Below are 110,000 nucleotides of genomic sequence, written 5' to 3'. Positions count from 1 at the left end.
TGTAGGAAAGGACATCAAACGAGACTCCGTTAGTAGTGGCGAGCGAACGCGGACCAGGCCAGTGGCTTAGATTAAGAAAAGTAGAAACGACTGGAAAGTCGTACCAAAGTGGGTGATAGTCCCGTATACGTAAATCTGATTTAAGTCCTAGAGTAGGGCGGGACACGTGAAATCCTGTCTGAACATGGGTCGACCACGATCCAAGCCTAAGTACTCGTGCATGACCGATAGCGCACCAGTACCGTGAGGGAAAGGTGAAAAGTACCCCGACAAGGGGAGTGAAATAGTACCTGAAACCGAATGCCTACAAACAGTCGGAGCCCAAGATACGTTCTGGGTGACGGCGTACCTTTTGTATAATGGGTCAGCGACTTAGTCTAACGAGCAAGCTTAAGCCGGTAGGTGTAGGCGTAGCGAAAGCGAGTCTGAATAGGGCGTTCAGTTCGTTGGATTAGACCCGAAACCGAGTGATCTAGCCATGAGCAGGCTGAAGGTAAGGTAACACTTACTGAAGGGCCGAACCCGTATCTGTTGCAATAGATTGGGATGACTTGTGGCTAGGGGTGAAAGGCCAATCAAACTCGGAAATAGCTGGTTCTCCGCGAAATCTATTTAGGTAGAGCGTTAGTCGAATTCTCCAGGGGGTAGAGCACTGGATGGGCTAGGGGTCCTCACCGGATTACCAAACCTAACCAAACTCCGAATACCTGGAAGAACTAACTAGCAGACACACGGCGGGTGCTAACGTCCGTCGTGGAGAGGGAAACAACCCTGACCACCATCTAAGGTCCCCAAGTTATGGCTAAGTGGGAAAGGATGTGAGGATCCCAAAACAACCAGGATGTTGGCTTAGAAGCAGCCACCATTTAAAGAAAGCGTAACAGCTCACTGGTCTAAATAAGGGTCCTTGCGCCGAAAATGTAACGGGGCTAAAGCCATACACCGAAGATGTGGATTTACTCTTCATTGAGTAAGTGGTAGCGGAGCGTTCCGTAAGCCTGTAAAGGGGGACCCGCGAGGGCCCCTGGAGGTATCGGAAGTGAGAATGCTGACATGAGTAACGATAAAGGGAGTGAGAGACTCCCTCGCCGAAAGTCCAAGGGTTCCTGCTTAAAGTTAATCTGAGCAGGGTGAGTCGGCCCCTAAGGCGAGGCCGAAAGGCGTAGTCGATGGGAACCACGTTAATATTCGTGGACCTGTGGGTAGTGACGGATTGCGTGTATTGTAAGATCTTATTGGATTGATCTTGCAGTGAAGCAGTTCCAGGAAATAGCTCCCACATATAGACCGTACCCCAAACCGACACAGGTGGACTGGTAGAGAATACTAAGGCGCTTGAGAGAACTACGTTGAAGGAACTCGGCAAATTGCACGCGTAACTTCGGAAGAAGCGTGACCCTTTAGCGGGCAACCGTTAGAGGGTGGCACAGACCAGGGGGTAGCGACTGTTTACCAAAAACACAGGGCTCTGCGAAGTCGCAAGACGACGTATAGGGTCTGACGCCTGCCCGGTGCTGGAAGGTTAAGAGGAGATGTGCAAGCATTGAATTGAAGCCCCAGTAAACGGCGGCCGTAACTATAACGGTCCTAAGGTAGCGAAATTCCTTGTCGGGTAAGTTCCGACCTGCACGAATGGCGTAACGACTTCCCCGCTGTCTCCAACGTAGACTCAGTGAAATTGAATTCCCCGTGAAGATGCGGGGTTCCTGCGGTTAGACGGAAAGACCCCGTGCACCTTTACTATAGCTTTACACTGGCATTTGTGTCTGTATGTGTAGGATAGGTGGTAGACTTTGAAGCAGGGGCGCTAGCCTTTGTGGAGTCATCCTTGAAATACCACCCTTACCGATATGGATGTCTAACCGCAGTCCGTTAGCCGGATTCGGGACCGTGTATGGTGGGTAGTTTGACTGGGGCGGTCGCCTCCTAAAGAGTAACGGAGGCGCGCGATGGTAGGCTCAAAACGGTCGGAAATCGTTTGTTGAGTGCAATGGCATAAGCCTGCCTGACTGTGAGACTGACAAGTCGAGCAGAGTCGAAAGACGGTCATAGTGATCCGGTGGTCCCGTGTGGAAGGGCCATCGCTCAACGGATAAAAGGTACGCCGGGGATAACAGGCTGATGACCCCCAAGAGTCCATATCGACGGGGTTGTTTGGCACCTCGATGTCGACTCATCGCATCCTGGGGCTGGAGCAGGTCCCAAGGGTATGGCTGTTCGCCATTTAAAGCGGTACGTGAGTTGGGTTCAGAACGTCGTGAGACAGTTCGGTCCCTATCTGCCGTGGGTGTTGGAATATTGACAGGACCTGTCCCTAGTACGAGAGGACCGGGATGGACGTATCTCTGGTGGACCTGTTGTGGCGCCAGCCGCATAGCAGGGTAGCTATATACGGACGAGATAACCGCTGAAGGCATCTAAGCGGGAAACTCACCTGAAAACAAGTATTCCCTGAGAACCGTGGTAGACCACCACGTTGATAGGTCAGGTGTGGAAGTGTGGTAACACATGAAGCTTACTGATACTAATCGTTCGATCGACTTGATCGTTCCCATTTCCTATATCCATTCATAAAATATAAAATTTCCAGCTTCTCAAAAATTCTATGCTCTTTGCTGACTTGGTGGTTATGGCGGAGTGAACGCACCCGATCCCATCCCGAACTCGGTCGTGAAACGCTCCAGCGCTGATGGTACTTTGCCTTAAGGCACGGGAGAGTAAGTCGCTGCCAGGTCTGCTAAGCGCATAGAAAAAACTTCTCAATAGATTTAAAAAAAATAAAAAATTTAATATAATCAAGCGTCGAAAAATGGTTACGCTTACTCTATCATTATTGACGCGGGGTGGAGCAGCCCGGTAGCTCGTCAGGCTCATAACCTGAAGGCCGCAGGTTCAAATCCTGCCCCCGCAACCAAAGTTCTCATACAAATAGTTCCATAAAAATAACATTACCTGGGCACACTACATTGCACCCGTCATAGCCCCTGAAATTAATATAAAAATCCACGTAGGCGAAAATCTCTAAACCTTTACTCAAACTCCCCCCCTACATCGTTGCTTTTATAAAAGGAGGGGGAGAAAAGTTGAGAAAGCGCTATAAAGATGCACAAAACGTACAAATCACATAAACGCCCATAAAACCATGCTGAGCGGATAGCGGATACCCCTTCTGCTGCTGGTTGTTCACGATAGAGTGCAAAAAATAGCGCTCAACCTAAATTGGTCTCAAAAATTTTCTGATGGCTCTCAAATTAACTTAAGAGAAATATCAATTAGATTGATGTGTGAGACTCGTGCTCCATAAAAGCACAAAGCAGATTACCAAGGACTTTAAACCCTTTATTGAAGTCCACATTGTTTGTATTTAGGCATTTCTTAACTATCTTAACTATCATCGCGGCTCTCATGAGGAGAAGATGGTGTATAAAAATAAGTCATCAAAATTATTTAACAATTAGTACTTTGCTAATATTGGAGACAGTATCCCAATTGTGGCAAAAAAAATTTTGTTGTTATGAAATATTTTTTGCGAGGAGGATACTGGTTGTTCACGATAGAGTGCAAAAAATAGCGCTCAACCTAGATTGGTCTCAAAAATTTTCTGATGGCTCTCAAATTAACTTAAGAGAAATATCAATTAGATTGATGTGTGAGACTCGTGCTCCATAAAAGCACAAAGCAGATTACCAAGGACTTTAAACCCTTTATTGAAGTCCACATTGTTTGTATCTAGGCATTTCTTAACTATGAGAGCTTAACTATCATCGCGGCTCTTATGAGGAGAAGATGGTGTATAAAAATAAGTCATCAAAATTATTTAACAATTAGTACTTTGCTAATATTGGAGACAGTATCCCAATTGTGGCAAAAAAAAATTTGTTGTTATGAAATATTTTTTGCGAGGAGGATAAGTGATTATATGGTTTTATAATATCAAAAAGTTGCGGGGGCTTTTGAGAATAGAATTCCATACTTCATACTTCATACAAGAGTGCGCAATGAGTTTATCATTTATATAAAAGTTGTGTAAGAAAAATATAAGATCATGTAAAAAATCTCTTTTTTATTGTTTTAAAAGTAAGTAGTTCTGTTCAACGTATCGGTGTGAAAGTGCATGTGATATTTTCCAGAGTGCGGTGTTTAGTAAAGATAGTTAGATAGATTGGCAGTCCCATATTCTATGTTGGGTCAGGGGAGGGCTGTTATCGTACTTATGGGCATAGTCTGCATTATTTTATGAGAGCGTTCAAAAAAGCCATCTTATAAATCGAAGCTGTTCTCTTTATGCGATAAGGAGAGTGCAAGGAAAAACAGTAAAAATGCACACAGAGAGAATATGAAAAAATGTGTGATAATTCGAAAAATATAGAATGAGAATAGAAGTATAATTTTGTATTATTGTAACTGCAATAACATTTTTTATTGGCAGATTGTTTATTGGAGATGGGAAGCAGGCAATGCGCATAATCCCTGAAAGGAAGGCTTTGTGACAAGAATTTCAACAATGCTATGTTACCAAATGTTGCGTGTGTCCTTTGCTTGTCAGAAAGAGCAGATGGGGGGCTCTTTATTCGCATAACCGGTAGAGAGTAATGAGTGAGGCGGGAGAGAAGTTTAGCAATTTCGTTGATTACTTTAAAGCTTACGGTTTTCTATAAAAAGGCTGTTTTCATTATATTCGCTGTTAATTTCGCGTATTTGGTAGAGATGGAAATATAGACGTTTATCGTGTCTGTAAGGGAGTTTTTAGTAATGAAGTTATGTGTAAAAGAGTTCTGAAAAGTTTCTTTTGCCGTAAAAACTTATAAGAAAAATTTAAAGGCAGGGAAACTATAGAGAAATCTAAAAGCACACTGTAAAAATCAAAAACAATCTTTTTAGAGATGATCTGCTTTATATCATCGTGCATCATGATCTTTAATATTTAAAAAATTTTTCCTCAAGGAGGAAAGCATTTCTCATGAAAGAGGTCGAGATTTGTTATGATAGTGCACAGTGAAATGGAGAATGGAAGCCCTCGTAGAAGAGGGAGAAAACACACTAGTGCGCTAAACGCTCGTAAAACTATGCTAAAGGGCTATCGTTGCTTTTAAAAGTCTTAAAGATAATTCCCAAGTGATCCTAAAAGCACAAAATTTTATGGCGATTAGAAAAATAAAGACCTTCTTCTATCTCACTTGCTCCTTATTCCAATTCTTCTGGATACTACTTGTTATAGAGTTAGAACGATATTTTTATCTTAAAGCCATGCTTCTCAAGCCTACAAGGGAGTACTTCTTCACTCAAACATCCTCCTCTTTAGCTTTATAGGCTTTGGGTTTTATAAGAAGCTGCTTTTGTAAGCATACACCCCACAAAAGCATGCTCTTAGAAATTGGCTGTGGATGGTTTTTGCTTTTCAAACCCGGCAGAATGTTCTTTCAGCAATTTTATAATATAAAAGTTCAGAGGTATCACCATCTGTGAAAAAGTGAACACCAAATAGCTAATAGCTTGAGATAATGCCTTACAACTAAAAGCTTAACCCTTACAATAGGGATGTTCAACTAAAACCTAAGTTCCGTAATTTTTGCACTTAAAAGACTCGAAGAAGCTAAACTAAAAGAGGAGCTGCTTTCTTTTATACTTTCACCTTACCTTTCCTTGAGCTTAACCGCATATCTATGCGCAAGGTCGTGGATCTCTGTCCTCTGTACAAGGTGCTACAAATCGGATGATTTCTTACCCTACCTTAAATATACTTTTATGCAAATTACTTTAAAGGTCGTGTTTTATTTTATTCGAAATGCTTTTATGGAAAGAGTTCATTGCGCTAAGAGCAAGAAAAAAACGTGTAAGCTTCCAGTGATAATGAAGAACTTATCGATGAAGTTATAATCTGATCTTATTTAATTTCTACTAAATCACCATCAGGAACCATAGGATATTCAGTCGTTTGAAAAAAGGATTTTATTTTTTCAGAGCTTGAGGAGCGAATAAATTGAGATTTCCGCATAAAGCAAACATGGAAAAATTGTGATTTATTGATAATGTCTTTAAAAAATTGCAGGTGGACTTAATATTAAAAACAACGAAGATAAGCGTACGGTACGCTTAAACAAAGCTGTTTTTGATCGTCCTGAATTCAAAGAATTATAGGATCGTATTAAATATAAAACCGTCTACAGAGTAGAATTTAATTCCAACGAATATCAGATAAGAGGATGAGAGGGATGATACAAGGGCATTTCTTTCAATATCGTAACGTGAATCAATAAACAATAAAACGCCAACACCGTTCTCAAATTGATTGACTATAATGAGTTGAATAGTCTTTCGCCGAAAGAGTGCAACCTTGAAGATTTAAGACATTTGTAAAATCGTGTACAGAAATTGAAGTTCCCATAATATTATAAAAAGTTGGTGTTCTTTCTTTCAGGTGTAAGGTATGGCCATGATAGCCACAATCGCATGATTGATCATATGCAATATGAACAACATCACCTGTGGCGTGTTCAAGTAATGGTGCATCATCTGGATAAAAAACAGAGACAATTAATTCATCATTTTCAGGATTTGACTTTACTTGAATGTGTCGTACAAGATGATAAATGTCACCATTAATCTCGGAACACTGGAATCCTATTGGACCAGTTTCTTGGGTGGTAAAGCTAAGAGGTCTAATATTTAATTCAGGGATTTAAGTCTTTTATTTTCGACACAGATTTAAGCTTGAAAGGCTTCTCCAAGATAGAATAGGTTTTTTAGAGATTTTAATTTTTGTTTCCGAGATATCGTAATAAGTTTATCCGCAAAACTTGGCAGGCAAATGATGGTATCGATAGAAAATTCTTCGATAGCTGAGCTCAAAGTTTCAAGATCAATCATAGAGGCAAATGGATAATATGTTACTTTGAGCAGTCTACAAATTTCATGTGCAAATAAAAATCCCCCCCATAATCCTTTAGGCTGTGAGACAATTTGCAACGGCGTTTACAGAGCAATCTTTAAAGACAGTTTTGAGCTTCTTTGCCGCAGAGTGTGTTACAAATTCATAATTGAGCCATTTATGGCGAAGTGTTTTGGGCACCCTTGTTGTGCCCCCAGTAGCAAAAATTATATGTGACATTGAAGTTCCTTATTTTTTTTAGTTTGCATGAGGCAAAGGCAAGAAGCAAAGGCGGAGACACCAACAATCATGCAAAAGGTGAAAGCGATATGCTGGTTGAAATGGCTGATGATCCATCCACTTGTCCATGAGCCGGCGGCTTGGCCAATATTTGAAACAACAAGAATATAACTAAAAAGAACACTGGAAGAGACGGATGCGATTGTTTTCCCTGCTTGATAGTATATCTCTGGAATCATGACAGATTCATAGACACTGTAGGAAATTAACGCAGTCACAGCGGTAAGGACACCACCCATGAGGAAAAATGCAGCGAAAGTTCCCATAAGCCATAATAGGTAGAAAGTTGATTTATCAGAAAGGCTAAGATGTTTATTGATTATTCCCTGCCAGATACAAATGCTGATGCCAACAATTGAAAAGAAAATCCCACTATAAGGAGCGAGATTACTGTCAAATTTATTGAGAAGTGTTGTGGTGGTGATGAAAATTCCCATGAGGAATGTACAAAGAAAAGCCGTGACCAGCAAATAAGCAATAGAACGATTATGGATTATTGTTTTTAAAGAAGAAAGAAAAGGCTTCTTTGTTTTTTTATCCTTTTCAAGAGATAATGTTTTATGCGGGTAGTGATAAACAATTTGAATGGATAAAACACAAAGATACAAACCAATGAGTGCAAAAAAGCCATGAGAAAAGCTGATGCGTTGTATTTTATGGCACTCATTGCAACGAGAGGGGCTATAACGACGGCAGCGTTTTGAAAAAAAGAATAGAGAGTTAATGCGCGTTTAAGAGTACTTCCATTGAGATGTTCTGATAAAATTTCTCTCAAAAATGGCTTTGAAATTGCTTTCGAAAAAGCCATTAAGGTAAAAAAGATCAACCATGCAGAAGGTGTAAGCGATAGGATAATGCACACAAAAGCAATACTCCTTAAAATAAAGGCGGTAGCCATTAAGAGTTTACGCGAAAATCTTTCTAATAAACCCGTTGTGGTTACCATGAGAATGCTTTCAAGGATTACTGATCCAGCGAGATAAAAAGCAACATTGGCAGCAGTTATGAGAGAAGAGTTTCCAATCAGAGGGAGTACAAAGAAAAAGGAAAATTCAGAAAGAAAAACTGCGCTATAGATGAAAAAAGGAATTTTATTTTTGCCCATGGAATTTCCATAGAAGTGTCGTTAAATGATCAAATACATTTTTTTGTATCTGTTGAGGAAGTCTTAAGAGCCCTGTTTCTGCTGTGCACATTTCGTTGAAATAGTATCCTTCTTGATTCACCAGCCAGTCCACTGCAAGAATATTGTTTTTTGTTTTTTCGACGATGTTTTTAGAAATACCGAGCATTTCAGGATAGAATTTTTTCTTGCCATATGCGGTTATAAAAGCTGCTTCAGTAAGAATCGTATTTTTGCCGCCGCGTGCAACATTTCCAATATAACCGTCTCCTTGAGGTGTGCGGAATTTCACAAAACAGAGTTTTCCTGATATGAAGAAAAATCTTACATCCTGTGCATCCTTTACAAAAGGCATTAAAAAATATTCAGAAGAAGAAGTTGAAATCAGATTTCCTATACTCATTGCATGTTGTAATCCATCTGATTTAATGACACCAAATCCCATTCCTGAGCTAACGGGTTTGAAAATAAAAGATTCATATTCTGATGAAAAAAAAGATGTGATTGTAGGGACTGTTTGTTTATGATAGCCACACATCGTGAATGGAAGCACTGGAGCTCCTAGCTTACGTGCTAATGCCATTTGCGCAATCTTATCCCACTCAAGATTTTCTATGCCATAAATACATTCGTTAAGAAGGTGTGTACCACTTATCCTAAAATAATTTCTTAATGTGAGACTGATGGCTCTTGCTTGTGGGTTTAGATCTGCTTTGGATAAAATATATGCAGAATGATCTGGATTTAGTGGAATACCTTGATATAAAAAAATAAATTCATCTGCATGATTTGCTTTGATAAGGCAGTTTTCTAACTTTAAAAACTGGAATTTGATGCCTCTTTTATTAAACTCTTCTGTATATTCTGAATAGGAATATTCTATATCTTGTGCGTTGGCATATTCTTCTTGCGCAACAATCCAATAAAGTTCCATTGCTAAATCCTTTTCATGACGATATTTGATAAAGAGAAAATATTTTAATTATTTCATCGACTTTGAGAATGTATAAAGCCGCTAACGATTGATATTGGTGTTGAGTGCGTTTCTTTATTATTTTAGCCATGAGCTGATTAAAACGGTCTTGTGGTTTTAGTTGCGTTTACATGATTTAGAAGAAATCTTTTCTATGTGTTGGTTTCAAAGCCATAGGCTTTAATTGTAATATTGCGGACGCATTTTTATAAGCTGTTATGATCTCAGTAAGTGGAGGAGAGCTCTATCAATTCATTCATATTTGCTGCAAATGTTTCGAGATCATGTTTAGTATGTGCTGCTGATATCGCCACGCGAATGATGCTTTTCTTTTTAGCCACTGTTGGATACATTGCCGCTGTAACCAAAAACCCGCGCTTTCTTAAATTATATGAGGCGCTTATCGCTTTGTCTTCAGCACCCATAAAGATAGATCTAATGGGACTCAATTTTTCTTGTACCTCAATGTTGGAGACTCTTTGATCAAAATAAGAGATATTTTCGTGCAGTTTACATTGAAGTTGATTCATTTCTTGTGAAAGATGAATATCTGCAGAAGAAAGACAAGCTGCTATTCCTGGGAGAGAAGGTGGACCACTGAAAATATAGTTAAGCGCATATTTTTAATAAAAGATGCAGCTTCTTTGTTGCTAAATGAAGCTGAACCACCATGGGAACCAAATGCTTTTGACAAGGAAGAAATTAAAATAAGATTTTTTTGTATTCTTCTCATAAATGAAGTGTATAACCACAGCCATTTTTTCCGATAATTGAGGTGCCATGCGCATCATCCGCATAATAATATCCACCGTAGAGTTTTGCTAATTCTGTTAATTTTTTAACGTCATTTGCTCCTCCCATAGAACCGAGAGAGTCAGAGATCAAAACAGGCGTTTTATTTTGTAATTTACTTTCCTGTAGGTTTTTCTCTAGTGTTGCAATATCTTTAAATGGGATTCTTATATAATTTCCAAATTGTTCAAGTATACCACGTAAAATTTGCACTGATGCGTGCGTTTCTTTATCTATAATCCATACAACACCATTTGCTGTTATAGGATATCCTGGAAGTTCTCCTGAACCTAAGATGGGCATAACTGCAAGATGGGTTGCACCTACGGAATTAAATATAACAGAGTGAGAATCGAGAAAAATGGTGTTTAGCTTTAACTCAAGTTCATCAAATAATATACATTTCGCACGCGTTCGCGCAGCTGCATATTGCACACCAAATCTCTCTACGGAAGACTTTACGGCATCACTTAACGCTGGATGACTTTCTAGCCCTAGATACGAACATGACATAAAATCAATATAAGTCTTTCCTGATTTAGCAACAATACCGCGCCCTGATGTTCGTGCAACAATCGTCAGGTCATTGAGACTTTGATTCCATATTCTCTCCTGATGGTTTTGACTGTTCTTAATCCTATTTGAAATTGACATCCCGCGCTCTTGTTCCTCCCCATTGCATCTCTTGCGAAGAGAGCACGTTAATCTCATCTCCATAGATTATCAACATATGAATGAGATGAATGATTTTATAACCTTTTAATGAAATGAGATTTTTTAGTAGATGGTTATCGACTATTTTGAAGTGTAGAAGAAAAACGATAGAGTTTTCTCATCATTTTTTAATTCTCTTTTAGCGTATGCGTTGATATTTGCCTCCATGGCGTTGTAAAAAACCTCTCTCAACAAGAGTGCGTCTTAGCCTTGCAAAATCTACAGTAAAGAGGTTGCATATCTTTGAGACTTCCGTTTCGCTATAGATTTTTTCCTTCTGAAAGGCTTCACCAATTTTTGATAGCATTTCTTCTGTTTCTAAATGGCGGTCGCTTAAATTTTCCCTATTCCGCTCATGTTTATTTTCTAGCATTTTCCACGGTGTCTCTTCGGTTTGAAATCCTTCTGTTGTGTTGTAAATAAGACCAAGATTCAAAAGGCGATTGATGGATTTGTGAATGGTTTTTGCATCATGATCGACAGTTTTTAGAATATCAGTAAGATTTTTTGCACCAAGGATAATGGCGGCATAAACAGCGCGCAGTGTCGGTGAGGTCATGGCAGAGATCAGTGAATTGCGGGTATTGCGTTTGTGAAGGGTTTCTTTTCCCATGGGCAAAAGATCATTGCGAATGGGCAATTCATTGATTTCTATGAGTTCTGCTTGGAGTGATTGTGCGCGTATAATTTGTTCGGTAGGGGTGCGTTTGCGAATAATCCCCAGACCACTTTGGCGATATTTGTGATTTTCTGGGAGGGTTAAAGCCTCATAGGATCCATCAAGACGGTAGAGAATTTCTTCCCACAAAGGAGTTCTGACACGTCGTACCCGCTGTGCCCCATTGAGAGCAACGGTTGTTGTTATGGTTGGTTCATGCAGACAAAGATAACCACCAGCGGTGATGTGTTCCCAAAGTGTGGTAACAAATCGCACATCATCTGCGGGGGTTCCAGCATCAATCCAAGCAAAATCTATGGGGCCCCAAGATTTGAGCGTTTCATCATCGAGAGAGAAGAAATTCTCATGGATAAATGTTACCATGTCTTTTTCAATACCGTCTTGAAGCAGTTTTTGCCATGCTTCTTCGGCTGATTGACCTTCTGCTGAAAAATCATCAATGGTGATCAATCGTGGTTGATAATTTTCAAGGACACTGGAAGGGTCAAGTAAAGCTGTACGTTCTTCCCAAGTGGAGGATTCTAAAAGTTTTTTATCTTGTTGCCATGCTTGTTTTGCTTTTTGAAGTGCTTTAGCAATCAAGCGCGTACTATCCCCCGCACCGATTTCAAGGACGGTACGTGGCCTTGCCATTTGAATGAGCGTGTAAAGAAGTTCAATACTGTTTTCTGTTCCCATGCCGGGTCTTATCAGGGACATCTTTTGATCCTTATCATTTTACTAAGCGCAGCATTCCTGCTTTGATAAAAAATATTGTTGTTTGTTCTATGGAGTGTTGAAGATGTATTTCTGTTATGGTTTTTTGTAAGAGAGGTTTGGTTTTTTCATTCAGCCGGATTGTGCGTCCATTGAGTTGATTAATAACAAGAGTGTCAAAAGAAGAATTGACAAGACGACATGTTGGCTCTCGTAAAAGACCCGTTGCGTGATCTGGGGAAAAGGCTTGTTGATCTGTTTGAATGAGACCGTGTCGCAATAGTGATATTAAAAGACTGTTTACGTCAAAAAGGCAACCGTTGAGTTTGATTTCTTTCAAGGAGTGAACAGAACAGCCTTCATGAAGTGCTGCAAACGTTGGCAAATCAAATCCAGCAAAAGCACAGCTTTTTGTGGAAACAACAGTGATCGGTTGAACTTGGCACTTGCCAATGAGTGCTGGTTTATTTTTTATGATTTGTACATCTTTTGCCCATCGAATATGCGCTAGGGAGTCTAATGTACGTGGGTAAACGGCAAAAGAATTGATTGCTATGGGTGGTGTGGGTTTTTGTAAGGCAAAGGTGTGGATGTTTTCATTCAAGTCATGTCGCATATAGTCTGCCAGTTGCCACACATAACCACCTGTTCCATGGTAAAAATTTAAGCCTATAGGATCTTGTTGCATGATGTTATCGTTTTTTTGCTTTAAAATATCAAGTTTTGGGGAGGGGGGGCGTTGCCCCTACATTAAAGAGTGGTTTATCAAAGTCCTATTGGGTTGGTATGGGGTTGCATGGGAGAGACAACGATTTATAGGGGATTTTATTGGGATTTTATAGGGATTTTATAGAGTGGTGATTGTCATGTCCTTTTTTAGCATGCTTTGCTTGAGAAAAAAGACGGCAAAGTCTGTTAGGCATTATCCCATTCCTTTTTTTGCATAGCGCTGTTTACGATAAAGCCTAAGATGCCTGCGATCATGGTAGCGATGCCGATGATAAGGAGTGTGCTTTGGGTGTGGTGCACTTTTACAAAACCGGCTCCTAGAAAGCCAAGGCATACGGATGTCTGTATGATGAAAATATAGGCGGGCATTTGACTATTTCGTTGTTCTTTGGGGATGGCTTTCATCATAAAACTTGCCATCAAGGCATTTTGCACACCATTGGCGCTCCCAAGAATAAAAAATGATAGCATCATCAGCCATGTGAAGTTTGTTAAGGAAAAACAGAAAATTGCAAAGCCAATGGTTGCGGCAGCTAGTGATGCTCCAGCGGCATTGCCAAAATGGTGAAAAAGATTGGAGAAGCAGAGTGGACCAACCACAAGACCGAGACTGACCATGCTGCTGATCACCCCATAGGTTTCAGCACTAAACTGTAGTTCGGTGCGGATGCGGACAATCGATAACACATTGAGAGCGGAGGTGAGGATGATGGTAAGGGTGAGGGGGGCAAGAGCATAGATAACCGTTTTTTTACGCAAGAGCCCTGTTAAGTCTAGTCCTTTTTTGCTTTGCTGTGATGGGTTTATCGTTTTCTCATGCACTTTTAAAACAGGATATTGTGATCAAGGCTGCACAGAGAACCATGATTGACAATGCAAAGAGCCCTTTTTGCCCGTTTGATAGACCATACAATACACCTCCTAGCAGTGGTCCGGCAATATAGCCAAGATTACGAACTGTTTGGATCATGCGATTGATAAGGTCTAGTTGCTGATCATTTTTTGCGAAGTCAGGTACCGCAACAAGAATAGCAGACCAAAAGATTGAACCAGCACAGCCCAGTGCAAAAGAAAGGGCAATATAAAGCCAAAACTGGTTGGCAATTGCAGCTGCGGCTATGAAAAGCGCTTCAAACAATAAAACAACAATAACTGTGTGCGCTGGTTGGAAGCGATGCAAAAGACGTGGTGCAATGGGTCCGGCACAAATTGCTCCTATAAGCCCTGCAAAAAGCAGCATTGAAATAGAAGCTGTGCTTTCTGCTAAGTGTAAAGCGAATGTGACTTGAGCCGTTTCATCAGCAAAGCTACTCAAGCCCAAAACGAGGAAAAGTCCCATTTGGGCGAAAATTATGGATTTCTTCTTTGTCACAATGCTCCCCAACATGCTAAAGCTTTTACAGCTTTTAAAATTTCCTTTTGCGCATATTTATATGGTTTATCATTTAATTTTGCACTATCTAGTTTCTTTCCCGATGAAAGTTGAGACAGGAAATACTCTAGATGAGAGTTATACTCAAAACTGGCGCAATGCCCATTTGCGGCGATGAGCAGTTCTTTTGTTTCAGTTAAGGGCACCCATTGGAGGGTAGCGGATGAGCGAAGAGTGATTTCATTTTCAATTTCAGAGACGTTAATAGGAGGGCGACCGATACATAAACGTGAACTTGTATCGCAAATTAATTGAGAAATGAGCATATGGCGTTTTAAGGTACCACTTGCAATTGCAGCGTTTAGCGCGGAGTGTTGAAAAGCATTATCAGGGTTTAAATTTGCTCTTCCTGATGCGCGGATATCATGTCGTGTCCTATCATCAAGATGGAGCAAATGCGTGACATAATTTTTATGGTGTTGTGCATCGTGTGCTGTTTCCCAAAAAGCGATATTGATATTTACAGCAACCTTTTTTCCCGTTTCCGCAACATGGAAAGCGTCATAGGGGAAGTAGGCAACACGATCCGTAAGATTTTGCAGCGCAATTGCTGTTGATTTATGCTCCTCGTATTCAGGATATTTGAGTCCTTGAAGGTCTTTTCGTGTGTTGGGCCACGCAAACATTGTCTTGCCATCTTGGAGAGTAAAACCAAAATTATGCGCGTGATCCACCTGGATCCCAACATGGGTAGAAGAATATCGGCCAATGAAGCAGTCAATATCCACGCGTCCACCAGGTCTAAACCCCAAAGAATGTGCTAATTGATCTGCAAATTGTTTTGCCGCATCTCACAGAACAGGGGTTGCAGCGTATAACCCATAATACATGACCGCCCATTCTTGCCCTTCGGCATATTGGTCAACGCGGGCAGTATATTCTTCTATAGTTCTATCCGTATCCAAAACAAGAAAGTTTGGAAGTGGATGTGGACTCCGTACTCCATTAACCACTGTTACGACTTCGGATTTAGGATTAAGAGCTAAGAGTTTATGAGGATGTAGAGCGTATTGTCTTAAAGCACCCAAAACATCCCTTTCATCGAAAGGGATGTTTGAAATTGACAATTCAGCTGCTTGCTTAGCCCAAATTTTTTGAGAAAAGCTCTCTGAAAATAATTCAAACATGCTATGAAATATGTTTAATTTTTAAAGTTGGATGTATAAGAAGATTTGCATCAACAATACATCATTAAACTTCCAACGAACCATTCACATCAAGCTCATCTTGATAAACTTGAACATCGCTGCGCTGAGCATATTTACTATTCATCACAATTGGCACAACTTCCTCAGCAGCCAATTCAATAACATCTTCTACTTCATTAAGTGAAATATTCATATATTTCCCCCCTTATAGTTGATAAAAATATGATAATTTAAATAAAATCATCATATTTCCGCGCCTAGCATGGATTTATTTTTTTGTCAAATGCCATGTTGATTGAAAATATTTCTTATTTTTTGAGGTTATATAATTGTTATTTTGAGCAATTTTTTAGCACATTATTGAAGATGGTATTCGCTTTTTTCTTAAATTACAGAAAAATACTTGCTTTTTCTGCTATTTCTTTTTCTTTTGAACAGATACACTGCATATAATGAAGAGTGCTCTGTATTCTTATTAAAAAGACAGATTGTTCTTTTCGAGGATTTTTGATTTGTAGAGGAGATAAGCACGCTATATTTTCATCATTCGTGTATTTTGTTTTCAAGTTTCAACTTCGAGAGACTTTGTTTGGATATTATAAGGCAGTGTATAGGTTGCCATGTTATATAAAAGACTTGTCAAGCAGGTGTAAAAAAAGCTGCATGTCTGGTGCAGCTTTTTATGTGTTTGCTTTAAAGGTAGAAGTTTTAAAGCATGAAAGTATCCTTACGGCTTCTGTAACCATAATAGCCAAAAACACTGGAAATAATGGCGCCTATCAGACTGCCTAAAAAGCCCCACCATCCTATATTGGAGGCTGTTTTTGTGGCTTTAGTTGCAGTGTTTTTGGCGCTCTTAATAGTATCCTCAAGATTGTCCGAGAGTGTTTCTGCCCGTTCTTCAAGCGCTTTTATGGCTTTTTCGGTTTTTTCCTCTGCGCTTTGATAGAGTTGAACGGCACGGTTGGCTGCTGTTTGTGCATCCGCACGGGTCATACCATCGGTCATAAGGGCCTTGATGATATCACTTCGATCAAATTTTGCCGAGAGATCTTCTACACGATCAGACAGGCGCTCACCAAGATTTTTTAAAGTGGTGCGATAGTGAGAAGGATCATTTTTGAAAGCTGTGATTGCAGAACCAATATCGTTGAGTGCTGCTTGATAGGTTTGTTTTAAGCGATTAGGGTTGAGAGCAGGAATGTCGCTTTTATTGAGAAGAGTGCGCAATTCATTCCCAAGTTGGTCAAAATTGATGTCATTGTCACTGTTTTTTTCAAAAAACTTTTCAACATTTTCGCTGTTTAATTTTGCAAGTATAGGGGAAATATTGGTTTTGAGGCTGTCTACGGTTTGCTGGATCATAGAATTGTTTTCTAGAGCCGTTTTAGCTCCTATCTTTGCTGTACTAGAAACCACGTGGATGGCTTGGAGGGTCATCAGTAATGTTATGAGAGCCCAAGTGAGAAGTCCATGAAGCGTCCCTGAGGTTTCAGCAAAACGCCCAGCGACAAAGCCTCCCAAGGCTAGGCTAATCAGTGTAACGATAACAGAACCTACTCCAAAGGAGAGGAAAGAGCCTTCAAATGGGGTTGAAGAGCTGAAATCCATTTGGCTTAAACCTAAAGCTGCTACCAGAAAGGAGAGACAGATTGATGTGGCAAGGGCTGTCACCAGTCCTGCAAAGATTGCGGACCATGAAATGGGCGTGTGAAAGAATGGATACTTTTCGTCTAGAGATGTTCCTTCTAGAAAATTCGTATCGAATGGTGTGTCTTCAGGAATGCGAGTTTCCATGTTTTATCTCCTTGAATATGCTGGAGATACAATGCCTTTTTGCCAATTATGTTCCAAAAGTGAATAGATATGCGCCAAAAAGGACAGAAAACATCGAAAATAAGACGGTGATCATTACTTAAAATTCTGGAGTCTTTATTTTATCATTTCATTTTTTTGTAAAAACTGCGCGTCTTCTAAAATTTTAGTTTTTTATATTGCACTTATGATTAAAAGAATGCTTCATTTATTCAAAATAAATATCAAAAGTATTCAATTCAGAAAGCTATGAGAGATAAAAGAGAAGGAAGAAACATGAGTGTTCTAAGCTGTTTTTCCTTCTCTTATTGCTCTATATCAAAACGATGCTAGAAAAATTTTCTAAGTTCTTTGAGTAAAAACTCCCAAAACCAGAGAGGAAAGTTGAAAATTTTTGAGACAATGTCCAAAAGTTTCGAGGTCCAAAAGTTTCGAGATTCTCTCCAAAGGTTGTTTTTTAGTTTCGTATGCAGGTTTTTTATGCGATGTAAGAGCATTTTGATTTGAGAGATAAATTTGATTTGATGGACCATCTTGTACTAAGAAACTGCATTCTATAAAAGTCATGTGTTCCCCCTTTATGACGGTGGGATTATGAACTGTAATCGGTTCATAGGTGCTACAGGTTTTTACTTTTGCATTTGCAGTTGCCATGGTTTCTGTTTCAAATGTATTTGTGTGAAGGTTACTTGTGTGTTTTTTGGGGTGACTGTCGATTAAAGTACATTCATCCATTACGCTTTTTATGGGTGCATTTACTTTGTTTATAAAGTTTTTGAGATGTTTAGAAAATTGAGTTTCTAAGGATAGGAGTTTTAGTGATGGGGTTTTTAGTGATGGGATTTTTAGGGATGGGATTTTTAGGGATGGGATTTTTATGATTGTATTCATTTTATCAAGCTTTTTTAATACTTTTTTTATTAAAGGCCCGTAAATGTCTTTAATGTTTAAAAAATCACGAATATCAAGTTTACTGATGGCATTATAGGACCACCCTGAAAGACATGCGATCATTTCAATTGATTGCTCGTCGCCTTCTTTGCTCTGTATTGCTTTTAAGTCTTTAAATTTCGGGCGGCGTAAGGTGATTTCTGTGTATGTCTTTCCTTCCACTTTAATAGGTACAAGTAATTGGTACGTGGCTAGTTCTGTTATATTCATTAATAGCCCCCTTTCTTTCTAAATTAGATGCAGAGTGATTCGTTAAATTTCCATTATATCATGTTTGTCAATAGCTTAGGCAGTAAATTTTGTGATGGTTATGTAGAATGAAAATCTAACAAAAATGGACAAGATGAATTTAGATTTTTGGGGGAGACAGAAGCACAATTTGCTTTATGATATTAGTGGGCTATTAAGTTTATTTGCTCAATTATTTGTGTTTATAAAAACTTTTCCATGAGGCATTATTATACGCTGTATTGTTACAATAATATTTGCGTGGGTAGTTTTGAGAAGAGGGAGTTTGTGGCTTCTTTTTTCTTTAAGCGTTGTAAACCAATTCTGATAAAAGATGTTGTCGGGAAAGTGCTGTTGTTATCATGGAGAGGGATAGAGTTTGAGAGCGTTTTTGTTGATGATATCAATGAAAAAAATTGATAAAGATAGGGCAACATGAATACAACAAAATGCACTATTTCGGATTGGGAAATATATTGCTGAAGGGGCGTTTTGATCTTTTAGCTTCTTTTGCGCATAGTTTTAAAATTGCGATTTGCTATGCTTTAAAATTAATTATAAAGTGAAGAACTAAATGTTTATTTACGTGTTAAGTATGTGCGTGCGGATCATACATTGTATTTATGTACCAACAAGATGAATTATTCTCAAATAAAGTAAAATAATAAATAAAATTCATTATTTTATTATCCTGTGGATAAAGTTAAAATAATTTATATTTATAAATATAAATTATTATTTTGCTATACATGTAAAATTTAAATATTTTTAAATTTAAGAAATGTGATTTTCCTGATGGAACATAAATATACATTACCATTCATTATACTTATCGTATGTTTATCAACAGGAGGATTGATTTCTACCGATATTTTTTTACCAGCACTGGGAGAGATGCGTCAATATTATCAAGTGACACAATCTCAAATTCAGAGTGCAGTGGCAGTTTTTTTGTTGGCATTGGCACTTGGACAACTCATTTATGGGCCGCTGAGTGATAATTTTGGGCGTAAAAAAACACTCCTATTAGGCTTATTTTTGTGGTTATTTACAACATTTAGTGTGATTTATACGGTTCATATTCACGTTTTTCTTGTATTACGTTTTTTGCAAGGTCTTGGTGCTTGTGCGGGCCTTGTCTTAAGTCGTGCAATTATCAATGATTTGTTAGATAAAAAAGCAGCCGGAAAACTTTATTTGATTGTTTTCCCTTTTATTGGAATGTCACCAGCACTTGCCCCTTTCATTGGTGGACTTTTGATACAAGCTTTTCATTGGCAGACAACTTTTATCTTTTTAAGCTTTTTTATATTTTTGACCATTTTGCTGTGTTGTTTTGTGCTAACCGAAACTCTACCGCCTCAAAAGCGGCAGCATTTTTCTCCGGTAGGATTGATGAAGGCATATTTAGGCGTTCTTAGAAATAAACAATTTATTTTTTATGCACTTATTCCGTGTTTTTCTTACATAGCCTATTTTGCTTATATTGTGGAATCGCCTTTTTTACTCACGACTTTAGGTCTATCGCCGATACATATTAGTTATAGCTATATTGGTGTCTCACTGCCCTATATTTTGGGAAATCTGTTAGCGCGATGGTTTTTTGAACGCGAATCTATGGAAAAGACTGTGGGGAGAGGGTACATTATTTTTGTGATAGGCGGTGTGTTGTTTGCTTTGCAAATGTATCTAAGCCCATGGCCTCTTGTGACAAGTTTTATGGCTATTGCTGTTCTGACTTTTGGCAATGGTTTTTTATTGCCTTTAGGGACAGCGTTGGCTATTTCATCGCATCCGAAAGCTGCGGGAGCGGCTTCTGGTATTATGGGATCTTTGCAATTAGGAAGTGCTGCACTAAGTGCAGCGGTTATCGGAAAAATCTCTGGTCATAGTCCACGGGCTATGGCAACTTTGTTAGCTGTGTGTTGCATGATTGGTTTTATCATTTATATTTGCAAAGTGCGTGAGTTTATGACCTCAGAAATGAGCTGAGCGAAATGATAAAAAAAACCATTATGCGGAAATGTTTTTGATAGTTTATACGAATGGGACAGCTGTACATTAGATGATTTTTTCTATTAAGTTGTTTGATTGAGTGGGGTTAGAATTTGTTATAAGCTTAGTTTGAGTTTTACAAATCGATTATTATGGGGGAGAGTAGGAGCCTAGAGTTTCAACATATTTTCATTATATTGGGTGGGAAAAGTTTTGGCTCTAATGCATGTTTTGAATAAGGGGAGGAATTGATCAATGAGCCTTCCTATTATTATTCTTTCTCCTGTAATGCCAATCTGGGATGGGGGTGTTTTTTGTTCTCCATTGACAAAGCTATGCTTATCAAAAGGATTCCCTGTCACTCTGTTGGATACGCTTTCTCTTTTTCCTAAGAGTTCTCATTTTCTCAATCATTCTGCTGTAGAAATTTTATCTTTTATGGCAGAAAAACTTAAAAGCTATTTTAAAGAGCCCGCAGTGCTTGTGGGATTTTCTATGGCTGGAATGTTGGTACAAATATTGGCAGCCCGGCTTCCCAATGTTCAAGCTGTGCTTTCTGTGAATGCACCGGGCTATCCAGATGTTATTTTGCAACGGCGCCTTGGAGATATTCTTGTTTACTTAGAAAATAATGATTTGTCGCGAGCTTTGGAAATACTCAATGGTTTTATGCATCCTTCTGGCATTATGAAAAAAAGAGTCTTATTGGAGATTCCTGATGAGCAAAAAAACACGGCTATTGAACGCATGACAAGAGGTTTTAAACTCTTATTAGCGATGGATGCTAGAGATGAGATTATCAAATATACTGGAAAATTTTTAGCTTTAGTGGGGGAAAAGTCACAACTTGCAACGGTAGATAATCAAACAAGAAGCCGATGTGCCAATCATGAATATCGAATAATTTCTGGTGCTGGTACGCGTTTGTGGGAAGATAATCCTGTTATGACGAATGCCGTCATTAATGAATGGATGGAGGGATTATGAAAAAGAAAGTTCTTGTATTACCTGGTGATGGCGTAGGAACAGAGGTTTGTGATGCTGCACTGATGGTTTTAGAGCAATTTCAATTGCCGATTGAATTCACTTATGGTGATATTGGTTTTGAATATTGGAAACAGGAAGGAGATTCTGTCCCTTACGCGACTTGGCAAAAAATCGCTGAAAGTGACGCTGTTTTACTTGGGGCTGTGACCAGTAAAGGAAAAGAAGCAGCTTTAAAAGAACTTGCACCGCATTTAAAAGAAAAAAATCTTGCTTATGTTTCCCCTGTACTTCAACTTCGCCAAAAGTTAGGTCTGTTTGCTAATATACGTCCCGTAAGATACATTTTTGGTCCGAGAAAGCCTTTTCAGTTTTGTGTTATCAGAGAAAATAGTGAAGGTCTCTATGCGGGATTAGATTTTCGAGGTATTACACCTGAAACAGCCGCTTGGTTAAAACATCCCAATTTGAAAAAATATGGACTTGAGGAGGCTGCGTGGACGGTTCGTTTGCAAACACGCTTTGGTTTAGAGCGGTTATTTGAATATGCTTTTTCTTATGCACGTGCGCATGGGTTTGAGCGAGTTACTTTTGCTGATAAGCCCAATGTTATGCGAGAAAGTGGACAATTTGCTCAGGAAATTTTTGAGAAAATCGCGCAAAACTATCCAGAAATAGAAGCAGATATTCATAATGTTGATGCGGTTGCTTTGTGGATTGCCACAAAGCCAGAGCAGTTTGGTGTGATTGTTGCTGAAAATATGTTTGGCGATATTCTCTCTGATCTTGCCGCTGGGGTGATGGGCGGATTAGGGCTTGCACCTAGTGCAAATGTGGGAAGCAAGATTGCTTATTTTGAACCTGTTCATGGCAGCGCACCACGTATTGCTGGACAGAACAAAGCAAATCCTTCTGCCATGCTCTATACCACAGCTTTACTCTTAGAGCATTTAGGCTTTAAAGATGCAGCGCTACAATTATCTCAGAGTGTTGATCAGGTTATTCGTGCTGGAAAAACCGTTACCTATGATCTTGGGGGAGTAGCCTCTACCTGTCAAATGGCTGAAGCTGTTCGCAATTCTCTTGTAAATCCTATTTCTGTTTATCGTGCTGCGATTATTACCGTTGGTGATGAACTCCTTTCAGGACAATATTTGAATACGAATTTACAAGATTTAAGCCAAAGCTTAAACAAGAGAAATATTCAAGTCACACGTCATTTTGTTTGTGCGGATCAATTACAGCAAATCAGTGAAACTGTTGTTTCTTGTCTTGGACAAGAAGATTTGATTGTTATCAGTGGGGGATTGGGACCAACGTCAGATGATAAAACACGGGATGGCGTTTCCCAAGCTGTAAGACAGCCTTTGGTGCATCATGAAGATGTTTGGCAAACCATAAAAGGTCAATTACAACGATTAGGGATTACGCCGGATAAGAATAATGCGCGTCAAGCCTTATTTCCTAAGACAGCAACAGTGCTTGATAATCCTACAGGCACAGCACCAGGGTTTTATCTTTCTTGTGATGGAAGTACGCTTGTTGTTTTGCCTGGACCACCCTCACAGGCTCTTGCGCTTTTAGAGAATTATTTAGAATACAATAAGAAGAAATATTCTTCTGTATCGCGTGCGGAGTATGCCTGGACTTTGATTGGAATTGATGAAAGTACCATTGCACATTGGGTTGATTGCCATCTCGCCAATGAGCCCTTTGAACGACATTTTTTATGGAAAAGTCCTTATGTTCTGGTGCAATTGGTTGGTCAGTCATCCACTCCCTTGGCACAACCTTTAATCGAAGAATTTGAAAATCATTTTCGTCAATACTTAGTTGGTGCTGAAGTCACTACTGCTTGTCAACAATTAGCCAAACACGTAGAGGTGCATTGGTTGATCCATGATCAACATCTTTTAAAATATTTTCAGCCCATAGAAAAAGGTAAAAAAGATATTCCAAAGCTTGAGGTTGAAGTGAGCCTATCACCTTCCATCGAGATCTTAGAAAAGCAGCAAGAAAGCCTTGGCCATGCAACCATAACAGTGCAAATGAAGGGTTATGACGATGGTCGTATCACTTTTCCCTATACGCGACCACTTTTAGGTGTCGTCTTACAAGAGTATGCAGCTTGGTTGCTTTTAAAAAGAGTTTTGCAAACGGAGAAAAGCAAATGAACCTCTATCGGGACGTAAAAATATTGCTTAAATTATTACACGTTCTATTATAAGAAGTATTTTATCTTTTTCTTAAGTGGTTTTTGTCTATAGGTTAATTTTTCTTTTAATCTGTAAGTAAATGACTTTGATTGATTCAAAATAAGAAAAATTTTACTATATTAGGCTCTTTACATTCAATATTTATAATGAGTAATTATCATTATAAATCAATGTGTTATCTTTCATGGAACCTATGAAAGATATCCAGAGACTTTGTGTGCCTAACGCATTGTAAATAATTGAGATTCTTTGTAAATCAAAAAGTGAAGTTGTGAAAAGACAATCTGAAAAGACAAGAAGTCGTGTCATTTACAGGAAAGCTTTGCAAATTTTATTGAAAAATATGTCCAGTTTATTGCTAATATGTGCCGTTCAGTTATCTGATAATAACTTTCTGTAAAGAGTATATAAAATTTTTCCTTTAAGTTTTGTGTGATTGCATAATCGTTGGGTGTTCGCTTTTGAGGGGCGATATTTCTCAATGTGATAACAGGAAGACTATTTTTTCTATAAGACGTGAAGATTTAAAGAGTGGTCATTTTATGCTTTTGTTTTCTTTTCGATCGGTAATTTGTAGGAATTTGTTTGGGGAAAATATTTAATGTGGTGTGTTTGTGAATGTGGTTAAAAACATTTTAAGTGCGTGGGGGGAGAAATAAAAATGTGTCTTAATTGTTGATAAGAGTGTCAATGTTTTTGGTGAACAAATTTTAGGCGTAATTCTTAGTATTTAGATAGGAAGTTTATTGCAGATTTTTTAACAATTTGTGTCCTAGTTTGCTGTGATGTGCAGTGGTCTTTTTAAGCAAAAAGAAAGGGCTTTTATGTATCAGATTGATTACAACAGTTATCGTTCTATCAAGAGTTTTAATCGTCGCGTTCGTTTTCTCGTCATGCATTATACGTCTCTTGATTTTAAAGCCTCGATTATGGCGCTTACAGGAGAAAAGGTTAGTGCACACTATCTTGTTCCTGATCCTTCAGAACAGACATATCGTGAGGCAGGCTTTAAGGATATGCGTATTTTTAATCTGGTTGATGAAAAAGAGCGTGCATGGCATGCGGGTGTGAGTTCATGGGCTGGGCATAGTAATCTCAATGATGCATCTATCGGGGTTGAAATCGTTAATTTAGCGACAGGTCATTCTGTGCCTTCAGAAGAGACAGTTAATTTTACGACTTATGATGATGATGATTTTGTATTTCCTCCTTATAATCCAATACAAATTGATGCCGTTAAGGAACTTGCGTTGAATATTCTTCAACGGTATCCCGATATTGTGCCGACTGATGTTGTGGGACATAGTGATATTGCTATTGGAAGAAAAAGTGATCCAGGAGCAGCTTTTCCATGGAGAGAACTTTATAGGGCAGGTATAGGAGCATGGTATGATGATGAACTAAAAAGTCATTATCAAGAGAAATTCTCTAAGAATTTTCCACCCAAAGAAGATGTCTTGGCGAAGCTAAAATGTTATGGATATGACATTTCTGCTGCGTGTACTCAAACAGGATACAAAAATTTGATCCGAGCATTCCAACTTCATTTTCGTCAAGAAAATTATGATGGGGTCCTAGATGTTGAAACAGTAGCAATTCTTTATGCATTGGTTGATAAATATTTTCCGTGAATTCAATGCGTTTTAATTGAAAATATGGTTATGATTACGTGTAAGCCTTTTTCTTATCAAAAGAGGCTTCTTTTTGCCAATGAGCTTTATATAAACCTGTTACTTCATTTTTATTCTCATCATAAATTGTTATATCTGTCGTATTTAAATCTTTATCAGTCATAATTTACTTCTATAAGTCATTAATTGTTATTTTAAAATAATTTAGAATTTCGTTTAAATCATCTTCTGTAATATTCCCCGTATTTAGCTTGTAAGATGAATATGAAGAACTTCTGTTAAAAACAGCCATAGAGAGTTTATAAGCAGGTATTTGCTTCTTTCTAAAAAGATTTCAATTTTTCTATTGTTTCTTGATCTACAGACTTCTTTTTTATAAGTCCCTCAATTTCTATATGTATTAAACTTATACTAATAATAATTTATAGTATAAAAAAATTTATAAATGAACTTATAAAAAACTAAAGTGAATTTTCAAAGGACATTGAGCGTGTAAAAAATCCCATGTACGGTAATAAGGCGTTTTATGGAAACATAACTCTACAGAACGCTCTATGATTTGCAGAGATTAAATTTTACTGTTTCTTTGTTTTATATTTCGCTTCCTTTAAAAACGAGAAAAGTCAAGATGTTGCCTATATGATGGCATGCTCCTTACGCAAGATAAAACGCTGCAGTCAAAATGGAATTGTATTGTATATTTACATGCTTTTTTTAAAAAAATGTCTTTTAGTATGTATCACAACACATATTTTACAGCGACGTTCATAACGAATATAATCTAAAATCCTCTATGAAGTGTATTCTCATTTTTATACTTAATAAAAGTACCTAGCACCATCATACACTTTGCCAGATTTCAATGTTACTACAGCCCTTGGAACTTGAAACAATTCATAAAAGGATTTTCTTTACTCGTTTTTATTCACACGGCTTTCTCCGCTTGTAGCGTGTCAGTGAATAGTTTTGGTTGATTCAACTGGAACAGGTCTGAAATGGAGAATTTTACGATATTCGGAACTCTTATCCAACATGCAAAGTAATAAATTATCATTATAAGTCAATGTGATGCGTATTTAAGAAAAGCAGAGTTGCTTACAGATTACTAATAGTAGAAGTCTCTATTCTTTAGAAGGGGAAGAGGTCCATTCATTTTTTGAAGATATTTTTCTTTTATTGCGTTAGAGGATACTTTCATCGTTTTGACAATATGTTTCTTGATGATTAAGTTTTTTAAATGCGTTGCGGTGTTGTAAAATGTTATGTTTTGGGATGTTAATAGAAGACACATTCACGCATATCAAAAACACAATGATCTCTTGTTTTTTTCAATATTTTATCTGTTCAGTGCAGAATTTATCTAGATCATGCTTTAAATTACAAAGGTTAGAAGCAAATTACCAAGAAAGATCAATTTGGTAATAAAGCAAAGGGATTTGTTTACCTTTAAAGGGCAAGCAAGAGATTGTTTGAATTGATGTATAAGCGCCACACGTATGTAGTGTTCTTATCAAGCACATCAGGTTAATTTTCTGAAGGTATTTTCGTGAAAGTCAGTAATTTTTTTCAGAAAGACAAGAAAATAAGTATTAGGAAAGATGTTCATAATATTTGATTTCAAAATAAAACCTAGCAACATAAGTTGCTAGGTTTCAAAAGTTGTAGCTTAAATAGGATTAGAATGAACGTTGTAAACGAACCATACCTTGGAAGGCACTTTTTTTATTAAAGAAATGTTTCTCAACATTATTGTTATCCAGCATAATGCGATCATCATTCCAAGAAACATAGGTCAATTCAGGTGTAATTACAAACCCTGGAACTAGCGTATATGCAATATTGACAGAAGTTGCAAAAGTTTTTACAGCACTATAAGAAACTTGAGCATTCAAATTTGTCTTTGGCGTGAGTTTGTAAGTGGCACCTGCCCAAGCAGCCCATTTACCGCCCCAGTTTGCATAGATCGTTGTGCTTTTTCGTGATAATTCATTATTTGCAGTTTCTGTGTAGTAATCAGGGCCATTTTTATAACCAGCCATTACCCATAGATTGAAACGATCGTTAATATTGAAATCTGCACGTACTTTTCCAGCCCACTTTTTGTAGTAAGTATCATATGCTGCGACCGCTGAAAAACCACCCCATTTTTGCATAAACTTTATACCAACAACCACATTGGGTGTGTAATTTTTAATTGCTTTACTTGGAAGAGTATCCGTAGTGACAGGAACAAGCTTACCATCTTTATCAATATAGGTTCTTCCTATTTCTCTTGTCTGTGTTTCTCCAGGAAGAACATCTGCATTATTGCCTAATTCAGCTCCGATAATAGCAGAAAAGCTGGAGTCACCATTAAAGGTGTAGGAAATAAAATTGGTGCGTGTTGTGCCGGCAGGCGCTATGCTATCATCATTGAGAACATTTCCATAACCACCAGTCCAACTGTTGAAAATTGTGTCATCAAGACCTACGCGAAAACCACCCAGTTCAATGTAAGCCGCTGCAAGCTTTGCCCCAGCTTTATCACTACCATCACCCCAGCTTGAATAAATTCTTGCATATGAACGAAGTGTTCCCATTTCTGTTTCAGAAGCTGCTTGAAAAACAAGGGTAAGCCGCGATGATGCGCCATAAGTTTTTCTTTTGTTTTTCAGTTCAGTTTCGTTTGTTGCATCGATATTATCACCGCCTATAAAATCAGCACGAACATTTCCTGATAAACGTATGCAGGTTTCTGTTCCAGGGATATAAAAATATCCTTTTCCGTAGGCATCACAAACGCGAATATATTCTACAGGTTCAGGTTCAGCGATAATTGTTGAAGCAGCATGTGCTCCAGAAATTGCTAAAAAAGTTGCTGTAGAGCTTAGAAAGAGGGATTTAATATTCATATGGGATCTCCAAGGTCCGTTTAATCTTTTTCTAAAGAGTATTATTTGCCTAACGCATTAAGGACAAAGACATAATTAAAATACGCGGCACTTGTTATCTTAGCTATACTAATCTTTTTTGAGTTTCAAATATGAAATTACCTTTTTGTAATGTATACATGTACTATTCGAGATAATGTGGTAAAAAAGACACAATTTTTGTTTTGTTAGCTTTTTATCCCTATGGGCTCAATAAAGGAGAAAAATTTCAGATATTTGGGAAAAAAATCGAAAATGTCTTGAACTTTCTGTTGATACCATTTATGCCTCTCTGTTGGAGAGGTGGCCGAGTGGTCGAAGGCGCTCCCCTGCTAAGGGAGTAGGGCTCAAAAGGCTCTCGAGAGTTCGAATCTCTTCCTCTCCGCCATTTATTGTTATATCCGGCATTTATTGTTATAAAAGCAGTTGATTGTGTGTAGAAATTTTGTTTCCAGTGATTTGTGCTCATTGCTTTTCTGCTAATCCCAATTTTTGAGGTTTTTTGATTGCTTCTATTGCTAAGCGTTTTCTATCGGCTGTTTTGGTATGGAGTGGTGCTATTTTATATTCTGTCCATCTAAATTTATTTGCAAAATTGTTATACCTGCGTTAGCAGCGCGTATGGTTGATCATTTTCTTAATTCTTGTGGGATTTTTAATTTTATGTTTCATGAAACAAGTTACAAAAACTTTTTTTCTAATGGCGTAAACTAAAGAAAAACCAATGGGGGATGTTTTAAGCGCAATATGTTTCATGTAAATCGCTATGCCAATTTATATTAAAGAAAATATGATCAGTTGTGGAAAAAAATCTCGCGAGAAAGATGGTTTGTTTCAAAATTTCTCATGCTTTTGTTGATAAAGGAAAGCGAAGCTCTGTTGGAGTATTACATTGACATTGCATATTTTGTAGCTAAAGATTGCTTATTTATTTTTATGGATAGAGGGAGCAGCACGCACGTTTGTAAGAATAAGCGGCCGTAAAGCTAGATATGTTACGGATTTTGTTCCACAAAGTGTTTTTGATCTCCCTATATCTTTCCAATCGTTTGATGGCATATTTATTATTTTATGACGTTGTTTTGCTAAGCTTTTGCTTTTGCTTGTCAATCAACACCTATTCCTCATGCAGCAGCATATTTGAGATAAAAATTTAAGATGGTTTATTGCTTTATCGGTTATATCAGCTTTTATATATCAAATAGGGAAGAAAATATTGTATATGTTTGCTAGGGAGTCATTTCTAAAAACGGAAGGATTGTTTAATTTTGAAAAAATATAAAAGCGAAAAAGGTGAAAATGAGTTCTCATTTTTATTATCATTTTATTAATTCAGTTTTATAACTTTCATAAATCTCTATGGTAGTGTTTTTTTAATAATGAAGATTACGTGTCTTACGCTTTTGTTTGTCCTGTTGGGATTATGCCTCTCATATAAAAAGAATGTCCTAAACACAAATATACTTGTGTTGCCAATTTATGCACTTGTTTTAAAGAGATATATTTCAATGTGTATAAGCTCATTTTGCGACGGCACTTCGTAAATGGTATAAAACGCAAAAGTTTCTTTAGAATTATATAAAGCCTTATAGAGCCACACCATTTGTATACTTATGAAGATGTAAAGAGGCATATGATACACCTGCTTCCATGTTGTGATAGACTTTTCTTATAGGAGTTCATAAAAGGCATTTTTCCTTTCTAAATTATTTTTAGTCATACGGCTTTCTCCACTTATGACGTGCAAGCAAATGATTTTGATTGTTTCAACCACAAAAATAGATTTGAAAAGAAAGAATCTTACGATATTCGAGTTTGCTATATTATCATTATAAATCAAATTATTGTTTATAGTTACATTGTATGTTGAAAGTTGGATGTGGCAATGCTTTCAAAAAAGTATAGATCTCTTTTAGAAGAAAACATTGTAGGTGATAATTTAAAAAATTTTTCTCTCATAGAGACTTGTGAGAGTGTTTCATCCATCTCATGACAACCAAACCACATATGAAAAAAGTAATTGTCGGTAATATTAGGTAGTAAGATGGAGAAACTTTTGCAGGAAGAAAAGAAATAATACTCAATACTGTAATTGAAAATATTCTTCCGCTAAAAGATACAGCACCAACAACACCGGAGATATGCTGCGTTTGTTTTTGGTTAAGTTCTGAGAAAAATAAGCTTTTTGCCCCTATCGGTACAGTGCAAATAAATCCATGGATTAAAGAGAAGGCGATGACTGATGCAGCAGTTTGATGGCTATGAACTGAAAAATAGAGCGCTATACACATCAGCGCAGAAAAGAAGGAAAAATATTTTATAGAATTCTTATATTTTTTATCAAGAACATGATACTTAGACATCAGTAAATTTGAAAAATATTGTGCTGAAAAGGCTCCAATATGGCAGCACATCAAAACGAGCATTTGCGAACCGTTGAGGTGATTAATTTTCCCCCCTGAAAGTATTATCGGTTGCCAGAAATGATAAATAATCTGAATACCAGCGCTAAAAAGGCACATGAGGAAAATAAACCATGCTCCTCCTACTGTGTTTTGAAAGATCCAGAGCGTTTCCTTGGCATTGTGCAAGATTGTTTTTGTTTTGGATGTTTCAATTGTCGTTTTCTTTTCTTCCGGAACAATAAGGAATATCAAAAAAATAAATCCCATCATGAGGCATGAGATGATATATCCCATAAAATATTGTCCAGAGTAATAGATCGTTCCAATGCCTATAATCCCACTGAGAATACTTCCGAAAGAGTTAACTTGGTGGTAGAGATGAGCATAATGCGAAAAGTGATCCTGTTTATCGCCTAGAGAATGGTAAATCCATCCGTCAATGGCGCTGACAATGATGCAAATGCCTGCTGCATAGAGAATTTGCGCAATAATAAGTGCTGTCATATTGGGAGCTTGAAGGCATAGAAGATAAAATACTCCTGTCATAAAGACCCCAGCCATAACGGAATATTTACGTCGATATTTGTCGGATAAAACAGCGCAGGGAAAATCAAGCAGCAGGATGGTGGTGGAAAAGACAACCTGAAGCAGAGCTAATTGCGCCAGACTAACTCCCATGGACATTAAAAAAATAGCATGGTAAACGCCGATCAGCATGCGTACAGCATTATAGGATCCATAGGTGAGAGCAAGGGTGCGTGGTCTGTTCATTGTGTTGTTCCACAAACCTTACAGTGAGGATTTTTCTTTAGAGAACGCTTTTCTGTGAAAAGTTGGCTGCTCCACATCCCCACACGGCGATCAGTGGAAAGAAGGCTTCCATAACCACCCAAAAATTTAAGAGCATCATTAGCACACATGGCAGCTGAAAGAGCATTAACAGGAGGAAATGTAGCAACTTTGAAGTTATTATTCATCATAACACAAGCTTCATAAATAAGATGATTACTTCTTGCCGGAAGATTGCCTATAGACGAGCTACATGCGTAACAACCAGTTTTACCAGGTATGTAAAATGGACCAAAGACAGCTATATCATTAACATAACCGGAATTTATATAGGCTTGTTTATTTTTTACACACCATTCATTGATCCATAGGGCTAATTGAACAGGTGAATCAGCAGAAATAATCCATAAATCAGCTTTGGGTAATTTGTTGATATCCTCTTTTTCAGTAATCAACATTTGTAATTCATGAACTTCAATTTGGCTGTTTCTCTGCATCAGCTCACGTTTAAGAACTGTTGTTTTCGGAAGACCGATATCTTCTTCAGTAAAAAGAATTTGTCTGGTAAGGTTGGTCATCTCGATCACATCATTGTCAACAAGAGTCAATTTTCCAACGCCAGAGGGTGCAAGCATTGCTGATACATGATTACCAATCCCACCACACCCTAAAATGACGACACTTTTTTGCAAAAGAGTATGTTGAACGGAGGTTGGATGCATACCATAGCTTTGATAATGGAGATGACTTCTGGAATATCGATTATTGAGAATATTGTTTGATGTTTCAGCTTGGACAAGAAAATGGTTAGAAACAAGAAAATCAAACGCACGGTCAAAATTTTCTTTTAACATGATCGACGATAGTGAATTGTAAACTTGATCGACAGTTTTTTTTGATCCATTGTGCTGCAATAAGCACTAAGTGCTCCCAAAATTTTTTATCATTGATAATAAACTGCTTTGAGCCCGCACCAAAAATAGCATCCTCTTCACGAACAACAACACGTGTGTATTTTCCTAAAATATATTGTTGTTTCATTTTTCCTCCCCACTTATAGATCAAACCAACTTTTCCCTAGAATTATTTTCTAGGGGGAAGAATTTTTTAGTCATTAATTACATTCTGAATGATCCATGATCCCCCCTTTATTTATGTTTTCATTATTCACCACTTACATGGGAGGATGATCCTATATAAAAATATTATTATTGTAAATGCACTTTTATGATGTAAAGTAATATTCCTACATCAAATATTGATGAATGTACATTGAGAAAAGAACGCATCTTATCAGTTTAAAACTCTATGATCTTTATTAACTTAAAAGTAATAGCATAAAATATAATATAAAAAATGAATAAATTTGAATTTATGTAAAAAACAAACTTTTTTATTGCTGCTATGGATAAAACAAATAAATCTATATTATAAAGTAGTCGATCACTACATTGATTGTGGTTATCCATTTTGTATACTTAACATTTCATAATTGTTAATATATTTATTAATCAAAATATTATTTTTGAAGAAATTATAATATCCTATTAAAATATTTTAAAATCACCTATAAAGTGATTAAATTGCTCCTATAGAGATATAAAGCTAGATAGAAAAATCTACGACTATTTTATTGAATAAATTAGTTTTTATAGCTTTATTCTGTTTGTTGAGTGTTTAATTTGTGTACAATTTATCCCTTTTTATTTTTATCGTAGATTATTCTAAATAGATTTAATAAATTTCATTATTAATTTTTCAATACGAATTTAATTGTTTATTTTAATTTATTGCATACGAGAAAATAAAAAATGTTTACAAAAAAAGTTCTGTCGAAAGAAGGCTTATTGCTTATCATATTTTTGCTAACATATCTTTTATCTACTTCGCATGGCTATACTGGTACGGGTATGGATAAATTATTTTGTTCCCAAGTCGTTAAGGAACGTGATGATGCGGTTCAGAAATTGGATTCAGCAAAGTTTGAAAAAGAAAATGCGGAGAGAGGATGGAACGATACAATGAAAATATTGGGAGTGGCGGTAGAGGACTTGAAGAGAATAGCTTTTGAACAGCAGGCATTCTATTTTGCATTGTTGAAAAATATGCCAAATAACAAGCAACTTACTTATACATATGAGACAACGCAAAAGCGGAATGCTGCAATTTTTGAGCGGCTCGAGAAGGTTTTTACTTTATTTGAACATGTTGAGAAAAGAACAGAGGCTTTTCGAGAACTAAATGAAGCAAATAAGCTTAGGGATCAGTCTCAATCATTACATTATTTAGAAGTGATTTCTAAACATAATGAACATATTGATAAATTAAATCAAGAGATTAAAAGGCTCGATCACGAAGTTGATAATTTAAATAACAGGCTTCAAAGTTTGAGAAAAGTATTTCGATAAGAAACGGAAAATTGTTCATTGATGCAATAGAGAAAAATGCATGAGGCGTTTCAACGAGTTGCATTAAAAAAGGAATGAACGATGGGATTTGCAATAATACTCATTATATCCGTTACAGTCATTATAGGGACTCTTTGTTTTTTTGTGTAACAGGGTTTTTTTGTGTAACAGGGTTTTTTGTGTAACAGGAATTGTGAAAAAGCCGAAAGAGACAGATGGGAAAGTCGTCAAGCACAAAAATTTGGTAACGCAACGAAAATGAAAGAAGGAAATAAGTCTAATATGACAATATAAAGAAATATCCCTACGGGATGAGGTTATTCAAAAACAAAATAATAAGGTTTCGGGAGTCTCTTCAGTGTTTAACAAAGAATCTGCAACTTTAGCATTTAAAGAAGCTATGGAGCTTTCATTAAAGGATTTAAAATAATATTCTGCGTAATTTATTATAAGTATAGCTGTAGTCCCTGTTATCCGGATATTGGGTTGGTCCAATAGAGAGTTCGAGAGCCTTACTCTTATATGTTTTTCGATAGCTTTTCCGATTATCTGAATTTTACACATACGATTGATGAAGAAATTGAAAAAATAATTCAGCAATTAGAAGACACGCTTGAGCAACGAGATAAAGCTCTTACAGCACAAAAAAGGAAAGAAGAGTGACGGCTCTTATGGCGCTTTGCGTATCACGAAGGGTGAACTCATTCTCTCCCATGGGGAAAACCAAATTCATTTGAGTAGCCAAGGTTTGGTGCTTTCACATCAAGCAACCCGTGTTGCATTAACGGGCAGTGTGCACATTCAAGCAGAAGATTTACAGCACAATCAAAAATCTGTTGGTGCAAACCACAAACACGGTGGGGTCAAAATGGGTCCCTCCACAACCTCTCGTCCTCTTTAAAGGAGTTTATCATGCGTGAGAACAGTTATGTTATTTTAACCAATGCAGACTTTGTTGCCGGCAAGCGTTCACCGGGCAAAGGTGAAGAAATTTGTTTAAGTGAGGAAGCAGCTAAATATCCGCTTCTCCTTGGTCAGATTGCTGAAAAACCAGCCCCTGTTGTTTCTGCGCCCCCGACGGTTTCTTCCACAAAGACAAGCAAAGGGGCTTAAAGCATGCGGTGCGGGATGAGCGAAAAGGATGGCTCTCTCTTATATGGCTTTGCGCATTGCCAACAGTCACTGCGTAAATGTCTGACGACAAGGATTGGGACACGGGTTTTGCGTCGTCATTATGGGTGCGATGTTGGGGCTTACCAAGATGCTAATGCGGATCCTGCGACGATGATGCAGCTTTATCAAGAAATCGTGCAAGCGCTCGATGATCCAGAGTGTGGAGAGCCTGGGTTTTCGTTGCAGAGGATTGATCTGACAAAAGCAACACGTAAAGGCACATTCCATTTTGTTTTAACGGGCCATTTTGTTTTAACGGGTGTTTTTTATCCCGATGGGCATTTGGGGGATTGGTCACACAAAGAGCCAATGCGCATCAATTTAGAGGTTGGTGATGACAGAGTTTGAACCTTTACCTCTCCCACAACTACCTCTCCCACAAATTATTGAAGAGCTTTCTGTTGAAGCCATTTTAGAGCAAAAGATCACGCGTTTGACTGAGCTTTTTGCGGCGCATCATATTCCTTATAATGTGGAAAAGACCGCTTATGATCCGGTGGTCATTCAATTGCAAGCGGCCGCTTATGAAGAGTTGCTATTGCGCCAGCGGATGAATGAGGTGGCACGGGATAATTTACTCACATTTGCGCGTGGAACAAGTTTAGATCATTTGGGGGATTTTCATGGGGTCACGCGCCTTTTGGATGAGGATGATGCGCGTTTGCGCCGCCGCATTCGCTTGAATAGACAAGGACATTCCACAGGGGGCACGGCACCACGGTATCAATATTTTGCTCTCTCAAGTGATATCCATGTCAAAGATGCTTTTGTTTATCGTTTAGGCAAAAGCCCGCTTATTCATGTTGCGCTTTTTAGTGACGCCCCTTCAGGGGTGGCTGATGAGGCTTTAATTGCAAAGGTTCAAGCAGCCCTTGATGCCCCCCATGTTAAAATGACCAATGACCACATTTTTGTGAGATGATCGATATTTCTGCTGATTTTTGGTTGTTACCGGATGAAGGCTCCTTTGTTTTGGAAAGAGCGGAGCAGAATTTAAGAGCAGAATGGGCGCGTGCGCAAAGGCTTGGGCGTGATCTCTCTTTAAGTTGGATACTAAGCCGCCTGATGGTTGAGGGTGTCCACCATGTGAACATAACGCAACCTTGTGAGGATATTTTGGTCGCACCGGATGAAGCGGTCGCACTAGGGGAGATTGTTTTGTCTGAAGAGGGGCGTGCTTATTGATGTCCTCGTTGTTATTGCTGCTTAATTTCAGCCATTATTTTTCTGAAAAAGAAGCTTTGTAGGGAGAAGAGCATACATGGAGCAGAGCGTAAAACGATGAAATGCATATAACGGATGCGGTAATGTTGACAATAATTGTTAAATATGTTGCTCTGGCTACTTAAACAAACGGCTAGATTGGCTTTTATTCTCTGAGATAAGTGCTGTTATTGATGAGATAGAATGCGGACGAGCGAATTATCAGTTAAGGGATTAAGAGTAATGGGGGGAAAAAATAATCGTCAAGATTTGAGTTATTTGGGAATAGCTGTATTCGGTATGATTATTATGATTTTGGGGATGGGGATTGGGCGATTTTTCTATACGCCGGTATTTCCGGTTATGTTGGATGAAGGATTGTTTACCTTTAAGCAACTTTCTTATATAGCTAGTGCTAATTATGGCGGTTATTTAGTTGGGAGTATGTTTTTTTCGTTTTGCAGAGTTGGGAATATATCCCGTGCTCCCTACATGCTATTTGGTGCTGCTATAGTGACGAGTGCACTTATTTTTGCCATGGCGTTAACAACAAACTTTTACTTGGTCTTCTTTATCCGCTTTGCTGCCGGTATCGCGAGTGCGGCAATGATGATTTTTGGTTCTATTACGGTTATGCAGCATAGTCACAAGGTGTGGGTTATTGCTTCGCTTTATGCAGGGGTGGGAGTTGGTATTCTACTGGGGAATGAGTATGTTATTATTGGTTTGAGTAAATCGCTGAACGCGAAAAATATTTGGTTTGGAGCTGGTTTTATATCTGTTGTATTGTTGCTCTTGTTGTTTATTTTATTTCCACGTCGTGTTGATACGTCTCAATTTGCTGGTAATGAGTCATTAGCACACGAAAATATCGTTTGGTGGGAACTCGCTCTGATTTATGGGCTCGCTGGGTTCGGTTATATTATTGTTGCGACATATCTTCCTCTGATGGCGAAAACATTTAATTTTCCACTACTCGCTAACCACTTATGGTCGTTTGTCGGAATAGCCATTGTTCCTAGTTGTTTCATTTGGTTATGGGGAGCCCATCGGTGGGGGGTATTACGTTGTCTGATGCTCAATTTGCTTATCCAAGGAGGATGCGTATTACTGACATTATTCAGCCAGTCTCTTGTACTGATAGTTCTCAGTTGCATAGGGTTTGGATTTACTTTTATGGGGACGACTTCTTTAGTTATGCCGTTAGCTAAGCGTTTATATGCGCCGTATGGCATAAATCTGCTCGGGTTGGCTACTTTAACTTACGGTTTTGGCCAAATATTAGGACCTCTCTTGACGAGTTTTTTACAGTTTGGTTCACATGCCATTGCGCTTTCCGTTATTTGTGGTGCTGTAGCGCTTTTTGCTGCTGCTGGAATCTGTCAATATTGTCTTTGTAAAAAGATCGTTGGCGTTTCGTAAACCCGCAATCTTCACTAAAAAAGTTGAAAGAATTTATTAAGTTCTTTTTGAAACATTTTGTGAAAGTCAAATTATTCTAATAGGGGAGATTACAAAATACTTCACTCTACAGTCGCTATTTTGGGCGTTGGTCCTCGTGGGATCAGTATTCTTGAACGCTTGCTCACACTTTATTCCCATTATTCATTTTCTGGGAACATTGATATTTTATTGATTGATCCCAATGAGATGGGAACCGGTACCCATAGTGTGCATCAGCCAGATCATTTATTGGTTAATACTGTCGCTTGCCAGATTACTTTATTTGGTGATGATACAGTTAAGGGTGTAGGGCCTATTCGTAAGGGGCCGAATTTCTATCAATGGGCTATTCAACAAGGTTATCGGAATATTAATGGTGTTTTTTCTCGTACAGAGCATAATGTTGGGAGAGAAATCAAAGAAAATGATTATTTATCACGTCGTTTGTTAGGGGAATATCTGTCTTGGGCTTACCAAGAGCTCACGCAAGATTTACCTTCCGGTATTCGTATTAAGGAGATCCGACAAAAAGTTATCAATCTCCATATCCACCAAGATAATAAAACGGATGTTCTTTTGGAAGATGGCTATCGTTACAGTGTAGATTTTGTTTATATTACCACGGGTCATGGTAAGAATATATATTCATCGCATGATGAAAATCTGCAACAGTTTGTGGTTGGTCATCAAATGAAAAACGCGCTTTTGAACTATTATTCGAATCCTTATCCAATTGAAAAGTTGGACTCTATACAATCTCAGTCTCGTGTGCTGGTGCAGGGAATTGGATTAACTAGCTATGATGTCTTGTCGCAATTGACTTACGGTCGCGGTGGGACTTTTACTGAAAAAGCTGGACAATTACACTACATGCCAAGCGGCAAAGAACCTGCGATAGCTCTATTCTCCCGTCAAACATTGCCTTTTAGTAGTCGCGGGATTAATCAAAAGGGTGGTAGTGGGCAATACATACCATCATTCCTTACTCTCGATGCAATACATCATCTGCGTAAGCAATCCAGCATTGCTAACGGTTCTCCGAAGCTGGATTTCGAAACGCAGCTTTTACCTCTGTTGCTTAAAGAAATGTGTTATGTCTATCGAAGTACGCAGCTGGGGCATTGGCTAGACCCTGAATCCTATGTCGTTACTTCCAAAGACGAGCAGTGTATTCAAGCGTTGCTGTATCCCCATCGAAATAAAATATTCGCCTCTTTGAATGATTATACAAGATTCTTCATGGAGCATTTGAGGGACGATCTTCATTCTTCCGCTGCAGGTAATGTTGATGGTCCAGTAAAAGCTGCTACAGATGTGCTACGAGATGTCCGTGATATCTTACGTGCAGCAATTGATTTTTGTGGGTTAACGTCTTCATCTCACAAGTACTTTATTGAATATTTCAATCCAAACTTCAACCGTATTTCTGTTGGCCCACCGATGCAGCGAAACCAAGAGTTGAAGGCACTGATGGAGGCTGGTATCGTGACTTTGGCTGGCGGACCTTCACCTAAACTTGTTCTCAATGCTAGTACCAGCCGTTTCGAAATTCAGTCTGTTTTCCAAGATGAAAACAGTTCAGTTGATGGAGATGTGCTGATCAAGGCCAAGATTGATAGTTTTTCTCCGTTGCGTGATGCGTCTCCTTTTATCCAAAATTTAGCTGCTCAGGGTATCATCCGGCCATTTATCAACCAAGGATATCATCCTGGAGGTATTGATATTGACCGTCGGCAGCATCCTATAGACACTAAAGGACAAGTACAAAATACATTATGGGTGGTAGGGAATCCAGTAGAAGGTCCCAATTTTTATACATATATTTTGCCTAGACCTTTAGTTAATTCGCGTGCACTGCGGGATGCAGGGCGCTGTGTCATTGACATGTACGAGCAGCTTCTTAATTGCCACTCAGTCAAAGATTCAACAATTAATGTACATTGATGATGTAAAAAGCTTCCTGATACGCATGTCCTCTGTATCCGCTATAATGGCGATGCTGATGCTATTCATTTTTCTTATATCTATCTCAATAAGAACTTGGTTTCTTATTCCATTGGGTGGAGTGACTGTTTTCGGTTATTTGCTTTTGACGATACCATACTGGTGGTTGAAGGGTAATGCACGCAGTGGTGTGTTCATCCTGTTGGCTTGTACTTTAGTACTGATATGGCGTTGGCACTTGCCTGATGTTAGCACTGTGCTTGTGCGTTTTACTGATGTCTTTTGGTTATTACTCGCCATGGGATTGTTGCGCCATGTGATGAATATATGGCGTATTTCAGAATTTCTCTCTGAACGGTTGATGCGCTATGGAAAGGGTTCGCTTACTCTGTCTATAGCGATACTGACTGCGTTTCTAGCTTGGCCGATGAGTTTGGGGGTTATCCCCCTGATGATTGATGCCTTGAAGCAAAGTGTTTTTCCCTCTCGCCATTTGGCCGCTATTGTGATGCGAATGATGAGCATCACAATGGTACTGATGCCGACCAGCATCGGTGCAGCAACAGTTTTCGCTGCTATGCCTAGAACACCAATATTCACATCCGCTGCTTTGGGGATACCACTTTTCCTATTCAGTCTGTTGTTGTTGTGCCTTTCTCCTGTTGTACCGCTAGCTAACCCGATTATTTGCGATGAGAGGAGAGCGAATAAAGAAGGAGAGAGAGTAAGAATTTGGATTTTTTTGATATTTTTCTGGCTAACATTTATCGTTGCGTTGACAGTTGTCAGGTTGAATGCACTAGAAAGCATTGCATTGACGGCGAGCATTCTATATGTCATTGAGCGTGTGAGTTCACGCAGTGTTGATTTTTTGACTCCTTTGGTGGCAGTGATACGCGGTATATCCAGTGAAATTATATTGTTGCTAGGTTGTAGTCTGCTAATATCTACGTGTGATTTGCTTATTCCTTTGTTGCCGGTGACGTTTAGTGACTCATTGGCATCACTCTCTGTTTGGCAGCGCTATGCCTGTATTCTCTTCGTATTGCCAATTTTCAGTGTAGTAGGAATTCACCCTATGGTACTATTTAGTTTGACATTTCCCTTACTAGGGGCATCGATAATTTATGGGGTTACGGATTATTTGGTTTGGATTTGCTTCTTTATTGCAGCTCAACTCCTTTCTCCTGTATCAATAAATGCTATTTTTGCTTCCAGTAGCCTGCATATTTCACCGGTGGATACAAGCTTTAAAATGCATAGTTATTATGTATTAATGTTTAATCTTTTTGCGTTCATTTATTTGAGCTTTTTTATTCAATATTTGTAAATTATGGAGATCTTATGCCTTACATAAACATTAAAATTACTAATGAAGGGGTTACCTCTGAACAGAAACGGCAACTAATAGAAGGGGCAACTCAATTATTAGTTAATATTCTGAATAAAAATCCGAAAACGACGGTTGTAGTGATTGATGAAGTGGAGACAGACAATTGGGGTATTAATGGTGTTCCCATTACAGAATTAAGGAAAGATCAAAATAAAGAATAACTCTGTGTATTTGACAATATTGCTCTATACACATGATGGGAAAATTGAATGGCCCGACTGGGTAACGGATAAAACCAAAGTCGAAATTACAGCCTGGGGTGGTGGGGGTAGTGGTGGTGGATCGGATACGCCATATTTGGGAGGAGGAGGTGGTGGCGGTGGTTGTTCCGTGTGGTATGGCTATAAAGCCAGTTTAAACGGGCATCAAGATATCACAATTGGAAAAGGAGGAGCTGCTGTTGCAAAACGCTATGTAGAAGGTAATTCTGGAGGAACAACAACCGTTGGCAAGAATTTTATTACTGCTACAGGAGGACATGGTGGTGGGGGAGCTGACGCCCGTATCTCTCACTCGATTACTGGGAGTACGACTTCCTTCTATTCAGGCTCTGGTGGTGCTGGAGGAGTGGGAGGAAATTTTGGTTTAGCAACAGACAAATATCCAGGAATTGCCAAAGGCGGAAATGGTTGTGCTGGAACGAAAGGAATGGTTGAGAAGACAAGCGGTAATGGGGGTGATACATCAAGGGGGGGCTCTGGAGGAACGGGACAAGGCTCATATAGTTCAGGAAAAGCGGGGCGTGGCTTTGGGGGTGGTGGAGCAGGTTCTCATGGGACTGATTGTTCAAGTGGTGCTGGGGCTGATGGTGCTGTTTTTATAAGATTATGGAAAGAATGAATACAAAACCAAAGAGAGCGCAAGTCAAATGGATAGCTGTTCTATAAGCAGGCTTTATATGTTTTTAAAGTCTTTTTATCGCTCTTTCAAAGCTCTTTTAAAGGGCTTTTTTTGACTGACAGTGTCAGGCTTATGGAGCATGGTGATGCTTGTTATTGTCTCTCCATTGATTTGGAGAGCAAAATGGCAATAGAATTTAATCATGGTATTCGCATTGTAGAGGCTGGTGAGGATTCCCGTCCTTTAGCAACATTTGATCAAACCGCCATTGGGGCGGTTGTTACAGCCCCTGATGCTGACAACCAAGTTTTTCCCCTCAACGAGCCTGTTCTTCTCTTTACGCATGAGGTGGAGAAAATCCAAAAGCTTGGGGTAAGAGGCACGGCTCTTGATGTTATCAATGCTGTGCGCGCGCAGGGGATTGAAGCACAAATTATCCTTGTGCGGGTGGAAGAAAAATCAACCATTGCTGAGACACAAACTGAGATGGTGGGGTCCAATACGGCTTTGACTGGTGTGCATGCCTTATCGCATGCTAGAGGGCATTTAGGGGTGGAACCTGGGATTTTGTTAGCACCAGCTTATAGTGCAGGGCGCCTTGATAATGGTAAAAACCCCGTGGCGGATGCCTTGGAACAAGTGGCAGAAAAGCTACAAGCCATTGCGGTGTTTGATACGGGTGGTAAAAACACGGAAGAAAGCCTTGCCTATCGTGCAGATTTTTCCTCACGCTTTTGTTATTTGATTGACCCTTTTGTACGGGTGGCAAATGGTGATGGGGGTGTTAGTATTAAACCAGCAAGTCCTTTTGCAGCCGCCATGTTTATCAAACGTGATAAGCAAAGGGGCGGTGTTTTTTGGTCTCCCTCCAACCAAGATGTGCATGGCATTTTAGGCACAGCGCGTCCCATTAGCTATTTTGATGGCGAAATCGATCATGAGGCAAATCGCCTCAATCAAGCTGATATTGCCACCTTTATTCCCGCCCGCCTTAGCCAAAATGCGCATTTAAATAATTCTGTGGGGCAAATGGCTGCCAATGGACGCATTTTATGGGGCAATCACACCACCTCGAGTGATCCACTCTGGCGTTTTGTCAATGTGGTGCGCACCCGTGCAGCATTGGAAAAAACAATCATTAACAATTTACGCCCTTGGGCCAATGACGAGAATCTGACCGGTCAACATGTCATTGCTATCACCCGCAGCCTCACGCAGTTTCTTGATGATCTGATTGCCCGTGGTGCGCTTTTAGGGGGGCGAGTTTGGTTTGATCGTGATTTGAATTCAAACAGCAATTTACAATTGGGCAAATTGCGGGTGGAATTTGATGCAGAAGAAGTCCCTCCTCTAGAAGATTTGAGTTTCGGGAGCCGGCGCAATGGTGCTTATTTTGACCGTCTGGCGCAAGATATCCAAAAGAAAATGACTTATCAATTTGGCGATACGCTTGAAACTTATCGCAAGGCAGCAAGGAGTGATGTATGACGTTAAGAATTGTACGCGGTTTTACCCTGATTGTTGATGATGATGTCAATCTTCACCTTGATCTTGAGACATTGAAACTGCCCACGTTGGAGGAAATCACAGAAACCTATCAACCAGGCGGTTCTGATATGCAAATTGATGTTGCTGGTCTTGGTGTGAAAGCTTTGAGTTTACAAATGAAAATCCGCAGCCACACCCCCGAAATTATCGGCATCTTTGGTGGCCCCCCTGGTCTTCGTCATAAATTCACTGGCAAAAAACATGTGATCTCTGAAGAAGACGGGCGCGAGCATGAACATTCCATTGATGTTACAGGGCGTTTGGTCAAAGTGGATAGTGAAGGCTTAACGGCTGGAAAAGCCACGGGCTATGATTGCGAGATCAAAAATGTTTGGGACTATACGGAATTTTGGGATGGTTCTGTTTTGCATCGCTTTTCCTTTAAACGGGGCGGCTGGCTGGTGCGCAATGGACAAGATATCGGCGGGCGGCGCCGCTCTATTCTCAATTTATAAGCTTTCATTATTGATGTGGCTCTCATTTATAGGAATTGATCATGACAAGTTTACAAACAAGTGTTGAGGTGGAATTGCAGGTTCCCCTTGTTTATCAAGACAAGGATGGCAAAGAAACTCTCTGCAAGAAACTGACCTTTTATCGCCCAAACTTCAAGCAAGCACGCCAATTAGCCGTGTTGATTGGACCACAGCTGACAAAGTTACTTTTGCCCGCTGTAGAAGAAGATAAAATACCTTTCAGCAATGATATTCTCATTGCCAAGCTTTGTGAGGCTTTATTGACTCATGAAGCCATGGAAGGAATAGCTGTACTTTTAGCCGATATGTCCCATGAAACGGTTGAACTGATTAATCGTCTTGATGTTGTTGACATTATGGCTGTGTTTAAGGCTTTTTTTGCTTTTTTTACGCAACGCCAATCCTCTCTGCCGGACAATTTGGAGCAGAGCTAGCCCTTTATTATCACTGGGCGCCTTCAGAAATTAACCAGATGGATTGGCTGGATGTGATTGCCTATCGCGAAGAATTAGTGCGCTTGAAAGCCCAAGAATATGAAAGCCAAATGTTAGGATAAGATGCGATCATGGATGTTTCCCTTGTTGTGCGTTTTGTGAATCATCTGCAAGAGGGGATAGCTTCTGCCAAGCGCGATCTTGCAGCCTTTAGCCTCGATATTGCGCATTTCCAAAACAAGACAAGGCAGCACTTTAAAAATTGGTTTGACCCTGAGCACTTGAAAGAATCCACAGAAAAAGCGCAAAATGCTTATATTCATGCCCGTGGACGCATGGTGGGTGCCATTGCGCAAACAGCAACCTTAATAGCGCCGCTCTATAAAGCCATGCAATTTGATCAATCAATGAAAGGCTTGGAAAAGGTTCTGGATGCCCCCCTTGATCGCTTAAAGGAATTGCGCCGCTTTGCTTTGGAAACCTCCACCAAGATTCCGCTAGCGGCGCGTGAAGTCTTGGAATTGATGACTAGTGCCAGCCAAGCAGGGATTGGTGAACAAGATCTCGAGGCTTTTAGTGTTTATGCTGCCAAAGCAGCTGTCGCCTTTGATATGACGGGGGACCAGATTGGGGAGCGTTTTGCCAAATTGCGCAATGTCTTTAAGCTTAATCAGGCAGGGATTGAAGATTTAGGTGATGCCATCAATCATCTCTCTAACCACATGGCGGCAAAAGCCAGTGAAGTTTCTGACTTTACCAATCGCGCCACCGGTGCTGCCACCATGTTTAAACTGACAGCCCGTGAAACGGCAGCTTTTGGTACGGCGATGATTTCCGCTGGGATTGTTCCTGAGAGTGCCGCGCGTGGTTTTAATGCGATGAGTGCGCGCATACAGGCAGGGGGTAAACATATTGAAGAGGCTTTTACCAATATTGGTCTCTCTCGCCAAAAATTTATGGAAGATTTGGATAAAGATGCCACCGGCACCTTGGTGCGCTTTTTTAATGTGTTGGGTAAATCCGAACAGGGGATGCGTTCGCTGATTGCCATTGCTGGACGAGATTTTACCGGTGATTTTGCCAAATTGGTGGGTAACCCCGAACTGTTAGGGCAAGCTTTAGATTATGTTGAAGACCCACAAGTCTTTAAAGGCTCTGTAGAGCAAGAGGCAGACAAACAAGCAACCGGCGCCATGCGGCAGTTTGAACTTTTGCAAAACCGTATCGTGGCTTTGGGGATTACCATTGGTGAGGTGTTGTTGCCCCATGTGAATAGTTTAATGGAAAGTGTTGGTGGTTTTTTAAACGTGCTGATGGCATGGGCAAATGAACACCCTGTTTTAACCGGTGTGATCATCAAAACCATTGCCGCCCTGATGGCTTTTAACATCGCTTTGCGGGTTGTACGTTTTACTTTTGCCGGAACCCGCCTTGGGATCCTGCAATTGATTGCCTCTTTTATCAAGCTTGGGTCTCTTAGCCGCATGCTGAAGGCAAGTTGGCGAGGGCTATTGGCTTCAGGACGCTCTCTGGGCTTGCTTACCGCGGGTCTTGGGGCAAGTTCACTTCGACTCTTACGCCCCATGACCTTGTTGGTGGGCGCTTTGCGGGGGATTGCTGTCTCAGGGACGGTATTTGCTAGCACCTTTGGTTGGGTAGGAACAGTGATCGAAGTGGTTGGAGCTGCTATTGCCTCTGTTGCGGGGGCTATTTTTACCCCAATAGGAGCTGCGGTTGCTGCTGTTGTGGCGGTGATCATGGCTGCTGGTTTTGTTTTGTGGAAATATTGGGATCGTTTCTCTTCTTTTGTTAAAGGCTTTGCACGGGGGATAGCACATGCTTTTGGTCGTGCTTTTGAGGCTGTCATGCGCTTTTTTGGTGCTGATACCACCACCATCACCAAATGGAAAAATATCATTGCTGCTGCTTTTGATTTCTCTCAAACTTGGCAAAAGTTTAAACAAGGGCTTGGCGTTGTTGTTCAAAGCTTTGAAGGTTTGTGGGAGGGCGTTAAGCAAAGCCTTTCCAACTTTTGGGGCTGGTTGGGAAGCTTTTTTGTCCGGGAAAAGCTCTCGGAGGGTGCCAAGGCAAGTATGGAACAAGCAGGGGAAGATTTAGCGAGTTGGATTGTCGATGGTTTTATGGGCACCATCTCACAATTGACAGATTTTTGTAAATCTTTGCCAAGCCGCATTAAGGGGTGGTTTGGGTCCATTAATTTAAGAGAGTTTTTGCCAAGTTTTTTAGGAGGCACAACAGCCATTCAACCGATTGCACAATTTGCGGGGGCGGGGTATGCAAGTTCCCCTTTCACAGAAGCAAAAGGCAAAGAGCGCTCCCCCACCACGCACACTCAAAATGTCACAGTGCATGTCAATGGCGCCCGTGATCCTGTTGCCACTGATCAAACGGTTGCCCACGCCATTCAACGGGCACGCGCCAATGCCCTGCATGGGGGAACAGAATGAGGGGAGGGACACACAAACTTATGTATCGCACTCAAAATGTCACAGTGCATGTCAATGGTGCGCGTGATCCTGTTGCCACTGATCAAACGGTTGCCCACGCCATTCAACGGGCACGCGCCAATGCCTTGCATGGGGGAACAGAATGAAGGGGGACACACAAACTTATGTATCGCACTCAAAATGTCACAGTGCATGTCAATGGCGCGCGTGATCCTGTTGCCACTGATCAAACGGTTGCCCACGCCATTCAACGGGCACGCGCCAATGCCTTGCATGGGGGAACAGAATGAGGGGAGGGACACACAAACTTATGTATCGCACTCAAAATGTCATGGTGCATGTCAATGGTGCGCGTGATCCTGTTGCCACTGATCAAACGGTTGCCCACGTCATTCAACGGGCACGCGCCAATGTTCTGCATGGGGAACAGAATGAGGGGGGAGACACAAACTTATGTATCGCACTCAAAATGTCACGGTGCATGTCAATGGCGCGCGTGACCCTGTTGCTGCCGGTCAAACGGTTGCTTACGCCATTCAACGGGCACGCGCCAATGTTCTGCATGGGGAACAGAATGAGGGGGGGAAGGCAATGAGGGGAGAGGCATAATGGTGTAGGAGAGAGGCAATGATAAGTTTTGAAAGAGACAACAGGCTGGAAGGGATACAATAATGGGAGGGGAGGGAGCTTATGAGAGATCCTTTGATGATGTTAGGTCCGCATCAATTTTATGTGGATTGGCTGAATTTCCAATCCTTTGAAGAAGAGTTTTCTGCCTCATGGGTTTGTATGGAGCGTTTTGGCAGGTCTCCCAGTTTGCAATTTACCGGCTATGGCAATGATCCCAAAACCATTCATGGCGTTTGGTTTCCAGAAGAATTTGGTGATCGGGTAGCCATTGATGCCATCACCACAACGATCAAAAGAGCAAAGCCGGTCCAGATGCTTCGTTGGATCAATGATACCACCTTATAGTGTCCTTCTCCATGGACCCGTGGTGATCACCAGTATCACGAAAGACCACGACTATATCAGTCGCTCTGGTCACTCACAGCGCATCCGCTATTCCATTACGCTCTTGCCCTTTTTTAATGGCGGAAAACCACAAGGACAAACCCAAGAGGGGCAATATCAAGTGGGGCAATATCAAGTGGGGCAATATCAAGTGGGGCAATATCAAGTGGGGCAAATTCCATGAAGATACCAGCAAAGCGTGTTGTTGTAGAGCTAGAGGACATGAGTCTCGATCTCATCTGCTTTCACCATGCTATGGTTGTGTTAGGGGACCGGAGGCAGGCTGGTTTACTCAAAGGCTATTTAGAAGCCACATTGGAAGCCAATCCAGAGATTGCCAAATATGGTGTTCTTTTACCGCGAGGCTTAAAAGTCTTTTTACCTGAATTTGTGTTGTCTAATCCCCAAAGCACGGTGACACGGCTATGGGATTAATGCGTACACACCCTTTTATTGTGGTCAAGGTGGGAGACAAACCTGTTCACGCGGTTTTTTACCAGCGTCTTTTAATCGCAACCATTACAGACCATGCCGGGAATGAAGCCGATACATTTGAAGCAGAGTTTGATGATAGTGGCAATGATTTAGAGGTTCCCTCAAGCAACAGTGCGCTCCAGGTGATCTTTGGCTATGAGAACAGCATCAGTGCTTTTATGGGGTGTTTTGTTATCGAATCGGTTGTAAGCTCAGGGGGCAGTGATGGAGAGATCTTGCGTCTTTGCGGCAAAAGTGCCTCGATGCGTAAAGAACTCAAAGAACAGGTGAGTGAACATTTTGACCATAAAACCATTGGCGAGATTGTCGAGACACTCGCCAAACGCCACGGCTATCAAGCAAAGGTCAGTCCCCAGTTTACCAAACAAACTTTGCCTTATGTGGTGCGTACAGATCAATCGGCTGTTGATTTTTTAACCCGCCTTGCTGACCGCATGCGGGCACGTTTTTTAATCAAGGACAATAAGTTTTTGTTTTTAAGCGGAGATAATTTACCCGTATTCAAACTTCATAAATACGACTGTTCCAACTGGGAATTCACCCTCGAGCCACGCACGCAATATGGCACCATTGAAGCTGCTTATTTTGATCGCTCAAAAGGGCAGCAATGCCAAGTCAAGCATCAGACAGGGTTTAGCGGTCCCGTGCGTCGTCTGCGCACTTGTTACACCTGTAAGGAAGAAGCACAAGCTGCTGCTGCATCAGAATCAGACCGACTTTGCCGTGCTGTGGGCAGTGGTTCTTTGACCCTTGCGGGGCGACCAGAAATCATGGCGGATCAACCGCTTCTCTTGCAAGGGTTTCGAGGCGAAATCAATGGTCTATGGAAAGCCGCTACCGTCACCCACCGCTATGAAAAACAAAGCGGGTTACACCACAGAAATTACCTTAGAGGCACCAGACAAGGGAAAAGAAAGCAATGAGAACATTGAACATGCTAAAAACAGAGAAACCAAGAGATAACTTTGCTTCTTCTTTTCGTCAACTTCCCCATAATATTGAAGCTGAACAGGCATTACTTGGAGCAATCCTGATTAATAATAATGCACTCGATCGCGTTTCAGACTTTCTCAAAGCAGAACATTTTTTTGAAACGCTCCATCAAAAGATTTTTGAGATTGTCTTACAAATTATTCAAAAGGGTCATCTTGCAAACCCCATTACAATCAAGCCCTATATCCAAATGGAAGGAAAAGTTGGAGATATTACTGTATACCAATATGTTGTTCGCTTAGCCACAGAGGCAGTCACTATTATTAACGCTGAAGATTATGGACGCGTCATTTATGATCTTTTTATCCGCCGGTCTTTGATTAATCTTGGCAATGAAGTTGCCAATACAGCTTTTGATGCGCCTGTCGAATTTACACCTTCCCAACAAATTGAAACGATTGAAAATCAGTTATTTGAATTGGCAGAAAAAGGCAAATATGGGGGTGGGTTTGAAAACTTTGATACAGCCATTGCAAAAGCACTTAACATGGCAAGCGCTGCAAAAAAGCGTTCCTCACAGCTCTCTGGGATCGCTACCCATATCAAAACCCTGGATGAGAAAATGGGGGGGCTACAGCCATCTGATTTGATTATCCTAGCGGGGCGCCCTGGGATGGGGAAAACCTCCCTGGCGACCAATATTGCTTTTAATATTGCCAATGCTTGTAAGCGTGATAACAGCCAAGAAAATGAAGGGGGGATAGTAGGATTCTTCTCACTTGAAATGTCATCTGAACAGCTTGCAACCCGTATTATCTCAGAACAAATAAAGGTTTCTTCTTCTGATATGCGTCGTGGTAATATCTCAGAAGAGCAATTTACCAACATCATTTACGCAATGCGTTCCTTACAAACAATCCCTCTTTATATTGATCAAGCGGGTGGTGTATCCCTTGCACAATTGTCCGCCCGTGCAAGGCGTCTTAAACGACAACATGGTCTAGATGTCTTGATTATTGATTATATCCAACTCATGACAAGCGGTTCAAAGCATTCATTAGAAAATCGCGTTCAAGAAATTACAGCCATTACCACCGGATTAAAAGCACTTGCAAAAGAACTCAATATTCCCATCATTGCCCTGTCACAACTTTCGCGTCAAGTTGAAAACCGAACCGATAAACGTCCACAACTCTCCGATTTACGTGAATCTGGTTCAATCGAGCAAGATGCCGACATTGTTTTGTTCATTTATCGTGAAGAATATTATCTCAAAAATGAAGAACCCAAAGAAGGCACTGCTGAATATCACAAATGGCAAGAGGCAATGGAGCAAGCCAAGGGTAAAGCTGAGGTTATTATAGCAAAACAACGCCACGGTCCGACAGGAATCGTCCCCCTTGCATTTCAATCCGATTTTACACGCTTTAGTGATTTGGAAAAATAGGAGCAGAAAAACGCGTTAAAGGGTCTTTAAATAACCTTTAGATAAGACCTTTGAAGACCCTTTGAGAACACCTTTAAAACTCTTTGAAAAAAAATAAATTGATACAAAACCTAGTGTCAAAATATACAAAACCCGCCGACAAGCTACATATATAAAACCCGCCGACAAGCTACATACACCACTGGCTGGGGAACTTGGATTCGAACCAAGATTGACGGAGTCAGAGTCCGCTGTTCTACCATTAAACTATTCCCCAATAAGCCAATTTTACTATCTGTAGCAGATTCTACAATGCAGGCAAGCGCAAAAAATCTTTAGATTATCGATAATAAAGAGCGATAGGGATGTCATTGATTGTTTTGATTTGAATATCAACACCATAAATGTCTTTGAGAATTTCTGGCTGCATAATTTCTTTGGGAGTCCCACAATAGGCTGCTTTCCCATTTTTCAGTGCAACAATTATATCTGAATAAGATGATGCAAAATTAATATCGTGCATAACAATAAGAATGGTTTTTTTCAGTTCATCAGCTGTGCGGCGTAACTGCTTCATCATAGAAACGGCATGTTTCATATCCAGATTGTTTAATGGTTCATCTAAGAGAAGATAATCAGTATCTTGGCAGATAACCATGGCTATAAAAGCGCGTTGACGCTGACCGCCAGAAAGCTCATCTAAAAAACGGTCTTTTAAATCTTGTAAGCCGAGATAGCGTAGCGCACTGTCGATAAATTGTCTATCTTCATGTGTATACCAGCCTTTTGAATAAGGATAGCGTCCGAAACTTACTAAATCGTACACGGTTAAACGGAAGGATAAAGAATTATCTTGACGCAAAATTGAAAGCTTTTGAGCCAAGATATCGTGGGGCATTTTATCAATATCAAAGCCATCGATATGAATTGTACCATTATGGTGCGGTAAAAGACGTCTTATCAGCATTAAAAGAGTTGATTTTCCAGAACCATTAGGGCCAATAAGAGAAATAATCCCCCCTTTGGGAAGATGAAGGGATAAATTATCGATAATCAATCGGGTTCCATAAGCCTTGGAAAGATGATTGATCTCAATCATTTTAGTTTTCCCTTCATCAGTAACATTAAAAAAACAATTCCCCCACAAAACTCAATGATAAAGCTTAAACGTCCTGCCATATTGAGAATTTGCTCTAAAATAAATTGTCCACCAACCAAACAAATAATTGCTAATAGTATTGCAATGGGCACAACGACACCGTGTTTTGCCTGAGGGGAGAATTCATAAGCAAGATTGGCAACTAATAGTCCAAAAAAGGTGACGGGTCCTACCAGCGCTGTGGAAATGGATACGAGAATGGAAACAAAAATAAGAATAGCTGTCGCACTTTTGTGGTAATTAATTCCAAGATTGAGAGCATTTTCACGTCCCAAAGCCAAAATATCAAGAATATGACGTGAACGCCAACCAATTAGACTCACAATGAAGACAATGATTGTGGCAAAGCTTATGAGGGACGTATTAAATTTATTAAAATTTGTAAACATAATATCGGTTAAATTCATCATTTGGTCTGGATTTAATTGCAATTGCATAAACATCCGTAAACTAAAAAAAAAGCCGCCTAAAACAACACCCATTAAAAGCGTCAAATGAAGTCCCTTTAAGCTTCCTGAAAATAGCCAGCGAAAAAGGCTTATTGAAAAAAGAATGAGAATGAGAGCTTCAAGAATGAGTTGTCCTTCTTCATTCAAAAAAGGTAAGGAAAGAGAACCTACAAAATATATCAAGACAGTTTTTATTAAAATATAAAGCTGGTCAAATCCCATAATTGAAGGGGTAAGAAGACGGTTATTAACGATTGTTTGAAATAAAACCGTAGAAACACTTATTGCATAGGCAATAAGAAGCAGAGAGGAAAGTTTTGTAAGACGAAATGTCCAGGTATAAATATTGATATTCCACGTCATGTAAAGACTAATGACAGTACATGCTATGATGATAAGTGTTGTTAGTACACATATTGTTTTTCTTCTTCTATCCAAGACGCTTTCTCCTGCGTAAAAGCAGTATCATAAAAATAAAACTACCGATTACACCCATCATAGTGCTGATGGGAATTTCAAGAGAGGGATGAATTATTCGTCCTACAAGATCACAAATTAAGACCAATCCTGCACCGCTGATGGCCACCCAAGGAGCAGTACGGCGCATATTATCGCCCATGAAACTTGAAACAATATTTGGAATAATCAATCCAACAAAAGGAATTCGACCAATTGTACAGACAACAACAGCGGTTATCGATGCAACAATAAAAAGACCAAAAAACATGACAACACGATAATTCAATCCAAGGTTATTGGTTAAATCTTCTCCTAAGCTTGCAACCGTGAAGCGATCAGCAGTACAATAGGCCAGAATACAAAGGGGAAGGGATAGCCATAAGAGCTCATATTTTCCTTCAAGAACCATCGAAAAACTGCCAAATAAGTAAGCTTGAAGAGAGGGAAGTAACATTTCATAATCTGCAATGGCATTGGTTAAAGAGCCAATAATATAGCTTAGCATAATCCCTGTAAGGGGTACAATGAGAGCAGATTTTAGAGGAATGCGGCGCAATAAAAATATAAAAAGTAAAGTGCCTGTCATGGCAAAAAGTGTTGCAACGACCGTTTTTCCTAAAACAGAAATATCGGGCAGAAAAATCATAATAAAAAGAATACCAAGGGAAGCAGATTCAACAGTTCCAGCGGTTGATGGCTCGACAAAGCGATTGCGTGTCAATAGTTGCATAATCATACCTGAAAGCGCAAGCGATGCACCTACTAAAAGGATTGAAATGGTACGAGGAAGACGTGTTTGCCAAAAAATAAGCCACGCATGGGGATCGGCTGCAAAGAGGTCAGAAGGCGTGACATCAGAATAACCAACAAAAATGCTGAGGATAGACAGGAGAATGAGAAGCGTTATGGTTATCCAGTAATTCTTCACGTTAAATCATTTTCTAACAAAACCTAAAAAAGCAAAGATTGCTTAATAAACAACCTCTGCTTTTAAATTTTATTTATATAGCAAGCAAGCTCTTTTGTACGCTTATTTGCTCTTTGTGAAGGCTTCGTTGATCTGCTTGGCGGTTTCAATGAGTCCCGTTAAACCACCACTTGCACGATACCAGCTCCAAGAGTCCAAATAAATAATTTGATTTTGTTTGCTCGCTGTTGTGCGGTGAACAAGCTCATTGTTAAGCAATTGTGCTGCGGATTGCCCTTCTCGTCCAATTGCTGCATCGCGATCAATCACCAACAACCAATCAGGATTGGTCTCAAGAATAAATTCAGGAGAAATAAGCTGTCCATGTTTTTGTACAGTGAGTTTATCGGTTGCAGGAGCAATTCCAAAAGCGGAATGTAAAATATCGAAACGTGATTTTGGTCCTAAGGCACTGATCTTTCCACCAGAGGTCATGAGTACAAGACCTTGGCCTTTTCCTTTGGTATTTTTACGAACTTCAGCTAAAGTTTCATTGAGTTTTGCAATTTCTGCTGCAGCTTCTTTTTCTTTGCCAAAAATTTTGCCAAGGATAGACACATTTCGTTCAATATCTGCAAGAGAGTTTTCATTTCCTACAGTTAGATCAATTGTTGGAGCGATTTTGGATAAATCGTTATATTTTGCTTGAGTTCTGGAGGATATAATAATCAAATCAGGTTGAAGAGTGGCAATTTTTTCATAATCAGGTTCAAAAAGGGTACCAATTTTTTCATATTTTGCATCATCAAATTGTTGCAGATAGGGTGGTTTTTTTCCTTCAGGAATGCCGACAACCGCTTTGATACCAAGGCGACTCATATTATCAAGTGCGGCGATATCAAATACAACGACCTTTTTCGGAGAGGTGGGAACAGAAGTCGTGCCTGAAACATGATTAATTGTTACATTTGTTTGAGTACTCGTATTTGCAATACTCATCTGTGTCCATAAAGGTGTTGTAAAGCTGGTTGCAACCAGTAAAACAGAAGCCACCCATTTCATATATTTTATCATCGTGATTTTATCCTTTTATCTGATATTACAAGGGCTTGTGCATTTAAAAACCTTAACTTAGGTATTTTTATGCACAAAATGAAGCGTAAATAAATTACACTATGTTGTAAAGTTGACTTACATATGTTACAAATTGTTCACTTACCTCATTTTCACTTAATTCTAGTGTTTTTGCAACATTATTTAGAAAGTTTGACATATGATCAATGTATTTAAAAAGCGTACAAGTCTGTACGCACTGACAACAAGTGCTCTCTTCTTTTTACAAAGTGTAAATGCTTCGGCTGAAAGTGTAAATGCTTCGGATGATTGGTTTTCAGCTGGATTGACATATCTGATAGAGTGGATAAAGCCGGACTCTTCTGATTCTACTGGAGCTAAAGCAGCAGAAACGCCCGCACCTCCTGCACCACAAGTTGGTGGCGCTGGCGTTGGCGGTGGCGGTGTCCCTGGTGCTGGCATTGGCGCTGTCCCTGGCGCTGTCCCTGGCGCTGTCCCTGGTGGTGGTGTTGCTGGTGCTGGTGGACTTGGCGCTGGTGGACTTGGCGCTGGTGGACTTGGCGCTGGTGGTGTTGCTGGTGCTGCTGGCCCTGCTGGCGGCGGCGGTGTTGGCGCTGGTGCTGGTGCTGGTGCTGGCGTTGGCGCTGGTGGCAGCGGTGTTCCTGCAGCTGGTAACCCCGCTGCTCCTGTTGCAAGTCAATGTTCTGATGGGAGTTACTTGACCCTTAACTCTGTGCTCTGTTCTGATGGGATATATCATCATTTCAAGAGAAGTACTATTAGTGTGTTGAACTTTGGCGATAACGCTATGCATGCAAAAGGAAAGCTTGTTGAGAAAGAGGAGTATAAAGCTGGTAATCAAGTATCCATTTCTTTAGTTAAAGGTACAACTGTTGAGTTAGAGAGAGTGTCTATTAGGGGGAAAGCTGCTCCAAAAGGTAATTTAATTGATGAAGACGCTGATCTTGATAATGAAAATGGATCTAGTGATAGCGATAGTGATGAAAAAATGGGGGCAGGAGTACTAGCAACGCTTATTTCAAGAGTTGATCTAAAAAATTCAAATATTAAGAACTTTACAATTGGGGTTGGTGCTCAAGGCGATTCAAAGATTTATATGAAAGGTGGAGGAGTATATTATACTGGGATAGGAGCTTTTGCTGATTTTGATTCGTTTATTTTTCTAGATGGAGTGAATTTTTATGGTGCTGAGGTTGGTTTGAAAAGTCAGGACAGGTCTGGAATAATGATGCAATCTGGGTCGATTAATCTTGATAGAGCTGAGGTGGGAGTTGTAGCGGGATATAAAGGGATTGTAAGACTAGATAAAGTTCGTATTAAAAGTGAAAAGGGGAGGAGTTGGCGAAAGAGCACTGATTCTGAGAGCACTGATTCTGAAAGTTCTTCAAATTTTATTTTACTGTCAGATGGAGGTCTTATTTCTGTTGATAGAGGAACAGTTGAGGGCTCTGATGTAGTTGCTCTTTGGGTTGCTGATGGTACTAGTGAGTTTGGTACTGATGAATTTTTCGTCTCTCCAAGAGATGAACGTGTTTTTGGGGTTGGTGTGTTGTCGGAACCTTTTCATATTGATGATGAGGAGGATGGTGATAATGCTGGTGATGCTGAGGGGGGTGATAATGCTGGTAATGGTAGGGGGGGTGATAATGCTGGTAATAGTAGGGGGGGTGGTAATGCTGATGATTCTTTCGATATTTATACAAGGGATGAGATGTCTGGGCTGAATGCACTCTATTATACTTATCACGCTACGGAGAATGCTCTTGCTACTTCTCTCTCTACTGTAGAGAAGACTATATCTGATGCGACAGCTTTGGACTATATACTAGCTATGACGGGTGATCGGGAGAATGAAAGTCATTTTAAGATTAAAGCTGATATTCAAAGATCGAATATTGAAATAGCGGGAGAAGATTCTTACGGCATATATTTTAATACGATAGCTGCAGAAGATGAAGAAGAATCAGAGGAAGAAGAATCAGATGAAGAAGAAACCATGATAAATAGCAACAATAGCCGTACAGCGCAGATAGTTTCTTTAAAAGGAACTACTCTTAAAATTCCAAAAGGCATAGCTGTTTATAGTGGTGATATAAATGGTATGGTCATTTTAGGAGAGGGGAGCCTTCTTTCGGGTGATCTATTTTTAAAAGCTGGACCTTCTTCTTATCTATCAGTGCACGCTCATGACGCTTCGATTATAGGTGCAGCTCGGACTGATGAGAATGCAAATGCTGCGCTTTATTTGTCTAATTCAGGATTGTATTTAACAAAAAGTATTCATCATCCACTAGAGAAAGATAGAAATCAACTAGAGAAAGATAGAAAGAGTGTAGATTCAAACCTTTCGGCGGTAAGTCTTATAAATAGTCATATTGTATTTTTGCCTCCAAGAAGTGAAGATGAAGGTTATCAAACACTAAAAATTGGAAAGAGAGGAGGTGTAAGCCCTCTAGGTAACGGTTTGTATGCTTCTGGAGATGCTAGGCTTTATATCAATGTGAATCTTGTTTCTGGTGATTCAGGTAACGTTAAGCTTATGTCTGATAAGCTTTTGGTTTACGGCGTTGTTACTGGAAAAACGAAGGTGTATGTAAATGATAATTCTGTCATCACCGCTTTAAATGGAAAACTAAAAAATGGAGAGAAAATTCAGCGTCAAGGTGTGCAAAATCAAGATGAACAGGAGATAAATACAAAAAAACCTGCCCCTCTTCAAATTATTCAAGTTTATGGAGAAGCAAGAAAAGATTCTTTTGAACTTGCTAATGAGTATGTCACATTGCAGGGATCACCTTATCAATATGTTCTTAGGGCGTCTAGTTCAATAATACCTTCCAGTGATTCAAGAAAATCTGAAGGTAGTTCTGATGCAGTGTGGGTTTTCAGCTTAGAAAGTAAAATAGAAAATGCTGAGGAGCGGCGAAATGTAGCTGCTAGTATAGCTCATGGACCTCGTAATAGTATTAAGCCTATTGTTGTTGAAGTTTCAGGACATATTCCATCTGCTCCTCAATCTGTTACGACGGAGAGTTCTGCGCTTGCGAGATCTGAAATAAATAGTTCTGATGTGGATTTAAGTCTTCTAGAAATTTATTCAGCGTCTGAAGTGGAAGAAGATACCCTATCTTCTACGTTAGATGTTCTTACTACTGAGAATCCTGTTAGCTCAAGTGAACCTGTTAATTCAACTGGAGAAAATCAGAATGTAAAAGACGTTACTTCTGCTACAGGTGTTGAAAATGAAGTGTCTGAGCCTATTACGTTAGATGTTCTTACTGCTGAGAATCCTGTTAGCTCAAGTGAACCTGTTAATTCAACTGGAGAAAATCAGAATGTAGAAGACGTTACTTCTGCTACAGGTGTTGGAAATGAAGTGTCTGAGGCTATTTCTAATACATCCCAACAAAAGAAACCTTCACCTAAGGAGGAAGGAACAAGGACTTTAGGACGAGGACGTATTTTACTTCTATCTGAGAATACTAATACATCTGAGGAATCTTCGCCTACTATATCTGTAAATTCATCTTCTGCTTCCACAGAAAAGCCTAAAATTGTTTCTTCTACGCAGTCTGTGTCATCTTCAGGAAGATCTTTGGTATCTCCTGTTGTACCTGTTTATAATGCGGTTCAAAATGTTTCTACATGCGGTGATACTACGAAGGAAAATGGTAAGAAGGAATCGCAAACTCCTTATTTGTGTAGTGATGGTAAGACATATACAATGAAAAATCTTACACTGAAGGCAAGTGAGACGACTCAACATTCTATGCATGCAAAAAATCAGAATACTATTATTAAGCTAGAAGGGACCACAATTAGTGGTGCGGATTCTTCTGATTTGAAAAATGGTATTAATTTGGTACCGTCTAAGCTTGTGAGTGCTGTGCTTGCAGAAAACAATGCAAAAGTTGTTTTAGATAAAAACTCAACAATTCAGTCTTCTGTGATTGGGCTTGAAGCGCAAAGAGGTGGATCGGTTGAGATGATTGGTGGAATGGTTAATGCTCGTTATGTAGGTACGTTAGCGGGTTCCGGATCATCTGTTCATTTAAAGGATGCGACAATTAACGTGACAGGGGATTTGGCTGTGGCTGGTCTGGCGAGTAAGGCCGGTGCGATAACCATGGACTCTGGAGCTATTACTTTGGCAAAGGGAGTGGCTGTGAGGTCAGAAGCTGGGGGAAGCGTTGAGTTAGACAAAGTTAATATTACTGTGAAAAAAGCGGCAGAAAAATTAGATTCCGCAGATAACTTTGGGAGTGCAGCTTTTCTGTTGAAAAATAATGCTTCTGTTGATTTTAAGAATGGGAGTGTTTTGACAGATGGACATGCTTTGTGGGTTGTGAAGGGTGATGATGTGGTTGAAACGGGGACTTCTAGGAAAAGGAGATCTTCGGAGGTTCGTCCTACTATGAATCACGCGAATATTGAATCTTCTACTGTTAAAGTGGAAGGTGATGGAACCTATGGTATATATTTTTATGGAGGAATACAGAAAGAAGGAAGCCAACAAAATCGAAGTAAGGATTTGGCAACTGAGAAAGCAAATGTTGTTAAGCGGAGCGCTGTATCCAAACAGGAAAAAACACCTATAGGCATAACAGGAACAGTTTCGTTAAAAAAGACTAACTTTGAAGTTGCACAGGGTATAGCGATTTATGGTAATAATTCTGGTGGTCATGTTTCATTAGAAAATAAAACAACTCTTGCTGGTGACTTGTTGTTGAAGGCTGAGAACAATTCTAATATATCGGTTTCGATTGATAAGTCTATTGTTACAGGGGCTGTTCGCGTTGATAGAAGTTCTTATGCTAAATTAGATTTAGCCAATAAATCGCAGTGGATTCTAAAAAGAAGTGTGCAGGAGAATTTGGGTACTCCAGATTTAGGATGTGTGGATTCATGCGTTTCTTCTGTGAGTCTTGTAAATAGTGCTATTAACTTTGCACCTTCGGAATCTAAAGGAAAATATCAGACTCTCCATATTGGAAATGGGAACGGCACAGTTTATGCGGCGCAGGGTGATGCTGTAATTCATCTCAATGCACGTTTAAATTCTCATGATCCGAGAGATCAGCAAGTCACTGATCGACTTGTCATTCGTGGTGATGTTTCTGGAAAAACAAAAATACATGTACGAGGTGATGCGGGCAATGTAGGAAATGTTAAAGCGAATGCCAAGATTGCTCACAGTGTTTCAGTTATCCAGGTCTATGGTCAAGCGAAGAAGGACTCTTTCCAACTTGATGGCAATTATGTTGCGCTGAGGAACTCACCTTACAAATACACTCTTCGTGCTTATGCTCCAGAAGCGACTTCGAAACAGGAGCATGTTCAGCAGAAGTTCATTAAGGATGGTGGAGCGTTTTGGAATTTCCGTCTAGAAAATCAGTATGTTAAGTCTATAGGATCTGCTGCCCTTCCTGAACAATTTGTAAGGTCTGTTGTCCCACAGGTGCCGACTTATCTCAGCTTACCTAATAGTGTATTCCATGCTGGTTTGATGGATATCAGTAATCAAAACAAGCAGTTGGAGACATTGCGGATGACTTCTACAGGAATGGTAGAGGTTCGTGAGAATCCTGCTTTATATTTGCGCGGCTATGGTGGAAGTTATCGTTATGCTTCGGATTTATCTGCACTTGAATATGGTTATGATGGTGATCTTAGTTATAATGGTGTAGAGGCAGGTGTTCTGCTGCAAACTATTGAAAATGCTGATAGAGCTATGTCCTTTGGCGTTATGGGAACCTATGGAAAACTTTCTTTGCAGCCTTTGAATGTTAAGCAAAGTCAGAAGAGTGCATTTGATAAATGGACTGCTACGGTATATGGTAGTATGCAGCATAATGTTGGCTTCTATGTTGATGGTCTTTTGTCCTATGGTCTATTCAAAGGTGATGTTCTCACCCTCGCACGGGGTAAGACAGCAACATTGAAAGGTAATCCTTTGAGTATTTCCTTAGCTGGTGGTCAGACAATTGTGACAGGGTATAAGGGTTTTGTCTTTGATCCGCAGGTTCAAGTTGTTTATCAACATCTCCAGTTTAATAAGGCCCGCGATATCGACAATTTTGATATTGAAATGGGTAATCTTGATCAGTGGGTGGCACGTGTTGGTGGACGCTTAACCAAGACTCCTACAGGTTTTGAAGGCGTGAATGCTGTTGCTTTCTATGGTAAGCTTTATCTTGCTCACGGTTTTGGAGAAAAACAGTCTGTGCATTTCAGGGATGCTTTCAAGCTAGGGGCTTTTGGTTCTTCACTAGAGGCTGGGTTAGGCTTTAATGCCAAATTGTTGCCACAGTTCTCTCTACATGCTGACGTTTTCTATCAACATAAGCTTAATAAGGCTGGTTTTTCTGGAACAAGTTTTTCAGGAGGAGTGCGTTATCAATTTTAATATAAGGTACAGGATGTACTTTGTTAAAAAAGGCAGCACAGTGTGCTGCCTTTTTTCTTTATAACAATTTGTGTTATTCTTAAAAGCTTCTCATCTTCTTGATTGAGCAAAAAAAGACATAGTTTGTTTTATGCATGAGAGCTTTTTTCTATGCTAAAGCGAATTTTCTTAAAATTTATGCTGTTACTGATGCGATAGAGCGACTCGCTTTTATCGGTTTTTAAACGTTCAGCAGTCCAGTATGCGTTACATTATCCTTTTTGGTACTGTATTGATATTATCTAATATAATATTTGATGTTTTCTAAAGCTCGTTTTTGAGAGTTTGTTTTCCACTGTTTTAAATCATTGTTTCATTCACCTCCTTGTAGATTAATTTTTAAAGTTCAAAAGGCTTGGTTGTATTTTTAATTAATTACACGCATTGATTTTATTTTTTCTTTACACGAAATACAGAATGCATTATACACCCATAAAGTGTAATTTTAATTATTCTCTTATAGGTGGTTTTGGCGTAGAGCTTCTGCCAAATTTATTGGGATAATTCGTTGCACAGTTCAAATGAGCATGAGGCATGTTCTTTTTGTTACACTTTTCATATTTTGAGGTGTGCAATGGGATGTTTTGCAGGTGCTTTTATTTTTAATGAGAGGGGAAGAAAAGTTTCGAGGGAACTATGATTAAAGTTTTTAGAAATCATGTATGTTTATGTGCTTGTTCAACAGCTGTCCTTTTTTTGCTACAAAATGGAGTAGTGATTGGTGCAAGTGTTGGAGAGCATTATAGTGGGTCTTCTTATGATATTAGAAATATCAAAACCGATATTGATGTCGTCCCAATTGCTCCCACTGTTCCAAACAGCAGTTATCTTATCGGTAGTGTTGATGGGTATCCTATTGGGAATAATAATTCTAGCTTTTTTAGTGGAGGTCGTGAGGAAAAAGGAAGTGCATACGCCCATGAAATATACGAAAATAATAAGCTTATATTACACGATGGTGCATATTATATATGCGATAATTGTGAAGAATCCAAAATTGATAATCGGTCTTATAATGCTGTGCGTGGGAGGGAACCGACGAGCGCTACTGCTATAACGATAAAAGGAATAGGGACAAAAGTTAGTGGAAAGGGTGTAAAAGTTAGTAGTCAAGTTGCTGATGAAACTTTTCTAGTGGGTGTGCATGTATTAGAGAACGGTAAGGTTGTTTTGGAAGATCCGATTATCAAAGGCACAGTTATAGCCCTTCGTGCGAGTGATGGCGTGATTGAGGTAAAAAATGGAAAGATTAAGGAAAGTCATGAGGGTGTTGATGCAACAGAGAATTCGTTTGTTCTGTTAGAAGATACAGAAATTAAGACGGCTAATGGGGTCGCAGGTCTTTTAAGTTATGATCATTCAGAAGTTTGGATGTCTGGTGGATCAGTTGATTTTATGAACAGCCATGGGATTTCTTCGATGTTAGGTGGAAAAGTAAATCTCGAGAATGTTACAATTACTGGGAAGGGTGACAACGGCAAGGATCATGCGGTTGTGCGTATGGATTTAGGGGGGATTGTTAATTTAGATGGTGTTACTGTTAGTGCACAGGATACCCATGGCATATTATTAGAAAATACGGTCGATTCTATTCCTTTGCAGGAAGTTAAAGATTTATCAAATGAAGATTCTGGTTCAAAGATTCCTGTGACTGAAGTTAATATTAAATCCTCTTCTGTTACTGTAAAGGGTAAGGGATCTTATGGTATTTATTTGCGGGGAGAGAAGCCCTGGAGAGAAGGTGAAGATAAAAAAGAGGAGATTTCATTAGAGGAAGAAAAAGCTCCACCACGATTAGAGATTGTTAATTTGAATAAAACAGAGTTTTCGGTTTTAGATGATACGGCTCTTTATGGTAAAAACATTATTTCTGGTGCGGTGAGTTTGATGAAAAGCACTCTTCGTTCAGGGGATTTTTTATTAAAAGCTGAGAAAGGTGCTTCTATAACAGTTTTGGCTGATGGTTCTACGCTTGAAGGTCGCACACACGTTGATCAAAATTCTAATGCTGAACTTTATTTGGGAGGTGGTTCTAAGTGGATTTTACAACAACCGTTGAAAAAAGATCAAAATAAGGAAGCACATGATTCTTCTATTTCACTCGTTAGTCTTATGGGTGAGAGCTCTATTAATTTTAAAAGACACGAATCTTCTTCTGCTGGTGATTATCAAACCCTTCGTATTGGAAAGGGAAAGGGTGACGTTTATAGAGCACGGGACGGTGCCTCTATTTCCCTTAATAGCTATCTGAATAGTGGTGGTGCTCTTGATAAGCAAAAGACTGATCGTGTTTTAATTCATGGGGATGTTTCCGGAAAAACAAAGCTCCAGGTGCATGCTGTTTCAGGAAGTCCAGGAGGATATACGGGAAAGGGGGCAAATGATCAAGGTATTTCAATCATTCAGGTTTCTGGAAAAGCACAGCAAGATTCTTTTCAGTTGCAAGGTGGTTATGTAGCATTAAATGAATTACCTTATCAGTATAAGCTTTATAGTTATGGTCCAGGGTCTCATTTAGGAAAAGCAAGCATGGATCAAAGATTAGTTGAAGGGAACGGAGAATTTTGGGATTTCCGCCTTGAAAGTAGGTCTATAGATTCTGATGTTCAACCTAAACCAGATCCTGCTCCGAAGCCTTTTCCTGATCCAATTCCAGGACCAGGACCTTCTCCAGCACCAGCTCCGGAGCCTCACCCTAAGCCGGGCGTTAAGGCTGTTGTTCCGCAGGTTCCGACTTATCTGCTTTTGCCTAATGCCTTACATCATCTTGGTTTGATGAATGTGAGCAATCAAAATAAGCGATTAGAAGCTTTACGAATTGATTCTGGGGGCTTATTAGGAAGCCGTGAAAATCCTTTCTTTTTTGTGAGTGGTTATGGCGGTAATCACCGTTATGCTTCAAATCTTTCTGCGCTTGAATATGGTTATAGCGGCGAGCTTGATTATAATGCCATAGAGGCAGGTGTTTTGCTGAAAGCAATCGAAAATATGTATGGTTCCACTTTTTTTGGAATTATCGGGGCTTACGAGAGATTTTCTTTACAACCTTTGAATGTTGAACAGAGTCAAAAAAGTACATTTGATAAATGGTCAGTTGCGGCATACGGTGGTATGCAGCATGATGCGGGTTTTTACGTTGATGGCCTTGTGTCTTATGGTTTTTTTAAAGGGGATGTTTTAACAACTGCACGGGGTAAAACGGCAACATTAAAGGGAAAACCTTTAAGTGCTTCATTGACGGCTGGTAAAACGTTTATGGTAGGGGAGGACGGTTTTGTCTTTGATCCGCAAGTTCAAGTTGTTTATCAATATCTTCAATTTAATAAGGCGCGTGATGTGGACGGCTTTGATATTGACTTAGGAAAGCTTCATCAGTGGGTGGGGCGTGTTGGAGGCCGTTTAACAAAGATGCTGGTTGCTACTGATGAGGCGAAAGTTGTTTCTTTCTATGGCAAGCTTCATCTTGCTCATGGCTTTGAAGGAAAACAATTTGTACATTTCAAAGATTCTTTTCAGCTAGGCTCTTTTGGTTCTTCGTTAGAAACTGGATTAGGCTTTAATGCCCAATTGTCTCAAAATTTTGCGCTTTACGGCGATTTGGTTTATCAGCACAAGCTAACGAAAGCTGGTTTTTCTGGAACCAGTTTCTCTGGTGGATTGCGTTATCATTTCTAGTTTTGTTGCTGTTTCTGATTAATCTTTGAAAAAGCCACAAGTTATGCTTGTGGCTTTTTCTCATTCTCTATTCATTTTGTGTTATAGCATTTTTACGAGATTGTGACTCTGCATATCTTTAATATGCTTTTGGGTTGGATCTCTTTCATTTTTTTGAAAAGTTTGAAGAGTTTATACGTTATCGTTTCAAAACGCGTATTTCAGAGTGATTGTTATATTATTTACAATTGCCGATTGATAAAGATATTTTTAATTCAGAATGCTGAAATATTTTCAATGCTCTTATGATGAATCCATAAAAAGTACCCCTTTGCATATTATATGTAAGATTGGCAAGTGGATAATCGTTTAAGAAAGGAGCCAATATTATAATTTTGCGAATTATGTTAAGAGGAGAGGATTTACAATATTAGAAATTGGCGAAGAAAAAGAAGCTACTCAAGCACAATGAGGGCTATATCCGATGAACTTTATATTATATCCGCTGTCGTTGTGAAATGGGGGTGGAAAAAATGAGAGATATCTGAGAAAACTGATGAATGAGAAACATAATGACATATTGTTTTTTGAAAATGGGTTTTCTTAAAAGGAATGCGATAAATAACAGGATGAAGTCATATATAATCTTTGCTTTTTAAAGATCCGGCTCTGAATGCTTGTGAATGTTGTAAAGTTGAATTAAAAGGAGATAGTCAAATAGGAACTAATTTTTAACGTTCCTACTCTTTATTGGGTTGCCTTGCCGTGAAGATTGCTTAAAAATACTGGAACATTTTGGGATTTTCGCCTCGAAAGTCAATTTGTTGATTCTACTTCTCTCGATTCCACTAAAGTTTTTCCTGTTCTTGATTTGTTTGTCCCTCCTTCTTCTGACGATATTCCTTCTTTTCCTAAAATTCATCCTAATATGACTGGAGGTGAGGATGGTTCTATTGATTCTAATTCTAGGCAAAAACCTCAGGAGCCAAGTCTTTCTTCTTCTGTAGATTCTCCAGATCGGGATTTCCATCTTACTACCACACCTAATGTATCTGATGTTGTTGTGTTTGAGATTCCCACTCCTCCTTCCTCTCTTGCACCTGTTGTTCCTACTATTGCTGAATCTGATCCAGTTCTACCACCTGCATCTGGTCCTTCTGTTGTTGCACCAGTTGCGTCTGGTCCTTCTGTTTCTCCTTCTGTTTCACCCACTCCTTCTGTTGTTGTCCCAGTTGCGTCTGGTTCTTCTGTTTCGCCGCCTGTTTCTCCTACACCTTCTGTTGTTGCCCCAGTTGCATCTGATCCTTCTGTTTCGCCGCCTGTTTCTCCCACACCTTCTGTTGTTGTCCCAGTTGCATCTGGTCCTTCTGTTTCGCCGCCTGTTTCTCCCACACCTTCTGTTGTTGCACCAGTTGCATCTGATCCTTCTGTTTCGCCGTCTGTTTCACCCACACCTTCTGTTGTTGCCCCAGTTTCATCTGGTTCTTCTGTTCCGCCGTCTGTTTCTCCCACACCTTCTGTTGTTGTCCCAGTTGCATCTGGTTCTTCTGTTTCGCCATCTATTTCTGAGCCTTCTTCTCATTTTAAGCCAAATGTGAGAGTTGTTGTTCCTCAGGTTCTGACTTATCTTCTTGTGCCAAATACCTTATTTTATGCTGGATTAATGGATATCAGTAATCAAAACAAGCAGTTGAAAACGCTGCGAACCGTTTCTGGGTGGTTGTTGAAAAATGATGAAAATCCCGCTTTGTTTTTGCGCGCTTACGGTGGACACCATCATTATACCTCAAATTTATCTGCACTTAAATATGGTGATTATGGCGGTGAGCTTGATTATAATGCACTAGAGGCAAATATTTTACTCAAGAAAATCGAAAGTGCATATAGTACGACATCCTTTGGGATTATGGGAAATTATGGCAAGCTTTCTTTGCAGCCTCGAAAGGTTAAACAAAGTCAAGAAAGTATATTTGATAAATGGACAATCACAGCATATGGAAGCATGCAGCATGATACGGGTCTTTATATGGATGGTCTCTTTTCTTATGGTTTGTTTAATGGAAATGTTCTAACACTTAAGCGAGGTAAAACGGCTGCATTGAGAGGTAAGCCCCTAAATGTTTCCTTAACTGCTGGTAAAACATTTATGATAGGCAGCCAATATTTTATTTTTGAACCACAGATTCAGTTTGTTTATCAAAATCTCCAGTTTAATAAGACTCGTGATATTGATAATTTTAATATTGATATGCGAAGTCCAGATCATTGGGGGATGCGTATTGGTGGGTATTTAACGAAGACACTTATATTTACTAAAGATGCACATGTCCTTTCATTCTATGGCAAGCTTCATTTCATTCGTAGTTTTGATGATAAACAATTTGTATATTTTAAAGATGCTTTCCAGCTTAGCTCCTTTGGGTCTTTTTTAGAAGCTGGATTTGGTGTTTATTCGCAATTATCTCCAAAAATTATTTTTCATAGCGACATGATTTATCAGCATAAATTTACAAAATCTGGCTTTTCTGGAACGCATTTCTCTGGTGGATTAAGCTATCATTTTTAATTGTACTTTTCTTCAATACATCCTTTGTGAAAATCATAAGCACAAAACATGGTTTTATTGTGTTATTTTTCTGATTTTTGACTTTACATATAATACAAAACGAATTATGCGGACGGCACATAAAAATAAAAGAAGAATCGCTAGGTGAACCAGATTCGTCTTTTCGGTTTTTGATGCAGATGAAATGAAGAAAGTTTAGAATAAATTATGATTAACGTATTAAAACGCCATGTATATTTGTGTGCTTTTACGACCTCTGTTTTACTTTTTGTGCATAATGTAGATGTAAATGCACAAGAGGAAGCCTCGTGTAGTTCTCTTTTTAAATCCTATCCATGTAATGCTGTTGATGCTGCTAAGATTGTCGAAAGGAGCGATAAATTATATGTGAGTGGATTGGATACAAGTTTTAAAAATGTTATTTCTATATCCCAATCTAATAACATAGTTATTAAGCTGGAAAAAGGTAAAGAGGAAAAAGGCATTTCAAAAACGGGTGGGTCTTTAGAATTTAATAAATCTGAGAAAATTACATCAGCCGTAATTGTGTCAAAAGATGAGAAAAGTTCTTTTAAGAAGATGTCTATTACGGGAAATGGCGAAAAGAAAAGTGGTCAAAATAAGTTATTTCAATCTGTTTTTGGTGTTAAACAGGGCGGTTTTCTCTTCGTTGATGAAGGTAAGATTGAGGTTTCTGATGTTCATGGTATAGCGGTTGAAAGTGCAAAACTGATTTATGATGCAAACATTAACTCGCGGGATGATATGTCTTTGGTTTCTTTTAAAAATTCAAATATCCTTCTTAAGGGAGAAGGAGTTCATGGTTTGCATTTTAGAGGAAGTCCTTCGCAAGATAAATATCAAGAAGGAGAGCTTCTTACAAGTCTAGGTGAATTTCGGTTCAAAAAGACCGATCTTCGTGTTCCCAATGGTACGGCTATTTATAGTAGTGATGCTAGGAGGTATCCTTATATCACAGCTTCAGAGGGTTCACATATTTTTGCTGATCGGTTATTAGATGTTAGAAATAATTCGTTTGTCGCCCTTGATGCTTATGCATCTTTTCTTGCAGGAGGAGCACAGGTTGAGAAAGGTTCTTATGGTAGTATTGAGTTGTTCGATAAGTCACAATGGACTGTAAGAGCAAGTAAAAATCTACTAAGCAGCGAACATAAAAAAGATTCATTTTATGCAGATTCATCTGTTTCATTTGTAAGGCTTATTGATAGTTCTATTTTCTTTCATAAACCTCAAAGTGGTTATTATCAGAAACTGCATGTCGGAAGCGTAGAAGATAATTCCAGTGATTATGTTTACGTCGCAGGGAGGGATGCACGCTTATATGTTAATGCACATCTTGCTACAAATGGAAAAAGTAAAACGGTAAAAGCTGATCAACTTTTAATCCATGGTGATGTTTATGGAAAAACCAAGGTGTATATTGTAAATCCTTCAGTGACTCCAGGGAAAGGAAATACGTTAAAAGTTAAGAAAGGAGAACGCCATAGTGCTTCAATTATTCAGGTTTATGGAAAGGCTGCGGAAGATTCTTTTAAACTGGCAACGGGTTATGTCGCTTTAAGAGGGGCACCTTATCGATACAGTCTGCGTGCTTATGGTCCAAATTCTTCTCATGGACAGGTAAAAGGTGAGAATGGATCCGTTAAAAAGAAAGATACTGAATATAATGGAGATTTTTGGGATTACCGGCTTGAAGCTGAATATTTTCAACGTTCTTCTCAAAAGCATCGTTCTCAAGTGAAGAAAGTTGTCCTTCGTTCTCGTATGCCTCGTTCTCTCGGATCTCATACTCATCATAATAATGTTTTAACTGATCATGATGCTTCTACTGATTATCTTGTAGAGGGCGTTAAAGCAGTTGTTCCACAGGTTCCAACATATCTATCGATGCCTAATGCTTTGTTTCAGGTTGGTTTGATGGATATGAACAATCACAACAAACAGTTGGAAACATTGCGTATCGCTGCTGGGACTTTAGGGGAAAATGATAAAAACCCTGCACTTTTTCTGCGAGGTTACGGTGGAAGTTATCGTTATGTTTCTGATTTATCTGAGCTTCAATATGGCTATGGCGCAGATTTGAATTATAATGCTATAGCGGCAAGTGTGTTGCTTAATGCGATTGAGGATACAGATCACATTTTGAGCTTTGGAGTAATAGGGAGCTATGGAAAAATTTCTCTACAACCTCAAGATGTTGAAGAAAGTAAAAAAAGTACATTTGATAAATGGTCTATTGCAGCATATGGCAGTATGCAGCATGATGCAGGATTCTATGTTGATGGCCTTTTTTCCTATGGTTTATTTAAAGGGGATGTTCTCACGCAAGCAAGAGGCAAGACAACAACATTGAAGGGAACACCTTTGAGTGCTTCATTGATTGCGGGTAAGTCATTTACGGCAGAACATAAAGGAGTTATTTTTGATCCGCAGATTCAGGTTGTTTATCAAAGTTTGCAGTTTGATAAGGTGTCTGATATTGATGGTTTTGATATCGAAATGGGAAAACTTAATCAGTGGGTGATACGTGTTGGTGGGGCTTTAAGCAAGACACTTTCAGCCTCTGAAGAGGGTTCTGTTGTTTCTTTCAATGGAAAGCTTCATCTTGCCAATAGTTTGGGAGGAAAACAACGTGTACAGTTTGGAGATGAATTTCAATTAGGGGCTTTTGGTTCTTCTCTAGAAACTGGAGTTGGGTTGAATGCTCAGTTGTTTTCAAATTTTGCATTGCATGGAGATCTAACTTATCAGCATCGTCTGAGCAAAGCTGGTTTTTCAGGGATGATTTTTTCAGGCGGTTTGCGCTATCGCTTTTAGATATATTTAAAATATAGAGCAATTTTTACATAAGTTATAGAGTGTTTTGTGAAGTATAAAATGAGTATTTAGGTTTTATACTTCTCACTGTTAATGTGTTTAATTTAGCGCTATTGCAAATGTTTTTTATTTTCAATGGAAAGCTTCATCTTGCCAATAGTTTTGGAGGAAAACAACCTGTACAGTTTGGAGATGAATTTCAATTAGGGGGGGCTTCTCTAGAAATTGGAGTTGGGTTGAATGCTCAGTTGTTTTCAAATTTTGCATTGCATGGAGATGTAACTTATCAGCATGAATTTAAGAAAGTTGGTTTTTCTGGAGTGCGTTTCTCTACTGGATTGCTCCATCTTTTTTAGCTATACATAAACTATATAGTAGCTTATATACAAGTATATATTGTTATATTAAGTATTAAAAGTAGATATTTAGTTTTATATTTATTGTATTTTAAGAAATTTGTTAGCTTAAATATAGATTTTTTTCTTAAATGAATAAAAATAGGAGAATAGGAGTCGGGAAGAGTTATGGTTTATGTATTTCAAAAACATATGTTTTTATGTAACTTTACAACAGCTATTCTTTATTTTTTGCAGGTTACTTAGGTTAGTGCTGCAGGATCTTCAAGTGATGCAGGAGAGGCATTTTATAAATGCGATGATAGAAAAACACACTTTCTCGCAGATGCAGATAAAGTTTATTACTTAAAAAATTCTCAAGAGGCTGCGCCTATTGCAGTTATATATTTAGAAAAAGCAGGCGCTGTTGTTAATGCCTCTCAGATAACAGTTTATGGCGATAATCCAGATAAAATATCTGCCTATGGGCGTATGCAAGAAATAGTGGAAAACTTAATCTAACAGCTTCAGATTTTAAGGATATATCTGCTCTTCGTGCTCAAAATGCAGTCATTAGCATGACAGTAGGGGAAATTAAGGGCGTTTCACATGCTATTTATGTATGGGGAAAGAAGCGGATATTGCTTTAGCGAGTGTGAATATCGATATTCAGCCAGATAATTTGAAGGTAAAAGGGATCGGTATTATGAGTGGTTTTGATGCAATGGTTAGAATGTCAGAGGGTACCGTTAATTTTAATCAGATTAGCTCATTTTCAACTCGGTTGGGGGCACTTATGGGTATTACGGGGCAAGGAAGGAGGGAGAAAACTAGAACAGATGGTGATGGCGCTATGGGGGGTATTGCCGGAAGCTTTAGAGGTTTTTCAAGGGGGCATTTGAAAAACAATTTTATTCATCTTAACCATATGCATGGATTCTTGATTAAAAATTTTTCAGGTTATGTAGACGATAATGGCAAATTAATTCAAAAATATATTTCACCAGATGGCTTTAAGAATACAAGTATTAAGATAGAAAAAAACAATATTTCTGTGAAAGGGGAGGGAGTACATGGTCTGTATTTTAATATTTTAGCTTCAGAAGAGCTTGCTAAGATGTCAGGGCAACGAAAAATGAAAAGATTTTAGAAACAAAAACAATTATTACGGGGAAGGCATGTGTTTATTTATCACAGACAAATATGACAGTCCTAGATGGTATTGCAATTTATGCGAAGGAGAATGGAGGCTATAGGGCTGAAGGTATTCTTGAATTATCTGATGAAACAAAGATCTCTGGTGATTTGTTGCTAAAAGCTAAAAATAACTCTTCTCTATTGGTGAAAGCAAGGGCTTCTTCTCTTACAGGAGGTATGTGTGTTGAGGATAGATAGTTCAACTTGTTGATTTAGAGTTAACGCGTGCTTCAACATGGTATCTTACTAAAAGTAAATACAACGGTTTACAAGACTCTGTTTCATCGCTTTCACCTCTAAGTCTTTCCAATAGTACACTAATCTTTGATGATAAAGATATATCGAGTGGTTATCAAACGCTACGCATTGGAAAAAGGACGGATATAAATGAAGGAGACAAAGTAGTATTGTCAGCATATAAAAAGCTTATAGTGTTGAGGGAAATGTTCAGATTAAGTTGAGTGCATTTTTAATGATGAGGGTTTGTTTGATCTCCAAAGGACGGATCGCATTTTGATCTATGGTGATGTTTCTGGAACGACTCTTATTCATGTGCAAAATTTTTTAAAAGCTTCAAGTAAAGAGATATGTGGCGGAAAAGATCAAAGCATTTTACTCATTCAAGTTGCTGGAACAGCAAAGGAGGATTTTTTTGAGTTAGCCAATGGTTATACTACGGTGAATGATTTTCCTTATCAATATCGTCTTCGTGGTTATGGTCCAAGCTCGCCTTTTGGAGAAGCGGATGTTACACTAAGATTAGTGGAAGGTGAGGGGAGTTTTTGGGATTTTCGTCTCGAAGGTATCTATATTTATTCTAAAGTAAATTCTGATAATACTATATCTGATACACTTTCTTCTTTTGCATCTTCTGATCCTGTAGATTCTCCGCCCCCCAATCCATTTCCTACGTCGTTAACATCTGTCACAGCCCTCTGTTCCAGCATCTCCATGAAATGATTATTGAGATGGAATCTGCTGGGAAAAAAACTGACGTGTAGAAGGCTGCCAGTAGGAAACTTTGCTCTTTAGAGGGGGAAATCAAAAAAATTTTATTTAGGAAAATAGTGTTGAATTCCATTCTTCTAAGCGTAGGAATAAATAGTTGTTTCAATGATGATATAAGCTATTTTTTGCCGAATTTTTAAGAAAAATGCTTTTGTGGAAGTATGTAGCCTATATAGGTGTTTATAGGGAGATGGGGGGCTTGGGGGTGATGTTTTTATTCTTGCATGGGGGTAGCAATGTTAAAAGGTCAAAAAACATGTTAAGGTATTTTCTTGTCTGAAGGGGGGAGGAAAGATTCAATGATTACGAAGATTTTAGGAGCTTTTGGGGGAGACTAGAGAGATAGGGTTTCTGAGAGCTCTAAAGATGCAAGGGGTATTAGGATTTCTGGAGGATTGTGTAGGCATTTTTATCAGCAATGGTTGCGCTTGTTGATGCTTGGTTTAATCAGTGATATTGATCATACCACATTCACCATTTTCGCTACCGAAGGTGAGGTTGTACCCTGCCTGATCCCAGTTGAGTGCTGAGATAGCACTTTTCCCATAACCTTTTAGAAGGACTTCTTTTCCATCATGAAAATATGCCGCTAAAATCATTCCATCATTGAAGCCTATAGCTACAATTTCTTTGCTTGGGTGGCATGAAACGGTGCTAACAAGCGCATTTGCTCGTGTGCCTAGTTCTAGTGGTGTTTTTCCCATGGGGCCATCTTTTGTATGAAAGGGCCAAACAATTGCGGCAGAGGCACCTGATGTTGCTAGCCATTTTCCTTTTGCACTCCAAGACCAGCTTTTGACTTTGCTTGGGTAGCCACTCATCCGTAAATGTTGATGATCTCTAAGGCGCCAGCCGTGTAAGGCGTTTTCTTGCATCGTGGAAATGACATAGCGGTTGTCTGGTGAAAAGGTGACATCACAATGAGCTCCTTTCCATACCAATGTGGTGGGAGATATTTGCGTTGATAACCAATGAAGAGTGACACCATTGTAATGGGCAACGGCAAGTCGTAAACCTTTTGGGGCAAAAGCGATGCCTTCTACACTGCGTTCATGTGTAAGCTCTTGTCGTTCTTTTCCAACATGCACAAATACGAAACGTGAGGAGGAAAAAGCAAAAGCTTTTTGTGGACCAAAAGCAACGTTGTTTATCCATTTGCGTTCTTTTTGGCTTAGCACTTCTGTATGTCCCGCTGCGGTTGTTTGACAGACTTTTCCATCTTCTCCACCTGTGATGATCGCAGTATTGTCATGGGAAAAATGGCTGGAAATTATTCCTTTGTGAACTTCAAAGATTTGTGGGGTTGGATTAAAAAAAACAATGAAACCTTCTACGGAAACAAAAGCTGGTTTATTGCCTATAAAACCGCAGGAAAGGCAGTAACTTTTGAGATCATAATGGGTAATGTTTGGCATTGTCACTCCCTTATGCACAACTTTCAAAACCAGTTTTTAATTTTTCAGCATCAAGAGAGCGTCCTATAAAAACAAGGCGACTTTCTCGTTTTTCATCTTCACGCCATGGGCGTTGATGTTGTCCCTCAAGAAGCATGTGTATACCTTGAATGACGTAACGATCATCGTCTCTTTGAAAGGCGATAATGCCTTTGAGACGCAAGATATCAGGTCCCTGTTGCTGCGTAATTTGTTGGATCCAAGGGAAAAACTTTTCTGGTTGCAGAGCACCTGTTTTTAAACTTACAGAAGTGATGGTAATATCATGAATGGGGGAAGCGTGATGATGGTCATGATGGCAATCGGGACCGCACACATGGTTGGTATGTTGGTGTGTATGTTCGTGATCGAGAAAATGAGGTTCATGATCGAGAGTTCGTTGGAGATCAAAGAAACCACGATTGATGAGTTTTTCAAGAGGAATATTGGCGCGCTGTGTTGTATAGAGTATAGCGCGAGGATTAATGGCCAGAATAAGGGATTCAGCATAGGCGCGTTCTTGTGCCGTGACAAGATCAATCTTATTTAAAAGAACAATGTCAGAGAAAGCAATTTGCTCTTCAACTTCACGACTTTTTTTCAGTTGAGAGGGTAAATGCTTTGCATCAACGACCGCTATGACACTGTCAAGGGTTGTTTTTTCATGGATAGTATCATCCATGAAAAAGGTCTGGGCTACGGGAACGGGATCTGCAAGCCCTGTCGTTTCTATAATGATCGCATCAAATCGATGAGAACGTTGCATCAGACTTTCCAGAATGCGAATGAGATCACCACGCACGGTGCAGCAAACACAGCCATTATTCATTTCATAAATTTCTTCATCTGATTCAATGATCAGGTCATTATCAATGCCAATTTCACCAAATTCATTGACAATGACGGCATAACGTTTGCCATGATTTTCACTGAGAATGCGGTTGAGAAGGGTGGTTTTTCCCGCACCAAGATAGCCTGTGAGAACCGTAACGGGAAGTTTTTTGGGGTGTGTCGTTTCCATGGAGAGACCTTTTATTGTTCTTTATTGCCATGTGTTTATGTTAAATCGATTGATATCATCAAGTAAATCACGAAGCTGAGATAGAACATGAGAAAAGATTGCTTCACCGGCTTGTGGTGTTGCTTTGCTTGCGTTTCCTGCTGCACCTTGCATATTTAGATCTCGCATTGTCCAGCCAAAGGCATGAGGACCATAAGCGCGTAAATACCGATAATTGGCAATCATATCTGCTTGTTTGTTATGAAAATTTGTTGCTTTTTCCATATGCACTTTTTCTGGTGCTAAATAGAGCATGAGAGAAGTTTCGATAAAACCTCCATGGATATCAAGATGCTGTTGAAAAGGCTCCATGAGACCTTGTGGCAAACCAAAACGGCTCCAGCTTGTTGCTACAGCGAGCATGGAAAGGCGCCTTCGTAATTCGGTGATAACAATGCTCATTAAAGGTGAATTGCCTCCGTGAGCATTGAGAAGAAGAAGACGGTTGATCCCTTTATGATAACAGTTTTCACCAATCTTTATCCATCGCTTAATCGCATCAGAAAAGGTAAGAGTTTGTGTGCCTGTAACATCCATATGTTCTATAGAATAGCCAATCTTTTCAACTGGTAAAAGTGCGATATGAAACTGCTCTTTTGTTTGTAAAGTGAGAGCTTTTGCAAAAGCTTCAGCAATGATCCAGTCGGTTTCGAAGGGAAGGTGCTCTCCGTGATATTCGTGTGCGCCCAAAGGTAAAAGAGCGAGAAAAGGCGTGTTAGATACCATAAATTATTGCCCAAAAGAGAAGTTAACACAGATTAAAGTGATCAAAGGTACTGTCACTATTTAATCTATCTATAAGAGAAACGCAAATAGGCGTCTTTTTACATCACATATGGATGCTATAAAATGAGAGCTTTGTTAAAAATAGTGAAACTTTTATTGAGTAAAGCTAACGCAATTTTTTCTGTAATATGAGGCGACCTTTCTAAAGATAGCTATCTTTGGTAAGTCTTTCTGATACATATTCTCATTTTTAACAAATCAATATTCAGACAGATTAAATACCTCACATCATGTCATGAAAAATAATTTTTTTGTTGTTTTTCGTTGTTTATTGAAAACGCAATTTTTTCTGTAAGTTGCATATCCTTCTTTTTACTAGGGAGAAAAGATAACCAAATTATTTCTATTTTTGCGATAGTACAGATTTTGGTTTCAATCAGAAGCTCTAAATTCTTAATTCAAGTATCTGTATATTATAAAAGAATAGAAATGTTTGTTGATTGATTTACTTTGGATAGTGTATTAACAGACTTTAGTGTTCATGAAAAAAGTGAATATCAAAGAGAAGAATTCACGTAAGATGAACTTGAAATCTCAGAGAGCTCGATGAGTTTATAAGATGATTCAAAAAGAAACACCGTTGGATACATGATAAACAGAACGCCATTGTGTTGCACATTGACACGCTTGTTTTAAAGAAACCTTTCCCAAGGTATCCAAGCCTATTTTGCGACGGCGCCCGTGAATGGTATAATGGTAAAGTCTCATAATGTAAAATCTACAGTGTTCCATCAGCTTTACACTTTTAAAGTAAAAAGGGGCAGCGCCATTTACTTTGCTAGTTTTCAATACTGTGTTAACAGCGCTTGATAGTTAAAATATCTCATAAGTGATATTTTTCTTTCTTCAAGTGTGTTTACATACACATCGATTTCGTTTGTGATTTGCCAGCAAAAAAATTTGTTTGATTCAATATAAACAGAGTTAAAATTAAGAGAATCTTATAATAGCTAGCTTTCTCATTCAACATGCAAAACAATGAACTATTATTATAGATCAGTATCCTGCCATTAAAGTGATTGGTTGATAAATTTATCATTCAATATCAGTTTTCATGGCGTTATTTTTTCAATGCGCTTACTTAAGTTGGTATTTCAAAAATGCAATTTTTAGTAAGTTTCTCTATCACTTTTCTTCCAAGAATTTGATCAATTCTTTATTATTATCACAAATTGAAGACGGTTATGTGAATATTGCCAAAAACTTCTTTTAAAGAGAATTATTTTTTACTAATACAGAGTAAATATAATTACTCAAAACATAAATATGGATAGGATCTACAATATTGACGAAAAATATGGAATAATTTTTATAAAAATTAAGAAAGAGAATTATTTTCGATATTTTAGGGGATTATATCATTTTTCATGACTTTCTTTTTATTTAATTTTAGGCAGTTTGTTGGTGCTCTAATGTTACTTATAATGTTTTTGTAAATCTGATAGATTTAGTTATTTTATAAGTTTGTTTTGTTAGGTTTGAAAGTCAATATTTTGAGTTCTTATGCTGTATGAGATAAAGGGCGCTGAATTACCTTTTTGAAGATGCTATGCGATATTTTTTCTTTATATATCAGTAAAAGTTGAGGATAATTTTATTAACGTCTTTTCTATTTGAAAAGAGAGATCTTATTTGCTTTTTTACACTTTATAACTGTTTTATAGAAAAATAATACACTATTTTAAGGTTTATTTATTAGGATAGATTTGTTTTAGATCGATGTTTTTATTCTCTTCCAATTTTATTTTTCAAGATTATTGATGAGTGATATAATAAAAATCCATTAGTTACTATTTCATTTTTATATTTATTGAAATAATAGACAAACATTATCATTATATTGACAGTTTTTAATATTATAGTTCTTTAGAATTTAATTACATTTTAAATTATTTATAAAATTTATATTATATAAGTTTTCAAATGGATTTGTCGTTTTTTTGTATTTATATGTAACACATGATGTAATTATATTTATAATATAATTACATATAGTATTTTGTTATGTGTAATTCTATAAATGCTTAAATATAAGCTTTGGTTTTTACATATGTGAATATTCTTTCATTTTTTCAGTGAAGAAAAAGAGGAGAAAAGAAATCGATGTTTAAAATATTTAAAAATCGTGTATGTTCACTTACTTTTACATTATTTATTCTTTTTTTGTACAAACTATAGAGGGAAATGAAAGTTTTGTAAAAAATAAATTTCAAGAGAGAATGGCAGTTCCTATTTCCACACTAGAAAAAAATGTAGCTATTAAAGCTGTGGACAGTGCGGTTATTCAAGGTGTTGAGAAACAAGATGGCATTGCTTTTGGGAAAGCTGAAAAAGTTTCTGCCTTTTCAGGTTCAGCTTTTTGGGGTGAAATAGGTATTTTCTCACTTATTGCTTCTTTATGTATTGGGGATGTATTTGGTGCAGTTGTATCTCTTTTAGGAATATTTAGTACACTTTAGTAGAAGGCTCATCGACAAAGTCGATGAGTTGTTTTGTTCACTTCATTAGTTTGAAAAAATTAATATTTGAAATGATTTGTGCTGTATTAGCTAGAAAAATCTCTATTGTTAATACTAAATCTATCTTTTATTAACATTATTAAAGTTCAAGATTCTACATTTATGTTTTTCTTTTTCAAAGTAGTGTAACCTGTTTTTTTACAGTTTATAGTTATTATCTTAGTAATAATGCTAGTACATTCACTCTTTTTATAAGCATTTTAATATTGTCTACCTGCTCTTATATGAAGATTATTCATCAAAGGCATATTTTATCCCTTTTTAAAATATTTTTATCTTTTATAGGAAGATAAAAAAAAATATCCCTGTATTTAGGTTTTTCATGCAATAAGAAAAATGATAGATATTCATCATTTCAAATTTGTTTATATTGAATCCATCAAAAGCATTTTTTGCATATAACAATTTGCATTCGTGTATGGATAAAAATTATTTAAGAAAAGAGCAAAAATTCTTCTCATGAATCATCTCTAAGGTTCAAGGGCTGTCATACTATTGGTAATTAGCAAATAAAATGATGATGCTGATTTGTATCTTTATGAAGGTAAGAGAGTGATACACAATGAACCTTATACTATCTCATGGGGAGGTTTATACTATAGAATTTATGGGCCCTGTTCGTGTGAGGGAAGTGGTGATGTGTATCGTTGGAAAATGCCTTTATTAAAACAGAAACATGAATTTGTGATACAAGTGTATTCTGGGTTGTTCTGTTGCGTAAGGGAACGATGCTGTTAAGTAAGGTGCTAAGAGGTATTATAGCTTAGCAGAAGAAGGGCAATGAAGTAAAAGGTCTTGTTTAGCACGAAGGCGTGCAATCCACTGATCTTCACGAATAGTAGTATTATGCGTTGTAATGAGTTCATTTTTTTTAATTGCAGCTGTTACAGTTGCTTTTTCTAAAAGACCACAAGGAATGGCGTGGTGAGCGCGTGCTTCTGCGATGTTCATTATCCAAGCGCGATAAGTATAAAGACCGATAAAGTCTAGCTGGTCACCTGGGTGTAAATCTTTTTTAGCAACAGCACAGACTTCTACTACGGGGTGGCTAAGAGGGACCATATCTTTTTTACCATAAAGCATAACACGTGCGCAGGTGAGGGGAACTTCCATTGCTGTTAAATGATAGGGGCGGTGAAAGGTGAAGTAAGGTCCCTGACCAATTTTTAAATCTTCCATACGTTCGCGTAAACGTGGGTGTGTTATTTCTGCAATGACAAAAACACCTGGGGAAACACCTTGACCTATTGAATAATCCACAACACCATATTGCTGTAAAATTCCTCCATCTTTTTTGGGAATAAGCACTTTGTTTAAATCTTGCAGCGTCGCTTGTGGTCCATGCATTCCTGGGCAGTCGGGGAGAAGTCCGGTGGCATTGGCAATTGCGGCCATTTCAACCATCGTTTTGGAACCATCAATAAATTCAACCAACATGCGTACATTCATATTACGCCGGAGTGCTTCTTCTTCGTAAGCATCAGGTGTAGCATCAAAGAGCAGAGGATTATTTTTTCCCTTACCCGCTGCAACAATCTTATGTCCAAGAGCTGAAACAAATTCGATGAGTTCCATGCAAGAAGTTGGTTCATCTCCGGCACCAAGGGTATAAATAAGTCCTCGTTTTTCTGCTTCATGTTTGAGATAAGCGCCAATTGTAACATCTGCTTCAACATTCATCATGACAAGATGTTTGTTATTCTCAAGCGCTTTGATACCAATTTCTGCTCCCGCTTCAGGATAGCCTGTTGCATCAATGATAATATCAATTTGTTCATGGCGCAAAACAAGGTCAATATCATCTGTCGCTGCAATCAAATCTTTTTCAATGCTTTGCGTGAGAGCATAAGTATTTTCAACTTCACAGACATGTCCATCTTCGCCATAGGCTAGTGTAGCGGCATCAAAAATACGTGATGGCGTCCTAGTGGCTACAGCAGCCACTGTTATACCATCCATATGCGCAATACTTGATAATAAATCTGTGCCCATTTCCCCACAACCAATCAGTCCAATACGGATGGGGGGATGGTTTTCTGCACGTTTTTTCAAATCATGCGCTAAACCTGTTAGGTTCACATTGCTTGCCATTCTTTTTTCCCATTTGAAAACTATTCTGCTAAAAAACTTTTCTCATTCATTAAGGTGTATTTATTTTTAAGACAATTAATCTTTTATTCTTGATGCTCTAATCAATGGACTTTATAAAAGCAAGGGGGGTGGTTGCTTTTATCAAATAAAGTAGGAATAGCGTTATGCAGCAAAAAATAACAGTACAAGATGTCACTAATTTTATTGGGAAAGAAGTGGGATTATCGGGGTGGCGTCTTGTTACACAGGATATGATTAATCAATTTGCATGCGCTACAGATGATCATCAATGGATACACGTTGATGAGGAAAAGGCTAAACAGACACCTTTTGGGGGAACGATTGCTCATGGTTTTTTAACATTATCGCTTTTGTCTACGCTTGCTTATGAGGCTCTTCCAGAGTTGGAAGGGACCACAATGGGGATTAATTATGGTTTCGATAAAGTACGCTTTATGAGTCCTGTGAAAACAGGAGTACGGGTACGCGCGCGTTTTGTGTTAGATGATGCAGAAATTCGCCCTTCTGGTCGAGTGGTTTTCCATTATGGGGTTACGGTGGAAATTGAACAGCTAAAAAAGCCAGCTCTTACAGCTCAATGGCTTATTGTAGCTGTGGTGGGAGAGAAAATATCTAATATCTAGGTTAGTTTGAGTACTTTATTTTATAAAATTTTTATACAGTTCTATGAGAAGTTTCTTCAAGGATAGGATTGAGAATAATCTATAGGATGATAGATATGGTGGAGCTATCATAGCGTTGATAGCTATAGCTGATTGCTATCTTTCCTAGATCGTTTTGAAGAGGAGTTTCCTAATGAAGACTGTGCATTGTTTTGCGCTTTTGTTTATAGCGTTCTTTAATGGGATCATAACCCTCACGTAAAACAGAACGCTTCAAATGGAATATACTTGCGTTGCCAATTCACAGGCTTATTTTAAAGAAATATCTCTCAACGCTCGTCACACCCATTTCGCAGTGGCGCCTATAATAGTATAACTATAAAACCATTGAGCACCCCATCTTTATGCTTGGGAAGAAGAAAGTTAGTACCATCATATTATATGCCAGTCCCCGATGTTAAGACAGGTCTTGACACTTGAGATAATTCATAAGAGTCATGGCCTTCCTTGCTTGTATAGTTTTTACTCATACGGCTCTTTCCGCTTTTAAGGTGTAAGCGAGGGGTTTTGATTGATTCAATATGGAATAACTTTAGAGTGAGAGGCTCTTACTGTATTCAGAGTTCTCATTCAATATGAATAACGTCATATTATCATTATAAATCAATATGTTGTATAAGATTTGAGAAGGCCATGACCAATGCCTTAATTTACATGATAATTTATTATTTTTATGTTAAGAGAGAGAGAGAGTCTCGAATATTGTAAGATCTCTCATTTTATTCCCTTTTATATTCAATCCATTAAAACTATTTTCTTTCATGTTACAAACGGATGGAGAGAGACAAAAACTGTTTAAGAGAAAAGTTCCTAATCTCTTATGAGCGTTTTCGATAGGCAAGGGTTGTTGCACTTGGAAAGTGGCAAAGAGGATGATGGTACTGGCATGTGAAATTCTAAGTCTTTTAATGTTTTGTTTTATCAAGTTTTTGTACGATTTTATCAGAAGTCCATTGGGTTATAACATTGAGTATGATCAAAAGAATGATGACAATGGTCATGATGAAGGTATTATAGCGTTGATAGCCATAGCGGATTGCCATATCCCCTAAACCGCCTCCACCAAGATATCCAGCAAGTGAGGTGGCTCCTATGAGAGAAATGACCATGACTGTAAAACCTGTAATCAGGCTAGGGAGAGCTTCAGGAATAAGAACATGTCTGATAATTTGAAGACGGCTTGCGCCCATAGAGCGGATCGCTTCAATGAGACCGTTTTCAACGGTTTTAAAAGAGAGTTCTGCCATGCGTGCATAAAAAGGGATAGCTGAAATGGTCAGTATAAAAATTACAGCAGGCATTCCTATCCCTCTTCCTACAACGATACGCGTAACGGGAAGAAGATAAAATGCAAGAATAATAAAGGGAATGGCACGAATACTGTCAATGATCATGCTTAAAGGGCGATTGATGAGAGATGAGGAAAAAATCCCCCCGCGTGCTGTTGTGTGAAGAAGAAGACCAAGGGGAAGTCCTATAATAAATGCCATAAAAGAAGCACTAAGTGTCATCAATATTGTATCAATAACAGCTTGGGGAAGTTCATGAGACAAAACATTAAACATAGCCTAAGACCTCACAATATCGTCCTTTTTTCGTTAACCATTGAACAGCTTTTTCTAAAGCTTCTTTATCTTCTCCAGGAAGAGCTAAGAAGAGTCGCCCGATGGTTTCATCTTGAACTGTATCAATGCCACCATGCAAAATACGTGCTTTTAAACCACTCTCATTTTCTAGAAGATGAAGAAAAGGTTGCTGGGCAATTTCACCGGCAATATTGATTTCAATGACAGCTTCTCGCCCGATTGGTTTGAGATTTTTCGCAAATTTTTCAGGAAGTTGCGGGGTGACAAGCTTGAGCATGGCTATGGTTGTATCGTCTTGCGGTGATGTAAAGATGTCTTTCACACGTCCTTCTTCTACAATGTTCCCCTGATTAAGAACAACAACGCGATGCGCTATGGTGCGCACAACTTCCATTTCATGGGTGATGAGCACAATCGTGAGATTGAGGTGTTTATTAATATCAGCAAGGAGCTCTAGAATAGATTGTGTTGTTTCAGGGTCAAGAGCAGAGGTAGCTTCATCTGATAACAATATTTTAGGATTAGCAGCAAGCGCACGAGCAATGCCAACGCGTTGTTTTTGCCCCCCTGATAATTGTGCTGGATAGCAATATTCTTTTCCATATAACCCAACCAATTCAATAAGTTCAAGGGCACGTTTGTGGCGTTGTTTTTTACTTACACCACTTAATTTAAGCGGCAATGCAATGTTATCAAGAATATTTTGCGATGAGAGAAGATTGAAATGTTGAAAAATCATCCCAATTCGTTGACGGTAAGGCGCCCACTCTATCTCTGATAGATTTGAAATATCAACACCTTCAAAAAAAATGGACCCTGCATCAATCTTCTCTAACCCATTTAAACAGCGGATAAGTGTTGATTTTCCTGCTCCACTGCGCCCAATAATGCCAAGGATTTCACCAGCATGGATATTTAAAGAGAGATTATTAATTACCGGAACACCAGCCGTTTTGTTAAAACAACGGCTGATGTTTTTTAAGGAGATAAGAGTAGGTTTTTCCATTCACAATTACTCGGATATTTGGCACAATTACCAAGAAGTTTGGGCGGTTTTTCCAAAAACCTCTTTGATTTTTGCACGGATAAGATCGTTGTTGTAAGCGGCAACTAATTTTTTAACCCATGGCTCATCTTTTTCGCTCGTGCGTACAACGATGATATTATCATAAGGATTATTTTTTGCGCTCTCCCATGCGACGACATCTTTTTCGAAGTTTAATCCGGAAACAATAGCCCAGTTTGTGTTTATAATTGCAAGATCAAAATCGTCAATAGCTCGTCCTAACATACCAGCATCGAGTTCACGAATTTGCAGGTTTTTAGGATTTTCGATAATATCAAGTGGAGATGCAAGAATATTATGAGGATCTTTTAACTTAATGAGACCTAAAGAATTGAGAAGAAGTAAGGCTCTTCCACCATTAGATGGGTCGTTTGGAATACCAACATGTGCACCATCACGTAAATCTTTTAAGTCTTTGATTTTGTGCGAATAAACACCGATTGGAGCAATAAATGTATAGCCGACAATTGAAAGTTTATAGCCACGTTGTTTCATTTGTTCATTAAGATAAGGGGCGTGCTGAAAAGCATTCGCATCGATCTCTCCTGCGTTAACAGCGTCATTAGGCAAAGCGTAATCAGAAAAATAAACGAGTTCAATATCTAAACCGGCTTTTTTAGCTTGTTCAGCAGCAGTTTTCCAAATAATCGCATCCCGCCCTTCCATAATACCAAGTTTGATTTTTGATTTGTCTGTAGCCATGACAAAAACTGTAGATAAAAAAAGTGCAAAGAGAGAGAGGAATAATCCTATAATCTGACTACGAAAAAATTTTTTTAATGTCATGTGCTTTTAACTTTCTTTTCTAAGAGATTTTTTGAGGGAAGTTTCAATATACTCTGTATTTTTTTAGGGAGATTTCAAGTTATACAAGCTTTAGATAATATTCAATCACTTTTATTTTTAAAAGAGTATTATTTTTTCTTCTATTTTTAGTAGTTTTGGGGGCTTATCATTATTCATTCTCAGTAATTCTCTGAAATTCAGGCATCAATTCTTCTATTGTAATCATATTGTAATCATTTGTTGAGGGAACCAATGACACTTTAAAAACTTCTTTAAGGGACGATTGGTTGAAGAACTAGACAATCAGATGATGCTTTAGCAGTAAATTCATGAGGAACATACTGCGCAATCAAGATCAAAAGGCCGCGTTCGTGTAGATGGGGAATAAAAAGAGACTTTGTTACAATGTTGTGGGGTCTTTGGGGCGGGAAATAAAGGTTGCTGATCATTGGATTTAAACGCGACAAATTTTTGCAAAGGCGAAATTTTGCCCTTCACATGTTTTGAGAGAGGAAGAAAAATAATGTTAAGAAAGAAATTTTTATCAACAACAATGATTTTATGGGCTTTGGGAGCGTCGGGGGTGGCTGTGACTGCTTCTCACGTGGAAGCTGGAACCATTGCAGGAACAGTTGCTCGTGTTGCATCAGGTCAGGTATCTTTACGCACAGGTCCTGCGACAGCTTATAAAGTTATCACAATGGTTCCAATGGGAGCAAAAGTGCAAATTTATGGCTGTCTATCCAATAAAACTTGGTGTTCTCTTGGTTATCACGGAAAGGTTGGTTGGGCATCTGCACGTTATGTCAATGTCAACAATGTTCCCACCGTTGCTTTTACAAAGATGCCAGTAAAGCCAAATGCTAGGATAAAATCGCAAAAAGTAAAAAAAGAAAAAGTAAAACAGTTTGTTTCTGGTTTTAAAGCTCTTCCGGCGATTCAAAAAACACGGAAAAACATACAAAAACTCTACAGAACAGATGTGATTATCGATTCTACTGGTGTCAAAAAAAGAGATGAACGGACAATTTTAAATCCTTCGCCCAAAGCACAAGGAGTTTCTGTAAAGCACGTAAATGCTTATAATCCCTTCTTTCCTGATAATGTCAATTACAAAAATTTTGAACGTAATGAAACACGTTACCGTGTTGTGACTTATCCTCCTCGATAAGGGTAAGTTAATTTCACAATCGGAGTGATAAAAAGGATCGGCAGCATAAGGGTTTTTTGCTTCATGCTGCTGATCCTATTGTACCGTAAAATGGCATTAAGGCGGCGATGATTAATTAAGGTGGCGAGGTATTCATGGATATTCAGAGTAAAATTTGTTAATACCCCGAATTACAGTCCTTTAGGATGGTGATATGAATCCTCAGCAGGGGAAGATCCTGCTGAAGAGAAGCCGGACTTTTGACAGAGCGGCTAGGGCTCTTCGTCCTTTCGGACAGGGCATTAATTTACGGACTTAGGCTTTATCAAATTACGAGAAATGAGCAATTCAGCAATTTGAACTGCATTCAATGCTGCTCCTTTTCTTAAATTATCGGCAGCAACCCAGAAAGCTAAACCATTTTCAACGGTGATATCTTCACGAATACGGCTAATAAAGGTGTCATCTTCTCCTGTACATTCATAAGGTGTGGTATAGCCACCATCTTCGTGTTTATCGATAAGCTGACAACCGGGAGCATTGCGGAGAAGCGCTTGTGCTTCAGATACGCTTAATGGTTTTTCAAATTCAACATGGACGGCTTCGGCATGACCGATAAAGACAGGGACCCGTACAGCAGTGGCCGTTAATTTAATCTTCGGATCGAGAATTTTCTTCGTTTCAGCAGTCATTTTCCATTCTTCTTTTGTATAACCATCTTCCATGAAAACATCGATATGAGGAATAACATTAAAGGCAATGCGTTTAGTGAATTTTTTTGATGTAATTGGATCAGCAACAAAAACTGCACGTGATTGTTCGAAAAGTTCATCCATTCCTTCTTTACCAGCTCCAGAAACCGATTGATATGTAGAGACAACAACACGTTTAATGATTGCAGCATCATGGAGAGGTTTTAAAGCTAAGACCAGTTGAATTGTTGAACAATTAGGATTTGCTATAATATTACGTTTAGAAAAGGCATTTATAGCTTCGGCATTGACTTCAGGGACGATCAACGGAACATTGGAATCATAGCGCCACGTGGAGGAATTATCGATGACGACACAGCCAGCGGCAGCGATTTTAGGAGCATATTCTTTGGAAATGCTTCCCCCCGCAGACATAAGACAAAAATCTGTGTCAGAAAAATCGTAAGTATCCAATGCTTTTACTTTTAAAGTTTTATCTCCATAAGAAACTTCTTGTCCTAATGAGCGTCGTGATGCTAAAGGAACAATTTCATGCGCGGGAAAACCACGTTCTTCTAAAATTGTAAGCATTTCACGACCAACATTTCCGGTTGCGCCGACAATTGCAACTTTAAAACTCATTTTCTATATACTCCTCATGTCTTTCCACGTTTATTCCCCGTGCTATACTCAGGAGAGAGTGAGTTGGTCAAGGAACATCATTAAATTATATTTTTGATTTTCAACAATTCAATCTTGTGCACACCAATCATTATCGTGAGCACAGTGCACACCAATCATTATCGTGAGCACAATAAATCGTTTTATTTCAAATAATACTATCTTTGTTTAATCTTTCAGAATTGAAAAATTGAATATTGTACGCCAAACCTTCATCTCTTTGAGAGAGCATTTTAATTAAGTGAATTCCTTATCTTCTGTCAATTGTTTCTCTTCACACTTTGAATTTTTTAAGGATGGTATGGCGTATTGCGTTGGTGGAATCTTTTAATACTTTATCTGTTAAGTGTTTAATTATTTGATCTTCTCCCTATGCACTTTAAAAGCGAAGCTTCCTATTCAGTTTGTAAACAGCCAGATTCTAGTGGTTATTTTTAGCGGCTTCCTATTTTTCTCTTAAACTAAGAGATCAAAAAGCAAGCCTAAAAATACTTAAAAAAACATTTGGCACCTAAAAACATTTGAATGTTTCAAGAAGGTATGCATGCTTCATATCCTCATACCTTAAATGATAGAATTTATGGTACAATAGGATAAACTTAAGTATCCATTATATAAATAAATTCTTATGAAAGTTATACATATAGTTTTTTCGTGTCTGTTTTTTACTTTAATCCTGTTATGCTATAAAATATCGTCATTTGAAGTAAGGTGATCTTTAAACTTTCTTGATATACTTAAGTGTTCCTTTAGTGTGTGGGAATATTCATAGACTTGCTTGGTGAGCTTTTGGTTTCAAGTGAATTATATGAGTGGAAAGCCGTTGAACACCCCCATATTTATGTTTAATAAAAGAGCAAGTTAGCACCATCATACATTTTTCCAGCTCCCAATATCGCTACAGTTCTTGGTATGTGAGACGATTCAATAAGAGGTATGCCTTTTTGTACATTTTACTCACACACCAACTCTGCTTGTAATGTGCAAACAAGAGATTTTGATTGATTCAATATAGAACAATTTTGAAATGAAAGAATTTTACGATATTTGGAACACTTATTTAGTATACATAACGTTAGATGATCATTATAAATCAACGCGCTATTTCTAAGTTAAACTCGTTAGAATTCGGACTATTTACAGACAAGATTAGATTTAAAAAATTTCGTTCTCATGAGATATGGTGAGACAGTCACAATTCTTTTCAATGTTATTAAGGACGTTGATTGTCCTTTCAGCGAATTTATGAAAATAATGGGTCATTTTTTTCATCAGAAATCAACTGCAAAATAGCCCTTTGTTTTTTGCGGGTCAGCATTCTAAAACTTTTCAAAAGTAAATATTCTGCTTTGCTTTCTATTCTATCATCACAATGATAGAGGGTATCTTCTTTTTTCGTGTTATCAGCATAAAAGAAGGAAACGGGAACATCTAATATATGAGCAATTTTCTGTAAACGTGCTGCGCTTACACGATTTAAGCCTTTTTCATATTTTTGAATTTGTTGAAACGTTACGCCCAAATGACTCCCTAATTGTTTTTGAGAAAAACCCATGATGTTTCTTCTGAAGCGAATTTTTTTGCCTAAAGAAATGTCATAAAAATGTAGATTTTTGGTTCGCACTTTGCTCCCCCTCCGGTTGCGAGCGCCCTCGCATTGGTATTCCGGGGTCTGGAAGTGCTGACTCAAAACAGCCTCTTGCTTTTAGTGCTGAGAGCACTTGGACATAACAAGAGCCCCCGGAAATTCCGGGATATCCGCAAAAACGGTTTTATTTCTAGTTTGAGTTTTTCGGGCTTCCAGACCCTATTTGATCGTCGCGTATACGACCAAAAACACAAGTCTCCTTCATAGGGTAATTTCTTTAAATCGTCAACCAGAGTGACAGCAGTTGTTTTGGTTATTTTTTGCAAAGTTTACATGCAACTGTTGCAATGCATCTCTTTATTTTGATGGGATTTTGGATCATTTCTTGGTGATCATTATGGGGGATATTTTAAATTGTAACTATATCACTTTTATCCATTATCTATCTCTTTTGTAGAAAAATGAAAGCTTCTTTTCGCATTCAGAAGCAAAAGACTTTTTTAGAGCAACTATAATATTGCGAGTTGGTAAAGAGAATGCTGGTGCTGGCGTGTCATGGATTAGCGTTTAAAATACCAATATTAAAAAGATTGCAAGAGTAAAAGAGAGCTTTTCATAGAGCAGTGATTGATAACAGGTTTCTCCAGAAAAAATGAACGAAAATTTCTTATTTTTTATAGGCTACTTTTTCATTGTTTTGCAAAGGGCGCGCTTCTGAAGCAAGCATAATGGGAACGCCATCACGAATAGGATAGGCAAGCTTGGCTTTGAGAGAAATGAGTTCTTGTGTTTTTCGGTTGAAAGAGAGTGTGCCTCTCGTTATTGGACAGACGAGCAATTCGAGCATTTTGGGATCTGGAGTCATTTTTTTCATGTTTTGACGTTTATTAGTTTAAACGGTAATCTGTTCCTGTTTGTTTCATGAGTGAGCGTTCTGTTAATGCAAGAAGAGTTTGGGCACGGCTTTCGATATCTGGAGCTTCAAGGAGAGCTTGTTTTTCTGCTGGTGTAAAGGGGATAAGAGCTGAAAAAGCATTAACCAATATAGGTGTAGGAGCTTCTATGATACTGCTCCAATTATATTCCATTTCATGGATGGTCAGATATTTTTCTACAACGTCGAGTAAGTTTTCTCGGTTAATGCTTTCTTCAATATCGAATTCTTGTAAGTCTTTTATGTTTGATTGGATGAGAGCTGTTCGATAGGATTTTGTGTTTGTCAATTCTTGTTCTAAGGTGAAGCGGCAAACACCTTGTAAGATAATGAACAGTTGTCCATTTCCTGTTTCGCTGTAGTTTGTAATGCGCCCTATACAGCCTGTTTTATAAAGTTGTGTAGAGAAGCGGTCTGTATTCGATGAAAGTGGTTGAATAATGCCCAATAGACGATCAGTTACCATAACGTTTTCAATCATTTCAAGTGATTCTGGTTCAAAAATGTTGAGTGATAAAAAACCACCAGGTAGTAAGAGCGCACCTTCTAAAGGAAAAAGGGCAATTTGCTTTGGAAGATCATTTTCGCAATTGTACGAGATATTACCAGCTTTCATGAGTATTTTGTCACCTTTGTTTGAGGTAGTTTCAGTCTGTAAATAGTCGCAATTTATGACACTATTGAGAAAGCAAAAAAAACACTTCTTGTAAATTAAAATCATACTTATAAAATACTTGAAATCCTTATTCTAAAAAAGAAAATGAAACCCTATTTTTAAGATCGAACTGCGCGAGAAAGAATATTACTTTGCGATCTTTTTAGTGTGTGACGTTTTGCATTATTTTCAAGAGGTATTTTTGTTTATAGCTTTTGATTTTTGTTTTAATTTTTCTAAAATGTGTCCCTTACAATTTTTGTAAGGTTCAAAAGGATGCTATTATAAATCTTTTGAAGCAGCTTATGCAAGTTTTAAAATGAGAACATTTTCATCACTTTACTAATGACAGTGTGATAAAGATAGGTTATAGGTTAAAATATGCTGGAAAGAGCGTTATCGTTTCTTTCATTCTTTTGCGGGAGAGTGCAGATTGCAAATTTTCGCATTGCCGCCGAAGGGGAAATAGCCCATAATCTCTCAGGCTTTAAGGACCGTAAAAGGAGGAAGGCAGATCTGGAAAGTCGGGAGAGCCCGCGCCGAAGGTGTAAGCGAAAGATCTTTTCGCGAGTCTCTCAGGTTGATGACAGAGGGGTGCAGAGACGGTCATATTGTATGGGCGTTAGCGCAGCTTTGGAGTTATTATGGGCACAGCACAAGAAACATCTTTTTTAAAAACACTTCCTTTATATGATTTACATGAAAAAGCAGGAGCAAAATTTGGCGCTTTTGCGGGTTGGAATATGCCTTTAACGTATCCTCTTGGCGTTTTGAAAGAGCATCTCCATACGCGTGCACATGCAGGACTTTTTGATATTTCTCATATGAAATTGATTACTGTTGAAGGCGCACAAGCCGCGGAATTTTTATCCTATGCTTTTCCTATTGATGCAGCAGCTTTAAAGATTGGGCACTCACGGTATAATTACTTGCTTAATGAGCAGGCTGGTATTCTTGATGATCTTATCATTACCCGTTTAGAAGAAAACCGTTTTATATTGGTTGCTAATGCTGGGAATGCGCAGGATGATTTTGTAGAATTGGAAAAGCGTGCAGTTGATTTTGAATGTCAAGTGATTGCTCTTGAAAGGGTATTGCTTGCTCTTCAAGGTCCTGAAGCGGCAGCTGTTCTTGCTGATGCGGATTTACCAGGGAATGAATTGTTCTTTATGCAAGGATTCGAACCACAACAAGATTGGTTTATAACGCGTTCTGGTTATACGGGAGAGGATGGTTTTGAAATTGCTTTACCTATAGGGCATGCGCATATGTTGGCTGAAAAATTGCTGAGTGATTCTCGTGTTGAGTGGGTTGGACTTGCAGCACGCGATAGCTTGCGGTTAGAAGCAGGGTTGTGTTTGCATGGAAATGACATTACCCCTGATACAACACCTATTGATGCTGCTTTGACATGGGCTGTTCCTAAAAGTGTTCGAGAAAAAGCACAATTTTATGGCGCGAAGGCTTTTCTTGAAGCGTTGCAAAAAGGACCTGCTCGTTGTCGTGTTGGATTAAAACCGCAAACGCGCCAACCTGTTCGTGCTGGTGCGGTGCTTCTTGATAATCAAGGTAATGAGATTGGAGTTGTAACATCAGGTGGTTTTGGTCCTTCTTTTGATGGTCCTGTCGCGATGGGTTATGTTCCTGTTGATTGTAAAGTTGAAGGGACACAAGTCTTTACAGAACTGCGAGGCAAAAAGATTGTATTATCAGTTCATTCACTTCCCTTTGTTGAACAACGTTATTTTAAAGGATGATTTTTTATGTCTAAAACTTATTTTACACAAGACCATGAATGGCTTAGCGTTGAAGGACAAGTGGTGACTGTTGGGGTTACACATTATGCGCAAGAGCAATTAGGGGATTTGGTTTTTGTTGATTTACCACAAAGTGGGACAAAACTTTCCAAAGGAGAGGCAGCTGCTGTTGTGGAATCGGTGAAAGCCGCTTCAGATGTTTATGCTCCTCTTGATGGTGAAGTGGTCGAAATCAATGAAGCATTGGCTGATAGTCCTGAATTGGTAAATCAGAAAGCTGAAACAGAAGGCTGGTTATGGAAAATGACATTGCAGGATGAGACACAACTGGAAGGGTTGTTGGATAAAGATGCTTATAAGACTTTGATTGGATGAGTGCCATGATCGAGCGTTCTTTTTCTTCTCGACATATTGGGCTGCGTCCTGATGAAACACAAAAAATGCTTGATGTTTTAGAGCTTGATTGTGTTGATACACTTATTTCTCAAGCTGTTCCACATTCTATCCATTTGGGACGTTCACTTAATTTGCCAAAGGCTGCGAGTGAAGGACAAGCCTTGGAAGAACTCTCCAAGATGATGGGGCGTAATTGTTTGCACAAAAGTTTTATTGGGCAAGGATATCATGGAACTCATGTGCCCCCGGTTATTTTACGAAATCTGTTTGAAAATCCTGCTTGGTATACTGCTTATACGCCGTATCAAGCAGAAATTAGCCAGGGTCGTTTAGAACTTTTGTTTTATTTTCAGACATTGATTAGTGAACTAACAGGTTTGCCTATTGCTGCTGCTTCACTTCTTGATGAAGCAACTGCTTTAGCTGAAGCCAATGCCCTCGCTTTTCGCTTTTCCCGTGAGAAAAAGACGAAGATTTCTGTTCAGAGTCTTTTACATCCTCAGACTTTAAGTGTTGCGCAAACGCGTGCTGAAACACAAGGCATTCAGATTAGCCAAGAGAGGAAAATTTGTTCTAATACAGCGGCAATTGTTTTATCTTGGCCAGATACAAAAGGTTCTTTTCATGATTATAGTGAGATCATAAAAGAGGCAAAGGAAAAAGGAGCTTTAGTTATCGTTGTGGCTGATCCTTTAGCGCTTACTCTTATGGAGCCACCTGCTCAATGGGGGGCGGATATCGTTGTTGGTTCTATGCAGCGTTATGGCGTTCCGATGGGATTTGGTGGTCCACATGCTGGTTACCTTGCAGTGAGTGATGCGTTAACGCGCCTTATTCCAGGGCGTATTGTTGGTCAATCCGTGGATACGAGAGGGCGTGTTGGTTTTCGTTTAGCTTTGCAAACACGTGAACAACATATTCGGCGCGATAAAGCGACATCAAATATTTGTACAGCTCAGGCTTTATTGGCTAATATGGCAACTGCTTATGCTGTTTGGCATGGGCCGAAAGGTTTACAAGCAATTGCGCAGCGAATTCATCATTTAACATGTCGTTTTGTTGCTGGTTTAAAGGCTGCAGGTGTTTTTTGTGAAGGAGAATCTTTTTTTGATTGTGTAAGCATTGTTGTGAAGGGAAAAGCGAAAGAGATCGCGCATCAAGCTAAAATAAGTGGACGCCTTATTCGTGTTCTCGATGATGACACCATTGCAATTAATTTTGATGAATTGTCAACAGAAGAAGATGCTTGTGCTTTAGCGCAGCTTTTTGGGGCACAATTAGGCGATCAGGTTTCTCCACAGCTCTTTGGCAAAAAGCGGGAGTCTTCCTTTCTTTCCCAGCCTTTTTTTCATGCGGTTCATTCAGAGACAGATATGATGCGTTTTTTGCGTCGTTTAGCGGATAAGGATTTGGCGCTGGATCGTGCTATGATTCCTCTTGGTTCTTGTACAATGAAGCTCAATGCGGCGGCTGAATTGATGCCTGTGAGTTGGGCCAGTATGGCTAATATACATCCCTTTGTTTCACAAGAGGATGCAGCCGGTTATCTGGAGATGATCGATCAGTTAAATGCGTGGTTATGCGAAATTACAGGATTTGCGCAAGTTTCTTTTCAGCCAAATTCTGGTGCTCAAGGTGAATATGCGGGGCTTTTGGCTATCCGACGATATTACCAATCACGGGGAGAACATCAACGTACAGTTTGTCTTATTCCTGCATCTGCGCATGGTACCAATCCAGCTTCGGCGCATATGGCAGGTATGGAAGTCGTTGTGATAAAATGTTTAAGCGATGGCGATGTTGATGTAGACGATCTCAAAATGAAAGCGCAATTGCATAAGGATAAATTGGCCGCTCTCATGATCACCTATCCTTCAACTCATGGTGTTTATGAGGAAAGCATTAAGGAAATTTGTTCTATTATCCACGAAAATGGCGGACAAGTTTATTTTGATGGCGCTAATCTCAATGCACTTGTGGGGCTTGCTCGTCCGGCGGATATTGGAGCGGATGTTTGTCATATGAATCTTCATAAAACATTTGCCATTCCCCACGGGGGGGGTGGTCCTGGTATGGGACCAATTGGAGTTGCAGCGCATCTCAAATCATTCTTACCAGGGCATGAACAGGATAGGACAACATATGCGGTTTCGGCAGCTCCTTATGGAAGTGCGTCTATTCTTGCAATTACATGGATGTATATTCGAATGATGGGGGCTGATGGCTTAAAATATGCAACACAAATAGCCATTTTAAATGCCAATTATATTGCTGCACGTCTTTCACCCGCTTATTCCATTCTTTATCGGGGCAAGCATGGACGTGTTGCTCATGAATGTATTGTGGATACACGTGTGTTGAAAGAGCAGTATGGGGTGAGTGTTGATGATATTGCAAAACGTCTCATTGATTATGGATTCCATGCGCCCACGATGTCGTTCCCTGTTCCGGGAACTTTGATGATTGAGCCAACGGAATCAGAACCAAAAGCAGAAATTGATCGTTTCTGTGATGCTTTACTCTCTATTGCTGAAGAAGCAAAGAGAGTTGCTAGCGGGGTTTGGCCAAAAGACAATAATCCATTGGTGAATGCTCCTCATACAATGGCAGATACTTTAGATGATGCTTGGGCACGACCCTATTCGCGACAAGAAGCTGCTTTTCCCAATAGTTCTCTTGATCCAGCCAATAAATATTGGCCTCCTGTATCGCGTATTGATAATGTTGCGGGAGACAGAATGCTCATTTGTTCATGCCCGCCCTTGGGAAATACCTATTAAATAAAAATATGTATTTACTTTGTTTATTTACATAAACAAAAAAGCCCACACATTTTGTGTGGGTTTTTTACTTATTGATCATGTTATTATGGAGTTATTTGTCTATTTTCTAGAATTTTGCATTGTTTTTTTATAACATGAGAAAAATCGAAAAAAATAAATAAGAAAAGCTATGTTTTGTGGGCAATAGGCATGCTCTCTTTTGCCTCCTACCGTATGACATAGTTTTAGTGACGAGGCGCATCGGTTTAGCTAGCTAATTCACGTAAATGAGAGTGAAACCTACGGGGATAGAGTCCAGTCTGTTGCATGTGTTGTTACATACGACGCTCACTAAGATGATTACGATCGGTTGCAGAAAGAATAAAATCAATTTTAGTGTTTCTGATGATAAAGCCTTGCGAAACTCTGTTGTTGCATTTTTTTAAGTCAAGAATTGTCTAAATATTTCTCTTTAATCTGCTTTTTATAAATATGACGCAAAAATATGTAAGAACACCTGTCAGAATGAGTAAATGCAAAGCCAAATGTATTATGGTTGTTTTTTTACAAGGGTGTCTTATAAGAAGCCAGCACATCTTTCCAATCCATTGCAGGTCAGTTTGTGACTTTACAGTGTTGTTTTCCTAAGGGCGCGTGTGCTTTAGTTATTGCCTGTATCAACATCCAAATTTAACGCAGCGTTATATTTTGAGCCAGAGATTGAGGCAAAAAAAGAGCTTTATGAGTAGTTCCAGCTTTTGTATGCAAGGTGAGGGCGAGGGGATTGCGTGTTTCTGTTGACGTAATCTTTGAAACTAGAAGACAATCTAATTTCAGAGAAATGTAAAGCCGTAAAGGTGAAAATCAATCTTCAGTTTGTCATCTCCTTTTAATTCAGCTTTACGGCTTTCAAAAGCATCTAAAGCAATGTTTTTTTATAATGGGGGTTATACATTGCCCCATGCTTTTATTTATTGTGTTCTTTAATGGGGCACGCCCCTCATGTAAAACGGAACGCTCCGAAAAGGACATACTTTTGTTGTTAATTCACGTGTTTGTTTTAAAGAGACATTTTGCGACGGTGTTTGTGAATGGACCCACGATAAATCTATTGAAAGCACCTATTTTTACGCTTCAAAAGGAGCAAGACGGCATTATCAAACACTTAGCAGGTGTCTAATGGTATATAAGCTCTTGGCACTTAAGATGGTTCATAAGGGGTCCTATTTCTTATCTTAAATCATTTTTATCTACACATAGTCCAGCTTGTGGTATGCAAGCGAATGATTTTGATTGCTTCACTATGAACAAAGCTGAAAATTAGAAAAACTTACAAGATTGGCTGTCTTATTCTATATGGAGAGAACAGATATTTTGACTTAATTGGGCAATTAATTTTAAAAACTTGGCAATAGATTCTTTTTTGTTAATTTATGCGAGAAAGGTTCAGTTTTTGTATTTTGAGAGAAAGCTGCTTCCATAAAACAGTCCATCAACGTGCCTATTTTGGGATTTCCATAAATGTGCGGTGTCTATGAGCATTCTATGTGATTGATTGTTGTAAAATCTTTCGTAAAAGCCCCTCAATTTTCTAAAATGATGATTTTTATCAATTTATTTCTTTAAAGAGTTTTTATGTGTAAATGTATTTATAGCGGGAGCCAAGAGATGTTAGAATTTCATTGGGAAGGGTATCGGCATCTATAGATACTTTTTCAAGTGTTTGATGGGGTCCAATGAGTTCTACCCATTCACCTGTTTGAGGTTTTTGATCAAGATCGGTTGTATCTACAATAATGGAATCCATAGAAACCCGCCCAACCATGGGAAGCTTGTGCCCGCTGAAATAAACTGTTCCTTTATTCGAAAGAGCACGAAGCCAGCCGTCAGCGTAGCCTATAGAAATAGTTGCAAGAGTGCTTGGTCTGTTGGTTATAAAGCTTTCTCCATAACCAACAGGTGTGCCTCTATCAACAACGCGGTTTTGAATGACTTGGGCTTCAAGTTTTAAAACAGGTTTCAGAAGTGATGGGTGTTTTCCTGAAGGGTCGATTCCGTAAAGTGCAATACCGGGACGAACAAGATCAAAATAAAAGTCGTTTCCAAGAAAAATACCTCCAGAATTAGCAAAGGAAACTTTGCAAGCAGGCAATTGCGCAAGGATAGTTTTAAAAGTAGCCAATTGTGTATAATTGGATGAATGTGTTTTGTCTTCTCCATTCGCGAGGTGACTGAGAATATATTTTATTTCTGCTTTTTCAAAAATTGTAGGATGTTTGATGAGTTTTTGTAATTCTTTTTGATCAAGTCCTAATCGGTTCATATGGGTATCGATTTGAACAATTGCTGGAAATTTTTTATCTTTTTTTTGACAAATTTTTTGCCAATTTTCAATGGCATTCCAAGAGTTTAGAACAGGAACAATACCAGATTGTGCGACAAACTCTTCTGCTAAGTGTGGAAGTCCATTCAGAAGAGCAACCGTGACATTCGATGGTAAAATGTTTTTTAATTGGAGTGCTTCTATAATTTGGGCGACAAAAAAAGTGCGACAACCAGCTTGATAAAGGGCAGGAGCAATTTTGTGAGCTCCTAATCCATAGGCATTTGCCTTTACAACTGCTGAACATTGTGTTGGAGCTACACGTTTGGCTAAAGTGATATAATTGCCAACAATGGCACTGACATCGATGGTTGCTACAGCTGCATAGAGCGATGCATTTATTTCATCATTAACGGATTTTTTCATTTTAAAAGCTTATCTGGGTTCGTGAAATATAGGGTTTTTTGGTTATTTCATTGAGGTTCTTTATGATATAGGGAAAGAGGTTTTTTTGCTATGGTCAAAATTATAAAGAGCTTATACTGAATTATGTACCATTAAAGTCATTTTTTATGTAAAATGGTACTCTGGATATAAGAGATATTTTAGTTTTATTTGTGTTGTTATCAACACGGCGTTTTCTAATAATTTGTGAAACATAGACTTCTGTTTTTTACTTATTTTCTCTAGTTGAGGTATATAAAAAAATAAAACATGGTTTATTGTATTGTATCATTTTGAAGAGTGCAATGTTAGGTTGTTGTTGCTGGTGCGATTGTTTTAATTAAACATTGCATTGGCTACTTATTCAGAGAAGGTAAAATGATTAAATTAATCACTCTAAATCAATGTATTACGATTTTTCTACCATGAGGAAAAGATCACTCATCTGTGCAATTCTGGATGTTGTCTCATGCATTTAAAGTTACTTTTGTTAAATGGGAAACAGTGTGTAACCACTTTCTGATACATTAAAAGCTGTTGATTTAGAAAATCTGTTGATTTGGATATTATTTGTTTTCAAGATGGATTGGGTATTCAATATTTACTTTCTTTCGTTTGATTGGTTTTAAGTGAAAACAGTTTTATCGCTCATAGAGTCCGTTAGACTCAATTATTTATGGATATTTATGAAAAGAGTAGCGTAAAAAAGGTCAGTAAGGAAAAAAATGGATGTCATGCTGGGAATCTTGTTGAAGGTTCGTGCGGTTATTGTTTAATCAACAAAAGCTTTATCTCTTATTTTAAGGCTTTTGGGTCATAAGTTTTGTAAAGCGAGAGAGTGTTATAGCGTTACAATAGAAAAATATGCATTATGTGTGAAAGGGGAAAAGAGTACTGTGATTGTTTAATACTCAATGTTTTTGTTTTTCTTTGAATGGGATTTGTATTCGCATTTTCCTCATTCGATTGGTTCTGACATAAAAGTGTTAATCTTGAGATTTTTGTTTTAAGAAAATTATTGGCAGATGGTTATGCAAGTACTATATCACATCAAGGATTATAAATTTAACGTTCAATAAAGATATGGGGAAAAGTATGAATATGTCTGCGACCAATGTTCCGTCAAACATCAGTAGCGTTGCAGATTTTCCGATTCCTGAGAATGTGTTTGCCCTTACTGTCCAAGAGGTTTGTCACTATACAGATCGGTTATTTAAATTCCGCTTGAATCGTCCGGACAGTTTTCGTTTTCGTTCAGGTGAGTTTGTTATGATTGGTTTGCCAAATGCAGAAAAGCCAATTTATCGGGCTTATTCGATTGCAAGCCCCTTTTGGGATGAACAGCTTGAGTTTTTTTCGATAAAAATTCCAGGGGGACCTTTAACGGAGCATCTGCAAAAAATTAAAATTGGTGATACAGTTCTTATGCGTAAAAAATCTACAGGAACGCTGGTTCTTGATGCTCTTATTCCTGGAAAACGTCTTTATCTTCTTTCAACTGGGACGGGGGTTGCTCCTTTTGCAAGCCTTATTCGTGATCCTGACACTTATGAAAAATTTTCAGAAGTTGTTCTTATTCAAACAACGCGTGAGAAAAATGAGTTAATTTATGCAAAAGATCTTGTTTCCTCTTTGCAACAAGATCCTCTCATTGGAGAGTATGCACAACAGTTGAAATTTTATCCTATGACCACTCGTGAACCTTCTGAACATATGGGGCGTATTACGACGGTTATGGAGAGTGGGTGCTTTTTTGAAACAACTGGACTTCCTAAAATTCATCCTGATGAAGATCGGGTGATGATTTGTGGTTCCATGGCAATGTTAAAAGATTATGCAAGGATGTGTGAAAGTTTTGGTCTTGTTGAAGGGGCCAATAATGCTCCTGCTACTTATGTTGTAGAGCGTGCTTTTGTGGAGTAATGAGTGGGGAAGTTGATGCTTTATCTTCTTTCAAACCGGTATGGGGGCCTTTTGCAAGCCTTATTCGTGATCCTGACACTTATGAAAAATTTTCAGAAGTTGTTCTTATTCAAACAACGCGTGAGAAAAATGAGTTAATTTATGCAAAAGATCTTGTTTCCTCTTTGCAACAAGATCCTCTCATTGGAGAGTATGCACAACAGTTGAAATTTTATCCTATGACCACTCGTGAACCTTCTGAACATATGGGGCGTATTACGACGGTTATGGAGAGTGGGTGCTTTTTTGAAACAACTGGACTTCCTAAAATTCATCCTGATGAAGATCGGGTGATGATTTGTGGTTCCATGGCAATGTTAAAAGATTATGCAAGGATGTGTGAAAGTTTTGGTCTTGTTGAAGGGGCTGATGTTCTTGTACCTTACATTATATTGTGGAGTGCGCTTTTTTCGAGAGAGAGGGAAGTTGTGATGCAGTGTATGCTAATGCAGTAATCGAATCCCAATCACTTATTGCAATGAGTTGTTGCGGTGCTATCCAAGAACCGCCAACGCAGAAGACGTTAGGCAGTTGGAGCCATTGTGTTGCACTTTTTTGTGTAATACCGCCTGTTGGGCAAAATCGGATATCTGAGAAGGGAGATGCTAAAGCTTTGATGAAGGAAATACCGCCAGCAGCTTCAGCAGGGAAAAACTTAAGATATGAATAGCCTTTGTTTAATGCTTGCATGAGTTCACTTGGGGTCATGGCAGCGGGAAGAAGGGGAATTTCACTATTTTTTGCACAATTGATTAATTCATTGGATAATCCGGGGCTTACAATAAATTTTGCTCCAGCTTGTTCGGCTTGTTCATAATGTATCGTGTTGAGAATTGTTCCAGCTCCAACAATTGCTTCAGGAACTTCTTGTGTAATTTTCTGAATTGCTTTGAGGGCATTTGGTGTTCGCAAGGTGATCTCAATTGTTTTTAATCCGCCTTTGACAAGAGCGCGTGTTAAGGGTACAGCACTTTGTAAATTGTCAATGAGCAAAACAGGTATAACAGTTTGTCCTTGGAGATATAATGAAAGCTTTTCTCTTTTTTGGCACATAATATTTTTTCTTCTTGGAGATGATATTATTTGTATCGTTTGATTAAGCACAATATGTTAAAGAGTACATGAATAAATCTTGAAATTGAATGAAACGCGCGTTATGGCAAAACACATGGAAAAGAATTTTAAAGTTGCTGCACTTTATTGCTTTGCAGATTTGAAACATTATCGTCAATTACAAAAACCTTTGCAGGATTTATGTCAAGCAGAGGATATCAAAGGCACCCTGCTTTTAGCGCAAGAGGGAATTAATGGAACCGTTGCTGGTTCTTGTGCTGCGATTGAGGCGTTGGTGGACTTTATTACGGCTGAGCCAGCGTTTCAAACGCCGGAGATTAAATATTCATGGGCATCAAAGATGCCTTTTCATCGTATGAAAGTGCGGTTGAAAAAAGAGATTGTGACAATGGGGGTTGAAGGTGTTGACCCGCTAAAAGTTGTTGGTACTTATGTGGAGCCTGAAGATTGGAATGCTCTTATTCAAGATGAAGAAACAATTTTGATCGATACGCGTAATGATTATGAATATGCGATTGGGAGTTTTCAAGGAGCGATTGATCCGCAAATTAAAACATTTCGCGAATTTCCTGAATGGGTGCGTCAACACGAAGCTGATTTAAAGAAGAAAAAGAAAATTGCTATGTTTTGTACAGGCGGTATTCGGTGTGAAAAATCAACAGCTTATGTTCGTGAACTTGGTTATGAGCAAGTGTACCATCTAAAAGGAGGGATCCTAAAATATTTAGAAAAAATTCCAAAAGAGGAAAGTTTATGGTGGGGTGAGTGTTTTGTTTTTGATGAGCGTGTTTCTGTTCAACATGGCCTTGAAGAATGTGGACGCGAATTATGTCGCGCATGTCGTTCTCCTCTTAATGCTGAAAGCAAATTATCGCCTCATTATGAGGAAGGTGTTTCCTGTGATGCTTGTTATAACACGCGGAGTGAAGCCGATAGAGAGCGTTTTCGTGAGCGCCATAGGCAGTTTCAACTGTTGAAGTTGCGTGCAATTGATTCTCATCAAGGGATATAAGGATATCGCAGTGTAGGGCTTTAAATTTTAGCGTTTTTCTCTTAAATTTAAGAGAAAAAAGTTTTTTATATTGGTAGAAAAATATTTTAAAAGACCGGATATTATTCGGTCTTTTTGTCTATGTTAAATTATTTGATGTATAAATCATTATAAATCGTTTGCTCTCCTTACATTTTATAGGATTGAGTTTTTAAATACTTTTCATTTTAAAATAGAAACTCTCTTCACCAACAGCGCAGGGGGAGGGAGGTTTATAGTTTAAGAGAAAAGCGTATGAATAAGATGTGATTAATAAGAGGAGGTGGAAAGGCAGTTGCTAGGTGGGAAAAATAAAATGATAATAGGAGTTTATGATTTCATAATTTAATATAATACATTAATTTATAATGATAATTTATTTTGATTTGAATAAAAGAGTTAAATATTGTGAACTTTATTGCTTACAGATTAGATGAGAATAAATCACGTAAATCTCATTCACTTGTACGTTTCAAATGGGAGCAACCTATGGACAAAAATCATTTTAGATAAAGTGTTATGAAACATTTCAATGTAGGAGTTTCTGCAATATTGGGAGTTGGCAGATAGGATGGGGGCGTTGGTTTGTAATTTCATAAGTATAAAGAGGGTGAGATTTAGTTAATCTGTACCATACAAGCTATATTATAAGGGGAACTTTTCATGATATTTTGCTTAAGCGATGCTGTGAGATGGATGTGGAAGCAGGGATACTTTTTAGAATATAAATGAGAAAGATAATGGTATTTGTTGGGGGAAGGATATCGTTATCTTTAAAGATGATGGTGCTTCAGTCGTGTTACTATCCCTAGTTTTCAATGTTGGTCATCTTTGCATTTGAGAGGATATATAAGAGGTCCTCCTTTTTTCAATTGTTTTTTATTTGTGATGCGCAAAAGAATGATTTTTATTGATTCATTGTAAGAGGGTTGAAATAAGAGAATTTTATGATGGGATTTTTGTTTAAGGGCACAATAATAAATTATCATTATAAATTAATGTGTTGAGTAATTTATTTTGCGTTATTTTCTGCTGCGGATATTATGAGATAGAATAGGGCAAAAAACGAAGGGCTTTAAAAGTAAGACAGTGATTTATGTTGCTCGGATAATGTAAGGGCTGTGACCTCATGAAAGCGGATGGATGGCTTTGTCTGTGGAGGAGAGTGTTGTTTTTTTGCACCATTTTATCTTTAAGAATTAAAAAATGTTTAAAATTAAAAAAATGATTGAAATGAGAAAGAATTCGTTTTATAGGATGCCTTGCCCAAAGTCGCACGTGCCTGTGGGTGTCCGCTGGTTCTCAAATGGTGAGATTAACCGGTACGGTACCTGGAACTAACCGCTCCAGTCATTCTTACAGCCAATTGCAAGAATGAGGACATCTTGAAGCAACGACGGTGCGGGCCTTTCTGGTGTCTTCCAGTTTTTTAATGCTGGGATAACTATAGAGGCACACCTCATTGCCTTCAGTGCGGAAGTGGTTTTCTCAACTCCAATCAAAAAGGCAGATAAAATAGAATAACGCGGTTTCGCGCTGTTCTTTCGCTGCATGCAATGATAATTTCTGGTTTTTTGTAATCAGAATGGGGATGGTTGTTGTGTGTTTTTTGTCCTTTAGCTTTGGTAGCTTTGGCTGTCCAAGCATAGAGTGGGGGAGCTTTCCCTCAAGGAGAATTGCAGATGGCAACGCAACGTATTCGCGATTTTCTTGCAACACATCGTTCTGAAGGTCCATGCTTAATTGTTGACCTTGATGTTGTTCGTGACAACTATTTAAATTTTGAAAAAGCTCTGCCACAGTCTCGTATTTTTTACGCAATAAAGGCAAATCCAGCACCTGAAATCTTGCATTTGCTGAGTTCTTTAGGATCTTCTTTTGATGCGGCTTCTGTTGCAGAAATTGAAATGGCTTTAAAAGCAGGAGCAACCTCAGAGCGTATTTCTTTTGGGAATACGATAAAAAAAGAGCGTGATATTGCACGAGCATATGCATTGGGAGTTTCACTTTATGCAGTTGATTGTGTTGAAGAGGTGGAAAAAATTGCGCGTGTTGCTCCAGGAGCACGTGTTTTTTGCCGTGTTCTTACTGATGGAAGGGGGGCAGAGTGGCCATTGTCACGCAAATTCGGTTGTGTCCCAGCTATGGCGGTTGATATTCTAAGACGAGCACACCAATTGGGTTTGCAAGCCTATGGTGTTTCTTTTCATGTTGGGTCTCAGCAGGTTGATCTAAGTGCGTGGGATCGTGCTTTATCGGATGCTGCTACAGTCTTTAAGCGTTTGGAACAAGAAGGCATTTCACTGAGGTTGGTGAATATGGGGGGCGGTTTTCCAACGCGTTATTTGAAAGATGTCCCTACAGAACAAGCTTATGGTACAGCAGTTTTTGATTCATTGAAAAAGCATTTTGGTAATCGTATCCCTGAGACGATTATTGAGCCTGGGCGTGCGATGGTTGGCAATGCTGGTGTTATTCGTACAGAAGTTGTTCTGATATCTAAAAAAGCTGATAATGATAATGTACGATGGGTTTATCTTGATATTGGGAAATTTAATGGTCTTGCTGAGACTATGGATGAAGCCATTCGTTACCCTATTGAGACACCTCACGATGATAAGGTTATGGAGCCTTGTATTTTGGCTGGACCAACGTGTGATTCGGCAGATGTTCTCTATGAAAAAACACCTTATCCGCTTCCTCTATCTCTAACGATAGGAGATGAAATATTGATTCATGGAACGGGTGCTTACACAACAACTTACGCATCGGTTGCTTTTAATGGTTTTGAGCCTTTACGATCATATGTAATCTGAGGTTTCCTTTTAACTATAGGTTTTTTTAGACTTTTTGCTATGCTCGTCATAGCTCTATAAGAGGGCGGTCATTGAGATGAACATGATGAATTTTCAAACAAAAGATGGGACATGTTTTACACTGTTATTGGAGCAAGAAGCAGATAAGCCTTATCGAGAAGTTTTACTTGATTCAACGATGGGGTATGGACGTAAACGTAAATCATCAGAGGCTTTACGTCGTGGTCGATTAGCAGCTCAAGGGCTCTCTTTTGTGGTTAAAAATGCGCTTGGAGATCTTGTGGGAAGTGTCCGTCTTTGGCATGTTTCTTTTTCTAAAGGAAAAAATAAAACACAACATGCTTTACTTTTGGGCCCCTTGGCTGTTGCATCTGAATGTGCTGGTAGGGGAATAGGATCAATTTTAGTCCGACATGCAATTGAAGCAGCAAAAAAGTTGGGATATGGCGCCATTTTGCTGGTAGGGGATTTTGAATTTTATCAACGTTTTGGCTTTTCAAATAGTTTAACAGAAAATTTGGCAATGCCTGGTCCTTATGAAAAACATCGCTTTCAAGCGTTGGAACTGATACCACATTATCTTTCTGGGTGTTATGGCACTTTAGCTCCTAGTGGAGAACGAGAAGTGTCAAGTCGTTTTCAGCATCATAAAGTGGCTTAAAGATAGTGTTTATTTTGTTGTTCAACAGTTGGCATTGAGGAGAGCATACTGTTTTGACGAGTACCAAAGTATTTAGCGGTACAAAGTTTTTGGGGAGTTGTAGTGCGATTTTATTATATGGCTTTTTCTTTATGTGGCTAGTTTCTTATTTTTGATAATTTCAGTTAAGTGAGTAGGAATATATTTTAAGCTCATTTTTTGAAATAGCGTCCTATTTTATAATATTAAAGGAACCGGATTTTTGAGTGATCTTGTATTTTTTTAAAGCCGGTATCATCATACAGTTTTTAATATCGTTGGTAGATCTTGCATCGAAACGGTGGGTATTTTACTTTTTTCTTAAACAATTTTTATCTCTTTGTATTTTATATGCAAGAGAACGGTTTTGATTGATTCAAGAGAGAGAAATTTTGTACAATTTTAGCACTTGTTGAAAGAGAAGGGGCTTAAGAAAAATATGCAGCAGTAGAATCAAAATTGTAAGTATCAGCTTTTTTTAAAGAGTGTAAAAAATTAAATTACAATTTAAAAGCAGCTTTTTTGAAAAAAATATATCATTACTCTTTTGCTATAAAGGTAAATCGTTTTGCAATTGGTATGAGAGTATCGAATACAAAATGATTTTCTCATGTAAAATTTTGTATTCAGAATCAAAAAACGTTATCCTACACATTATAAGGGAAATAATAAGGGAAATAGGTGCGTGAATAAAAATCACAAGAATCATTAATCTGTTATGAATATTCGTGTGAGAATCAAAAGAGTGAAGGGCAAAGAATCTTACAGGATAGTTTTTTGAGGATAGTAGCGTAAAAAGGGGGGAAGTAGATGAGAGATTTAGTGACAGGCGCAAATATTGTTTGAATGTTTTTTGCCTTATGGTGATAAATCAAAAATCTTATAGAAATAGCTGCTTTATCTTGGTGTGGAGCACTTTAGATAAGCTCTTTGTTTGTTATCATCTGAAACAATTCTTGTATGCGAGAAGTTATTTTTAAGTGTGTAAAGAGTCCGCATTGAAAAGAATTTTTATCAGAAGAAACATTTAGAATCACATGTTGATTTACACTGTCTCTTGAGAAGAGATAAAGTGCATAGGAAGCGAGGAAAGTGATAAAGATAAAAAATATTTTTCAATTTTAATTAAGTTTAGTGACTTGGTGGTGAATCCATGAGAGGTGGTATTTTTTTAAGAAAAATGGTCATAAATGTCAACGTACTAAAGATAATGGTTATGATAAAGAAAATATCACTAAAAGCCATAATCGTTGCTTGTATGTGTACCGTACCAAACAATTGAGAAAGAGCAAGAGTATACGAATCAAAGGTTTCTGTTTTGAAAAGTAAAGTAAGCTTTGAAAGCATTTCAGTTGCTTGTCTGTTTTCGTGGTTAAGCGTTTCGGCTATTCGTTCATAATGGAAGTCTGTGCGTTTTGTTATGAGAGTGCTGATAATGGCAAGCCCTACAGCACCACCTAGATTTCGTGTGAGATTAAAGAGTCCAGAAGCATTTTGCATCCGTTCTGGCGGGAGTGTTCCCAAAGCAATGTTATTAACAGGAACCATACATAGCATCACAGAAGCACCACGGAAAACTTGCGGCCAAAAGAGCTGCCAAAAATCCCAGTTATCTGTGATAGAGCTCGCCATCCAAGTGCTTATTGCAAAACCAAAAAGTCCTATTGCCATCATTAAACGCGCATCCATTCGTGCTGAAAGAAATCCAGCAAGCGGAGCAGTTAATAACATGACGAATCCTGAAAGAAACAATGTTTTTCCAATCATGAGGGCATCGTAATGGCGGATTTGGCTTAAATAGACAGGATAAAGGTATGTGAGTCCATAAAGACCTATTCCCAGTGCAAAGGAAAAAATGGATGCAGCAGAAAAATTGAAATTAGAAAAAGTAGAGAGATCTACAATGGGTTCTTTTGCTGTAAAAGCACGCCAGAAGAATAAGGATGCAGCAAGAATCATGATAATGAACAAATCTCGAATCAGCCTATCACTCAGCCAATTATGACGTGCTCCTTCTTCTAGAATATACTCTAAAGTTCCCAAGAAAGTAGCCATAGAAAAGAGGCCTAACCAATCAAATTTCTTCATTAAAGAGGGATTAGCTTTATCAAAATCAATTAATTTCCAAGCGAGAATTGAAATGATAATTCCGCAGGGTACATTGATGAGAAAAAGCCAATGCCATGATGAGAGATGACAAATATAGCCTCCCACGGTTGGACCAATGGTGGGGGCCAATGTTGCGACCAGTCCGACGATAGGTGTAATAATAGGGCGTTTAGAAGGAGGAAAAAGGACATAAGAGGCAACAAAAACACTAGGGATAATTCCACCACCAATAAAACCTTGTAGCGCACGGTAGATAATCATCTCTCCAATAGACGTTGCCGTTGCACAAAGAATAGAAGTAATCGTAAAACCGATAGCTGATAAGGTGAAGAAAACACGTGTTGAAAGCAATCGTCCTAAAAATCCAGAAAGCGGTAACATGATGACTTCAGCGATGAGATAGGAAGTTTGAACCCATGAAATTTCTTCAGAGCTTGCTGCAAGACCCGCTTGAATTTCAGCTAAAGAGGAGGAGACAATTTGGATATCTAAGATTGCCATAAACATGCCAAAAGACATAGCAATGAAAACCACAATTTTGTGCATTCCTATGGGTTCTTGAGATTGTATGAGCTCTGGTATGGAAGATGTCATAGTAAGATCTTCTACTTTTTTGTTATTAAGAAACTTTTATCTTGTGGCTTTGTACGTGTATCAATTTTCACTGAAACACTCATTCCTGCTCGGATATGTCCGGTTTTTAAGACTTCTTCTGGAATAGAAATACGTACGGGAATGCGCTGGATAATCTTGGTAAAGTTACCGGTAGCATTTTGTGGAGGCAAAAGAGAAAAAACAGCGCCTGTTGCAGGCGAAATAGACAGCACTTTTCCTGTAAAAAACTCCTTTTCGAAGGCATCAACAGTAATATAAGCTTTTTGTCCTGCGTGAATATTTTGCAACTGTGTTTCTTTGTAGTTTGCTTCAATATACAGTGCATGTATGGGGACTAACGCCGCAAGACGTTGGCCATTTACAACAAAATCTCCCGTTTTTGCTGTTAAATTTCCTATAACTCCATCAAATGGCGCTCGTATAATGGTCGAATCAAGATCACGTTGTGCTTTTTCACGCGAGAGTTCTAAATTCTTTGTTTGGCTTTCTATTTCATTTCGTTGCGCTTCTAGTACTCGGATATTTGCACGTGCTGCAGCTATTTGTGCATCCGCTCTGTTAACATTTGCAATGGCTTGTTCGTAAGCTGATTTGGCATCATCAACATTGGATTGAGGAGCATAACGATTTTTTTTCAGTTCTGTTATACGTTTTAAGGTGAGTTGTGCATTGGTTGCTATGGCTGAAGCGGCTGCTTTTTGTGCTTTTGCTTCATCTAAAGAACTATGAGCGGCTGTGATTTGTGCATTAATGCGTAGAAGTGTTTTTTTTTGTGTGTTAAGATGTGCTTCTGTTTGATCCAAGGCTATTTGATAATCACCATTGTCTAGGTAAAATAAAATATCGTCCTTTTTTACAACTTGGTTGGCTTTAATGGCGATTTTTTCAATATACCCATTTAATTTAGTCGCAATAGCTGCTATATCTCCTTGCACGTAGGCATCTTCAGTGGAGAGCATATAACGCCATTGCGTTATATACTTATAGCTAAGCCAAAGCACAAAAAGTGTAAAGACAACAAGAAGAGCCTTGATTACTTTCTTTTGTTGCGTTTTATTGAAATTTTTGGTTGAAAAAGTTGTCTCAGCTACGGACATGATTTTATCTTTCAATATTTATATTCCAATGAGTATAATAAACCCGACTAAGATCGGATGATATACATGCAAGGACGATAAGAGCTTTTCAAACAATAAGGTAATTTCCGAAACATAATGCTAAATATATGAACTTGCAAGTTCAAGGTCCTATTTTGTTGCGCATTTTTTACAAAGACCTCGTACTTCTAAGGTGCTTTTGTGGGCTTGGAAGTCAACAGCTTGAACCATCTGTTTTAAACTCGATACAATCGTTTGATTTTGTATTTCATTGACTGTGCCACAGTTTTCGCAAATTATAAACGTTGTAAGTTCATGTTGACAGTTTTCAGGGTGTAAACAGACCATAAAGGCATTTACACTTTCAAGACGATGAATACACTTTAACTGTACGAGTTTTTCTAACGCACGATAAACTTGGAGAGGTGCACGAAAACCCTCTTCGCGTAAGTGATTGAGAATCGCATAAGCACTTAAAGGCCCTTTTGCATTTTTTAAAGTGTTTAAAACCAATGTTTGGTTACGCGTCAGTTTGGATG

78 protein-coding genes, 3 tRNA genes, 2 rRNA genes, 6 pseudogenes and 2 riboswitches (2 of these 91 running past the window's edge) are annotated in these 110,000 nt (G+C 38.6%); of the genes and pseudogenes, 48 read left to right on the top strand and 41 right to left on the bottom strand.

The window, feature by feature from the left end:
• From QHG57_RS09040 to QHG57_RS09030, 3 genes are all read left to right on the top strand, one after another.
• A 23S ribosomal RNA gene (locus QHG57_RS09040) occupies positions 1-2,549 on the top strand; it begins 266 nt to the left of the window's first position.
• 70 nt (positions 2,550-2,619) lie between these two features.
• A 5S ribosomal RNA gene (gene rrf, locus QHG57_RS09035) occupies positions 2,620-2,734 on the top strand.
• Positions 2,735-2,837: 103 nt separating this feature from the next.
• Positions 2,838-2,914 (top strand) — tRNA-Met (locus tag QHG57_RS09030).
• A gap of 4,181 nt (positions 2,915-7,095) precedes the next feature.
• On the opposite strand, the gene QHG57_RS09025 is transcribed toward QHG57_RS09030, so the two are convergent.
• The 13 genes and pseudogenes from QHG57_RS09025 to QHG57_RS08965 all read right to left on the bottom strand — a co-directional run bounded on the left by QHG57_RS09025 (position 7,096) and on the right by QHG57_RS08965 (position 18,430).
• Positions 7,096-7,605 (bottom strand): hypothetical protein, encoded by a 510-nt coding sequence (locus QHG57_RS09025; protein WP_330169149.1) that lies wholly within the window; start codon positions 7,603-7,605, stop codon positions 7,096-7,098.
• Between the two features lie 65 nt (positions 7,606-7,670).
• Positions 7,671-8,273 (bottom strand): MFS transporter, encoded by a 603-nt coding sequence (locus QHG57_RS09020; RefSeq protein WP_330169148.1) that lies wholly within the window; start codon positions 8,271-8,273, stop codon positions 7,671-7,673.
• Positions 8,260-9,225 (bottom strand): ATP-grasp domain-containing protein, encoded by a 966-nt coding sequence (locus QHG57_RS09015; RefSeq protein ID WP_330169147.1) that lies wholly within the window; start codon positions 9,223-9,225, stop codon positions 8,260-8,262. Before QHG57_RS09015 ends, QHG57_RS09020 begins: the two co-directional genes overlap by 14 nt.
• Positions 9,226-9,488: 263 nt before the next feature.
• Positions 9,489-9,689, bottom strand: a complete 201-nt coding sequence (locus QHG57_RS09010) for a hypothetical protein (protein ID WP_330169146.1) — start codon at positions 9,687-9,689, stop codon at positions 9,489-9,491.
• A gap of 304 nt (positions 9,690-9,993) precedes the next feature.
• The gene (locus QHG57_RS09005) at positions 9,994-10,710 is read right to left on the bottom strand and encodes a PLP-dependent aminotransferase family protein (protein WP_330168017.1); all 717 of its coding nucleotides are present in this window, start codon (positions 10,708-10,710) and stop codon (positions 9,994-9,996) included.
• A 199-nt stretch (positions 10,711-10,909) separates the two neighbouring features.
• Positions 10,910-12,148: a DUF2087 domain-containing protein gene (locus tag QHG57_RS09000; protein ID WP_330169145.1), complete on the bottom strand. Its 1,239-nt coding sequence runs from the start codon at positions 12,146-12,148 to the stop codon at positions 10,910-10,912.
• 13 nt (positions 12,149-12,161) lie between these two features.
• Positions 12,162-12,833 carry a hypothetical protein gene (locus QHG57_RS08995; protein ID WP_330169144.1) on the bottom strand — a complete coding sequence of 224 codons (672 nt, stop codon included), beginning with the start codon at positions 12,831-12,833 and terminating at the stop codon, positions 12,162-12,164.
• A 227-nt stretch (positions 12,834-13,060) separates the two neighbouring features.
• Positions 13,061-14,246: pseudogene (locus tag QHG57_RS08990) on the bottom strand (MFS transporter).
• Positions 14,243-15,058, bottom strand: coding sequence for a hypothetical protein (locus QHG57_RS08985; RefSeq protein WP_330169143.1), 816 nt, complete (start codon positions 15,056-15,058; stop codon positions 14,243-14,245). The pseudogene QHG57_RS08990 and the gene QHG57_RS08985 overlap by 4 nt, the downstream one beginning before the upstream one ends.
• 39 nt (positions 15,059-15,097) lie before the next feature.
• Positions 15,098-15,373: a hypothetical protein gene (locus QHG57_RS08980; RefSeq protein WP_330169142.1), complete on the bottom strand. Its 276-nt coding sequence runs from the start codon at positions 15,371-15,373 to the stop codon at positions 15,098-15,100.
• A gap of 124 nt (positions 15,374-15,497) precedes the next feature.
• Entirely contained in the window at positions 15,498-15,647 is a 150-nt protein-coding gene (locus QHG57_RS08975; RefSeq protein WP_330168012.1) for a hypothetical protein, read from the bottom strand.
• A gap of 515 nt (positions 15,648-16,162) precedes the next feature.
• Complete coding sequence (locus QHG57_RS08970) at positions 16,163-17,251, bottom strand: DUF3792 domain-containing protein (protein ID WP_330169141.1); 1,089 nt, start codon at positions 17,249-17,251, stop codon at positions 16,163-16,165.
• Between the two features lie 360 nt (positions 17,252-17,611).
• Positions 17,612-18,430: a phage tail assembly protein gene (locus QHG57_RS08965; RefSeq protein WP_330169140.1), complete on the bottom strand. Its 819-nt coding sequence runs from the start codon at positions 18,428-18,430 to the stop codon at positions 17,612-17,614.
• A gap of 813 nt (positions 18,431-19,243) precedes the next feature.
• Here QHG57_RS08965 and QHG57_RS08960 point away from each other — a divergent pair.
• The 4 genes from QHG57_RS08960 to QHG57_RS08945 all read left to right on the top strand — a co-directional run bounded on the left by QHG57_RS08960 (position 19,244) and on the right by QHG57_RS08945 (position 25,274).
• A complete protein-coding gene (locus QHG57_RS08960; protein WP_330169139.1) occupies positions 19,244-20,440 on the top strand; it encodes a multidrug effflux MFS transporter in 1,197 nt (398 codons plus the stop codon).
• Positions 20,441-20,698: 258 nt separating this feature from the next.
• Positions 20,699-21,430 carry an alpha/beta fold hydrolase gene (locus QHG57_RS08955; protein WP_330168008.1) on the top strand — a complete coding sequence of 244 codons (732 nt, stop codon included), beginning with the start codon at positions 20,699-20,701 and terminating at the stop codon, positions 21,428-21,430.
• Entirely contained in the window at positions 21,427-23,601 is a 2,175-nt protein-coding gene (locus QHG57_RS08950; RefSeq protein WP_330169138.1) for an isocitrate/isopropylmalate dehydrogenase family protein, read from the top strand. The genes QHG57_RS08955 and QHG57_RS08950 overlap by 4 nt, the downstream gene beginning before the upstream one ends.
• Before the next feature lie 866 nt (positions 23,602-24,467).
• Positions 24,468-25,274 (top strand): N-acetylmuramoyl-L-alanine amidase, encoded by an 807-nt coding sequence (locus QHG57_RS08945; RefSeq protein WP_330168006.1) that lies wholly within the window; start codon positions 24,468-24,470, stop codon positions 25,272-25,274.
• Between the two features lie 34 nt (positions 25,275-25,308).
• Here the strand turns inward: QHG57_RS08945 and QHG57_RS08940 are convergent, their stop codons facing one another.
• Together QHG57_RS08940 and QHG57_RS08935 are read right to left on the bottom strand one after the other, a co-directional pair.
• On the bottom strand, positions 25,309-25,437 hold the full coding sequence (locus QHG57_RS08940; RefSeq protein WP_330169137.1) for a hypothetical protein: 129 nt from the start codon (positions 25,435-25,437) through the stop codon (positions 25,309-25,311).
• 1,513 nt (positions 25,438-26,950) lie between these two features.
• Complete coding sequence (locus QHG57_RS08935) at positions 26,951-28,165, bottom strand: porin (RefSeq protein WP_330168004.1); 1,215 nt, start codon at positions 28,163-28,165, stop codon at positions 26,951-26,953.
• A 315-nt stretch (positions 28,166-28,480) separates the two neighbouring features.
• Between QHG57_RS08935 and QHG57_RS08930 the strand changes: the two genes are divergently transcribed.
• A tRNA-Ser gene (locus QHG57_RS08930) sits at positions 28,481-28,571 on the top strand.
• Positions 28,572-28,648: 77 nt separating this feature from the next.
• Here QHG57_RS08930 and QHG57_RS08925 read toward each other — a convergent pair.
• The 4 genes and pseudogenes from QHG57_RS08925 to QHG57_RS08910 all read right to left on the bottom strand — a co-directional run.
• Positions 28,649-28,803: pseudogene (locus QHG57_RS08925) on the bottom strand (tyrosine-type recombinase/integrase); the annotation flags it as partial.
• A 1,335-nt stretch (positions 28,804-30,138) separates the two neighbouring features.
• Entirely contained in the window at positions 30,139-31,359 is a 1,221-nt protein-coding gene (locus QHG57_RS08920) for an MFS transporter (RefSeq protein ID WP_330168003.1), read from the bottom strand.
• The gene (locus QHG57_RS08915; RefSeq protein ID WP_330169136.1) at positions 31,356-32,231 is read right to left on the bottom strand and encodes a HesA/MoeB/ThiF family protein; all 876 of its coding nucleotides are present in this window, start codon (positions 32,229-32,231) and stop codon (positions 31,356-31,358) included. Before QHG57_RS08915 ends, QHG57_RS08920 begins: the two co-directional genes overlap by 4 nt.
• A complete protein-coding gene (locus QHG57_RS08910) occupies positions 32,212-32,418 on the bottom strand; it encodes a hypothetical protein (protein ID WP_330168001.1) in 207 nt (68 codons plus the stop codon). Before QHG57_RS08910 ends, QHG57_RS08915 begins: the two co-directional genes overlap by 20 nt.
• 770 nt (positions 32,419-33,188) lie before the next feature.
• Here QHG57_RS08910 and QHG57_RS08905 point away from each other — a divergent pair.
• The 21 genes and pseudogenes from QHG57_RS08905 to QHG57_RS08800 all read left to right on the top strand — a co-directional run bounded on the left by QHG57_RS08905 (position 33,189) and on the right by QHG57_RS08800 (position 50,596).
• On the top strand, positions 33,189-33,785 hold the full coding sequence (locus QHG57_RS08905) for a hypothetical protein (RefSeq protein WP_330169135.1): 597 nt from the start codon (positions 33,189-33,191) through the stop codon (positions 33,783-33,785).
• Positions 33,786-34,398: 613 nt separating this feature from the next.
• Complete coding sequence (locus tag QHG57_RS08900) at positions 34,399-34,686, top strand: hypothetical protein (protein ID WP_330169134.1); 288 nt, start codon at positions 34,399-34,401, stop codon at positions 34,684-34,686.
• Between the two features lie 11 nt (positions 34,687-34,697).
• Entirely contained in the window at positions 34,698-34,898 is a 201-nt protein-coding gene (locus QHG57_RS08895) for a hypothetical protein (protein WP_330169133.1), read from the top strand.
• 3 nt (positions 34,899-34,901) lie between these two features.
• Positions 34,902-35,306: a GPW/gp25 family protein gene (locus QHG57_RS08890; RefSeq protein WP_330169132.1), complete on the top strand. Its 405-nt coding sequence runs from the start codon at positions 34,902-34,904 to the stop codon at positions 35,304-35,306.
• Positions 35,293-36,143, top strand: a pseudogene (locus QHG57_RS08885) (baseplate assembly protein). The gene QHG57_RS08890 and the pseudogene QHG57_RS08885 overlap by 14 nt, the downstream one beginning before the upstream one ends.
• A 261-nt stretch (positions 36,144-36,404) precedes the next feature.
• Positions 36,405-37,583, top strand: a complete 1,179-nt coding sequence (locus tag QHG57_RS08875; protein ID WP_330167995.1) for a YbfB/YjiJ family MFS transporter — start codon at positions 36,405-36,407, stop codon at positions 37,581-37,583.
• A 120-nt stretch (positions 37,584-37,703) separates the two neighbouring features.
• Positions 37,704-39,548, top strand: a complete 1,845-nt coding sequence (locus QHG57_RS08870; RefSeq protein WP_330169129.1) for an FAD/NAD(P)-binding protein — start codon at positions 37,704-37,706, stop codon at positions 39,546-39,548.
• Positions 39,549-39,606: 58 nt separating this feature from the next.
• The gene (locus tag QHG57_RS08865; protein ID WP_330169128.1) at positions 39,607-40,878 is read left to right on the top strand and encodes a hypothetical protein; all 1,272 of its coding nucleotides are present in this window, start codon (positions 39,607-39,609) and stop codon (positions 40,876-40,878) included.
• A gap of 14 nt (positions 40,879-40,892) precedes the next feature.
• Positions 40,893-41,102, top strand: a complete 210-nt coding sequence (locus QHG57_RS08860) for a 4-oxalocrotonate tautomerase family protein (protein WP_330167992.1) — start codon at positions 40,893-40,895, stop codon at positions 41,100-41,102.
• Positions 41,103-41,106: 4 nt separating this feature from the next.
• Positions 41,107-41,781 (top strand): glycine-rich domain-containing protein, encoded by a 675-nt coding sequence (locus tag QHG57_RS08855; RefSeq protein ID WP_330169127.1) that lies wholly within the window; start codon positions 41,107-41,109, stop codon positions 41,779-41,781.
• A 183-nt stretch (positions 41,782-41,964) separates the two neighbouring features.
• On the top strand, positions 41,965-43,269 hold the full coding sequence (locus tag QHG57_RS08850) for a phage tail sheath C-terminal domain-containing protein (protein ID WP_330169581.1): 1,305 nt from the start codon (positions 41,965-41,967) through the stop codon (positions 43,267-43,269).
• Positions 43,266-43,784 carry a phage major tail tube protein gene (locus QHG57_RS08845; RefSeq protein ID WP_330168944.1) on the top strand — a complete coding sequence of 173 codons (519 nt, stop codon included), beginning with the start codon at positions 43,266-43,268 and terminating at the stop codon, positions 43,782-43,784. Before QHG57_RS08850 ends, QHG57_RS08845 begins: the two co-directional genes overlap by 4 nt.
• 41 nt (positions 43,785-43,825) lie before the next feature.
• Positions 43,826-44,239 carry a hypothetical protein gene (locus QHG57_RS08840; protein WP_330169126.1) on the top strand — a complete coding sequence of 138 codons (414 nt, stop codon included), beginning with the start codon at positions 43,826-43,828 and terminating at the stop codon, positions 44,237-44,239.
• A gap of 131 nt (positions 44,240-44,370) precedes the next feature.
• Positions 44,371-46,707, top strand: a complete 2,337-nt coding sequence (locus QHG57_RS08835; protein ID WP_330169125.1) for a phage tail tape measure protein — start codon at positions 44,371-44,373, stop codon at positions 46,705-46,707.
• A gap of 20 nt (positions 46,708-46,727) precedes the next feature.
• A complete protein-coding gene (locus QHG57_RS08830) occupies positions 46,728-46,853 on the top strand; it encodes a hypothetical protein (RefSeq protein ID WP_330168490.1) in 126 nt (41 codons plus the stop codon).
• Positions 46,854-46,871: 18 nt separating this feature from the next.
• Complete coding sequence (locus QHG57_RS08825) at positions 46,872-46,997, top strand: hypothetical protein (RefSeq protein WP_330168490.1); 126 nt, start codon at positions 46,872-46,874, stop codon at positions 46,995-46,997.
• A 163-nt stretch (positions 46,998-47,160) separates the two neighbouring features.
• Positions 47,161-47,316 (top strand): hypothetical protein, encoded by a 156-nt coding sequence (locus QHG57_RS08820; protein ID WP_330168897.1) that lies wholly within the window; start codon positions 47,161-47,163, stop codon positions 47,314-47,316.
• Between the two features lie 81 nt (positions 47,317-47,397).
• Positions 47,398-47,905: pseudogene (locus QHG57_RS08815) on the top strand (phage tail protein).
• Positions 47,902-48,156 (top strand): tail protein X, encoded by a 255-nt coding sequence (locus QHG57_RS08810; protein ID WP_330168899.1) that lies wholly within the window; start codon positions 47,902-47,904, stop codon positions 48,154-48,156. The pseudogene QHG57_RS08815 and the gene QHG57_RS08810 overlap by 4 nt, the downstream one beginning before the upstream one ends.
• A pseudogene (locus tag QHG57_RS08805) lies at positions 48,156-49,179 on the top strand (phage late control D family protein). The gene QHG57_RS08810 and the pseudogene QHG57_RS08805 overlap by 1 nt, the downstream one beginning before the upstream one ends.
• Positions 49,136-50,596 (top strand): replicative DNA helicase, encoded by a 1,461-nt coding sequence (locus tag QHG57_RS08800; protein WP_330169124.1) that lies wholly within the window; start codon positions 49,136-49,138, stop codon positions 50,594-50,596. The pseudogene QHG57_RS08805 and the gene QHG57_RS08800 overlap by 44 nt, the downstream one beginning before the upstream one ends.
• A 182-nt stretch (positions 50,597-50,778) precedes the next feature.
• Here the strand turns inward: QHG57_RS08800 and QHG57_RS08795 are convergent.
• The 5 genes from QHG57_RS08795 to QHG57_RS08775 form a co-directional block, all read right to left on the bottom strand.
• A tRNA-Gln gene (locus tag QHG57_RS08795) sits at positions 50,779-50,852 on the bottom strand.
• Between the two features lie 63 nt (positions 50,853-50,915).
• Positions 50,916-51,674 carry an iron ABC transporter ATP-binding protein gene (locus tag QHG57_RS08790; RefSeq protein ID WP_330169123.1) on the bottom strand — a complete coding sequence of 253 codons (759 nt, stop codon included), beginning with the start codon at positions 51,672-51,674 and terminating at the stop codon, positions 50,916-50,918.
• The gene (locus QHG57_RS08785) at positions 51,671-52,621 is read right to left on the bottom strand and encodes an iron chelate uptake ABC transporter family permease subunit (RefSeq protein WP_330169122.1); all 951 of its coding nucleotides are present in this window, start codon (positions 52,619-52,621) and stop codon (positions 51,671-51,673) included. Before QHG57_RS08785 ends, QHG57_RS08790 begins: the two co-directional genes overlap by 4 nt.
• A complete protein-coding gene (locus tag QHG57_RS08780; RefSeq protein WP_330167982.1) occupies positions 52,614-53,570 on the bottom strand; it encodes an ABC transporter permease in 957 nt (318 codons plus the stop codon). The genes QHG57_RS08785 and QHG57_RS08780 overlap by 8 nt, the downstream gene beginning before the upstream one ends.
• Positions 53,571-53,672: 102 nt before the next feature.
• Positions 53,673-54,623: a siderophore ABC transporter substrate-binding protein gene (locus tag QHG57_RS08775; RefSeq protein WP_330169121.1), complete on the bottom strand. Its 951-nt coding sequence runs from the start codon at positions 54,621-54,623 to the stop codon at positions 53,673-53,675.
• A 199-nt stretch (positions 54,624-54,822) separates the two neighbouring features.
• Between QHG57_RS08775 and QHG57_RS08770 the strand changes: the two genes are divergently transcribed.
• The 8 genes from QHG57_RS08770 (at position 54,823) to QHG57_RS08735 (ending at position 72,639) form a co-directional block, all read left to right on the top strand.
• Complete coding sequence (locus QHG57_RS08770) at positions 54,823-61,050, top strand: autotransporter outer membrane beta-barrel domain-containing protein (RefSeq protein ID WP_330169120.1); 6,228 nt, start codon at positions 54,823-54,825, stop codon at positions 61,048-61,050.
• Positions 61,051-61,725: 675 nt separating this feature from the next.
• Entirely contained in the window at positions 61,726-64,764 is a 3,039-nt protein-coding gene (locus QHG57_RS08765) for an autotransporter family protein (protein ID WP_330169119.1), read from the top strand.
• 751 nt (positions 64,765-65,515) lie between these two features.
• The gene (locus QHG57_RS08760; RefSeq protein ID WP_494407658.1) at positions 65,516-67,309 is read left to right on the top strand and encodes an autotransporter outer membrane beta-barrel domain-containing protein; all 1,794 of its coding nucleotides are present in this window, start codon (positions 65,516-65,518) and stop codon (positions 67,307-67,309) included.
• 207 nt (positions 67,310-67,516) lie between these two features.
• A complete protein-coding gene (locus QHG57_RS08755; RefSeq protein WP_330169118.1) occupies positions 67,517-70,147 on the top strand; it encodes an autotransporter outer membrane beta-barrel domain-containing protein in 2,631 nt (876 codons plus the stop codon).
• A 119-nt stretch (positions 70,148-70,266) separates the two neighbouring features.
• Positions 70,267-70,503 carry a hypothetical protein gene (locus QHG57_RS08750; RefSeq protein WP_330169117.1) on the top strand — a complete coding sequence of 79 codons (237 nt, stop codon included), beginning with the start codon at positions 70,267-70,269 and terminating at the stop codon, positions 70,501-70,503.
• A gap of 634 nt (positions 70,504-71,137) precedes the next feature.
• The gene (locus QHG57_RS08745) at positions 71,138-71,632 is read left to right on the top strand and encodes a hypothetical protein (protein WP_330169116.1); all 495 of its coding nucleotides are present in this window, start codon (positions 71,138-71,140) and stop codon (positions 71,630-71,632) included.
• A 53-nt stretch (positions 71,633-71,685) separates the two neighbouring features.
• Positions 71,686-71,877, top strand: coding sequence for a hypothetical protein (locus QHG57_RS08740; RefSeq protein WP_330167972.1), 192 nt, complete (start codon positions 71,686-71,688; stop codon positions 71,875-71,877).
• 285 nt (positions 71,878-72,162) lie between these two features.
• Positions 72,163-72,639, top strand: a complete 477-nt coding sequence (locus tag QHG57_RS08735) for a hypothetical protein (protein WP_330169115.1) — start codon at positions 72,163-72,165, stop codon at positions 72,637-72,639.
• Between the two features lie 491 nt (positions 72,640-73,130).
• Here QHG57_RS08735 and QHG57_RS08730 read toward each other — a convergent pair whose 3' ends face one another.
• The 4 genes from QHG57_RS08730 to QHG57_RS08715 form a co-directional block, all read right to left on the bottom strand.
• Positions 73,131-74,102, bottom strand: a complete 972-nt coding sequence (locus QHG57_RS08730) for a WD40 repeat domain-containing protein (protein WP_330169114.1) — start codon at positions 74,100-74,102, stop codon at positions 73,131-73,133.
• 10 nt (positions 74,103-74,112) lie between these two features.
• Positions 74,113-75,141 carry a CobW family GTP-binding protein gene (locus tag QHG57_RS08725; RefSeq protein WP_330169113.1) on the bottom strand — a complete coding sequence of 343 codons (1,029 nt, stop codon included), beginning with the start codon at positions 75,139-75,141 and terminating at the stop codon, positions 74,113-74,115.
• Between the two features lie 21 nt (positions 75,142-75,162).
• Positions 75,163-75,906 (bottom strand): creatininase family protein, encoded by a 744-nt coding sequence (locus QHG57_RS08720; protein WP_330167968.1) that lies wholly within the window; start codon positions 75,904-75,906, stop codon positions 75,163-75,165.
• Positions 75,907-76,530: 624 nt separating this feature from the next.
• Positions 76,531-76,674: a hypothetical protein gene (locus tag QHG57_RS08715; protein WP_330169112.1), complete on the bottom strand. Its 144-nt coding sequence runs from the start codon at positions 76,672-76,674 to the stop codon at positions 76,531-76,533.
• 1,421 nt (positions 76,675-78,095) lie between these two features.
• On the opposite strand from QHG57_RS08715, the gene QHG57_RS08710 reads away from it, so the two are divergent.
• Positions 78,096-78,425 carry a hypothetical protein gene (locus tag QHG57_RS08710; RefSeq protein WP_419196691.1) on the top strand — a complete coding sequence of 110 codons (330 nt, stop codon included), beginning with the start codon at positions 78,096-78,098 and terminating at the stop codon, positions 78,423-78,425.
• Between the two features lie 816 nt (positions 78,426-79,241).
• On the opposite strand, the gene QHG57_RS08705 is transcribed toward QHG57_RS08710, so the two are convergent.
• Complete coding sequence (locus QHG57_RS08705; RefSeq protein ID WP_330167966.1) at positions 79,242-80,576, bottom strand: NAD(P)H-dependent oxidoreductase; 1,335 nt, start codon at positions 80,574-80,576, stop codon at positions 79,242-79,244.
• 164 nt (positions 80,577-80,740) lie between these two features.
• Here QHG57_RS08705 and QHG57_RS08700 point away from each other — a divergent pair, with 164 nt between their 5' ends.
• Positions 80,741-81,220: a MaoC family dehydratase gene (locus QHG57_RS08700; RefSeq protein ID WP_330167965.1), complete on the top strand. Its 480-nt coding sequence runs from the start codon at positions 80,741-80,743 to the stop codon at positions 81,218-81,220.
• 944 nt (positions 81,221-82,164) lie between these two features.
• Here the strand turns inward: QHG57_RS08700 and QHG57_RS08695 are convergent.
• The 3 genes from QHG57_RS08695 to QHG57_RS08685 are packed head-to-tail and all read right to left on the bottom strand — an operon-like array spanning position 82,165 to position 84,697.
• The gene (locus QHG57_RS08695) at positions 82,165-82,824 is read right to left on the bottom strand and encodes a methionine ABC transporter permease (protein ID WP_330167964.1); all 660 of its coding nucleotides are present in this window, start codon (positions 82,822-82,824) and stop codon (positions 82,165-82,167) included.
• On the bottom strand, positions 82,817-83,851 hold the full coding sequence (locus QHG57_RS08690) for a methionine ABC transporter ATP-binding protein (RefSeq protein ID WP_015856779.1): 1,035 nt from the start codon (positions 83,849-83,851) through the stop codon (positions 82,817-82,819). Before QHG57_RS08690 ends, QHG57_RS08695 begins: the two co-directional genes overlap by 8 nt.
• A 27-nt stretch (positions 83,852-83,878) precedes the next feature.
• The gene (locus QHG57_RS08685; RefSeq protein WP_330169111.1) at positions 83,879-84,697 is read right to left on the bottom strand and encodes a MetQ/NlpA family ABC transporter substrate-binding protein; all 819 of its coding nucleotides are present in this window, start codon (positions 84,695-84,697) and stop codon (positions 83,879-83,881) included.
• Positions 84,698-85,220: 523 nt separating this feature from the next.
• Between QHG57_RS08685 and QHG57_RS08680 the strand changes: the two genes are divergently transcribed.
• Positions 85,221-85,868: an SH3 domain-containing protein gene (locus tag QHG57_RS08680; RefSeq protein ID WP_330169110.1), complete on the top strand. Its 648-nt coding sequence runs from the start codon at positions 85,221-85,223 to the stop codon at positions 85,866-85,868.
• Between the two features lie 281 nt (positions 85,869-86,149).
• On the opposite strand, the gene QHG57_RS08675 is transcribed toward QHG57_RS08680, so the two are convergent.
• The 4 genes from QHG57_RS08675 to QHG57_RS08660 form a co-directional block, all read right to left on the bottom strand.
• Positions 86,150-87,181 carry an aspartate-semialdehyde dehydrogenase gene (locus QHG57_RS08675; RefSeq protein ID WP_330169109.1) on the bottom strand — a complete coding sequence of 344 codons (1,032 nt, stop codon included), beginning with the start codon at positions 87,179-87,181 and terminating at the stop codon, positions 86,150-86,152.
• Between the two features lie 1,282 nt (positions 87,182-88,463).
• Positions 88,464-88,775, bottom strand: a complete 312-nt coding sequence (locus tag QHG57_RS08670; RefSeq protein WP_330169108.1) for a helix-turn-helix domain-containing protein — start codon at positions 88,773-88,775, stop codon at positions 88,464-88,466.
• 700 nt (positions 88,776-89,475) lie between these two features.
• A complete protein-coding gene (locus QHG57_RS08665; protein ID WP_330167958.1) occupies positions 89,476-89,682 on the bottom strand; it encodes a Trm112 family protein in 207 nt (68 codons plus the stop codon).
• 13 nt (positions 89,683-89,695) lie between these two features.
• Positions 89,696-90,358: an LON peptidase substrate-binding domain-containing protein gene (locus tag QHG57_RS08660; protein WP_330167957.1), complete on the bottom strand. Its 663-nt coding sequence runs from the start codon at positions 90,356-90,358 to the stop codon at positions 89,696-89,698.
• 448 nt (positions 90,359-90,806) lie between these two features.
• Positions 90,807-90,904, top strand: a riboswitch (glycine riboswitch).
• A gap of 1 nt (position 90,905) precedes the next feature.
• Positions 90,906-90,997, top strand: a riboswitch (glycine riboswitch).
• 44 nt (positions 90,998-91,041) lie between these two features.
• Here QHG57_RS08660 and gcvT point away from each other — a divergent pair.
• From gcvT to gcvP, 3 genes are read left to right on the top strand one after another with little or no spacing between them, the layout of a single operon-like run.
• On the top strand, positions 91,042-92,154 hold the full coding sequence (gene gcvT, locus QHG57_RS08655) for a glycine cleavage system aminomethyltransferase GcvT (RefSeq protein WP_330167956.1): 1,113 nt from the start codon (positions 91,042-91,044) through the stop codon (positions 92,152-92,154).
• Positions 92,155-92,160: 6 nt separating this feature from the next.
• Positions 92,161-92,529 (top strand): glycine cleavage system protein GcvH, encoded by a 369-nt coding sequence (gcvH, locus tag QHG57_RS08650; RefSeq protein ID WP_330167955.1) that lies wholly within the window; start codon positions 92,161-92,163, stop codon positions 92,527-92,529.
• Between the two features lie 5 nt (positions 92,530-92,534).
• Positions 92,535-95,330 carry an aminomethyl-transferring glycine dehydrogenase gene (gcvP, locus tag QHG57_RS08645; protein WP_330167954.1) on the top strand — a complete coding sequence of 932 codons (2,796 nt, stop codon included), beginning with the start codon at positions 92,535-92,537 and terminating at the stop codon, positions 95,328-95,330.
• Between the two features lie 1,615 nt (positions 95,331-96,945).
• On the opposite strand, the gene alr is transcribed toward gcvP, so the two are convergent.
• Positions 96,946-98,061, bottom strand: coding sequence for an alanine racemase (gene alr / locus QHG57_RS08640; RefSeq protein ID WP_330167953.1), 1,116 nt, complete (start codon positions 98,059-98,061; stop codon positions 96,946-96,948).
• Positions 98,062-99,174: 1,113 nt separating this feature from the next.
• Between alr and QHG57_RS08635 the strand changes: the two genes are divergently transcribed.
• Positions 99,175-100,002 (top strand): ferredoxin--NADP reductase, encoded by an 828-nt coding sequence (locus tag QHG57_RS08635; RefSeq protein WP_330169107.1) that lies wholly within the window; start codon positions 99,175-99,177, stop codon positions 100,000-100,002.
• A 47-nt stretch (positions 100,003-100,049) separates the two neighbouring features.
• Positions 100,050-100,456, top strand: a pseudogene (locus QHG57_RS08630) (ferredoxin reductase domain-containing protein); the annotation flags it as partial.
• Here the strand turns inward: QHG57_RS08630 and eda are convergent.
• On the bottom strand, positions 100,429-101,094 hold the full coding sequence (gene eda, locus QHG57_RS08625) for a bifunctional 4-hydroxy-2-oxoglutarate aldolase/2-dehydro-3-deoxy-phosphogluconate aldolase (RefSeq protein WP_330169106.1): 666 nt from the start codon (positions 101,092-101,094) through the stop codon (positions 100,429-100,431). The pseudogene QHG57_RS08630 and the gene eda sit on opposite strands and share 28 nt — an antisense overlap.
• 115 nt (positions 101,095-101,209) lie before the next feature.
• On the opposite strand from eda, the gene trhO reads away from it, so the two are divergent.
• The 3 genes from trhO to QHG57_RS08610 all read left to right on the top strand — a co-directional run bounded on the left by trhO (position 101,210) and on the right by QHG57_RS08610 (position 105,622).
• Positions 101,210-102,127 (top strand): oxygen-dependent tRNA uridine(34) hydroxylase TrhO, encoded by a 918-nt coding sequence (trhO, locus tag QHG57_RS08620; protein WP_330169105.1) that lies wholly within the window; start codon positions 101,210-101,212, stop codon positions 102,125-102,127.
• Positions 102,128-103,827: 1,700 nt separating this feature from the next.
• Positions 103,828-104,961 carry a type III PLP-dependent enzyme gene (locus QHG57_RS08615; RefSeq protein ID WP_330167951.1) on the top strand — a complete coding sequence of 378 codons (1,134 nt, stop codon included), beginning with the start codon at positions 103,828-103,830 and terminating at the stop codon, positions 104,959-104,961.
• 76 nt (positions 104,962-105,037) lie between these two features.
• Positions 105,038-105,622, top strand: coding sequence for a GNAT family N-acetyltransferase (locus QHG57_RS08610; protein ID WP_330167950.1), 585 nt, complete (start codon positions 105,038-105,040; stop codon positions 105,620-105,622).
• Between the two features lie 1,149 nt (positions 105,623-106,771).
• Here the strand turns inward: QHG57_RS08610 and QHG57_RS08605 are convergent.
• The 3 genes from QHG57_RS08605 to QHG57_RS08595 all read right to left on the bottom strand — a co-directional run.
• A complete protein-coding gene (locus QHG57_RS08605; RefSeq protein ID WP_330169104.1) occupies positions 106,772-108,343 on the bottom strand; it encodes a DHA2 family efflux MFS transporter permease subunit in 1,572 nt (523 codons plus the stop codon).
• A gap of 11 nt (positions 108,344-108,354) precedes the next feature.
• Complete coding sequence (locus QHG57_RS08600; RefSeq protein WP_330169103.1) at positions 108,355-109,461, bottom strand: HlyD family secretion protein; 1,107 nt, start codon at positions 109,459-109,461, stop codon at positions 108,355-108,357.
• A gap of 150 nt (positions 109,462-109,611) precedes the next feature.
• Positions 109,612-110,000: the 3' portion of a Fur family transcriptional regulator gene (locus QHG57_RS08595; RefSeq protein ID WP_330169102.1), read on the bottom strand. The gene runs 4 nt beyond the window's last position; only the last 389 of its 393 coding nucleotides appear in the window; its start codon lies beyond the right edge, outside the window — the gene reads right to left on this strand; its stop codon occupies positions 109,612-109,614.

Source organism: Bartonella grahamii subsp. shimonis (assembly GCF_036327415.1).
GTDB lineage: Bacteria > Pseudomonadota > Alphaproteobacteria > Rhizobiales > Rhizobiaceae > Bartonella > Bartonella shimonis.
This window is presented reverse-complemented; position numbering and strand designations above follow the sequence as displayed.

Excerpts from the sequence above, each read along its gene's own strand:
- QHG57_RS09025 (WP_330169149.1), bottom strand. The coding sequence starts at position 7,605 with ATGGGAATTTTCATCACCACCACAACACTTCTCAATAAATTTGACAGT.
- QHG57_RS09020 (WP_330169148.1), bottom strand. The coding sequence starts at position 8,273 with ATGGGCAAAAATAAAATTCCTTTTTTCATCTATAGCGCAGTTTTTCTT.
- QHG57_RS09015 (WP_330169147.1), bottom strand. The coding sequence starts at position 9,225 with ATGGAACTTTATTGGATTGTTGCGCAAGAAGAATATGCCAACGCACAA.
- QHG57_RS09010 (WP_330169146.1), bottom strand. The coding sequence starts at position 9,689 with ATGGGTGCTGAAGACAAAGCGATAAGCGCCTCATATAATTTAAGAAAG.
- QHG57_RS09005 (WP_330168017.1), bottom strand. The coding sequence starts at position 10,710 with ATGTCAATTTCAAATAGGATTAAGAACAGTCAAAACCATCAGGAGAGA.
- QHG57_RS09000 (WP_330169145.1), bottom strand. The coding sequence starts at position 12,148 with ATGTCCCTGATAAGACCCGGCATGGGAACAGAAAACAGTATTGAACTT.
- QHG57_RS08995 (WP_330169144.1), bottom strand. The coding sequence starts at position 12,833 with ATGCAACAAGATCCTATAGGCTTAAATTTTTACCATGGAACAGGTGGT.
- QHG57_RS08975 (WP_330168012.1), bottom strand. The coding sequence starts at position 15,647 with ATGAATATTTCACTTAATGAAGTAGAAGATGTTATTGAATTGGCTGCT.
- QHG57_RS08970 (WP_330169141.1), bottom strand. The coding sequence starts at position 17,251 with ATGGAAACTCGCATTCCTGAAGACACACCATTCGATACGAATTTTCTA.
- QHG57_RS08965 (WP_330169140.1), bottom strand. The coding sequence starts at position 18,430 with ATGAATATAACAGAACTAGCCACGTACCAATTACTTGTACCTATTAAA.
- QHG57_RS08960 (WP_330169139.1), top strand. The coding sequence starts at position 19,244 with ATGGAACATAAATATACATTACCATTCATTATACTTATCGTATGTTTA.
- QHG57_RS08955 (WP_330168008.1), top strand. The coding sequence starts at position 20,699 with ATGAGCCTTCCTATTATTATTCTTTCTCCTGTAATGCCAATCTGGGAT.
- QHG57_RS08950 (WP_330169138.1), top strand. The coding sequence starts at position 21,427 with ATGAAAAAGAAAGTTCTTGTATTACCTGGTGATGGCGTAGGAACAGAG.
- QHG57_RS08945 (WP_330168006.1), top strand. The coding sequence starts at position 24,468 with ATGTATCAGATTGATTACAACAGTTATCGTTCTATCAAGAGTTTTAAT.
- QHG57_RS08940 (WP_330169137.1), bottom strand. The coding sequence starts at position 25,437 with ATGACTGATAAAGATTTAAATACGACAGATATAACAATTTATGATGAG.
- QHG57_RS08935 (WP_330168004.1), bottom strand. The coding sequence starts at position 28,165 with ATGAATATTAAATCCCTCTTTCTAAGCTCTACAGCAACTTTTTTAGCA.
- QHG57_RS08920 (WP_330168003.1), bottom strand. The coding sequence starts at position 31,359 with ATGAACAGACCACGCACCCTTGCTCTCACCTATGGATCCTATAATGCT.
- QHG57_RS08915 (WP_330169136.1), bottom strand. The coding sequence starts at position 32,231 with ATGTTAAAAGAAAATTTTGACCGTGCGTTTGATTTTCTTGTTTCTAAC.
- QHG57_RS08910 (WP_330168001.1), bottom strand. The coding sequence starts at position 32,418 with ATGAAACAACAATATATTTTAGGAAAATACACACGTGTTGTTGTTCGT.
- QHG57_RS08905 (WP_330169135.1), top strand. The coding sequence starts at position 33,189 with ATGTTTACAAAAAAAGTTCTGTCGAAAGAAGGCTTATTGCTTATCATA.
- QHG57_RS08895 (WP_330169133.1), top strand. The coding sequence starts at position 34,698 with ATGCGTGAGAACAGTTATGTTATTTTAACCAATGCAGACTTTGTTGCC.
- QHG57_RS08890 (WP_330169132.1), top strand. The coding sequence starts at position 34,902 with ATGCGGTGCGGGATGAGCGAAAAGGATGGCTCTCTCTTATATGGCTTT.
- QHG57_RS08875 (WP_330167995.1), top strand. The coding sequence starts at position 36,405 with ATGGGGGGAAAAAATAATCGTCAAGATTTGAGTTATTTGGGAATAGCT.
- QHG57_RS08865 (WP_330169128.1), top strand. The coding sequence starts at position 39,607 with ATGCTATTCATTTTTCTTATATCTATCTCAATAAGAACTTGGTTTCTT.
- QHG57_RS08860 (WP_330167992.1), top strand. The coding sequence starts at position 40,893 with ATGCCTTACATAAACATTAAAATTACTAATGAAGGGGTTACCTCTGAA.
- QHG57_RS08850 (WP_330169581.1), top strand. The coding sequence starts at position 41,965 with ATGGCAATAGAATTTAATCATGGTATTCGCATTGTAGAGGCTGGTGAG.
- QHG57_RS08845 (WP_330168944.1), top strand. The coding sequence starts at position 43,266 with ATGACGTTAAGAATTGTACGCGGTTTTACCCTGATTGTTGATGATGAT.
- QHG57_RS08840 (WP_330169126.1), top strand. The coding sequence starts at position 43,826 with ATGACAAGTTTACAAACAAGTGTTGAGGTGGAATTGCAGGTTCCCCTT.
- QHG57_RS08835 (WP_330169125.1), top strand. The coding sequence starts at position 44,371 with ATGGATGTTTCCCTTGTTGTGCGTTTTGTGAATCATCTGCAAGAGGGG.
- QHG57_RS08830 (WP_330168490.1), top strand. The coding sequence starts at position 46,728 with ATGTATCGCACTCAAAATGTCACAGTGCATGTCAATGGTGCGCGTGAT.
- QHG57_RS08825 (WP_330168490.1), top strand. The coding sequence starts at position 46,872 with ATGTATCGCACTCAAAATGTCACAGTGCATGTCAATGGCGCGCGTGAT.
- QHG57_RS08820 (WP_330168897.1), top strand. The coding sequence starts at position 47,161 with ATGTATCGCACTCAAAATGTCACGGTGCATGTCAATGGCGCGCGTGAC.
- QHG57_RS08810 (WP_330168899.1), top strand. The coding sequence starts at position 47,902 with ATGAAGATACCAGCAAAGCGTGTTGTTGTAGAGCTAGAGGACATGAGT.
- QHG57_RS08800 (WP_330169124.1), top strand. The coding sequence starts at position 49,136 with ATGAGAACATTGAACATGCTAAAAACAGAGAAACCAAGAGATAACTTT.
- QHG57_RS08790 (WP_330169123.1), bottom strand. The coding sequence starts at position 51,674 with ATGATTGAGATCAATCATCTTTCCAAGGCTTATGGAACCCGATTGATT.
- QHG57_RS08775 (WP_330169121.1), bottom strand. The coding sequence starts at position 54,623 with ATGATAAAATATATGAAATGGGTGGCTTCTGTTTTACTGGTTGCAACC.
- QHG57_RS08770 (WP_330169120.1), top strand. The coding sequence starts at position 54,823 with ATGATCAATGTATTTAAAAAGCGTACAAGTCTGTACGCACTGACAACA.
- QHG57_RS08765 (WP_330169119.1), top strand. The coding sequence starts at position 61,726 with ATGATTAAAGTTTTTAGAAATCATGTATGTTTATGTGCTTGTTCAACA.
- QHG57_RS08755 (WP_330169118.1), top strand. The coding sequence starts at position 67,517 with ATGATTAACGTATTAAAACGCCATGTATATTTGTGTGCTTTTACGACC.
- QHG57_RS08750 (WP_330169117.1), top strand. The coding sequence starts at position 70,267 with ATGTTTTTTATTTTCAATGGAAAGCTTCATCTTGCCAATAGTTTTGGA.
- QHG57_RS08740 (WP_330167972.1), top strand. The coding sequence starts at position 71,686 with ATGACAGTCCTAGATGGTATTGCAATTTATGCGAAGGAGAATGGAGGC.
- QHG57_RS08730 (WP_330169114.1), bottom strand. The coding sequence starts at position 74,102 with ATGCCAAACATTACCCATTATGATCTCAAAAGTTACTGCCTTTCCTGC.
- QHG57_RS08725 (WP_330169113.1), bottom strand. The coding sequence starts at position 75,141 with ATGGAAACGACACACCCCAAAAAACTTCCCGTTACGGTTCTCACAGGC.
- QHG57_RS08720 (WP_330167968.1), bottom strand. The coding sequence starts at position 75,906 with ATGGTATCTAACACGCCTTTTCTCGCTCTTTTACCTTTGGGCGCACAC.
- QHG57_RS08715 (WP_330169112.1), bottom strand. The coding sequence starts at position 76,674 with ATGAGACTTTACCATTATACCATTCACGGGCGCCGTCGCAAAATAGGC.
- QHG57_RS08710 (WP_419196691.1), top strand. The coding sequence starts at position 78,096 with ATGTTCACTTACTTTTACATTATTTATTCTTTTTTTGTACAAACTATA.
- QHG57_RS08705 (WP_330167966.1), bottom strand. The coding sequence starts at position 80,576 with ATGGCAAGCAATGTGAACCTAACAGGTTTAGCGCATGATTTGAAAAAA.
- QHG57_RS08700 (WP_330167965.1), top strand. The coding sequence starts at position 80,741 with ATGCAGCAAAAAATAACAGTACAAGATGTCACTAATTTTATTGGGAAA.
- QHG57_RS08695 (WP_330167964.1), bottom strand. The coding sequence starts at position 82,824 with ATGTTTAATGTTTTGTCTCATGAACTTCCCCAAGCTGTTATTGATACA.
- QHG57_RS08690 (WP_015856779.1), bottom strand. The coding sequence starts at position 83,851 with ATGGAAAAACCTACTCTTATCTCCTTAAAAAACATCAGCCGTTGTTTT.
- QHG57_RS08685 (WP_330169111.1), bottom strand. The coding sequence starts at position 84,697 with ATGACATTAAAAAAATTTTTTCGTAGTCAGATTATAGGATTATTCCTC.
- QHG57_RS08680 (WP_330169110.1), top strand. The coding sequence starts at position 85,221 with ATGTTAAGAAAGAAATTTTTATCAACAACAATGATTTTATGGGCTTTG.
- QHG57_RS08675 (WP_330169109.1), bottom strand. The coding sequence starts at position 87,181 with ATGAGTTTTAAAGTTGCAATTGTCGGCGCAACCGGAAATGTTGGTCGT.
- QHG57_RS08670 (WP_330169108.1), bottom strand. The coding sequence starts at position 88,775 with ATGGGTTTTTCTCAAAAACAATTAGGGAGTCATTTGGGCGTAACGTTT.
- QHG57_RS08665 (WP_330167958.1), bottom strand. The coding sequence starts at position 89,682 with ATGAAAAAAATGACTCCAGATCCCAAAATGCTCGAATTGCTCGTCTGT.
- QHG57_RS08660 (WP_330167957.1), bottom strand. The coding sequence starts at position 90,358 with ATGAAAGCTGGTAATATCTCGTACAATTGCGAAAATGATCTTCCAAAG.
- gcvT (WP_330167956.1), top strand. The coding sequence starts at position 91,042 with ATGGGCACAGCACAAGAAACATCTTTTTTAAAAACACTTCCTTTATAT.
- gcvH (WP_330167955.1), top strand. The coding sequence starts at position 92,161 with ATGTCTAAAACTTATTTTACACAAGACCATGAATGGCTTAGCGTTGAA.
- gcvP (WP_330167954.1), top strand. The coding sequence starts at position 92,535 with ATGATCGAGCGTTCTTTTTCTTCTCGACATATTGGGCTGCGTCCTGAT.
- alr (WP_330167953.1), bottom strand. The coding sequence starts at position 98,061 with ATGAAAAAATCCGTTAATGATGAAATAAATGCATCGCTCTATGCAGCT.
- QHG57_RS08635 (WP_330169107.1), top strand. The coding sequence starts at position 99,175 with ATGAATATGTCTGCGACCAATGTTCCGTCAAACATCAGTAGCGTTGCA.
- eda (WP_330169106.1), bottom strand. The coding sequence starts at position 101,094 with ATGTGCCAAAAAAGAGAAAAGCTTTCATTATATCTCCAAGGACAAACT.
- trhO (WP_330169105.1), top strand. The coding sequence starts at position 101,210 with ATGGAAAAGAATTTTAAAGTTGCTGCACTTTATTGCTTTGCAGATTTG.
- QHG57_RS08615 (WP_330167951.1), top strand. The coding sequence starts at position 103,828 with ATGGCAACGCAACGTATTCGCGATTTTCTTGCAACACATCGTTCTGAA.
- QHG57_RS08610 (WP_330167950.1), top strand. The coding sequence starts at position 105,038 with ATGAACATGATGAATTTTCAAACAAAAGATGGGACATGTTTTACACTG.
- QHG57_RS08605 (WP_330169104.1), bottom strand. The coding sequence starts at position 108,343 with ATGACATCTTCCATACCAGAGCTCATACAATCTCAAGAACCCATAGGA.
- QHG57_RS08600 (WP_330169103.1), bottom strand. The coding sequence starts at position 109,461 with ATGTCCGTAGCTGAGACAACTTTTTCAACCAAAAATTTCAATAAAACG.